Origin of the sequence: Phyllobacterium pellucidum (genome assembly GCF_013327855.1) — a bacterium.
GTDB lineage: Bacteria > Pseudomonadota > Alphaproteobacteria > Rhizobiales > Rhizobiaceae > Phyllobacterium > Phyllobacterium pellucidum.
Window position 1 is genome coordinate 1,523,844 of sequence record NZ_JABUMX010000001.1, and the last position, 85,321, is coordinate 1,609,164.

Below are 85,321 nucleotides of genomic sequence, written 5' to 3' on the forward strand. Positions count from 1 at the left end.
GCCGGCGACGCCGGCAATGCCGACGATCTCGCCGGCGCGCACGGAAAAGGATGCGTCGTCCACCATGACCACGCCGCGGCTGTCGCGCACGGTAAGGTGCTCGACCGAAAGCTTGATCTCGCCCGGCTTTGCCTCGCCCTTCTTGACGCGCAGGAGCACGCGGCGGCCAACCATCAGTTCAGCGAGTTCCTCCACCGTCGTCTCGTCGGTCTTTCGCGTTGCCACGACGGAGCCCTGGCGCATGACCGACACATTATCCGTCACCGCCATGATCTCGCGCAGCTTGTGCGTGATCAGCACGATGGTTTTGCCCTGGTCCTTCAATTGTTCGAGAATGCGAAAGAGGTGATCCGCCTCGGGCGGCGTCAGAACCCCAGTCGGCTCGTCGAGAACCAGAATTTCCGCGCCGCGATAGAGTGCCTTCAAAATTTCCACGCGCTGCTGCAAGCCAACGGGCAGTTCCTCGATCAGCGCGTCCGGATCGACGTCGAGCTGATATTCGCGCTCGAGCCGCTTCAGTTCCGCCCTTGCCTTGGCAATGCCGTTCTTCAGGAGCGGCGCGCCCTCGACGCCCAGCATGACATTTTCGAGGACTGTGAAGTTCTCGACCAGCATGAAGTGTTGATGCACCATGCCAATACCAAGGCCGATGGCGGCATTCGGATCGGGAATCTTCACCGGCACGCCGTTAATGCGGATCTCGCCACTGTCAGCCTGGTAAAAACCATAGAGAATCGACATCAGCGTCGATTTGCCGGCGCCGTTCTCGCCGATAATGCCGTGGATCGTGCCCTTTTCGACAAGCATATGGATGTCGCGATTGGCGTGTACGGCACCAAAGCGCTTATCAATTCCAACAAGTTCGATTGCCGGTTCGGCCATATCCCCATCCGCTGTTTTGCAGCTTTTATCGTCTTTTCGCGTTTCGACCCTAACACGGGATTTTTTTCTTTCCAGTCAAGAAACGCAAGATTCAACAGCCATGGGGCGACGAGCCTTGCACCAGGATCGCCCTCCGCCTAGAGAGTAAACCGCACGGCAATGGAGACGAGCAATGACGACGGAAGACCGGCCAGATCGTTTGACGCGCCTCGAAATTATCGTCACCGAGCAGGAGAAGACCATTGAGGAACTTTCCGGCCAGATCACCGAGCAGTGGAAGACAATCGAAGCCATGCGCCGCCAGCTCGGGGCGTTGACCGACCGCTTCCTTGTTCTCGAAGAACAGGCGACACCGGATATCCCAATTACCAAACCACCGCATTATTGAGATGGACAATCAGGCTTTGGCCTTGATCGCTTCCGCCATCAGCTTCACGCCGAGGGCGCCCATGACTGCGCCCGCGCCGCGGTCGATCCAGCGTTTCAAGCGCATATAGACGAGGCGGGCGCGCGTACCCGAAAAGGCGAGTGCCACGATCGTGTACCATCCGGCCTCGACGCAAAAGAGCATGGGCGGAAGTGCGAGAAGCAGCCAGAGAGGCGGCGATTGCGGCATGAGAGCGGCAAAGATGCTGGCATAGACGATCGACGTCTTCGGATTGCTGAGCTGGGTGAAAAGGCCGACGAGAAATGCCCGCCGCACGGAAAGACCTCTGCCCTCGCCGCTCGGACCCGTCACAGCGAGCGGTTCGGATGCGCCGCGCCAAATCTTGATGGCAAGGTAGACAAGATAGGCCCCACCGAGAAGCTTCAATACCACGTAAAGCCATTCGAACTTGAGCAGCAGCGCGGTTAGTCCAAGGACGGCGAGCGCCGCAAAGAACGCGCCCCCGACCCCCATGCCGAGCGCCGATGCGAGCCCATGGCTTCGCGATGATGCGACGGAAATGCGCGAGACGAGGACAAAACTGGGGCCCGGGCTCATTGCGCCGATGGCGATGGCGGCGAGAATGCTGAGGAGTACGGCAAAAGCAGTCACGGCGAGCTCCTTGGTTTGAATGCGCCCAGTACTAACGACGAAGCCGCCGGATGTCACTATCGGCGGCTTCTCAAGTGCTTATGGATTAACGCTTACTTGTAGGGGCAGGCATTGTCCGTGTTGTAGTTGTGAACCTTGATCTTGCCGGAGATGATATCGGCCTTGGCCGCCTCAACCGCCGTCTTGACGTCATCGGTCAAAAGCTTGGCGTTGTTTTCATCCGCCGCATAATCGACGCCGCCTTCCTTGACACCAAGGACATTGACACCCGCGGTGAATTTGCCGTCAGCGCCGTCCTTGAAGGCATTATAGGTAGCAACGTCGACGCGCTTCATCATCGATGTCAGAACTTTGCCGGGATGCAGGCCGTTTTGGTTGGAATCGACACCAATTGCGAGCTTGTCCGCATCAGCGGCGGCCTGCAGCACACCGATGCCGGTGCCGCCAGCGGCAGCAAAGACCACATCCGAGCCCTGGTCGATCTGTGACTTGGCGATTTCGCCGCCCTTGGCCGGATCGTTCCATGCAGCCGGGGTATCACCGGTCATGTTCTGGATGACCTTTGCATCCGGGTTCGTGGCCTTGACGCCGCCGACATAGCCGCAGGCGAAATTGCGGATGAGCGGAACGTCCATGCCGCCGATGAAGCTGACCGTCCCGGTCTTCGAAGCCTTGGCGGCGATCACACCGACGAGGTAGGAGCCCTCATTGTCGTTGAAGACCACGGAGCGAACATTGGGCTTCTCGACGACCGCGTCGATGATGACGAACTTGGTGTCAGGAAATTCCGTTGCGACCTTTTCGATCGCGGCAGCGGCCGAGAAACCGGCGATGACGATCGGCGAGTTGCCGTCAGAAGCAAACTTGCGCAGGGCCTGTTCGCGCTGTGCCTCGTTCTGGATTTCGAACTCGCGATATTTGACGCCCGAGTCCGTCTTGTACTTCTCGGCGCCGTTGAACGCGGCCTCGTTGAATGATTTGTCGAACTTGCCGCCCAGATCATAGATCACGGCCGGCTTGTCATCGGCGGCAAAAGCCGAGACTGACAATGCTGTAGCGGCCATGAGACCGAGAAGAATGCGCTTCATTTGAACCAACCCTCTGGATTTTTGTTGAAAGAACCAACCTGCCGTCGATCCTCGAAATCGTGGCGGCAACCTAGGATGGCCCCCGCCCCAAAATTCAATCTGGCATGCCCGCAGGCAAAATTCACGCGGAATTTTGCTGACCGGTCAAATATTGCGCAAATATCGAGTTATGTCAGTTGGTTAGATCGGATCAGCGGGCTGCAAAGCGCCCTGCCCGCTGCTCGCGACGGTGACCGAGCGCGTAAAGCACAAAAGCCAGCGCCGCGAAGATGATGAAGGTCGGCGTTTCGAAGATCCAGAGCATCAGGGGATCCCATAGCATGGGATAGAGATGCGAGCGGATATAGTCTTCGGCTGGGACAAGGGTTGAAGGCGAGAAGGACTGCCAGCTGTCGCGCAGCGACGTCATGACCAGACGCGACGCCCCGACGGAACGGGCAGCGTCCAGGACTGCGGCGATAATCGCCAAGCTCAGGGAAATATAGGCAAGCAGCCTTAGAAACGCACGGATCACTCAACCACTCCAGAATCTTGCGCCCTGATCGCGATCGGGCCGACAGGCATCGCCGGCGATCATAAGAGGACACGAATGAACGCGACCTTACCGGCATTTTGACGGCACGTGCTGAAATTTTCGCGAAAACTCCCAGTAAAATCAGCGTCAAATTTGAGAAATTGCGGCAAAGCGAGATAAAACTGAAATAGGTGTTGAACAAGTGCCTGTTCTGACTATATTGCGCGCCGCACGGGGTCGCTGTCGGCTAACCATCGACAGCGCCGTGCATGCTTCAAAAAAGAGTGACCGGTGGTTTGACGGTGCTCACGGCCGGCATTTGCGGCCGATATTATCGACCCGCCTGGCAGATGCCGGACGTTCTGCGGAGAGGTGGCCGAGTGGTTGAAGGCGCACGCCTGGAAAGTGTGTTTACGTCAAAAGCGTAACGCGGGTTCGAATCCCGCTCTCTCCGCCAGTTTCACTGAGACCTAGGAACGCCACTCTCCCATTACTTCCCGAACATCCCGTTTGCAGCCTCGGCGACTAGGGTCCGCGTCGCGGTGTCTTGCCATAGAACTCGATGCGGATGATTTGACCATTCGACAATTCGAACACGCCGTTTTGGCCGCCTTGCGCGGAAAATTCCGATCGGACATCCCGCCAACGGCCCATATACGCTCCGCATTCGCTGCAAAAGACCGGGCCGTCATCGTTGTCTATTCGGGGGATGCTCAGATAAATCGTCCGGCATTCCTCGCACTGGAGTTTCCCGTCAATTTTTTGGGCCATGATGCGCCTCTAACACCGTGATCACGCGGGCCTAGCCCACTTCTTTAGAAGTGGGCGGCTGCCGCCAGCGACCAGTAAAAACCGGAACAGTCAGTGGTAACCGTCAAGGCTCTGCCCGCAGCCGGACAACCGGTATTGCCGCGCCTGTTCATTCGTGGGAACGAGCGTCAGAATCTTGTTCAGGCTGTACGAATGCTGGGCCTGGGCCCGTTCCGTCTGTGCGGCGACTGCCGCGATGATGGCTATGTCGCGATGCCCCAATTCAAACAGGCGTAAAACCTGCCTGGCCAAGCGGTCCGAGTAGCGGTGACCGTTCGGCGATCGACCCAGGTTCTTCGATGCGCTTTCATGGGCAGCCTGCAGCACAAGCCAGTCGGCGGCGCGCAGGAGATGCGGGCTGGTTATGGAATGATCGATAGGCAACATGTCTGTCTCCTCGCGGTTAAAAGGCGGGAGCAGATACTCTCAAGCGTCAGCGGCCATTGCATGCCTGACGACCACTGACTAACGCGCTCAAATCACCGTTAAGTCAATCATGCTTCGATCACATTGCTGTCTTTGGGTTTCAAGTGACCGCGCGCATAGGCATACCAACTCAAAGTTTTGGCTGGACTTTGCGTGTCTGCTCGTTCTCGAAGCGCAGGACGACGGCCTTATAGTGCGATATGAGCTGCTTATAGTGTGCCGCCGTTTCGACGGAAATGTCTTCGCCTCCGTACTTTCCGGTACTGAACACCTGATCGGTTCCGGCAATAAGGCGCTCCATTGTTGCCTGATACTCGGCAATGACAAGCTTGAGGTTTTCGATGAAGGCGTGGCGGGCTGTCCGCACGGTATTCCTCGCCACAATACTAGTCCTTTCGCCATAATCTCCGGGCTGGATAAACCGCGCAGCAGTGTCCGCGCATCGGCTCTTTAAATTCCTGCTGTTGGGCCATTCATGAATGCACGTCTACAAGTGCCCGCAGACTGTCGCGGTCGCCGCTGCTCCAGATATCGATGGCTTCAAGACTATCTTCAGTGGCCATCCGTTCGTGTTTCTCTTCTGCGTCGCGGATACGATACTGGAACGAGCCACCCAGGGGCGGAAGCCTCGCCAGAATCTCGAAGGTTGCAGTGCTCTTCATCGCTGCGCCGCCGCCGCTGCGCAGGCGGACGTGCTGGCCGATTGCAAATCGATGCGGCGGAGTTACCGGCAACTTGTAGCGTCGGTGGATATTCATTTGTTTGTTTCCTGTTCTCTTTTGAGTGCCATTTCGAGTTCGTCATAGTCGATCGCAACAAGCTGCGTTCGATGGGCTTTTATGCCCCTTGCCGGAACGTGGATAAAGGTCGCCACGCGCTGATAAGCGAGCCGGGACAGGCCTTCGATCATTTCCTCGTCTACATCGACATCGTATTCGCCGGGGGGCTGAACCCCGTCCAATCCGCGCAAGGCGAAGGGTTCCAAGAAATGAGCAATCAAACGTTTGGTACGCGGATTCATGCCAATTCCTCCATCACAAGCAGCACTCGCGATTTGGATAGCCATGGCGGGTCGAGGATTTGCGCGAAGAGCCAGATTGTGGCCAAAAGACGAGAACAGGAGCTTGAGCGTCAAATGCGCTTTAATTGCGGTTCGTGGCCAAAAGATTGAATAATAAACCAAATATTGTGGACGCGATTTCGATTTTACTTGTAAGGCGGTGCGGAACAAAAGTCTGATTGCTCAGTTTGAAATATGACATGCGCCGAATTCAAGAGCATAATCATAAAACATTCTGAAATGGCGCGCTTTTTTCAAGATTGTAAAAACAATGATGACTTATTCAGCCAATGTTTTCTCAACGAATATTCTGAGCTACGCATTCGGCGCAATGTTCTTGATCGTGCTCGTCTGGGCCTTTTTCATCGTCCGGCGGCGAATGCGAGGACGACCTTCCAACGACGAATAGGCTACTGCGTGCACAGGCAAACGGGCGGCCTTTTGAGCCGCCCGCTTCATACAATCCAGACCGGCCTAGTTGCCGGGCTTGTTCTTGATTGCGGCATCGATCTGCCGCTTGACAGCATCGAGGTTGAATGACGCCGGGTCCTGCATAGGCGGGTAGTCGACCGCCGTCAGCGCGAGTTTCCCGACCTCCTGCTGGACACTGACGAACCTCCAGAACTCGCGAGCGAAGAAGTCGTTCATATAACCGCCGCCGAGATCGTTGAGGCTCTGCTCGCCAATCGATGGTGTCCGCTCGAACGGGTCCTGGCGGATATTGACCATGGTCGGCATGTCGGTCGTAACCTTTGCACCGGGCCAACCTTGTGGCTGCTGGAAGAACTGGAACTTGAAATCATCGATGCGTACTGCACCGAGCTGGGGTCCGCCGAAATAGAAGAATTCGTGGCGTGCGGACGGGCCTTTGCCCAGCAAGAGGTCCATCTGATTGTAGCCGTCGAGATGGTTCTTAAAGGTGGTTTCACCCAGTTTCACACCCTTGAGCAACTGGTCGGTGATATCGGGGTTTCCCGCTGCCGCCACCAGCGTCGGGAACCAATCAAGCGCGGAATAGATGCCGTTTTCGACCGTCCCGGGCTTGACCTTCCCCGGCCAACGAATAATGGCCGGCGCCCGGAAGCCGCCTTCCATCACGGTGCCTTTCGTGCCTTTGAAAGGCGTCATGCCCCCATCAGGCCAGGTAAATACTTCAGCACCATTGTCAGTCGTAAAGAGGACGATGGTATTGTCTGCCTCGCCCGAATCCTGGATGCATTTCAGGATGGCGCCGACGCTGTCATCCAGCTGCGCCATCCCGGCTTCTTCGAGCCCATAGTTGGACGTGCTGTTCATGAGCGCCTGGTATTTTGGCGAAAGAAACGTCCAGACATGCATGCGCGTCGTGTTGTGCCAAACAAAGAACGGTTTGTTTTCCGTCTTGGCCTTGTCCATGAAGTCGCAGGAAGCCTTGACCAGCACTTCGTCAAACGTTCCCATGTCGTACTTCGCCTTAGGCGTTATGTCGTGCATGTTCGGTACATTGGACATGTCCGGGTAAGGCGCCAGTGGACCCTCGTCGACGATGCGCTGCTTGCCGACCTTGCCCCAACGCGGCTGTTCGGTCGCGTCATCGGTGTCCGTCGCAAAGCTGTGTACGAGATTACGGGGCCCGACCTTATCGCGGTATGACTGATCGTCGGGAAAGGAATACCAGTAGGGATCAGACATGGCATCAAGGTGATAAAGATAGCCGAAGAACTCATCGAAGCCATGCAGCGTCGGCAGGAACTTGTTCAGATCGCCGAGATGGTTCTTCCCGAATTGACCCGTTGCATAACCTTCCGTCTTGAGGGCGGCAGCAATGGTCGCGGCCTTGTCGGGCATCCCGACATCTGCCCCGGCCTGGCCAACCGTCGTCAGCCCGGTACGCAACGGTATTTCACCGGTAATGAAACTTGCCCGGCCGGCCGTGCAACTCGCTTCGGCGTAGTAGTCGGTGAACATCATGCCCTCGGACGCCAACTTGTCGAGGTTGGGCGTTTTTCCGGACATGATGCCCCGGTGATAGGCGCCGATATTGAACCAGCCGACATCGTCGCCCATGATGACGACAATATTGGGCTTGCTGTTTTGAGCGTGCGCCGTATTTGCGACCGGCGATAGAAACGTACCAGTCAATGCCACTGCCGCGGCAAAGTATTTGAGCCTACTTGAACCCATGACCGTAACCTCCGTTGGCGGCGGGCCCACGCTGCCGGGCAGAGGCTTTGGCTATGATGGGTCACGCGCACGGAAAGGTTACTGCAATAAGGAAGGCCAGACAGGTAACTTACGGTAGGCTACACCCGAAGCGCGCCCCCGCGTACCTTGTCACGGGTACTTTTTGATGCAGGCAGCAGCCTTCCCATTGCCGTTGACTGCCGGCAAGCAACGTCCCGCCAGCGTTGCCTGCGGTGCCCCATAGATCGATGATTGCGGCGTGATATAGGGCGGTTCGATCTTGTTTCCCATGCAGCCGACGAGCGCGAGCGCTGCAAGCGTCAAGGCAAAGGCTTTCATTCGTGTGTCCCCCGATCAAAACTGATCAGGCTCAGAATATCACGCCGGTAAAGTGCCGTCAGGGCATCCCTTTGGGCAGGGTGGAATGACGCGCCTCGCGTCTCAGGACCCGTTTACGAGTTGCAGGATGAGACGGTGAACATTGCCGCCCTCGCTCATTTCGTCCTTGTCGAAATCCCGGCTCTTCTGCCGCTGCGCCAGAGACAATGCGGAGAGACGACTGGTCATCTCGGACCTGATCTTCTGGCATTTGGGATCACCGGGCATGGACAGTCCGACCGTAGAAGCCTCGATTGCCTTGACCATCTCCTTGATCGTATCGCCATGGACCCTTTCATGGGTCTCGATGCCGCTTATAAAGGTTTCCCAACCGGCTCGAACCGATGGCGGCAGAGGTTCGGCAGGCTTGGGAAGCGTATAGGTGATGATCAGCTTCGGCTGCGCCGACACCAGCGTGCAGGCGGTGCCCTGATTTTGGTAGTTTCGCCGCCATGTCAGCTTGAAGTTAGTATGGGCGATGGTGCGGACCTTGCCACCCCCAAGTTGCGGACCGCGCTCTCCAATAGAGGCGTAGAGTTCGGCGCCCGACTTGCCCCTGATTGCATAGGTTTCGACCTGTTCGACCGCTTGCCAGTCAGCGTTGGCCGTTGCTGGAAGCACAATAAAGCACACGGCAACGAGCGCGCGCTGGACGATCCTGTTCACGTGAGCCCCCGCTCAATTCGATATCGATGGAAATGCCCCTTCCAGCGAGCGGAAGGGGCAACTGAAGTCAGTTCGCCGAAGCGAGGGTCATCGACGTTCCGGTTGCGGCCAAGTTCAACCCAATCTGCCCGGTCACGCTGATTGCCTGCAGGTGAATTGAACCTGCCGTGCCGCCAAAGAGCACATTGGTCCCGATGCCCGCACCGATCGTGGCCTCCGCTGTCGCGCCGCTGTAGACGCCAGCCAGCGAACCGCGGTGATAGCCGGCCGTTGGTGCGAACACCGCCCACAGCAGGCGGCTTTGTGTCGTGAACCCGACATCGACGCCGAGTTTCCTGATCGCACCGGAGTAGCGCTCCGAACGATCACCCGTCAGGCTGGAACGGAAAATGCAGTCGATCTCTTTCGCCGACCCTAAAAGATAGCCGACACCGCCGCCGATCGTGCAGTCGAGATAGCCGATCCTGACGCCGCCGCGCGCATCCGGGCTCTGGTAGCGCGCCATATCAGCGGCATTGGCGGAGCCCGCTCCAACGCCTGCCAGCAAAGCTCCAGTAAGCACCATTGCAAAGGTCTTTTTCATGATTTTCTCCTTAAGATTCGGCCTGCGGACCTTGGGTATTTGATCGTCGGCTACGGTTGGGGCAACGGTTTCCACGCAGAACGGTTCCAATTGGGACAATTGGAACGGATGATGTAACAGCATGTTTGGATGCGCAAATTTCAGACACTTGAGGGTACCTCCTCTATTGGGTCAATTTGAAGGCATCGCGTTGATAAGCTGCGCTAATTTAATTCGAAAAGCGCAACAACGCGCATCAAAAGCCGAGCATGTTCTTGACGCCGTGCCAGGCCTGGTCCTTCGCCTCGATAAAAGGCGGAGGCGGCAGCACCTGCGGCGGCGCGCTGCGCTTCTGCCCGTCCTTGACCAGGTCCAGCATGTGAATTTCACCGTCTGTGAAATATCGGCTTCCTTCGCCATTGCGCCCATTCAGCGTCGGGCCGACCCCGGAAACCTCGTAGATGGCGTTGACCATCCCCGCCTCACTGAGACTGCCCGCGAAAAAGTCCCGCTCCCGGTCGACATCGGGTGAAATGTCATGCGTCACCTGGCCCGTATATTCGCTGACGCCAACATGCGCATCATACGTCGCAGAACCCAGCCACACCGGGCGTCCTTCCTCGCCTGATTGCAGCACTTCCCACAGGCGGACATGGTGGCGATGGCGAGCGCTGTCACCTACGGGTTTTTCGTAGGCAAGGTCCTCATGGCGCCCATCGTAGAACAGCGGGCTTACGGGCGCGCTCTTATATGCCCGGTCGAAGACGACGCTGCCGATGATATCGATGCTCGAGCGCAGGGTGACCGGATCGGCAGGATACCATCCAGCAGCGTGCATGACGCGCACGACATCCTCGCGGCTGCCGATCAGGCCAACATTCAAGGGATCGCCAGGCATGCCGCCCGCCGTCATCGTCACCATGGCGCGACGTGCAAGACCGGGCTGGCGCTCGTAGTGGGTCCAGGCGGCTGGCAGAATCACATAGGCCAGCAGGAGGTAAACCGCGACCACGACTGCAACCCCGATGAGCAAGCGCTTCATGTTTCCCCCGCGCGATTCCCCTAATACGCAACTCGATCTTCGCACGGCTTGGCAAAATACGAAATGCAATCTCTGGATGCAGGTCGGGCTAGGCCTGTTCCGGGAGGAGTGGTAGGAATAGCGTGCACTCGCTTGACCCGGATCGTTCATGGCCCCACGACCCATTTCAATCCATCGCTATCTTATCCCGATTGCCTGCCTTGCCCTTGCGGTCGGCATTCAAGTGGCGAAGGTGCCGGTAGGCGCCGGGCGTCACGGCATCGGCATTGTCGTTTCCGCGCTTGCAATCGCCTTGCTCCTCGCCACCGTGTTTGTCGTCCTGCAGCATGCGGAAGGCCTGGCGCTACGCCTCGGCCAACCTTACGGCACATTGCTCCTCACCTTTGCCGTTACCACTGTGGAAGTTTCGATCATCCTCGCCATGATGCTGCATGGGGAAAATAACCCGACGCTGGCGCGGGAATCGGTGTTCTCGACGGTCATGATCGTTTGTGCCGGCGTCGTGGGTCTTTGCCTTACGCTTGGCAGTATGCAGCACCGCCAGCAGGAGATGAAACGGCAAGGCACGAGCGCGATTCTTTCCGTGCTTACGGCGCTTGCCGTCCTGACGTTGATCCTGCCGAATTTCACCCTGCATGACGCACCAGGCACATTTTCGCGTTTGCAGCTCACCTTCGTGAGCATTTGCTCTGCCTTGCTCTACGGAAGCTTCGTCTTCGCGCAGACGGTTCGGCACCGCGATGATTTCGTCGATGACATCGGTGACGCCGAAGGCACACATGCCGGGCACGCACATCCCGGCGAAGGTTCGTGGATCAACGCCGTCCTTTTGATGATCGGGCTTTTCGGAATTGTCCTCCTCGCCGAACGGGTGGCAATCGGCGTCGAGAACGGTCTCGATGCGATCGGAGTCCAACAAGCTGACGCCATAGTCGGCGCGCTCATTGCAACGCTTGTCCTCTTGCCCGAGGCCCTGTCGGCAATCCGCGCCGCCATGAACAACGAATTGCAGCGCAGTCTCAACATTGCGCTCGGATCGGCGCTCGCGACGATCGGCCTGACAATCCCGTCCATCGGCATTGCCAGCGTCATTACCGGCCGCGAACTGACGCTGGGCTTGCCCGGGGGCGACGCGGTGTTGCTTGCCCTTATTCTCGGCATCAGCATCCACAGTTTCGGGACCGGACGAACCAACGTGTTGACGGGTCTCGTTCATCTCGTTGTATTCGTCGCCTTCATCCTTCTCGTCACCACCAAATAGGCAGACTGAAATGCAGGACAGGTTCCTCTTCGACGGCAGTGACGATGCGCCTGTCACCATTCTGCTTGCACATGGCGCCGGCGCGCCGATGGACTCAGCCTCGATGACCGCAACGGCCAATGCTCTCGCCGAAGCGGGCTTTCGGGTGGCGCGGTTCGAGTTTGCCTATATGGCGGCCCGACGCACCTCGGCAGGACGCAAGCCGCCACCGCGTGCCGAGACGCTCAAACCCGAGTATGTCGATGCCATCGCCGCGCTCGGCAAACCGCAGCGCCTGATTATCGGCGGTAAATCGATGGGCGGCAGGGTTGCCAGCATGATCGCCGATGAACTCCATGCTGCTGGCGCGATCAGCGGATTGCTCTGCCTCGGCTATCCATTCCACCCGCCGGCCAAACCGCACCAATTGCGTACGAAGCATCTTGCAGGATTGATGACGCCGACCTTGATCTGCCAGGGAACGCGCGACGAATTCGGCACCAGGGAGGAGGTCGCGGGCTACGACCTTTCCGACAAAATCGAAATCCTCTGGCTTGAAGATGGCGACCACGATCTCAAGCCGCGCAAGAGCATATCCGGCTTTTCGGCCGCCGATCACCTGAAGACCTTGGCCGCCGCAGTGGCGGGCTGGGCGGAGAGCCTGAAACGTTAGGTCGTTTCAGGCAATTGACCAGCCCCCGTCGATGAGCAGGTTCAACCCTGTGATCATCGATGCGGCCGGTGATGCCAGGAAAACGACCGCGCCCACCACATCGCGGGTTTCGCCGATCCGTCCGAGTGGGATGTGGGCGAGCGTCTGGTCATGGAAATCCTTGTCGGCAAGCGCGGGCCTGGTCCCGTCTGTCCAGATGAAGGTGGGTGCGACCGTGTTGACGGTTATCCCATAGGGCGCCCATTCAGCGGCAAGGCACCGGCTCAGATGGTTGATCGCGGCCTTGCTCATGCAATAGATCGCCTCGCCGCGCAGCGTAACGGTTCCCGCCTGCGAACTGATGCTGATGATGCGGCCTGCCTTGCGGTCGATCATGTGCCGGGCAACAGTCTGGGTCATCAAGAACGTGCCCTTGATATTGACCTGCAGAATCTCGTCGACCGCCGCTTCCGAGACGCGTTCGGCAAGATCGCCCGGCGCAACGCCGACATTGTTGACGAGCACATCGATGCGCCCGAATTGGTTCAGAGCGGCCTCGACAGCGCTTTCTATGTCCGCGCGCTGCGAAATATCGAGTCGTACCGGCAGGACCTTGCGTCCCATGGCTTCGATTTCAGCGATCAGATCGGATGAACCCGAAATGTCGCGCAAGCCGAGGACTATGTCGGAGCCAGCGGCAGCACAGGCAAGTGCGCAGGCTTTGCCTATGCCGCGCGATGCGCCGGTGACCAGCGTTACCTTGCCGTCCAGACTGAAGTTGGGTGCATGTTCGCTCGGCTGTGCCACGATTTATCCTCCTCGTTCTCCCAAGGCAGACCATAGCATGGAGGTGTGAAATCGGCCTAGAGACGGTCAGGCGAAGGCGCCGAGCCGCAATCCCTCGATCCAGTTCTTGCCGATCCTGATGCCTTCCTCGGGCTGGAATGCTTCAGGATTCAAGCACCAAGCGAGCCAGAGGCCGTCCATCAGCGCCGTGAAGCCAATCGCGGCAAGACGCGGACTGGCTATCGCGCAGCCCTCCGCCTCGGCATAGTCCGTTATCAGTTTCTCCACCGTGACGACATAGGCGGTATATTCGCCCTTCTGCGAGGCGCTCATGCGCGGCGAGTGCAGGATCAGGCCCCAGAAAACGACCCAAACGCCGAGCACGTCGCGATCGAACAGCGCCGGCGAGAATGAGTTCTCGACAAAGGCCTCCAGCCTCGCCTTGGGCTCGGGCAAAGCGCTGTCAACGGCCGTCATGACCGTATCGAGCATGCCATCGGACATCATGTCGAAGGCATGGGCCACCAATTCGTTTATCTCGCCGAAATGATGTGTGATCAGCCCTTGCGTGACGCCGGCCTCCATGGCGATCTGCCGCGCCGATACCCCGGCATTTCCATGCCGGACGATGCAGCGCAGAGCCGCCTCGGCCAATTGCCGGCGGCGATCCTCCGGAGCTTCACGGCGGAACCCGGCCCGCATTCTCACACCTGATTTGGACTTGGCCAAGATCATTTTCCCGTTGCTTAATCACATCGAGGAATCAGGGGCGAAGAGGCGAAAATCTTAGCCAACCGACTCACTTTGTTCACGCTTATTATCAAAATAACATAACTGATTCAAATACTAATAGAGAAATTATACGATCATATAATTTCTCTTGCGAAACACGCAATTCCTGCATATCCTTTTTCCAACGATCCGCCCCGGATGCGGACAATGGGAACGAGGTTTGGCATGAAGCGGGATCCCCGATACGACGTCCTATTTGAGCCGGTGAAGATCGGGCCGGTCACCGCGCCCAACCGTTTCTACCAGGTGCCGCATGCCAGTGGCATGACCAATGCGCTGCCCCGCGTTCGCGCTGCATTTCGTGAAACCAAGGCCGAGGGCGGCTGGGGTGTCATATGCACGGGCGCATGCTCCACCGATCCGAGTTCCGACGATTCTCCGCTTCCCTTCGCCACCATGTGGGACACGAATGATATCCGCGCCCACGCGATGATGACGGAGGCTGTCCACCGCCACGGCTCTCTCGCCGGTGTCGAACTCTGGCATGGCGGTGCCTCGGTGATGAACCGCACCAGCCGCATTCCGCCCCTATCGCCCTCCGGCATTCCGTGGATGGCGACGCATGTGGGTTTCATGGGCAATGCGCGGCCGAAGACGATGGATAAGTCGGACATTCGCGATGTCCTGCGTTGGCAGGCCGAAGGCGCGCGGAAGTCGCGCACCGCCGGCTTCGACATCGTCTATGTCTATGCCGGCATGGGCTATCTCGGTTATGAATTCCTGCTGCCCGAATATAATCATCGCACCGACGAATATGGCGGTACGCTTGAAAACCGTGTGCGCTTCGTCCGCGAGCTTCTGGACGTGACGCGCGATGCCGTTGGCAAGGATTGCGGCGTTGCTCTGCGCATCAGCCTTGAAGAGCTGCGGGGCCGTCCGGGCACACACCAGCCCTCCGAGGCGCACGAGGTGATCGAACTCCTCGCCGACTACGCCGATCTCTTCGACGTCAAGATGGATTCGAGCCCGACTGACTGCTCCGCATCCCGTTTCACCGGCGAAGGCAGCCACGAACCGGTGATCGATTTCGTCAAGTCGCTGACCAAGAAGCCTGTCGTCGGGGTAGGACGCTTTACGTCGCCCGATACGATGGTCTCGCAGATTCGGCGCGGCGTCCTCGACCTCATCGGCGGGGCACGGCCATCGATCGCCGATCCCTTCCTGCCGGTGAAGATCAAGGAAGGCCGCCACGACGAGATCCGCGAATGCATCGGCTGCAATATCTGCATTTCGAGCTGGCATGACGGCGTACCGGTGCGCTGTACCCAGAACCCGACAGCGGGCGAGGAGTGGCGGCGCGGCTGGCATCCCGAACGGGTGGACGCAGCCAAGAAGCCGGGAAAGGTATTGATCGTCGGCGGGGGGCCTGCCGGCCTTGAATGTGCGCTCACCCTCGGCCGTCGCGGCCACGAGGTGACGCTCGCCGACAAGGGCACCAGCTTCGGTGGCCGGCTCACATTCGAAACACGGCTTCCGGGCCTCTCCACCTGGAACCGCGTCGCAGAATACCGGCTCGGCCGTCTCAACGAAATGACCAACGTGTCGATGTATCTCGAGAGCGATATTGGCGTCGACGAAATCATCGATCTCGCGCCTGATCACGTCGTTCTGGCAACCGGCGCGCGCTGGACCCGCATGCTCTACTCATCCATGGAAATACCCGTCGGTGAGCTCGATCATCCGCGCGTCTATACACCCGATGACATCGCGGCGGGGCGCCTGCCGGAAGGGCCGACGCTGGTCTTTGATTTCGACAGTTACTACATGGGCGGTGTTCTCACCGAGTACCTTGCCCAGCAGGGCAATGAGGTCACCTATGTGACGCCCGCCGGCCAGGCATCGGCGTGGACGATAATGACCAACGAATTGCCATTGGTGCATCGGGCGCTGGCGCGGCGCAATGTCCGGGTCACGACGCTGCACATGCTCACCGCCTTCGACGGTGCGATGGCAACGCTTACCCACCTCTTCACCGGCGAAACGTTTCGCATCAAATGCCGGTCGGTCCTTGTCGTCGGTCTGCGCATGCCGCGCAAAGAACTCTTCGAGGCCCTGACCGCGCGCAGCGAAGACGTTTCGGCGGCAGGTATCAAAAGCATTCGCCGCATCGGCGACGGCCTTGCGCCCGGCGCTATCGCGCATGCGGTCCATAGCGGCCATACCTGCGCCCAAGAACTTGGTGGCAAGCAATACGCTCCATATCGGCGCGATACGCCGATCGTCGATGCCGAGCCCGAATTCAAATCACGCGCAGCGGCGGAATAGGCGGCCATGAGCGAGCGTCCCGCCCTTTCCCCCTGGTCGATCGCTTCGCCGCTTGCCGGCGGGGCGCTGCATGCCGCGGGGTCAGGGTTGTTCCACACGTTGCTGCCGTTGCGCCTGATCGAGAACGGCTACGGCGCCGACGCTGTCGGTCTCGTGGTCATGGCCGAGGGTGCCGGCTTTCTCATCGGCTGCATCGGCTCGGTGCGGCTCATTCGCTCGGTCGGCGAGGTCCGCGCCTATGCCGCGCTCTCCGCTTCATCCTCCGTACTTGTGCTTGCCCTGGGAGCCGGGCCGGAACTCGCCGTGATGATGGCAATACAGGCGGTCGTCGGCTTCGCCAATGCCGGCCAGTCGGTCGTGATCGAAAGCTGGCTCAATGCGATGGTGCCCAATGAGGGCCGCGGCCGTGCGCTCACCCTCTATGTGCTGGTGCTCGGTCTCTTCTACGGTCTCGGTCAGTTGCTTGCCCGCGATATCGCGCCTGCCGGCAATGCCATGTTGATGATTACCGCGGCATTCTATGCCCTGGCGCTGGTCCCGGTAACGGCGATATGGGTCGGGGAGCCGCAACTCCATGCCCCGTTGGGCATCGATCTCCTCGGCGCCTTTCGCACCTCGCCGCTCGGAGCCCTCGCCTGCCTGCTGACCGGTCTCGTATCATCGACCTTCTCGAGCATCGGCCCGCTCTACGGGCTGGAACTCGGCTTCAGCCAGGACAGGATCGTCATCCTGATGGCGGCCGTCGCCCTTGGCGCTCTCTTTCTCCAGTTCCCCCTCGGCTACCTTTCCGACCGGCTCGACCGGCGCGGCATGATGTTGTGGCTTGCGCTCATCCTCGCCGGCGTCTGCGGTATGTTCCTGCTCGTCGACAGCAACACGCCGCTTTGGGCCTTCCTCATCCTGTTCTCGGTTTTCGGCGGCATTTCGGAAATATTTTACCCTCTCGGCGTGGCGCACGCCAATGACCGCGCTTCGTCGTCGCAATTCGTTACGCTCTCATCGAACCTTCTGCTGATCTGGGCCTTTGGTGGCACCATCGGGCCGGCCATCGCCGCGACCGGCGTCGAACATCTCGGCGCGCATTCCTTCTTCTGGTACGGGATTGGACTCTCGCTCACTTTCGCATCCTTCGCCCTCTGGCGGCAGTTCCGCCAGCCAATCGTCGGCACGCGCGATGAGTTCGTCACCTATCCCCAGACATCGCCGGCGGTCTACGAGTGGGTGCCGCGCAAGGAGATCGGGTCCCCTGCCGAAACGGATACCCCAGAATCCAGCGAGACATCAAAACCATGACGCGCGTTATCGAGACATTCCCGCACAAGGTGCGCTGCATCGACCCTGTCTTCATACCGATGCCGGACGGAACGCGGCTCGCAGCGACGATCTGGCTGCCCGAGGACGCCGAGACGAACAAGGTTCCGGCAATCCTCGAACTCATTCCCTACCGTCGTCGCGACGGCACGGTGTTTCGCGACCTCAAGATGCATCCCTATCTTGCCGGCCACGGCTTTGCCTGCTGCAGGGTCGATATTCGCGGGTCCGGCGATTCGGAAGGGCTGCTTGCCGACGAATACACCGAACAGGAGTTTGACGACGCCTGTGCGATCATCGATTGGCTGGCACATCAATCCTGGTCAACCGGCGCGGTAGGCATGACCGGCATTTCGTGGGGCGGGTTCAACGCGCTGCAGGTGGCTGCACGCCGCCCCCCGGCGCTGAAAGCGATCATCGCGCTCTGTTGTTCCGACGACCGCTTTGCCGACGATGTGCACTATTTCGGCGGCTGTCTTTTGACCGAGGACGCCATGTGGTCCTCGTTTATCCTCGGACTGGGCGCATTGCCGCCGGACCCGCAGATCGTCGGTGATCGCTGGCGCGAGATGTGGCAGGGACGACTCGACGCAACCACATGCTGGTCGTCCGAGTGGATGCGGCATCAGCGCCGCGACGCCTATTGGAAGCGCGGCTCGGTCTGCGAGGATTTTTCCGCCATCGACATCCCGGTCTATGCAATCAGCGGTTGGGACGACACGTATTCGAATGCGGTGCCACGGCTGCTTGAAGGTGTTAGCGCGCCGTGCAAGGGACTGGTGGGTCCATGGACGCACGCCTATCCGTTCCTCGGCGAACCAGGCCCTGCCATCAACTATCTGCAGGAAGCAATACGCTGGTGGCGCCATTGGCTCGAAGGCATCGACACCGGCATCATGGACGAGCCGAAATACACGGCATGGATCAACGACCCGCACGCGCCGGCGCCATTTTACGAGGAACACCCCGGACATTTCGTTGCCGAGCCGTCGTGGCCCTCGCCAAACATCAGGGAAAACCGCCTCTATCTCAATCGCGGCGCCCTCGAGGAGGTTGCCGAGGTCGGGACGAGCATGATCCTGCGCTCGCCGGTGACCGCCGGTCGGGATTGCGGACGCTATGGCGGCTACGGCGGCATCGTCCCGGATCTTGCCGTCGACCAGCGGCGCGAGGACGGGATTGGACTACAGTTCGAGACCGCGCCGTTGATGCAGGATATCGATCTCCTCGGCGCGCCAAGCGTTTCACTCGTTCTGACTTCCGACGCGCCGCAAGGCTTTGTCGTGGCACGGCTTTGCGATGTCGCCCCCGACGGAGCATCGACCCTTGTCACCTGGGGCGTTCTGAACCTCGCGCACCGCAACGGACATGAGCATCCGCAAGCGGTTGTTCCGGGCGAGCCGCTAACGGTGAGGCTCGAACTCAATCATGTCGGCCGTCGCTTTGCCGCGGGCAGCCGCATTCGCCTCATTCTATCCAACCAGCACTGGCCGATCCTGTGGCCATCGCCGACGATGCCGACATTTACCATCGACGCCGGCATCTCGACGCTCAGCCTGCCTTTGCGTCATGCGCCGGCAAACGATGTGCATCCGACCTTTGCGCCGGCAGAGATTGCGACGCCGGTGCAGATGATCGAACTCAGCAGCGAAGCGCATCGCCGCGACATTGCCATCGATGTCGGCGCACGCAGGGAAACGATCACGCTGACAAGCGACTTCGGTAGCCAGCAATTGACCGACCGCGCCATTGTCACATCGGCCTGTGTTGTCGACAGGATGGAAATCGTGGACGGCGATCCACTCTCGGCACGGCTCGATACCGGCTGGGTCCTTGGTTTCAAAAGCAGCGATGCCGATACGGAAACACGCTCCTCGGTGACGCTTACGGCGGATGCCGAACGCTTCCGCCTGCAGTGGCGGCTCGAAGCCTATGAGCGCAACGAGCTGATTTTTGAACGGGAGGGGGACGAATGGATCGACCGCGATCACCTGTAGCTTCCTATCCCGTAGGGCGCGTTTCCAGATCCGCGCCTTGGCGGAGGGTCCGCCGGTGACGAGCTTCATCATGCGTCGCATTGGCCTTGCCGCCATCATCCTGCTGATCGTGGCAATACTTCTGTTTTCGATGATGCACCTTATTCCCGGCGATCCAACCGTGGTCGCGCTCGGGCCCCGCTCGACACCGGAAATGCGCGAGGCTTTTCGCGAGATGATGGGTCTCGACCAGCCCATCCTCAAACAGCTCGCACTCTTCCTCGGCCGGCTCGCGGAAGGCAATCTCGGTGAAGACGTCTGGAGCAAGCGGCCGGTGCTGACCATGATCTTCGAGGTCCTGCCCTATACGGCGACACTTGCCGTGGCGAGCTTCCTGTGGGCGGTAACGCTCGGCATATTGCTCGGCTGCTTCGCCGTCGTCCATCACGGCAAATGGCCGGACTGGCTGATCGGCATCCTTTCCGTCGGTTTCGTCGCCGTTCCCTCCTTCGTCGTCGCGCTCTATTCGCTGCTGATCTTCGCCGTCAGCCTCAACTGGCTCCCGGCAATCGGCGCCGGCACGCCTGGCGATTTCATAAGCCAATTGAAGGCGCTCGTCCTGCCCTCCTTCGCCATAGGCCTCGGCTGGGTTGGCTACGTTGCGCGGCTGGTGCGCGCTGCGATGATCGAAGCCATGGGCGAAAACTATACCCGCACGCTGCGTTCGTTCGGCGTTTCCGAACGCCGGATCATTTTCCGCTACGCCTTGCGGCAAGCGCTGATTGCCGTGCTTTCGGTTATCGCGATCGGATTTGGCGGCCTGCTGACAGGCTCCGTATTTGCCGAGATCGTCTTTTCGAGGCCCGGGCTCGGCAAGATGACCTATGACGCGGTGATGTCGCGCAATTATCCGCTGGTCATGGGCACCGTACTCGTGACCTCCGGCCTTTACGTCACCTGCATGATCATTGCCGACGTCGTTACTGCCTGGATCGACCCTCGCGTCAGGAGCGCGCTCTGACATGGCGGTCATCGGCATAGATACGAACCCTCTCCAATCGCAAACCAGAGAGCCCGGCTGGCTGCGCCGATCGGGCCGCGTTGTCTCGGACATTTTCCACACGCCGCTTGGCGGCATCGGTATCACCCTCGTCGTCCTGATCCTTGTCGTCGCGGTCTTTGCCCAGTGGATCGCGCCCTATAATCCGACTGCAATCAGCGTCAAGGAACGCCTCGCCGGTCCGTCCTTCACCCACCTTCTCGGCACCGATCAATTGGGACGCGACCTCTTCTCACGGGTTATCGTCGGCACGCAAACGGCGATGATGGTTGCGATATCGGCGCTTTCCATCGCCCTTGTCGCCGCGTTGCCGCTCGGGCTCATCGCCGGCTATGGACCACGCTGGCTCGACGCCGCGCTGATCCTCGTCTTCGACAGTCTGAGTTCGCTGCCGATGATCATGCTCGGGCTTGCCATCGTCGTTCTTCTCGGGCCCGGCATCCCGACCGTCATCCTCGTAATCGTACTATATTCCGTTCCGAGCTATGCGCGCCTCGTGCGCACGCAGACGCTGAGCCTCAAGTCGCGCGATTTCATCAAGGCGGAGCAGGCCATGAATGCCTCGACGCCGCGCATCCTGTTCAATCATCTCCTGCCGAATGTCATCGGGCCGCTGCTCATTCTCGCTTGCCTCGATATTTCCACTGTCATCACGCTGGAGGCAGGGCTCTCGTTCCTCGGTCTTGGCGTCAAGCCGCAGGTGCCAAGCTGGGGCAACATCCTGAGCGATGGGTTCTCGGTCATACGCTCGACCGCGCTCCCGGTCATTGCCGGCGGCGCACCGCTTATCCTCGCGACGATCGGCTTCACCTTCTTTGGCGAGGCGCTGCGCGATGCGCTTGATCCGAAGCTTGCCCGGGAGCGCAAGCCATGACCCCTGGCCCTGCAACCGCAACGCCCGTCAACCCGGCGCCCGTGCTCGAGCTTGCCGATGTCTCAATCAGCTACAGCGGCATCGTACCTGCCGTCGTCGGCGTCGATCTCATGGTCATGCCCGGTGAAATCGTCGGCATCATCGGCGAAAGCGGCTCTGGCAAGTCGACGCTGGCGCATTCGGTCCTTGGCCTCCTGCCAGACTCCGCCCAGATCTCCGGTAAGACACTTTCATTGAACGGCATCGACATGCTCGGCGCGTCGGAACAAGCCATGCGCCAGTTGCGCGGCCCGGCGGCGGCGATGATATTCCAGAATCCGATGACGACCTTCAGCCCCATGCATAAACTCGGTCGCCAGCTCATGGATCTGCTCTGGCGCGAGCGCGGCCTTTCAAATAAGGAAAAACGCCAGAAGATTTTGAAGGCCTTGCAGGATGTCGGCCTTCCTGACCCGGCCGCGCGGCTTGAAGCCTATCCGTTCCAGCTCTCCGGCGGCATGCTCCAGCGTGTTGCGATTGCCGCGGCGTTGCTCATGCGCCCTTCGCTGCTTGTTGCCGATGAGCCGACCACCGCCCTCGACGTGACCATGGAAGCCCAAATCCTGCATCTCATGCACGAGATTCGCCGCAACGCCGGCGTTTCCATCCTGATGATTTCGCATCATCTCGGCGTCATTGCCGAAATCTGCGACCGCGTCGCGGTAATGTATGCCGGACGCATCGTCGAAGAGGGTCCGGTCGATGTCATTTTCGCCGATCCGCGCCATCCGTACACGAAGGCGCTGTTTGCCTGCGAGCCGGCGCTCATTGAAACTGGGGCGACGCGGCTTCCGGTAATCGGTGGCGAAGTGCCCCGCCCCGTTCGGATCGGGTGTGGTTTTGCGGGGCGCTGCCCGCAGGTGCTCGAATGCTGTTGCAACGCGACGCCTCCATGGGTCGCTGTCGGCGCCGGCAACGTCTCCCACTTCTCACGCTGCCATCGGAGTGCGCCATGATGCGGGAGACGGCACTGATCGAGGCCAACAATCTTTCGGTCGCGGTGCCGCGATCATCGCGCTGGTTCCCCTCGAGAAAGCCGGACCTCGACATTCTGGTCGACGTTTCGGTTGCGGTAAAACCCGGTGAGATCGTTTGCATGGTTGGCGAGAGCGGCTCGGGCAAGACGACTTTCGGCCGGGCGTTGCTCGGTCTCGTGCGTCCCTCGGCGGGACAGATTGTCTTCGACGGCACACCTCTGCCGGATTTCTCGCCGCCAAGTTTCAAGCGCATCCGGCGCGAGGCTTCACTCTTGTTCCAAGACCCCGTGACCTCGTTCGATCCGCGCCAGCGCATCGCGTCGATCCTCGCGGAACCACGCCGCATCGCCCGCAGCGGAAGCGTGGCGCGATCGGAGATTGAGGAGCTGGCGCGCAAGGCCGGGCTTGTGAGCCCGCTTCTATCGAAATTTCCGCATGCACTGAGCGGCGGCCAGGCAAGGCGCGCGGCGGTGGCACGGGCCCTTTCGGTCGTGCCGCGACTGATCGTTGCCGATGAGCCCACGGCCGGGCTCGACGTTTCGGTTCAGGGCGGCGTCCTCAACCTCTTCCTCGACATTCGCGAAGAATTTCGCACGTCATTTCTTATCATCACGCACAACCTTTCCATCGCCCGCCACGTCTCGGACCGCATCGTCATTCTCTATCTCGGCCGCGTGCTCGAAAGCGGGCCGGCCCGCGAGATCTTTCGCGCGCCGCGCCATCCCTATACCCGCGCACTGCTCGACTCCGAGCCGATACCCAACCCGGCGAAGCGGCGCGAAGCGCCCCCGGTGATCGGCGAGGTGCCTGGTCTCGCGGCACGTCCAAGCGGCTGCGAATTTCACACCCGCTGTGCCTTCGCGCAGGATCGCTGCCGCCATGAACGGCCGCTCCAGACGGCAATATCGGCAGAGCACGAAGTGGCTTGCCACTATCCGCTGACGCCGCGGCTGACCGTCGTCGGTCCGCCGCCACAACGCCTGCCGAAGACCGCAAACAGATAAAATCAAGCATAACAAAAGAGGGATCAGAACAATGCATGCAATTTCGCTCAATCGCAGACACTTCCTTCTCGGCGCCGCGGCGGGCATGTCCGCCCTCGCCATGCGGCCGGGTCTTTCCTATGCCGTGGAGGGTGACACGCTCGTCGTACGCGGCGCCTCGGACATCGAAGTTCTTGACCCGGCGTTCCAGAACGGGCTGCTTGAGGAGGAGATCGGCCGTTGCCTCTTCGTCTCGCTCAACCGCCTTGATGATGTGCGCTCGGGCGCGGCGAACTGGACGCTTTATGGCGCAAGCGAACTCAACCAGAAGTCCCCGACCGAGATCGAGTTCAAGCTCAACGACTGGCTGGAATGGACCGGCGATTTCGGTCCGGTGACGGCGGAAGACGTCAAGTTCTCGTTCGAGCGTGTCGCCAACCCTGAAAACAAATCCGCCTGGGCCTACGCCTTCGATGCGCTGGACAAGGTGGAGGTGACAGGCGAGCGGTCCGGCATCATCCACCTGAAAGCGCCGTCAGCGCCGTTCTTCGTTACGACATTGCCCTATTACATGGGCCATATCGTCTGCAAGAAGGCTGTCGAGGCGGCAGGCGGCAAGTTCACCACCGAAGCTCCTGCCACCGCCGGTCCTTACATCATCGAGAAATGGGTACCGAAACAGAATATCACGCTCGCGCCCAACCCGAAGTGGAAAGGGCCTGCTCCGACATTCCCGAAGGTGCGCTTCGAGATCGTGACGGACGACGACTCTGCCGCCCTCGCCTATGAATCGAAGTCGCTGCAATACACGAAGATCAGCCTCAATACGCTCGCCAACTATCGCGAAAAGCTTCCGGCCGATACGGAACTCATCGAGATGAACGGCAACCGCTTCGTCTGGCTCGCGATCAATCTCGGCAACCCGAAGTTTGCCGACGAAAAGGTTCGGCGCGCCCTGCAATATGCCCTCGACGTCAACCAGATCATGGATGGTTCCTATTCCGGGCTGGCGGCCCCGGCGACGGGTGTCGTGCCGCCTTCGATGATAGGCCATCGGGAGGCGATACTCTTCCCGGCCGACGCCGCCAAGGCGCAGGCGCTGCTCGAAGAAGCCGGCGTTTCTGACCTGAAGATCGAGCTCGCGGCGCAAAACGACAAGACCAGCCAGCTGACGTGCCAGATTATCCAGGCGGTGTTCGGTGCCGTGGGCGTTACCGTCGACATCAAGACCTATGATGACGGCGTCTACTGGACACTCGGCGACAAGAGTTCGGGCGATACCTACAAGACGCTCGAGATGGTGCTGATGAGTTTTGCCGGCGGCGTCGATCCATCCGAGAACCTGACCTGGTTCCGCCCGTCGCAGATCGGCGTGTACAACTGGTCGCAGTTCGACAGCCCGGAGTTCGAACAGCTTTACCTCGACGGCATGAAAGAAACCGACAAGGACAAGCGCTCCGTCATCTACAAGAAGATGCAGGCCATCATGGAGCAATCCGGCGGCTTCATTTTTCTCACGCACGAGACGTTTGCTGCGGTCGTGCGCAAGGGGTTGAAGCCCTGCATCATGGCTGACGGCTATCTCGATGTAACGCGGTTCGGCAAGAGCTGATCCCCCAGGGTTCGGGGCAACCCGGCATGAAAAGGAGGCCATCATGGCCCGAAGCATGTTGAACAGGCGCGAGCGCCGCCTTGCGAGCGCGGGGTCGGTGCGGCAGATGCCGTTTGGCGGTGTTACCAACCGCTATCCGCCGATTGCGATCATGAGTACGGACGAGATCGAAGCGATCCACCGCGCGTCATTGCGGCTTCTGTCGGAGACCGGTATCGAGATCCTGCACGACGAAAGCCGCACGCTTCTCAAGGCGGCGGGAGCGGACATCGATATGTCCAATCTGCGGGTGCGGTTCGATCCGGCGATGGTCGAGGAAAAAATCCGGACCGTGCCTTCCAGCTTTACGCTGCAGGCGCGCAATCCGGCACGCAATCTGACCGTCGGCGATGGCAGCCTCATCTTTGCCGCGACCGGCGGTCCGGCCTTCGTCCACGATACCGACCGGGGGCGGCGCGCCGGCAATTATGCGGACATGTGCGATTATATCCGGGTCGTTCAGCAACTGAATGTGATCCATCAGGAGGGCGGATGTCCGTGCGAGCCGACCGATCTGCCGCCTGATTCGCGTCATCTCGATTTCTACCTTGCCGCGATCCGGCTCACCGACAAGAACTGGCAGTGCTGGGCGCTTGGCGGCTACCGCGTCGAGGATGCGATCGAAATGCTCTGCATCACGCTCGGCCAGACGCGCGAGGAACTGCGGGCAAATCCGGCGGCGCTCACCGTCGTCAACTCCAACTCGCCATTGCGCCTCGATATTCCAATGGGCGAGGGCCTCTGCGCCATGGCCCGCGCCGGCCAGCCGGTGGCGCTCACACCTTTCACCCTTTCGGGTGCCATGAGTCCAGTGACGATCGCCGGCGCCCTGACCCAGCAAAATGCCGAAGCCCTTGCCCTGATGACCTTGTCGCAGGTCGTCGCACCAGGCGCGCCCGTGCTTTACGGCGGTTTCACCTCCAATGTCGACATGCGCACCGGTTCACCGGCGTTCGGTACGCCGGAATATGCCAAGGCGCAGATTGCGTCTGGCCAGCTGGCGCGGCGCTACAACGTGCCCTTCCGCTCATCGAATGTGACGGCCTCAAATCTGGTGGACGTACAGGCCGCCTATGAGAGCGGGATGTCACTATGGAGTACGATCATGGGCGGAGTAAGCCTGATCGAACACGCCGCCGGATGGCTCGAAGGCGGGCTGACGGCTTCGTTCGAGAAGCTCATTCTCGATGCTGAAATGCTGCAGATGATGCGCAGCTTCCTCGATCCTATTCTCGTCGATGAGGACAGTCTTGCGGTCGATGCCATCAGCGAGGTTGGACCCGGTGGTCACTTCTTCGGCACGGGCCATACGCTCGCGCGCTTCGAGAACGCGTTCTACGAGCCGATGCTCTCGGACTGGCGCAATTTCGAGAACTGGTCGGAAAGCGGGGGGCGCAGCGGCACGGACCGCGCCAATGCGATCTGGAAAGACCTTTTGCGCACCTATGAGCAGCCGCCGCTCGATGCCGGTGTGGATGAAGCGCTGGAAGCCTATGTGGCAAGGCGCAAGGAGGAAATCCACGCCGGCAAGTTTTGACCGTCGCGGGCCGATAGTAGCGAACAGGTCGCATCGATGTGGCCTGTTCGGCTTTTGAATTCCTGTATATAGTCCGGACAAAAGTCTTGTGGGATCGATGCCGGCTGTCATCACGCCAGCCGCAATCCTTTCTGCGTGATCGAAGCGACCTCTCATAAACCGGATTGGCCCGCATGACCGTCAATCGCACGCCGAGAAAAAAGACCCATCATACTAGTAATCGTCCACCCTTCGAGCGGATCGCCCTTCTCCTCCAGGGCGGGGGCGCGCTCGGCTCCTATCAGGCCGGCGTCTATCAGGCGCTTGCCGAATCGGACCTCCACCCCGACTGGGTCGCCGGCATATCGATTGGCGCCATCAATTCGGCTCTCATTGCCGGCAATGCGCCCGAGCGGCGCGTCGATGCGCTGCGCAAATTCTGGGAAGCGGTCACCGAGCCGCCGCTTGGCGTCGCGTCACTGGCTTCGGCCTGGCTCGGCAAGCTTGCTGCAAGAGGCGACATGGCCCATGGCTTCGTCAACCAGGCACAGGCCTTTGTCACCATGGTGGGCGGCGCGCCGGGCTTTTTCATACCGCGGCCGCTGCCACCCTTCATCTCGCCAGCTGGCAGCATGGAGGCCGAGAGCTTCTATGATGTCGCGCCACTCAAGGCAACGCTGGAAGAGCTGGTCGATTTCGACCGGATCAATGAAGGGGGAACACGCTTCAGCGTCGGTGCGGTCAATGTTCGCTCGGGAAACTTCGAATATTTCGACAGCACGACCCACCACATCACGCCCGACCATATCATGGCGAGCGGCGCGCTGCCGCCGGGCTTCCCGGCGACGCGGATCGAAGGGGAATACTATTGGGATGGCGGGCTGATCTCCAACACGCCCCTGCAATGGGTGCTTGAGAGCTATCCGCGCAAGGATACATTGGCTTTCCAGGTCGACCTCTGGAGCGCACGTGGTGAAATCCCGCGCGACCTCGTAGGCATAGAGCTGCGCCAGAAGGAAATACGCTTTTCGAGCCGTACCCGCGCCGCCACGGACCAGTTCAAGCGGGGCCAGCGCCTACGTCGGGCGCTCAAGCATCTGCTCAAGATGGTGCCCAAGGAAACGCTGGCCGCGGCCGATGACGAGACCAAGCTTCTGATCGAGCAGGCCGATGAAACCGTCTACAACATCGTGCAACTGATCTATCGCGCACGATCCTATGAGGGAACTTCCAAGGACTATGAATTTTCCCGCCTGACGATGGAGGAGCACTGGGCTTCGGGGTACAATGACGCGGTTCGCACGCTGCGGCACCCCGAAGTGCTGGAACGCCCCGATACGCCGGACGGTGTCGCCACGTTTGACTTAGCCTAGACTATCAAACCCGCCCCCAACGAGCAGCGAGCACACCCATGAATATCGAAGATGTCCGCGCCAAAGCCTTCGCCATGCCGCTCAACGATCCGGCATATCCTAAGCCGCCTTACAAATTCTACAACCGCGAGTTCGTGGTCATCAATTACAGGACTGATCCCGACGCCTTGCGCGCCGTGGTGCCCCAACCGCTTGAAGTCATCGGCGATACTGTCGCCTATGAATTTATCCGCATGCCGGACTCGACCGGCTTCGGCGACTACACGGAAACCGGCCAGGTCATTCCTGTTCGTTTCAGGACGCCATCAGGCGAGGTGCAGGAAGGCGGCTATGTTCACGCCATGTATCTCGACGACAACTCGCCGATTGCCGGCGGGCGCGAGATATGGGGTTTTCCGAAAAAACTCGCATCGCCAAAGCTCAGCCATGAACAAGAGACAATCGTCGGCACGCTGCACTATGGCAGCGTCCTCTGCGTCACGGCAACGATGGGCTACAAACACAGGGAGCTCGATCACGAGCCCTTAAGGAAGGCGCTCACAAAACCGGCCTTCATGATCAAGATCATTCCGCATGTCGATTGCACGCCGCGCATTTGCGAACTGGTGCGCTACTATTTCGAGGATGTGACCTTGAAAGGCGCATGGTCTGGCCCTGCTGCCCTGCAGCTCTACGAACACGCGATGTGCGACGTCGCCCGGCTTCCGGTGCGCGAAGTGATCTCGGCGAGCCACTACGTTGCCGACCTGACGCTTGGCCTTGGCGAAGTCGTTTTCGATTATCTGAAACAGGATTGATTTCCGAACAGCAAAGAGGTGGAGCATGTCTCGCTTTACAGGAAGAGTTGCAATCATAACGGGTGCCGCAAGCGGCATTGGCAAGGAGATCGCGCTGCGCTTTGCCGCTGAGGGCGGCACTCCGGTGATTGCCGATCTCAACATTGACGCCGCCAACGCCGCCGCCGATGAGTTCAAGGCAGATGGCGGTGAGGCTTTTGCAGTGGCAATGAATGTGACCGACGAAGCGGAAGTGGAAAAGGGCGTTGCCGACGTCATCGCCAAATATGGCAAGATCGACATCCTCGTCAGCAATGCCGGCATCCAGATCGTCAAGCCGATTGTCGATTTTCCATTTGCCGACTGGAAGAAGCTGCTGTCGATCCATCTCGACGGTGCTTTCCTGACGACAAGAGCCTGTCTCAAGCACATGTACGCAGCCAATTATGGCCGGGTCATCTACATGGGTTCCGTCCATTCCAAGGAAGCCTCCAAACTCAAGGCGCCTTACGTCACGGCCAAACACGGCCTTATCGGTCTTGCCAAGGTGGTGGCCAAGGAGGGTGCCGAGCACAATGTCAGTGCCAATGTCGTATGCCCCGGTTTCGTGCGCACGCCGCTGGTCGAGAAGCAGATACCCGAACAGGCCAAGGAACTCGGCATAACCGAGGAGCAAGTCATCAAGAATGTCATGCTGAAGGATACGGTCGACGGCGAATTTACGACCACCGACGACGTGGCGGACGCCGTACTTTACTTTGCCGGCTCCAGGACAAATGCGTTGACCGGACAATCGCTGGTCGTGAGCCACGGCTGGTTCATGCAATAGATCGGATAAGTGGGGTCTTTCCAGTTCATGGGGAAGACTCCACGCGGTCTACTCCTCCTGGCAGGTCGTGCTGCTGCCATTGCGCGTCAGTTTCGCTTCCCTACCCTTGGTCCAGAACTCGGTATTTTCATCGGCATAGCGCCCGCCATCGGCCGAGAGGGCCTGCGGCAGGGTATAGGTATCGCCGCTGCCGGAGAAGACGAGATCGACCGTGCCGAAGCCATCGCCCGGTGGCGTAAAGCTGGCGGTCAGGCGGGAGCCGTCGGCACACTTGTATTTCACGTCCTTTGCAAGCGCCGCTACCGGCATGAACGCCAGAGCAAGCCCGCAAATCCCGAAGATCAACCTTGAATTCATTCCGCTATACCCCTCGGCTAGATGTAAAGGCGGGCTATCCGCCGTTGCCGTTGTCGATCAACGCCAGCGTGTTTTTATCAGGTACACCGTCGCACCAATAGTCAAGGGCCCGTTGGTAGGGACTGTCGGTGTCGGGCCCTGCCAGCGAAAACAATGTCATGCTCGAGCGAAACTTTATGTCGTCGGGCGAACCGAATATCCCGTACAAGGTCGTCCCGCGGATAGCCAGAACCTTGTTGGTACATTCTGCGAGCCGGCCGCCCAGGAGCGGGTGGTCGAGATAGGAGCGCGCCTCATCAGGCGAAGCGATGCCATAGAATTTCGCAGTCGATGAACGGCCAAGTTCGCGCAGTTGCGGGAAGATGAACCACATCCAGTGGCTCTGCTTTAGTCCCGCACGCAATTCGAGCAGCACCTGCTGATAGACGGGGGCCTGCGCTGTTACAAATCGCGCGAGGTTGAATGGATCCTCCGGCGACATAAGAACCTCGTCCGTGTTGCCCAAGCCATCTTGACTGGAATAATGTAAGGTGCGGCGGCAACGATGTATACATTGGGGGGAATGCTTATGGATGCCACGTCGTCGCCGGTCATCGTATCAATCGTCAATACGCTGGAGACGGCACTGACGCCGGTCTTCCTGCTGGCCGGTACCGCGGGCTTCCTCAATGCCTTCGTCTCCCGCCTCGCCCGGCTCTCCGATCGCGTCAATCAGATCTCGGACTTGATCGGCACCGACCACGAGCTCAATACAGCACGGCTGACACAACTCAGTTACCTGCGCTTCCGCACGCTCGCGCTGGAAATCGCCGTGGTGTTTGGCACTCTCGCGGGCGTGTTGACCTGCCTTGCGATTGTATCGCTGCTCGGCGGTGCCATCGGCCGCTCGGGCTTTCGCGAACACGTGCTGTACTGGCTTTTTGCCGGAGCCGTCTTCGCCCTGGTCGGCGCGCTTATCGCATTCCTGTTCGAAATTCTGACAGCAAGCCAAAGCATGTTGCGCCAGATAGCCCGCGACCAGCGCCAGCGCAGATAGGAGAACGCATCGCTGAGCCCATCCACTATCACGCGAAGGTGGAATAGGCCTCCTCGCGGCTGAGCAGATTGGCGTCGCGCGCCAAACGCCACCGGCCATCGCTTTCCTTGCGCAGGATGGTCAGCGTATAGCCAGAACGATGGACGGTGGCACCGTCGGCGGGCGTAACTTCCAGCCTGATATAGTTACGCAAGTATGCCCATTCGCCCAGCACATTGACTTCCTGAATGTGATAGGCGCCGTCCATGCGAACCTGCTTCATCGATTTCATCGTCGCAGCAAATGCCGCTTTGCCAAAGGGCTTTTGCCCGGAGACCATGAAGATAACATCGTCGGTCATGAGATCGAGAATCGTCGCGCTATCGCCAGATTTGCTTGCGGAAAACCAGGTTTCCACGAGGGTGCGAATCGCCTGCTCGTCGTCGCTCATCTGTCTCTCCCAGTCCACGTTAGCTCGGTCCTAAGAAATTATAGCGAGACGGCGATTAATTGAAGGGGCCCCGACATGCGTGCACACTCAAACGGCTGATTGACCCCAGCAGGGGCCCGGTTTCCCATACCCCCTGAATATTTGCCTGGCCGGGCCTCTTTCATTCTTTTCGAGGTAGTGGAGATGGAACCGGATGATCCCACTCCGCCAAGGGCGGAGTACGAACCCTACCTTACGCCGGTGCTTCCCTACGTCATCGTCTTCATCATAACAACGACGCTCGTCATCTCCGCAGGTTGGATGCTTCGCCCGTAGGGTGTGCCGGCTGCAAATCCATTGTGTCGATTTCCGTGTTTGATAGTTGCAGTAAAAAGCCCCGTCGCAAGAACGGGGCTTTTCTATTTTCATGCCTTATGGACCGACTGGATTAGCAATCAGTGACCGCCATTGCCGTGGCCGCCACCACCGCTGTTGCCGCCGCGGCCATTGTTGTCGCCTCGGCCGTTGTCACTCTTGCCGTTATCGCCTTTGCCGCGATCGTCTTTATCCTTATCGTTCTTATCGTTCTTATCGTTCTTGTCGTGGTTGTCCTTGTCCTTGTCGCCCTTGTGGTCACGATCATCGCCCTTGTGACCCTTGTCGTCACCCTTGTGGTCTTTGTCGCCCCAGCCGCCCTTGTCGCCTCGGTCGCCCTTATGACCACGATCGCCATGGTCGCCCTTATCGCCCTTGCCGTGACCATGCTTGCCGCCGTGTTCGCCCGGTCCGCAATTGCCTGGATCGCCGCCATTGTCGCCGCCGGTACCACCGGTTCCGCCAGTACCGCCAGTGCCACCGTCACCACCCGTGCCACCCGTGCCTCCCGTACCACCAGTGCCGCCGGTTCCGCCCGTACCACCAGTGCCGCCCGTTCCGCCCGTACCACCAGTGCCGCCCGTTCCGCCAGTGCTGCCCGTTCCGTCAGTACCGCCAGTACCGCCGGTGCCAGTGCCGCCTGTTCCGCCGGCGCCAGCGCCACCAGTTCCGCCAGTACCAGCACCGCCGGTGCCACCTGTTCCACCGGTACCGCTCGGGCTACCACCCGTACCGCCACCATTATTGCTTGCCGAATTGGTGCCGCCGGACGTGCCTGAACCGCCCTTGCCCGCGCCGCCCTTTGAACGACCGCTGCGGCTATTGTCCGATACGTTGCCATTGTCATGGGTCCAGCTCGATGGCTGGCTGATGGCCGCCGTGGTCATGGGCGGGCACATGTCAAGTTGCTGCTTGCTGAGGATTGACCGTTTATTCAAGGCATAGCAGCAAAGCCCAACATTACCGTCGTTGAGCTGCCTGCACTGTGCGGCGCTCGCAAACAATGCGCGCCGGCCCTCAGCATAGCTTGGCGCCGTCTGAAGGAGAGTTGAAACCAGACCCAAGGTTGAAATCGTCATAACGGCGAATAAAACGCTGCGTCTGCTCTGGTTTTTATTGTTGTTTGTTATACGCATGTGACATTTCCCCAAGTGTTATTGTTATTAAGCAACTCCACACATCAGGGTAATGTTGTTATCTATCACCTAGCCATTGATGGCTTTATTGCTTGCCAAATATGTAAACTTAAGGTTGTGGTATTGATACATAACAATGCTGCTTATAAACGATGTAAAAAGATTGATGCAAAACGGGGGGTTATACCGTATTATCTAACCCGGGAGTAAGCGCCGGGTAATGAGGCGTCCTGTGTTCCAGTACATACTTTCGTAACCATAAATAAGTACGTTTAAGAAAAAGACGGCGTCAAAGTCGCGACGATCAGTGCGTAACGCCGTGTTAACCGTTGATTCACAAATTCAGGATCTTAGACACGATTTTACCGCCCTGACGCGCCAATTCGTCCCTGCCGATCTTTGGGAGAACACAGCATGTTGCGCATATTTTCGCTCGTGATCCTGTCCGCAGGCTGGTGCCTGGGGGTCTTTGCTTCAATACCCGCCCGTGCCGACGGGACCGAAATGGAGCTCAAGGGCAAGGGATTTGGTCCGCCTGCCTTCCAATCGTTCTGCAATCATTATGCGAGCCTTTGCAACACGCGCTCAGGCGCCAAGGTGGTGCAACTTACAGGTGAAAAGCGTAAGCAGTTGCAAGCCGTAAACATGAGCGTCAACTCCTCGATCCGACAACAGAGCGACATGCAGACGAACGGCGTCGACGATGTCTGGACGATCCCGACCAAGGCGGGTGATTGCGAGGATTTCGCCATCCTGAAGAAGCGCGAGCTGATGCGGCGCGGTTGGCCCGCGGCCTCGTTGCTGCTGACCGTCGCGCGGCTGCCATTCAGCAATGAAGGCCATGTCGTCCTGACAGCACGCACCTCCGACGGCGATCTTATTCTCGACAGCCGCAGCAATTCGGTGCGTGACTGGTCAAGCACGTCCTATCGCTACTATGCGCGCCAGTCGCAGACATCGGCAGGCTGGGAACGTATTGGGAGAGCAATTCCTGTGACGACCACCGCCAAGGTCAAACTCGACTACACCACCACCGCCAGCATCAAATAGCAGGGCCTGGTGCGGATTGAAGGATCTGCACCCCGTTGATCTTGTAGCCGCCATCCGGTTGCTTCACCAGCTGATAGATGGCGGTCCAGTCCTTGCCGTCCGGGCCAGTGATCAAGACTTCCTGTATGACCTGTTCGCCCTCGATCCTGCTGCGTCCAAACGCGAAGTTTCCCGGCCGGAAAACCGGCTGGTAAGCGCGCTTCACCATATCGAAGAAGAGGTTCTGGTTGAGGAACTTCTCCTGGATCGTGGGTGACGCAAACGAATAGGCGGTAGCGGCATCGTTGCTGAGGAAGGCGGCGATCTGGTTCCTGATGATGAGCTGCGCCGAATCGACGGGTTCCTCCGCCCGCAGCGGTCCGGCAAGGACAAGAGCAGCGCATAAAGCCGCGCTAATCCCGAATGCCCTGATCATCATGGTCTCCTTCTTACATCCCAGTGCCACTTCAAGTAGATGCGCGGCGGTGCCGGATCATTGCCGATGCCGGTCGTGCGATTTGTTGCCGCCGAGGTCGCCAACTGCGATTGCAATTTGCGGCGCAGTGGTGAAAAACTACGCCCACAATCACGCTCTTGCAATGAGAGGCGCGCCAGGCTCCCGGCGCGAACTTGTTTCTCCATGCCCACGCGCACAAAGCCCCTTCACAGATCATGACTGACAATCGCCCGGCCTCGGGCCAAAGCGTAACGGAATCGCGTTATTGGCGGCAGAACCTCGTTGTCTGCCTGCTTGGCTCGTTCACCACTATCGTTGCGATGACGCTCATCCTGCCGTTTCTGCCGCTCTATGTCGAAGAGCTCGGTGTCAGCGACCACGCGGCGATCGTGCAATGGTCCGGCATCGCCTATGGCGCGACGTTCTTCACCGCCGCCCTCGTTGCGCCGCTGTGGGGCCGGCTCGCCGATCTCTATGGACGCAAGCTGATGCTCATCCGTGCCAGTCTTGGCATGGCGATCGCCATGTCGCTGATCGGGATGGCAACAAACATCTGGATGCTTGTGTTCCTGCGCCTGCTCACGGGTCTGCTCGGCGGCTATGCCTCGGGCTCGACGGTCCTGGTTGCGACGCAAACACCAAAGGCCCGCACCGCCTGGGCCCTTGGCACGCTTTCCGCCGGCATCATGGCAGGCAATCTCGTCGGTCCGCTCATCGGCGGCGCGCTGCCTCCGCTCATCGGCATTCGCCAGACTTTCTGGCTGGCTGGCGGGGTGATTTTCATTACCTTCCTCGCCACAAGCTTCTTCATCAAGGAAGAGTGGCGCCCGGCCAAGGTCCGGTCAGAGAAACGGCTTGGCGGATGGAGTGCCATTCCCGACAAGCGGCCAGTTGTCGTGATGCTGCTTGCCGGCATGCTGCTGATGCTCGCCAATATGTCGATCGAACCGATCATCACCGTCTACGTGGCGCAGCTGGTTGCCGATCCGGCCAAGATCACCCTCGTCTCCGGCGTCGTCATGTCGGCGGCGGCGCTCGGCAGCATCCTTTCGGCGTCGAGGCTCGGCAAACTGGCCGACCGGGTGGGCCATTGGAACATCATCGTCGGGGCGCTCGGCGTATCGGCGCTGCTTCTCGTTCCTCAGGCCTTCGTAACCGAGAGCTGGCAGTTGATCGTGCTGCGGTTCCTGATGGGACTTTCCCTGGGCGGATTGTTGCCGTGCATCACCGCGGTGATCCGCCATAATGTCCCCGATAATGCGGCCGGCAGCATCCTCGGCTATGCCACCTCCTCGCAATATGTCGGACAGGTTGTGGGACCACTGGCTGGTGGCTTCGTCGGCGGTCACATCGGCATGCGCGCGGTATTCCTCGGCACGAGTTTGCTCCTCGCCGGTGCGGCCGTCTATGGCTGGTTGGTACGCCCCAAAGAACGGTGATACGCTCGCCGAAGTACCGAGTGATTCGTAAGCGATGACGATCACGAAAAATTCGCCAGATTGTCATGGAACCAGACTGACTCCCGACGCATTACGGTGGTCAGTTTAGCCTGCAACTTGTTGCAACTAGACTGTCCTACATTCCATGGAGGAAGTAATGAACGACAAGCGGTTTCCCATCCCCGTCATGATCACAGTTGGAGCGGCCGGACAACGCGCCGTGTCCACGGTATGGGAAGCGATAGAATGCCTGCGAACGTATTGGCCCACGAAAAAGGGACCAAGTTACAGGCGGGCATTGCAAGCCTGCCTCGACGCACTCGACGGCTGGAAGCCTGCGCACAAGGCGCGGCATGCCTTCATCAGCGCCGCGCGTGAAGCCGGCGTTTTCCTCGACCCACATTTGCATTGATAAGGCGTTCGAGCCGATAAATGCGGGCGGCATCGGCCGCCCGACTCCCGTTCAGCGAATATCTGCCCGCGCCCGCGGACGCCTTTCATTCATTTCATGGCTGAAGATCGCCGGCGGCAATGGCGTGCGCTGGCGGATAATGTCTGAACCCTTCTCGCCCATCATGATCGTCGGCGCATTGGTATTGCACGAGGGAACGCGCGGCATCACCGAACTGTCGCACACGCGCAGGCCCTCGATGCCGCGGACTTTCAGTTCGAGATCGACCACAGCCATGTTGTCCGAACCCATCTTGCAGGTGCCGACAGGGTGATGGTCGGTCTTCGCATTGGCGCAACCATATTCGAAGAGTTCCTCGTCGGAATTATACTTCGGCCCCGGCAGGCGTTCCGCCATCACATAGGGTTTCAGGGCCGCCTGGCTCATGATCTCACGGGCGATCTTCAGGCCTTCGATCGACATTTTCCGGTCATGCGGATCGCTCCAGTAATTGGGGTCGATCAGGGGAGCGGCATTCGGATCGGAAGACTGCAACCGCACCGTCCCGCGCGATCGGGGATGAAGATAGGCGGAGTTCAGGGTGACGCCGGCGTTCTTGAGCCGCTCGACGCCAGCTTCGATACCCGAGCCCAGTCCGAGATGGAACTGGATGTCCGGAGAGCGCGCATCGGGATCCGCATACCAGAAGCCGCCCGTTTCAAACAGGCTCGACGCAACCGGACCGGTACGGAACAGCACGTACTGGATGCCCGCCCACAGTGTTCGGTGCAGCTTGGCCACGCCATCATAGGTATGGTCGCCCGTGCATTCGCAAATGACGAAAAGGTCAAGGTGGTCCTGCATGTTCTCGCCCACGCCGGGCAGATCATGCGTTACCGGCACGCCGACGCTCTTCAGATGATCGGCCGGGCCGATGCCGGACTGGAGGAGCAGTTTCGGCGATCCGATTGCACCCGAACTGACGAGAACCTCGCGTTCGGCGCGGATTGTCTCGCGCGCATTGCCCTTGATGATCTCTACGCCGACCGCCCTCCCCTTCTCGACAAGGACCCGGGTTACCTGCGCGCCCAAGCGGATCGTCAGGTTTTTGCGCTCGCTGATTGGAGCGAGATAGGCCATCGACGCCGATGAGCGGCGGCGATTGCGCTGCGTCAATTGGTAGAACCCGACGCCCGCTTGCTGCTGGCCGTTGAAATCGTGGTTATAGGGAATGCCGAGTTCCTGTCCTGCCCGGATATAGGCATCGCAGATCGGCAGGGTGGCCGCGGGCATTGAGACGCCGAGCGGCCCGCCATAGGCATGATAATCGTCGGCGTAGCGCTGATTGTCCTCGGCGCGCTTGAAATAAGGCAGAACGTCGCGATAACTCCACCCGGCACAACCATCATCCCGGGCCCACAGGTCGTAGTCGGTTGCATTTCCGCGCGTATAAAGCTGGGCATTGATGCTTGATCCGCCACCAATGACTTTTGCTTGCGTATAACGCAAGACGCGGTTGTTCATGTGCTTCTGTGGCACCGTCGACCAGCCCCAGCTGGCGACACCCTTGGTCATCTTGGCGAAGCCGGCTGGCATATGGAAAAGCGGGTTCCAGTCCCCGCCCCCGGCTTCGAGCAGCAGTACCGAAACGTCCGGATCTTCGCTCAGGCGATTGGCGAGAACGCAGCCTGCGGGTCCGGCGCCGGTTATGATGTAATCATAGGTCATTCTAGAGCCTGCTTATCGAAAGGGCGCCATCGGCATTGATGATCGAGCCCGTGGCAAAGTTGAAATCGCCGCTGGCAAGAGCGGCCACGATACGGCCGAGATCGTCCGGCTCGCCCCAGCGCTTCATCGGAACAAGGCCCTCGGCAATAAGCTTGTCGTATTTTGCAGCGGCAATGGCGGTCATGTCGGAACGGATGATCCCGGGACGCACATCGAAAACGCTGATTCCCTGATCGGCAAGACGCACCGCGAGCCCCTGCGTGAAGGACGCGAGCGCCGCCTTCGTCAGGCAATAGTCGAGACGTTCGGGCGAAGTCATCTCGGCGGAAACCGAGGTAACGTTGATGATGGTGCGCGATGTGGCGCTTTCCTGTTGCGCCAGCATGGCGCGCAAGGCGGCTTGCGTGAAGAAAACGGTGCCGCGCAGATTGACGGAGACGATAGCGTCGAAATTAGCCGGCTCAAGGTCTAGGAAGTCACCCCGAACCTTCGAACCGATCCCGGCATTGTTGACGAGACAGTCGATGCGGCCATGGGTGTCGAGCACGCCCTCAATCGTCGCGGCATGGCCGGCGAGATCGGCAATGTCGGCCGTGTGAAACGAGACTTTGGCGCCGAGTCCGGCCAGTGTTGCGACCGCCGCCTCGGCCGTTTCGTCATTGGCGATATCCGTGATGGCGAGGTCGAAACCCTTGCCCGCTAGCGCCCTGGCGATTCCAAGGCCGATTCCACGGCGCGCTCCGGTGACGAGGGCGACCGGCTTCATGACAATTCCTTTCCGACGATATGATCCGCGACGCGCAGGGCCTGGGCCGCGATTGTGAGCGCCGGGTTGACCGCTGCCGACGTCGGCAGGAACGCGGCATCGACAACGAACAGGTTAGGGTGGTCAAAGGCACGGCAATAAATATCGAGCGGCGCGGTCGCGGGGTCGCTACCCATTCGGACGGTGCCACACTGATGCGACGGCGTCTTGCGGTCGAAGGCCTTGGAAAGCACAAGCGGGAAGCCGGCCGCGCGCAGAGTGGACTTGATCCGGGCCACCAGCCTCAAATGGGCCGGCCAGTTGCTGCGGATCCACTCGAGAATGATCTTGTCGCCATCAATGCGCACCCGGCTTTCGGGCTTTGGCACATCCTCGCTCATGGCAAGGAAATCCACCGTATGCGCGCAGAATCGGTCAAGCCCCCATTCCGGCACCATCCGAAGATCGGATTTCAAAACCGCGCCGCTGATCCGCCCGAGCAACTGGACATTGCCGAGCGGCGCGCCGCCATCGCCATCGGACAGATAGAAATCGTTGAAGCCGAATGTCTTCTGGTAGACGCTGTCATTTTTGAAGCGCGGATCGAACCCGATGACGGCCGAAAGGTTGTGGTTCATAAAGTTGCGGCCAACCTGATCCGAGCGATTGGCGAGCCCGGCAGGATTGGCAGCGTCGGCCGAGCGCAAGAGGAGCACGGCGGACTGGACCGCTCCGGCCGAGAGCACGACGAGCTTCGGTCGCGCGATATGCCTTGCTCTATTCTGCTCGTAATGCACCGCTGCGATTGACTTGCCATCCGCCGCGGTCTCGAGGCGAGTGACCCGTGCATTGGTTTCCAGCCGGACATTCTCGTGTTTCAGGGCGGCGGCGAGCGCGATCGTTTCCGCGTCCATCTTGCCATTGAAGCTGTTCGGATGGGCATCCCAAGGCGTTTTGCCGTGCTTGAGCCAGGTATCGATATCGACGCCCAATGGCAGCGATGCCGGATGAACGCCCACCTTCTTCAACCGGGAGCGAAGCGCGGCGATGGGCGCTTCGTCTGGCACGGGTGGGAAGTTGTAGGGTATTGAATGAAACGGCTCGGTCGGGTCTTCGCCGAGTGTTCCTCGCACCTCGAACAATTGTTCGGCCTTGCTGTACCAGGGCTCGAGTTCCTCGTAAGGAAATGGCCATGCTGGCGAGACACCTTCGAGATGCTGCATCTCCGCGAAATCCTCGGCGCGGTAACGCGTCAGCACCGCTCCATAGAATTTCGAATTGCCGCCGACATTGTAGTAATTGCCGGGGTTGAAGGGTTTGCCGAACTCGTCGTACCAGCTTTCCTTCGGCCGAAAGAAACCACGCTGGAAGATGGCGCGCGGATCGCGGTTCTCCGGCCGGTCCGCCAGATGATCGCCCGCTTCCAGAATGATGATATTTGCTCCCGAACCGGCGAGCCCGGCGGCGATCGTGGCGCCGCCGATGCCTGAGCCGATGATAACGATATCTGCGGCCGCGTTCGGTGTGGGAGTGGTGGTCATGACGCCGGTCGATCAGGCCCCGATGCGCAATTGCGATTGCGGATCGAAGAAAACCGCCTTGTCGAGATTGAAAGCGAGCGCCGTTCTCGTGCCGGCGGATATTGGCGCATCCGCACGCAGGCGCGCGACGACCTCCTTGCCGCCGAGCTTGGTGACCGCGAAAGTGTCGGAGCCTGCAGGCTCAACCACTTCGATGAAGCATTCGCCTTCGACGAGTGAACCCGCGTTACGATCCGCGCCATCCGGATCGGTCAACGCTTCCGGGCGGATGCCGAAAATCACATCCTTGCCCGTGAATGCAACGAGGGCGCTATTGGTCTTGATCGGCAGGCGCAACGGTTCCATGTCGGGGCGCTCGAGCACGACCGCGAGATCGTTGGCGCCACCTTCGATCTTGGCCTTGAGCAGGTTCATGGCCGGTGAGCCCATGAAGTCGGCGACGAAGATGTTGGTAGGATTGTTGTAGATTTCCGCCGGTGTACCGAACTGCTGCAATACGCCGTCTTTCAGGACTGCGATCTTTGTTGCCAGCGTCATCGCCTCGATCTGGTCGTGGGTCACATAGACGATCGTAGTCTTCATGCGCTGATGCAGGCGCTTGATCTCGGTACGCATATCGACGCGCAGCTTGGCATCGAGGTTGGAGAGCGGCTCGTCGAAGAGGAACACCTGCGGATTGCGCACGAGCGCACGCCCCATCGCCACGCGCTGGCGTTGCCCGCCGGAAAGCTGGCTCGGCTTGCGGTTGAGCAGATGCCCGATCTGCAGCATGTCGGCGACCTGCTTGATGGCCTTTTCTCGCTCCTCCTTGGCGATGCCGCGAATTTCCATACCGAAGGCGATGTTTCCGGCCACGGTCATGTTCGGGTAGAGCGCATAGGACTGGAACACCATCGCGATGTCGCGCTTGGAGGGGTGCAATCCGCTGATCGACTTGCCCTTGATCGAGATGTCGCCTGACGTGATCGGTTCCAGCCCGGCAATGGTGTTGAGCAGGGTCGACTTGCCGCATCCGGAGGGTCCGACGAGGACGAGGAAGCCGCCTTCATCGATCTCGATATTGATGTCCTTCAGGATCGGCACGTTGCCGTAGGACTTATGCAGGTCTTGGATCTTGAGAAATGACATTGATTTATCCCTTCACGGCGCCGGACATGAGGCCGCGGACGAAATACCGCCCGGAAACGATGTAGACGATGAGAGTTGGCAGGGCGGCGAGAATGGCGCCGGCGAAATGCACGTTATATTCCTTCACGCCCGTCGACGAGTTGACGAGATTGTTGAGCGCAACCGTCATGGGCGTACTGCTGAAGCCGGAGAACGATGCGCCGAAAAGGAAGTCGTTCCAGATATTGGTGAACTGCCAGATCACAGATACGACGATGATCGGCCCAGACGACGGCAGGAGAATACGCCAGAAAATCTGGAAGAAGTTCGCGCCATCGATCTGCGCCGCGCGCACCAGTTCGGTCGGAAATGCCTCGTAGTAATTACGGAAATAAAGCGTCGTGAAGCCGAGGCCATAGACGATATGGACGAGGATCAGGCCCTGGATGGTTCCGGCCATGCCGAGAAAGCCGAGGACACGCGCCATCGGTATGAGCACGATCTGGAACGGGATGAAACAGCCGAGCAGCAGCATGCCGAACATGACGTTCGAGCCGCGGAAGCGCCATTTTGTCAGGACATAGCCGTTAAGCGCGCCGATCACCGTCGAGATGGCGACTGCGGGAATGACCATCAGGATCGAGTTGATGAAATAGGGGCGCAGGCCCGTGGGCTGCACGCCGATCTGCGCGGTCGACCAGGCCGAGAGCCAGGGCTGGATCGTCCATTCATGCGGTGGCGACAGCATGCCGCCCTGACGAATTTCATCGAGCGTCTTAAGCGAGTTCACCACCATTACGTAGAGTGGCAGCAGGTAGTAAAACGCGAAAACCAGAAGGGCGATATAGATGACGACGCGGGTGAGTTTGCCGCTGTTGATTACATTGTCGGGGCTTGGAGCGCTCATTTGTTGCCTCCCCTGATTTCGGAATAAAGGTAGGGGATGATGATCGCGAAGATCGTGATCAGCATGATGATGGCCGATGAGGCGCCGATGCCCATGGAATTGCGGGTGAACGTATAGGAATACATGAACGTCGCCGGCAATTCGGTTGCCTGGCCAGGCCCGCCGCCGGTCAGGGCGATGACCAGATCGTATGCCTTGATCGCAAGGTGCGCGAGAACGACGAAGGCGGAAAGAAACACGGGCCGCATCAGTGGAATGATGATGCGCCGGTAGATCATGCCGGTCGATGCGCCGTCGATCTGCGCCGCCTTGATGATCTCATTGTCGACGCCGCGCAAGCCGGCAAGAAACATGGCCATGACGAAGCCGGAGGATTGCCAGACCGCAGCGATAACGACCGTATAGATCGCCATCTTCGAGTCCTTGATCCAGTTGAACTGAAAGCTTTCCCAGCCCCACTGGTGCATGGTGTTTTCAAGACCGATGCCGGGATCGAGAAACCATTTCCAGGCGACGCCGGTGACGATGAACGACAGCGCCATGGGATAGAGATAGATGGGACGCAGGACACCTTCGATGCGGATCTTCTGGTCGAGAAGGATGGCGAGGCCCAGGCCGAGCACCGTGCAGATGACGATGTAGAGCGAGGCAAATATGCCAAGGTTGGTAATAGCCCGCCACCAGTGCGGCAGCGCCCACAGCTTGCGGTAGTTTTCAAAGCCGACAAATCCATAGGACGGCAACATCTTGCTGTCCGTGAACGACAGAATGCCGGTATAGATGATAAAGCCATAGACGAAGATCAGGACGATCAAAAAGCTCGGTCCGAGAACCAGCTTGGGTATAAGGTCCTGTATGCGGCTGCGGGTATCCATAGCCTCACCTCTTAAATCAATATCGTTTTATATCGTTGCCGCGACGGGGCGGAGAATTCTATCCGGGGCATGTGCTGCCCCGGATAGAGGACTAAGCTTATTTCGCAGCGTCAACGGCGGAAACGAGTTCCTTCACCGCGTCTTCGGAGCTCAGTTCACCGTTGAATTCACGTGTGACGACGTCATAGATCGCGTTCTTCACGGCAGCAGGAACCGCATAGCCATGGGCCATGGAGCCGTAGAGCGTGCCGCCCTTGCTGGCTTCGGCAAGATCCTTGATGGCCTTCTTGCCGCAAGCGTCAAAAGCGGTATCCGGAACGTCCGTGCGAGCCGGAGCCGAACCCTTGACCACGTTGAACGCCGACTGGAAGCTCGGGCTCTCGATGGCCGATGCCATTACCAGCTGGTTCTTGTGGTCAGCATCGCTCTTCTTGAAGAAGAGGAACTGGTCGGAGTTGAAGGTTACCGACCCCTGGGTGCCCGGGAAGCGCATGCAGACGAAGTCCACGCCGGGCTCCTTCTTTGCCTTCACAAATTCACCCTTGGCCCAGTCACCCATGAACTGCATGCCGGCCTTGCCTTCGATAACCATGGTCGAAGCAAGGTTCCAGTCGCGACCGGAGAAATTGTCGTCGACATAGCTGCGCAGCTTGGTCATGCGGTCGAAAGCTTCCTTCATCTTGTCGCCGCCCAAGGCCTTGGGGTCGAGATCGATGAATGCTGCCTTGTAGAAGTCATTGCCGAGGGAAAGAACGACGGCATCAAAGATGGTCGCGTCCTGCCAGGGCTGGCCGCCATGGGCGATCGGCGTGATGCCCTGTTCCTTGAACTTGTCGAGCAGAGCGATCAGTTCGTCCCAATTGGCAGGTTCCTTGCCGCCAGCCTTGTCGAGGGCCGCCTTGTTGATCCATACCCAGTTGGTCGAGTGAACATTGACCGGCGCGGCGATCCAGTGGCCGTCATACTTGGAGAACTTCTGCAGTGCCTCCGGAATGACGTCGCCCCACTTTTCCTTGTCAGCAACGTCATCGACATTGGTCAGTGCGCCCTGCTTTGCCCAGTCGGTGATGTCGAAACCGAGCGACTGCACCGACGTCGGAGGATTGCCGGCGGTAACACGAGCGCGCAGCACGGTCATGGCTTCTGAACCGCCACCACCGGCGACGGGCATGTCGGACCAGGTGATGCCCTTGGTCTCGAGATCCTTCTTCAGGACTTCGAGCGCCGTTGCTTCACCGCCGGAAGTCCACCAATGCAGAACCTCGACGTTCTCAGCAGCGCGGGCCGCCGTTGCAGTCCCGAGCAGCATCGCTGCGGCGGCGACCGTATTCATCCACTTTTTCATTTCAGGCCTCCCATTTGAAAAAAGAAAATATCCAAAATATCCGACTGAGATTCCTCAAGTCCGGAGCATTCTTACAATAGGCGGAAGGGGCTTTACAATCGATTTAATCAGCTCGTCCATACGACTTTCCTCCTACCCAGATGCATGTTGAGTGTCTTCGTTTCCGTGTAATCCTCAACCGCATGCCTGCCCAGTTCCCGGCCGAGACCGGACTGCTTGTAGCCGCCGAACGGCAATTCCGAAGCGCCGTCCATGAAGGTGTTCATCCAGATCGTCCCGGCACGAACTTGGCGCCCGATCGTCAGGCACGTATCGAAATCGCGGCTCCAAACGCCGGCCGACAGGCCATAATCGATGGAATTGGCGATGCGAACCGCTTCATCGAGTGTTTCGAAGGTCAGGACGGAGAGAACCGGGCCAAAAACCTCCTCACGTGCAACTGCCATGTCCGGCTGCACGGCCGACAGGATGGTCGGCGACATGAACTGTCCCATGCCAAGTTCCAGTGGCTCGCCGCCATGGCTGATATTGGCTCCGCCGGTTGCTGCATTACGTACACAGCCGTCGATCTTCGCCAGGTGCTCGGGCGTGATGATGGCGCCGACCTTGGTCTGCGGATCAAGCGGATCGCCGACCTTTACCTTGGCGGAATGAGCGGCGATGCGGGCGACGACGTCGTCAGCGATATCGCGGTGGACGATAAGGCGCGAACCGGCATTGCAGCATTCGCCGGCGTTGAAATAGGCGCCGAAGACCGCCGCGTCGATGAAATCATCGAGTTCCGCGTCGGGAAACACGATCTGCGGGTTCTTGCCGCCGAGTTCCAGCGAGACCTTTTTCAAGGTCTGCGCGGCATTGGCCATGGTGAGCTTGCCGACCAGCGTGGAGCCGGTGAAGGACACCATGTCGACGTCAGGATGGACGGTCATGGGCGCACCGACTTCCGCGCCGGTTCCCGTCACGATATTGACGACACCGGCAGGAACACCGGCTTCCATCAGGATCTCGCCAAGCACAAGCGTCGAGCCGGAAGTAAGCTCCGATGGCTTGACCACGGCCGTGCAACCAGCCGCCAGGGCGAAAGGCAGTTTCTGGCTGACGATAAGGAACGGGAAATTCCACGGCGTTATGATCGAAACGACGCCGATCGCTTCGCGCAGGACCACCCCGAGCGTGCCTTCACCGAGCGTATTATAGCTCTCGCCATGGAGATCCCGGCCGAGCGCAGCGGCATAGCGCCAGATATCCACGGCGCCGCCGAGTTCGGCCTTGGCCTGGCTGATCGGCTTGCCCGACTCGATGCAATCGAGATAGGCGAGTTCATCGGAACGCGCGGCAATCAGTTCGGCAGCCTTGAGCAAAATGTTCGAGCGCTCTGCGCCGGTCATGCGGGACCAGGTACCCGTATCGAAGGCGCGGCGCGCTGCGGCGATGGCTCGTTCCGCGTCGGCTTTCGTTGCGGCCTGATAGCGGGAGACGACGACACCATGTCCCGGGCTCTTGCGCTCGATGGCAGCGCCGCCGGAACCATCGACCCACCGGCCATCGATCAGCAGCTGAAATTCGCGCACCTTGAAATCTTCGAGCGCCCGTGGGCGCACCAGAATCGTCATTACCATTCTCCTTTGAATGCGGGCTCGCGCTTTTCGGCAAAGGCCGAAACACCTTCCTTAAGGTCCGCTGTCTTTGCGACGAGGATCGAGCCCAGCGCTTCGACCGCCGTTCCGTTGTCTTCGCCATTGGCCGAGGCAATCATGAGTTTGGCCACTTCGACGGCAGCCGGTCCGCGCTTGGCAATACGTTCCGCATAGGTCGTTGCCGTTGCAACCGCCGCGCCCGTTTCAACGACGTGGTCGACAAGGCCGAGGCCCAGGCCCTCCCCTGCACTGAAGATTTCGCCGCCGAGCGCCATGCGGCGCACGACCTGCGCGCCGAAGCGCCGGACAAGGCGCTGCGTTCCCGACCAGCCCGGCACCATGCCGAGGCCGGTTTCCGGCAGGCCAAGCTTTATCTGGGCTTCCGCGATGCGGATATCAGCAGTTGCGGCAAGCTCAAGCCCGCCGCCCAGCGCATGACCATTGAGCGCGGCGATAAGCGGCACGCGCAAGGTCGCAAGGCGCTCGAACACGCGGTGACCGAAGCGCACCCAGGCATGGCCGAACTCGTTCGGCGTCATCGCTGCCCAAGCCTTGATATCGCCGCCGGCCGAGAACGCCTTGCCGGCGCCGGTCAGGATCGCGACGCGCGTTTCGGCATTGGCTTCGACAGCGTCGCAGGCCGCGCCCAGTTCCTTCAGCATATCGAGATCGAAGGCATTGAGCTTTTCCGGGCGCGACACGGTGATCGTGGCGACGTGACCGGCGAAAGTGACGGTGATGCGCGGGTCAGCCATGGATCGTCCTCTGTGGCTTGTGCGGCAATTCGAGGCCGAGCGGCTGCGGCTGGAAGAGGCGGGCATCCATCTGTTTCAGGTCGCGCGCGACAACCAGCGGGAACTCGGACTGGTCGAGAATATGCGCCTGCAGATCGACGCCGGGGGCGATTTCAGTCAGCACGACGCCTTCGGGACGCAGCGCCATGACGCAGCGCTCGGTCACATAGGTGATGTCCTGTCCCTGCTCGATGGCGCGGCGACCGGAGAAAGTGACGTGTTCAACCTCGTTGACTAGCTTCTTGAGCTTGCCTTCCTTTTCGATAACCAGCTTTCCGCCTTCGACATGTACTTTCGCCCCGGCATTCAACATGCCCGAGAAGACGATCTTGCGAGCGCGCGCCGTGATATCGACGAAGCCGCCGGCGCCAGCAGTCACATGCGGGCGGAAACTCAGTTTCGATACGTTGACAGAACCGCTCTTGTCGATTTCCAGGAACGAGAGCAGCGACGCATCGAAACCAGCGCCCTGGAAATAGGTGAACTGGTGCGGCGACGGCACGAAAGCCTCGGCATTCGAGGCGCAACCGAAGGCAAAGTCGAGGAGCGGAATGCCGCCGACCGGACCCTGCTCGATGACCCAGGTGACGGCCCCGTGCAAACCCTCTTCGAGCAGGATGCGCGGCACGTTTGCCGAAATGCCGAAGCCGAGATTGACGGCGCTGCCCGCCTCGAGTTCCGTCGCGACCCGTCGCGCGATGACCTTCTGGATATTGAAATCCGGCAGTTCGAAATCTTCGAGCGGATGGAATATCTCGCCGGAAATGGCCGGATCATAAAGCGTCTGTGTTGTCTGCTTCTGTTCCGGATCGACCACGACATAATCGACAAGGATGCCGGGAACGCGCACGTCGTGCGGCTTCATCGAGCCGCTCTTGGTGATCCGCTTGACCTGTGCAATGACGATGCCGCCATTGTTGCGCACCGCGAGCGCCTGGTCGAAGCCGCCGAGATAGGCGCCTTCATGCTCGTAGGTGAGGTTGCCCCGCTCGTCGGCGGTCGTTGCACGGATGATGGCGACCTGCGGCACGATCGGCTTGAAGAACAACCATTCTTCGCCATCGAATTCGATCTTGCGCACCAACGGTTCCTTCGCGGCGGATGCATTCATGGCGCAACCCTGGCGGTCGGGATCGACGAATGTGTCGAGCCCGACCTTGGTCAAAACGCCCGGACGCTTGGCGGCAGCCTCACGGTGCATGTCGAAGAGAATGCCTGAGGGCACATTATATGCGGCAACCTCGTCATTGCCGATCATCTGCCAGATCAATGGAGGTTCGGCGCTGGACGGACCCGACGGGTAGGAGCCGCCGACGATCTTCTTCAAAAGGCCCTTCCTGGCAATGTAGTCGACGCCCTTGATCCCGCTCATGTCGCCGGCGGCTATCGGGTGCAGGGTCGTCAGATCACGCGGGTGACCCGTAGCCTCGAAGCGCGCTCCGATCGCCTTCAGCATCAGGTCGGGGCAACCGAGCCCGCTCGACGATGAGACGGAGACGATGGCTTCGTCAGGAATGAGGTTCGCGGCCTCTTCGGGGGTTATGTGCTTGTTCATGCTCTTGGATCGTGCTTTCAAAGGCCTGGATTGATCTTTTGGGCGGTTCCGGTCCGCGCAGCTTCCGTAACGGCGATGCCGGCGGCAAGCGACCAGACACCGTCCTCGCCCGACGCTGCAGGTCTGCCGTCGCCGGCAATGGCGGCGTGGAATTTGGCAAGGCCCGTCTCGTAGAGATTCTTGTGGTCGAGCTTGAGTTCGCTTTCGCCGTCGGCATTGCGGAGTATGACCGTGCCCACCGGCTTTTGCGTCATGACATTGTGCCCGACAAGCGAGCCTTCCGTGCCGTGCACTTCGAAGCCCGTTTCGGAGTATTTCGTGGTGAAGCCGTCATGAAACAGAGCAATCAGCCCCGACTTGAAGCGCATGACGCCCATCACACCGTCCTCGAGGCCCTCTTTGGCAAGTCCGCTCTTCTGGCCGAAGGCAACGGCCTCGACCGGGTCGTCGCCAAGCACGTAGCGGAGCGTATCGGTGTCGTGGACCGTAATATCGAGTATCACGCCGCCGCCAGCCTCCGGGCGATCCAGGCGCCAGCCCTGCAGATGCGGCGGAAGATAAACGGCGTGGAAGACCTTGGCGGCGAGCGGCTTGCCGATCTTGCCCGCAGCAATGGCATCGCGCATCGCCGTATGGCTTGCCGCGTTGCGCAGGTGGTGGTTGGTGGCAAAAACGATATTGGCGGCGCGGCAGGCCTCGACCATGGCCCGCGCATCCTCGAGGCTCGTTGCAAGCGGCTTTTCGCACAGTACATGCTTTCCTGCCTTCGCTGCGGCGAGCACCTGGTCCTTGTGCAGTTCATTGGTCGTCGAAATATAGACCGCATCGATCGGCTGTTCGCTGAACGACGCATCGAGCGTTGTGACCGAATGGGGAATTGCGTGTTCGTCGGCATATTTGCGCCCGCGCTCGGCATTGGTGCTCATGACCGATACAATCTCGCCGCCACTGACGCGGATCGCATCGATGACCCATTCATGCGCGATGGTGCTCGCACCAATCAGACCCCAGCGTATCATGCCAATTCCTCCGTTTGCCTGACAGGCGCGCCGCAGCTTTGGCGCACGACGAGACGCACCGACGTAACCAGTGTTTCCTGGTCGACCTGCCCGGCATTGATCTGCTTCATCAAAAGTTGTGCCGCCCGCTGGCCCATGCCCTGCGGATCGACCGAGACGGTCGTCAGGGCGGGAACCGCTGTCTTTGCCTCGATGACATCGTCGAACCCGATGACTGCAAAGCCCTTGCCCGGCTCGATATCGTTGGAGCGAAGGCCATCGCACACGCCGAAGGCGACTGCATCGTTGAAGCACAGCGCCGCAGTGGGACGCTCGTCAAAGAACATCATGCGTTCTGCCGCTGTAGCGCCGCCGGCGCGCGAGGGCGCGGAATGAATGACGAAGTTTTGGTTGAGGGCAATACCGGCTTCCATCAGGGCATCGCGATAACCCCGCACCCGGTCGGATGACACGGCCGTGTCAGCAAAGCCGCCCATGAAGGCGATGCGACGGTGCCCGAGATTGATGAGGTGACGGACTGCCGATTTAGCGCCGCCGTAATTGTCGGAAAGCAGCGTTGAAACCTTCGCACCCGGCAGATTGCGCACGACGACCACAACAGGGATGCCGCTGTCGGCGAGCGGCTTGACGTCACTTGCCTCGGTTCCGCGCGCCGGTGACAGGATAAGGCCGGCGATGCCGTTTTCACGCATCGAGGCGATGACCTGGCGCTGCCTGTCGACGCTTTCGCCGCTATGGGCGAGGAATTGTACGTAGCCTGCCGACTGAACCACCATGTCGACGCCGACAGCCAGTTCCGCAAAGAAACTATTGGTCAGATCGTTGACGACGATGCCGATGATTTTCGATTTCGACTGGCGCAGATTGGCAGCCCCGCGATTGTAGACATAGCCCAGGTCATTGATGAGCGCGCTGACCTTTTCGCGGGTCTTTTCATTAACGAGCGGACTGCCCTGAAGGACCAGCGACACGGTGGATTTCGACACGCCGGCGGCGCGCGCAATGTCCACAATACTTGTCCGTGCCTTGCTCAAGGTGATCTCTCCCAGTCGCCGCACAGTTAATTGGAACGTTCCAAATATGTCAAGAGATTTCTTCATGATGCCGCAAAGGCGCTGTTCTACGCGGGTTTTGCCCTCACCGCACCTCTTTCTGGGGGTTAGTCTGGCTATTCCGATAATTTTTCGGCTTGCCACTTGTGTTTTGGAACGTTCCAAATTAAAAAGCCCGACGTCAGTATGGGAGCGAACGCATGACAATAAGCCTCAACCTGCCGACTTCAGATGGAGCAAGCGCTGCCTATAGCCTGCGCGGCGAGCCGCTTGCCAAACCATCGTCCCCGCCCTCGTTCAACCGCATCGCCTATGCCGCGGCGCATGTCGTTTCCGATCCGCTCCGCGATGCCAATCCCTGGACCTCGCCCGCGATCGACTGGGATGCGACGATGGCATTTCGCCATCACCTGTGGTCGCTCGGCTTCAAGATTGCCGAGGCGATGGACACGGCGCAGCGCGGCATGGGCGTCGACTGGGCTACCGCGCAGGAGCTGATCCGCCGCTCGCTCGCCGACGCGCGGACCGTTTCGGGGGCCGATCTTGCCTGCGGTGGCGGAACGGACCAGCTGTTGCCCCAGGATGCGAAAACGCTTCAGGATGTCATCGACGCCTACGAGACCCAGATCGGCTTCATTGAAGGCGAAGGCGGACGTTCGGTGATGATGGCGAGCCGGGCGCTTGCTCGTGTCGCCCGCTCTGCCGATGACTACCGCACCGTCTATAACGCCATCCTCTCGCAGACGCGGGAAAAGGTGACCCTGCATTGGCTTGGCGACATGTTCGATCCCCATCTTGCCGGCTATTGGGGTTCGGCAAGTTTTGAAGACGCGCTCGAAACTGTCCTTGCCGTCATCAACGACAATAGAGCCAAGGTGGAAGGCATCAAGATTTCGCTGCTCGACAATGCGAAGGAGATTGAGCTGCGCAAGCGCCTGCCCGACGACGTCCTCTGCTTTACCGGCGACGACTTCAACTATGCCGAGTTGATCGAGGGCGACGGAGAGCGCTACAGCCACGCTCTTCTCGGCATTTTCGACGCCGTTGCCCCATCGGCATCAAAAGCGCTCGCGCACCTCGCAGCGGGCGATGCCGAGGCATTTCGAGAGACGATCGAGCCGACCGTGCCGCTCTCGCGCAAGATATTCGAGGCACCGACGCAGTACTACAAAGCCGGTGTCGTCTTCCTCGCCTGGCTCAATGGCCACCAAAGCCACTTCGTCATGCCGGCCGGTATGCAGTCTGCGCGTGGCATCGTGCACTACGCCGACATCTTCCGGCTTGCGGATGCGGCCCATGTGCTCGACAAGCCTGATCTTGCGGTAGCCCGGATGAAGAGCCTTTTGCAGGTTTATGGAGTGTAATGCACTTCCTTATGGGTTCCTCGGGCTAAGCCTGAGGGCCTCTCTCCCGATAGAAAAAGGGACGGTGCCGGAGCACCGTCCCCTCCCCGCTCCAATCTTTGAAGCTTATTTGTTCCAGCTCTTGACCAGTTCGTCGTAGTTGACGGTCTGCGGCTTTTCCTTTTCGTTTTCGATCTTCAGCTGCGGCGCGAGATTGCCAGCCTTGACCGCTTCCGCGTTCCAGTAGGCAAGGTCATGCTCCTCGGCCAGCTTCGGACCGATATCACCCTGGACGCCTGATTTCTCGAGGCGGCCGAGCACCTTTTCCTGCTCCTCGCAAAGCGAGTCCATGGCTTCCTGAGCGGTCTTGGCGCCGGAAGATGCGTCACCCACGGCCTGCCACCAGAGCTGTGCCAGCTTTGGATAGTCGGGAACGTTGGTGCCCGTCGGCGACCACTGCACGCGAGCCGGTGAACGATAGAACTCGATCAGACCGCCGAGTTCAGGCGCACGCTTGGTGAAGCTCTTGTCCTGGATGGTGGATTCGCGGATGAAGGTGAGGCCGACATGGCTCTTCTTCACGTCCACGGTCTTCGAGGTTACGAACTGCGCATAGAGCCATGCGGCCTTGGCGCGATCCTCTGGCGTCGACTTCATCAGCGTCCACGAGCCGACGTCCTGGTAGCCGAGCTTCATGCCGTCTTTCCAGTAGACACCATGCGGCGAGGGCGCCATGCGCCATCTCGGGGTGCCATCTGCATTGACGACGGGAAGGCCTGGCTTGACCATGTCGGCGGTGAAGGCGGTGTACCAGAAAATCTGCTGAGCGATATTGCCCTGGGCCGGAACCGGACCCGATTCGGAGAAGGTCATGCCCTGAGCTTCTGGCGGTGCATAAGCCTTCAGCCAGTCGAGATATTTCTGGATAGAATAGACCGCAGCCGGTCCGTTGGTATCGCCGCCCCGGGCGACGCACGAGCCGACCGGGCGTGACTGCGCATCGACCTTGATGCCCCATTCATCGACCGGGAGACCGTTCGGCAGGCCCTTGTCACCATTGCCAGCCATAGAAAGCCAGGCATCGGTAAAGCGCCAGCCGAGCGACGGGTCCTTCTTGCCGTAGTCCATGTGACCATAGACCTTCTTGCCGTCGATCTCGCGACCGTTGAAGAATTCGGCAATGTCCTCATAGGCCGACCAGTTGACCGGAACGCCGAGATCGTAGCCGTATTTCGCCTTGAAATCGGCCTTGTTCTTCTCGTCGTTGAACCAGTCGTAGCGGAACCAATAAAGGTTGGCGAACTGCTGATCGGGAAGCTGATAGAGCTTCTTGTCGGGCGCAGTCGTGAACTTGGTGCCGATGAAGTCGTCAACGTCGAGACCGGGATTGGTCACGTCCTTGCCTTCATTGGCCATCCAGTCGGTCAGGTTGCGCACCTGCTGGTAGCGCCAGTGCGTGCCGATCAGATCCGAGTCGTTGACCCAGGCGTCGTAGAGGTTCTGGCCCGTCTGCATCTGCGTCTGGATCTTTTCGACGACGTCACCTTCCTGGATGATGTCGTGAGTGACCTTGATGCCGGTGATCGCGGTGAAGGCCGGGGCCAGCGTCTGCGATTCATAGCTGTGGGTCGTCAGTGACTCCGACACCACCTTGATTTCCATGCCCGCGAAGGGCTTGGCGGCATCGATGAACCACTGCATCTCCTTTTCCTGAGCAGCGCGATCAAGGGTCGACATGTCGCCGATTTCCTTGTCGAGGAACGCCTTGGCCTCATCGATTCCGGCCCAGGCACTGCCTGCGCCGAACAACAGCACCATTGCTGTCGTTGTCGTCAATAATCGCGTTCGCATGGTTGTCCTCCCAGAGTTGCTGCGATTGCATTGTTGGGACAGGGCGGAATGCCCTGTCTCAATTTCATAAGTCAGACGAAGCGGAACACGCCTACGGCGTAGACCACCGAAATTGCCAGAGCCCACCAGAGGTTGGGACCAACGAGGCCAAGCCAGGCAAGATGGATATAGGCGGCGCCGAGCAGCGACACGAAAAGCCGGTCGCCCCGCGTCGTTTCAAAGCGCAATATGCCGATGCGGGGATTGCCGCCCGGCGAGAAGTATTCCCACACCGCCATGCCGATCAGCAGAAGGAAGATCGTCATGAAGAACAGCGCGGTCGGCACGGTCCATGCCATCCATGAAAGGTCCATGTCAGGCCTCCTTCCGTGCAAATCTAAAGTCAGAACAGGATGCTGGCCTTGGCGCATTCCCGAGCACGCGCGCCTCCGCTATCCTCAGCGCACGCTTCTCCCAGCCCGTCATTACACCCTCCCCAGGGCGAAGCCCTTGGCGATATAGTTGCGGACGAAGTAGATGACGATGGCGCCCGGGATCAGGGTCAACACGCCGGCGGCGGCCAACAGTCCCCAATCCATGCCTGACGCTGAAACCGTACGTGTCATCGTTGCCGCAATCGGCTTGGCATCGGTTGTCGTCAGCGTACGGGCGATCAGGAGCTCCACCCAAGAAAACATAAAGCAGAAGAAGGCGGCGACGCCGATACCGCTCGCGATAAGCGGCACAAAGATCTTCACGAAAAAGCGCGGGAACGAATAGCCATCGATATAGGCGGTCTCGTCGATCTCCTTCGGCACGCCCGACATGAAACCCTCGAGGATCCAGACGGCGAGCGGTACGTTGAACAGGCAGTGCGCCAGCGCCACCGCGATATGTGTATCAATGAGGCCGAATGCCGAATAGAGCTGGAAAAACGGCAGCGCAAACACTGCTGGCGGCGCCATGCGGTTGGTCAGCAGCCAGAAGAACAGGTGCTTGTCGCCAAGGAAGCGATAGCGCGAGAAGGCATAGGCCGCAGGCAGGGCAACCAGCACCGAAATCACCATGTTCATGACGACATAGATGATCGAATTGATGTAGCCGCGATACCATGACGGGTCGGTGAAAATCACCGCGTAATTGTGAAGTGTCGGATTTTGCGGCCACAGCGTGAAAGTGGTCAAAATCTCCTGGTTGGTCTTGAAGCTCATGTTGACGAGCCAATAGATCGGAAGCAGCAGGAAGATGATGTACAGCGTCGGGACCAGCCACCAGAATTTCGACTCGTCGCCACGCCGCCGCATCCTGCGGGCCAGCGCCTTGTCGATCTGCCGCTGCTCAGCGGCAGGCCGTCCGCTTGTGCGTGCAAGGGTTTCGTTCTGCACCGACATGTCAGCGCTCCGCATCGTAGTTGGTCATGACGGTATAGAATATCCATGACAGGAGAAGGATGATCAGGAAGTAGATGATCGACATTGCTGCTGCCGGCCCCAGGTCGAACTGGCCAATGGCGATCTTGACGAGGTCGATCGACAGGAATGTCGTGGAATTGCCGGGACCGCCGCCGGTGACGACGAAGGGCTCGGTGTAGATCATGAAACTGTCCATGAAGCGCAGGAGCACGGCGATGAGCAGCACGCGGTTCATCTTCGGCAGCTGGATGTAGCGGAAGACCGCCCAGCGCGACGCGCCATCGATCTTGGCAGCCTGGTAGAAAGCATCGGGGATCGAGACGAGACCGGCATAGCAAAGGAGTACGACGAGGCTCGTCCAGTGCCACACGTCCATGATAATGACCGTGAACCAGGCGTGCAGCGGGTTCTGCACATAATTGTACTTGATGCCGAGGCTTTCCAGCGTATGGCCGAGAAGGCCGATATCGTTGCGGCCGAAAACCTGCCAGATCGTTCCGACGACATTCCAGGGAATGAGCAGCGGCAGCGCCATCAGGACGAGGCAGACGGGAACGCCCCAGCCACGGCGAGGCATATTCAGGGCGATGACGATGCCGAGCGGCACCTCGATGGCGAGGATGATGAAAGAGAAGACGAGATTGCGACCGAGCGCTGCGTGAAAGCGGTCCGAATGCAGGATTTCCTCGTACCATTCTGTGCCGGCCCAGAAGAACTGATTGTTGCCGAACGTATCCTGCACCGAATAGTTGACGACGGTCATCAACGGAATGACGGCCGAAAACGCCACCAGCAACAGCACCGGCAGCACCATGAACCAGGCCTTGTTGTTCCAGGTCTTATCCATGGCTGTTGCCTCCTGCCAGTGTGCGGAGGGTCGCGGACCAAAAGGTCATACCATGCATTATCAGTTCCCTCCCACGCGCCAGGAATCGGCGTAGATATTGATGCCCTTCGGATCGAAGGCGATGTGCGGTTCGGCCGGAATTTCCTGGCCTTCGCCGACAATAACGGCGATCTCCTGCGTGCCGAGGCGGGTGCGCACGATCTTGTGGCGGCCAATATCCTCGACCTTGGCGATTTGAACGGGCATGCCGAGGCGGCCGAGCCGCACATATTCCGGGCGGATGCCGAGTTCGACCTTGCCGCCTATGGGAGCCGCTGGCGACGGCAGCTGAATCTGATGCTCGCCAATGCGGGCGGCGCCGGACTCGATCTCGACCGGCATCACATTCATGCCGGGAGAGCCGATAAAATAGCCGACGAAAGTGTGTTTTGGCCGCTCGAACAATTCTTCCGGCGTGCCGATCTGCACGATCTCGCCGTCATACATAACCACCACCTTCTGGGCGAAGGTGAGGGCTTCGGTCTGATCGTGGGTGACATAGACCATGGTATAGCCGAAGCGCTGGTGCAGCACCTTCAACTGGGAGCGCAGCACCCACTTCATGTGCGGATCGATGACCGTGAGCGGCTCGTCAAAGAGGATGGCATTGACGTCGGAGCGGACGAGGCCGCGGCCGAGCGAAATCTTCTGCTTCTGGTCCGCCGTCAGGCCACGCGCCTTCTTGTTGGCCCAGCTTGCCAGATCGATCATCTCCAGCGTTTCCTTGACCTTGCGGTCGACTTCGGCTGCTGGAACGCCGCGGTTGCGCAAGGGAAAGGCGAGGTTATCGTATACGGTCATCGTGTCGTAGATGACCGGAAACTGGAACACCTGCGCGATATTGCGTTCCTGGGTCGAAAGGTTGGTGACGTCCTCGCCATCGAACAGCAATTGCCCGTGCGACGGATGGAGGAGACCCGAGATAATGTTGAGGAGCGTGGTCTTGCCGCAGCCGGAGGGACCGAGCAGGGCATAGGCGCCGCCGTCCTCCCAGCTGTGGTGCACTTCCTTCAGTGCATAATCCTTGTCCGACTTCGGGTTGGGGACGTAGGCGTGGCGAATATGATTGAGGTCGATGCGTGCCATGGCCAGCCCCTATGCCGCGCGTTTCTGACCGCGGGTGACGGAATTGCCGGCCGCGTCAAAAATCATCAGGTTGCGTGGGTCGATGAAAATGTCGATCTGCTCATCGGGTGCGTAGATATGAATGCCATGGGTCAGCATGGTCCAGCGCGCATCGGCGAAGGATAGGTGCACGAAACTTTCAGAACCGGTGATCTCTGTCGCCGTGACCGTTGCCTTCAGGGCGATCTCATCGGGATGAGCCCGTGTTGTCTCGACATGGTGCGGCTGGAAACCGATTGTATAGGTCCCGTCGGCGAAATCAGCGAGATGCGGCGGCACCGGCAGTGTCACCCCGCCCTCTAGCTGGAAGGCCTTACCGAACTTTGCCAGCGCGATGGTGTTGAGCGGCGGGTCGGCAAAAGTCTGGGCGGTGATCAAATCATCCGGGCGGCGGAAGACGTCGATAGTCGGCCCGAACTGGGTGATGCGGCCTTCAGCCAGCGTTGCCGTATTTCCGCCAAGCAGGAGCGCCTCATGCGGTTCGGTTGTCGCGTAGACGAAGATCGTGCCCGACTCCGCGAAAATCTTCGGCAGTTCCTGCCGCAGTTCCTCGCGCAGCTTGTAGTCGAGATTGGCCAGCGGTTCATCAAGGAGCACGAGCTTGGCGTTCTTGACGATGGCACGCGCGAGCGCGGTGCGCTGCTGCTGGCCGCCCGAAAGATTGAGCGGCGTGCGGTCGAGATATGGCGTCAGCTTCAACAGCTCGGCCGCCTTGCGCACTTCGCGATCGATGGTCTTGGCGTCCAGACCTGCAACGCGCATCGGCGAGGCAATGTTCTCATAGACGGTGAAGGCCGGATAATTGATGAACTGTTGATAGACCATCGCAACCGAGCGCTTTTGCACCGGAATACCCGTCACATCCTTGCCATCGAACCACACCGAACCCGAGGTCGGCACGTCAAGGCCGGCCATGATGCGCATCAGGCTGGTCTTGCCCGACAACGTCGGCCCCAGCAGCACGTTCAGCGTGGCGTGCTGCAAAGTCAGCGAAATATCGCTGAGATGGTGCTTGCCGCCCACCACCTTCGATACATCGCGCAATTCAAGCATTCGTGGTCCTCCCTTTGAGCGACGCTCGCCGCCCAGGCGATGTGGACCCTCCGTCCCATCGCCCGATTTCATTCCAGTCTATTCGGCCGCCAGCCTGCGCCGCCGGTCCACCGCATCTTCCATGAAGCGGTCGAGCGCGGCAGCCTCGTCGGCAGTCAGGTGCAAACCCTTCTTGGTGCGGCGCCACAGCACGTCCTGCGCCGTGACCGCCCATTCATGTGCAATCTGGTAGCGTACTTCGGCCTCGTAGAGATCGGAACCGAAATTCTTGCCCAGATCCTCGATCGACGTGGCCTGGCCAAGCAGCGTGCGTGCCTTGGTGCCGTAGAGGCGGAACAGCCGCCGCGCATGCGCCGCATCAAGAAATGGGTATTCGGTTTTCAGTTTCTGCAATTCAGCGTCGAACGTCGTCGCGGCAAAATCACCGCCGGGCAGTTTGCCGGCAGCGGTCCAGGGCTGGCCGCGCTTTCCGAGAAACGCTTCGATCTTTTCCAGCATATGTTCCGACAGCCGGCGGTAGGTCGTGATCTTGCCGCCAAAGATGTTGAGAAGCGGCGCCTTGCCTTCCACCGCGTCGGCCTTGAGGACGTAGTCGCGGGTCGCTTCCTGCGCCTTGGACGCACCGTCGTCATAAAGCGGGCGCACGCCGGAATAGGTCCACACGACATGTTCGCGCTTGACCGGTTCGACGAAGTACTCGCTCGCCGCGGCGCAAAGATAATCGATCTCGGCGTCGCTGATTTTCACCTCGGCGGGATTGCCGTGATAATCCTGGTCGGTGGTGCCGATAAGGGTAAAATCCTGCTCGTAGGGAATGGCGAATATGATGCGGCCATCGGTGTTCTGGAAGAAATAAGCGCGCGGATCGTCGAACTTCTTGCGCACGACGATATGGCTACCCTGCACGAGCCGCACATTGTGGGCGTCATTGGCGCCGACGACGCCCGTCAACACCTCATCGACCCAGGGTCCCGCGGCATTGACGACGAGACGGGCGCGAACCTCCTCCGTCTCGCCGGTCAAACCGTCCTTCAGGGTCAAGGTCCAAGTCTCGGCGTCGCGCCGGGCGCTGACGACGCGGGTGCGGGTACGCACGACAGCGCCGCGATCCGCGGCATCGCGCGCATTGAGCGCAACGAAGCGCGCATCATTGACCCAGCAATCCGAATATTCGAAGGCCCGGGTATAAAGCGATTTAAGCGGCTTGGCTGCCGGGTCGCGGGTCATGTCGAGTGTGCGCGTTGCCGGCAGTTTCTTGCGCCCGCCAATATGGTCGTAGAGGAAGAGGCCCAGGCGCAACAGCCAGGCAGGGCGAAGGCCCGCATGGTGCGGCAAGACGAAACGCATCGGCCAGATGATATGCGGCGCGTTGGCCCAAAGCACCTCGCGTTCCATCAATGATTCACGTACGAGCCGGAATTCATAATATTCAAGGTAACGCAGGCCGCCGTGGATGAGCTTGGTCGAACCGGAGGACGTGCCGCTGGCAAGATCGTTCATCTCCGCGAGGAACACTGAAAAGCCACGCCCGACGGCATCACGGGCTATGCCGCATCCATTGATGCCACCGCCGATCACGAAGATATCGTAGATCTGTTCAGCCAAGCCCAGCAATCCCCACCCATGATTTCGCAGCGCACCATTTGTTCGCAATTGCGAAACATACATGAGGCGATTACGAAAGCAATACGAAACTGAAATGAACTATATAGCGCAACTTCGCCCCGCACAAGAGCCCCAATCAAGCCGATGTTTCAATCAGGCGTACGTCGGCATCGGCACAAATTCTGCGGATGGCCTCGCTCTCGCATCGATCGGTGATGAAGGTGTGGACCTGCGAAAGATGCCCGATCCGTACCGGCGCGGTGCGCTCGAACTTGGTGGAATCGGAAACGAGAATCACATGGCGCGCATTCGCCATGATTGCCTGCGCCACCTTCACCTCACGAAAATCGAAGTCGAGAAGCGCGCCGTCGGCATCGATGGCGGAGGTGCCGATGACGGCAAAATCCACCTTGAACTGGCGGATGAAATCGACCGCCGCCTCACCGACAATGCCGCCATCCGAGCCCCGGACGACGCCGCCAGCGATGACCACCTCGATATCGGGGTAGACACGTAACTTATTGGCAACATTGATATTATTGGTGATTATCATGAGACCCTTGCGATCAAGCAGGGCCTGTCCAACCGCTTCCGTGGTCGTTCCGATGTTGACGAAGAGCGATGCATTGTCAGGTATCAGGCCGGCGGCGGCGCGTCCGATTGCTTCCTTCTCCGCTGCGGCAATCAGGCGGCGCGATTCATATTCCAGGTTCTGAATGCCTGACGGAAAAAGAGCGCCGCCATGGATACGGTTGAGCAGGCGCTGGTCGCAGAGGTCGTTCAGATCTTTACGGATCGTCTGCGGGGTCACATTGAAATGAAGCGCGAGATCGTCAACGAGGACGCGCCCATGTTCCTTGGCCATTTCGATGATTTCGGCGTGCCGGGAGGACAGGAACATGGACGTGGACTTTCATTTTCGTTTTTTCACGCATCATACGAAAACGAAAATGATCACATGTCAATCGAGCGCAATGCGAAACTGCGCCTTTTTCAGGCGGTGGCGCCCTCGATAATATCGAAGCCGGTGTTGATAATCGTCTTTTCCTGCGGCCTTTCACGGCTTTCAATGAGCTTCTCGGCCGCCGTGAGCCCGATGAGAAAACGCCGGGACAGAATGGTCGAAAGTGGCATCGGCATGGCCTGCCCTATGTCGAGCCCGTTGAAGCCAAAGATACCGAGCTTTTCCCTGACTGCGATCCCGCTGTGCATGCAATGGAAAATGCCGCCCATCGCCATATCGTCGTTGGGGAAGACCACAACGTCGAGGGAAGGCTCGGCACCAAGGAGAATTTCCAGCGACTCCCGCCCCGCCTTCGTCGAACTCGGACCAGGCTGCCTGTGCTCGGCAATAAGCGAAAGCCCGGCCTCCCGCAAAGAGGTGCAAAGCCCTTCGTAGCGCGCGCTGGCGCGATCATCCGTAGCGACGCTATGACCGGCATAGCCAAACCGGCGATAGCCGCGCTGAACCAGGTGGCGGCCGGTTTCATAGCCCGCCTGCCGGTGTGACATGCCGACGGCGATATCGACAGGGTCGCCGTCTATGTCCATGAGTTCGGCGACGCGAAACCGACCATGTTCGAGGTGACGGCGCGCGGTCGGGGTATGGTGCAACCCCGCGAGGATCACTGCCGCAGGCTGCCAGGCTAGAAACGATAGCAGGATGCGCTCTTCGATCAGCGGATCGTAGTCTGTCACGCCGATGACGGGCTGGTAGGCCGTATGTGTCAGCGCCGAATGAATTCCGCGCAGAACGTCTGGAAAGACGATGTTGGAGAGGGACGGCAGCAGCACGCTCATCAGTGTCGAGCCGGCAGAGGCGAGGCTGCCGGCGGCGCGGTTTGGAATATAGCCAAGCTCGGCGATCGCGGTGAGGACGCGCGTGCGGGTGGAATCGGCGATTGGTCCACGATCGCGAACGACACGCGATGCCGTGATTTCGCTGACGCCGGCAAGACGCGCGACATCCGCCAGGGTCGGCAGGTCAGGGCTGCGATGAGCGTTGCGTTTGCGCGGCATGTCAATCCGGACGGCTGACGAAATTTATTTTATGACAGCGCTACCATAAAACGCTTGATGAATGCTAGTCAGTGTGCATAACTTTATGACAGCGCTGTCATCGTTAAGTGTTTCGGGTCTTGGGAGAGGCCCTTCGGAGGATTCTTGCCCATGCACGTACTGGTCATCGGTGCAGCCGGAATGGTTGGCCGCAAATTGCTCGACAAGATCGCATCGCAGCCGGGCGCGCTTGGCAGGGACATTGAAAAGCTCATTCTCGTCGATGTCATCAAGCCTGATGCTCCAGCTTCGCTCGCAAGCATTTCGACCTCGCGTGCTGCCGACCTTTCGGAACCCGGCGTCGCCGAATCACTGATTGCGAGCCGCCCCGACCTCATCTTTCATCTCGCTGCGATCGTTTCTGGCGAAGCCGAAGCCGATTTCGAAAAAGGCTACAAGGTAAACCTTGATGGCACCCGGCAGTTGTTCGAAGCGATCAGGCTCGAGAGCGCCAAGTCGCCCTACAAGCCACGCGTCGTCTTTGCTTCGTCCATCGCGGTTTTTGGACAGCCCTTCCCGGAAAAGATCGGCGACGAGTTCTTCACGACACCGCTGACGAGCTATGGCACGCAGAAGGCCATTTGCGAACTTCTGCTCTCCGACTATAGCCGCCGCGGCTTCTTCGATGGCATAGGCATACGCCTGCCGACAATCTGCATCCGCCCGGGCAAGCCCAACAAGGCGGCGTCCGGCTTCTTTTCCAATATTCTACGCGAACCGCTTGTCGGCCAGGTAGCGGTATTGCCCGTGGACGAAAACGTTCGCCACTGGTTCACAAGCCCGCGTTCGGCCGTCGGGTTCTTTCTTCACGCTGCAAACCTTGATCTCGAAAAGGTCGGCGACCGGCGCAATCTTTCCATGCCTGGCCTCTCCGCCCTGGTAGGCGAGGAAATTGCGGCTCTGCAACGCGTTGCCGGGGAAAAAGCTGTAAGGTTGATCCGGCGCGAGCCGGATGCAACAATCCAGAAGATCGTTGCAGGCTGGGCCACGGATTTCGATACGAAACGGGCCACAGCATTAGGCTTCAAGGCTGAAACCGCCTTCGATGACATCATCAAGGCGCATATCGAAGACGAACTCGGCGGGAACATTTAGGGCATGGCTTACAATCAGGAATCCGGCAAGGGCAAGATTGCCCTCGTCACCGGCGGTGGCACAGGTGTTGGCCGAGCAATTTCGGCAGCGCTTCTCGGTGCGGGCTATACGGTCGTCATCTCCGGGCGGCGCGAGGATGTGCTTGAGGATACGGCAAAGGCGCTCGCCGCCGAGACAGGCGGCAAAGTCAAGGCGATCACTGCGGATGTCAGCGACCCCCAATCGGTTTCAGGTCTCTTCGATGCGATCAAATCAGAGTTCGGACGTCTTGATCTCCTCGTCAACAATGCCGGCGTGAATGTGCCGAACATTCCGATGGAAGAACTCACTTTCGATCATTGGAACGCCATTGTCGGGGCAAACCTGACCGGTGTGTTCCTCTGCACGCAGCAAGCCATGAAACTGATGAAGGCGCAGACGCCGCGCGGCGGACGTATCATCAACAATGGCTCGATTTCCGCGCAGACGCCCAGGCCCCATTCCGCGCCCTATACCGCAACAAAGCACGCCGTGACCGGTCTTACCAAATCGACCGCGCTCGACGGCCGTCCGTTCGACATTGCCTGCGGGCAGATCGATATCGGCAATGCCGGCACGGAAATGACGTCGAAAATGTCCAGCGGTGTCCTGCAGGCGAACGGCGAGACGGCAAGCGAGCCGACGATCCCTGCCCACCATATTGGTGACGCCGTCGTGCACATGGCGAGCCTGCCTCTGGAAGCAAACGTGCTGACAATGACGATCATGGCAACGAAGATGCCGCTCGTCGGACGCGGCTAATTCGACATCGACGGCAGCGGTCGGGAGAATCGCCGCCACATGGACAGTATTTGGAGGAGAACGCATGGCATCGGTTGAATTCGCCAACGTACGAAAATCATTCGGGACGCACCCGGTCATCAAGGGCGTCGATATCGAGATTGCCGATGGCGAATTCGTTATTCTTGTCGGCCCGTCAGGCTGCGGCAAGTCCACGTTGCTGCGCATGCTGGCCGGACTTGAAAACATCTCGGCCGGCGAAATCCGCATTGGCGGCCAGGTCGTCAACGGTCTCGCGCCTAAAGAGCGCGATATCGCCATGGTATTCCAGAATTATGCGCTCTATCCGCATATGACGGTTGCCGACAACATGGCTTTCTCGCTCAAGCTCAAGGGCGCACCAAAGTCGGAGATCGACAAGCGTGTGAAGCCCGCTGCGGAAATCCTCGGCCTGTCGCATCTTCTCGAACGTTTTCCGCGGCAGCTTTCGGGCGGCCAGCGCCAGCGTGTCGCGATGGGGCGCGCCATCGTTCGCGACCCGCAGGTCTTTCTTTTCGACGAGCCCCTGTCGAACCTCGACGCGAAGCTGCGCGTTGCCATGCGGGCGGAAATCAAGGAACTGCACCAGCGCCTGAAGACCACGACAGTCTATGTGACGCACGACCAGATCGAAGCCATGACCATGGCCGACAAGATCGTGGTCATGCACGACGGTATCGTCGAGCAGATCGGTGCGCCGCTCGAACTCTACGATCAGCCGGCTAATCTGTTTGTGGCAAGCTTCATCGGCTCGCCTGCAATGAACATGATCAAGGGCAAGCTCGATCCGAACGACAATGCCAAGTTCGTGACCGACAAGGGCATCGTCCTCCCCGTCGCGAAGGCGCCGGAGAGCGCCAAGGGACGCGCGTTGATCTATGGGCTGCGCCCCGAACACATGACCATCAGCAGTGGTGGCATCCCGGCAGAGGTCGTGGTCATCGAGCCGACCGGCTCGGAAACCCAGATGATTATGCGTATTGGCGGCGATGATATTACCGGCGTCTTTCACCAGCGCGTCAGCGCCAAGCCCGGCGAAACAATCGGGCTCTCCATCCACGCGGAAGCCACGTATCTGTTCGACGCGGAAACGGGCCAGCGCCTGGTTTGACAAGCGGCTGCCTGCCGTTCGGGGCAGCAGGCGCCGTGCATGATTGTCCCCGAATGCAATTTGCCGGGAACGTGGGAGCGTTCCGGGAGAGGACTTAAACCATGGAGGAGAATCAATGACCATCAATAGAAGACATCTTCTTGGCGCGTCAGCAGGGCTCGTCGCGGCTGCCGGGCTCAATCGCTTCGGCCTCACCCCAGCCTTCGCCCAGTCGGCGCCGGCATACAAGCCGGAGGAAGGCGCCACGCTGCGTCTGTTGCGCTGGGTGCCGTTCGTTCCGGCCGAAGAGGCGGCCTGGCTCGCAAACACCAAGAAGTTCACCGACGCCACCGGCGTTCAGGTGCGCATCGACAAGGAAAGCTGGGAAGACGTTCGCCCGAAGGCGGCTGTCGCCGCCAATGTCGGCTCCGGTCCCGACATGGTCATGAGCTGGTTCGACGATCCGCAGCAATATCCTGACAAGCTCGTCGACGTGACGGAGCTTGGCGAATATCTCGGCTCGGCGCATGGCGGCTGGTATCCGGGTCTTGAAGGCTATGCCAAGCGCGATGGCAAGTTCATCGCGCTGCCGCTCTGCGCCATCGGCAATGCCGTCGTTTATCGCGACAGCCACATGAAGGCTGCGGGTTTCAGCGAGTTTCCGAAAGACACGGCGGGCTTCCTCGAGCTCTGCAAGGCCCTGCATGCCAAGGGAACGCCCGCCGGCTTCCCGCACGGCAAGGCTGTCGGCGACGGCAACAACTACGCTCACTGGCTGCTGTGGAGCCATGGCGGCAAGATGGTCGACGAGAGCGGCAAGGTTGTCATCAACAGCCCCGAGACGCTTGCATCGGTCAAGTACGCGCAGGAGCTATACAAGACCTTCATTCCGGGCACCGAAAGCTGGCAGGACGTCAACAACAACCGTGCATTCCTTGCCGGCCAGGTATCGCTGACCGCCAACGGCGTTTCGGTGTATTATGCCGCGATCAAGGATCCGGCCATGAAGGCGATTGCCGACGACATGCGCTCGGTCAACCTGCCGATCGGTCCGGTCGGACAGTCGGTCGAGTTGCACCAGACTTCGACGATCTCGATCTTCAAGCACACCAAATATCCGGAAGCAGCAAAAGCCTATCTGCAGTTCATGTATCAGGCCGACAACATGAACGCCTGGATCACGGGGGCCAGTGCCTATTGCTGCCAGCCGCTGAAGGAATTTGCAGCAAATCCGGTTTGGACATCGAACCCGATCCATGCCGCCTATGCCAAGGCATCCGAGACGCTGCGGCCGAACGGCTATGCCGGTCCGCTCGGAACCGCTTCGGCCGGCGTGATGGCCGACTACGTGCTCGTCGACATGTATGCGACGGCCGTTACCGGCCAGATGTCACCGGAAGACGCCATCGCCCAGGCGGAAAAGCGCGCCAACCGCTACTACACGCTTTAGGCATGCGAACGATCTTCCGCCGCCAGCGCGCCGGAAGATCCTCCAGCGCTGACGAGGAAACCGGAGACTTCCGATGACAATGACGCAAACCGCAAAGCAGGAATCCGCCTTCCGCTCCTTCGCGCGCAGCAATACCGCCATCGGCGCACTGTTCATGCTGCCTGCAGCGGTCTTTCTCCTGTGCTTTCTGACCTATCCGCTCGGCCTCGGGGTCTGGCTCGGCTTCACCGATGCGAAGATCGGGCGCGACGGCGTCTTCATCGGCCTCGAAAACTACGAGGCGCTGGCGGGCGACTCGGTGTTCTGGATGGCCGTCAGCAACACCGTCTTCTACACGCTCTTCGCCTCGATCCTGAAATTCATCCTTGGCCTGTGGCTCGCGCTCATTCTCAACGAGAACCTGCCGTTCAAGTCGTTCTTCCGGGCGATCATCCTTCTGCCCTGGGTCGTGCCGACCGTCCTTTCCGCCCTCGCCTTCTGGTGGATCTATGATGCGCAGTTCTCGATCATCTCCTGGTCGCTCATACAGCTCGGCTGGATCGACACCCCGATCAACTTCCTCGGCGAACCCAACAATGCGCGCGCTTCCGTGATCGCCGCCAATGTCTGGCGCGGCATTCCCTTCGTCGCCATCTCGCTGCTTGCCGGCTTGCAGACGATCCCGCAGTCGCTGCATGAGGCGGCTTCGCTCGATGGGGCAACACCGTGGCAGCGTTTCCGCTTCATCACACTGCCCATGCTGACGCCGATCATCGCGGTGGTGATGACCTTCTCGGTACTCTTTACCTTCACCGATTTTCAGCTGATCTACGTTCTGACCAAGGGCGGCCCGGTCAATGCCACGCACCTCATGGCAACGCTGTCGTTCCAGCGCGGCATCCCCGGCGGCCAGCTCGGCGAGGGAGCCGCGATTGCGGTTGCCATGATCCCGTTCCTGCTTGCTTCGATCCTGTTCAGCTTCTTCGGCCTGCAGCGCCGCAAGTGGCAACAGGGCGGACAGGATTGAGCGGAACAAGGAGGACAGCATCATGAGCATTACCGAACAGAGCAACGCCCAACCGCTTACCGACGATGCGCAGGGCATGAGCTATCTCAATCGCCTGCCGCGACGCATTGTGGTGCTGTACCTGCCGCTTGCGGTCTTCGTCTTCGTGCTGCTTTTTCCGTTCTACTGGATGGCGATCACCGCGGTGAAGCCGAATTCGCAGCTGACCGACTACAGCAATTTCAGCCCGTTCTGGGTGGTCGGCCCGACGCTCGACCACATCAAGTACCTTTTGTTCGAGACCTCCTATCCAGGCTGGCTGTGGAACACGGTGGTGATTTCTGTATGCGCAACCTTCCTTTCACTCGCCGCTTCGGTCTTTGCAGCCTATGCCATCGAACGCATCCGGTTTTCGGGGTCGCGCTCGGTCGGCCTGATGATCTTCCTCGCCTACCTGGTTCCGCCTTCGATCCTCTTCATTCCCCTTGCCGTTATCGTCTTCAAGTTCGGCATCTACGACACGCGCTGGGCCTTGATCTTCACCTATCCGACGTTCCTCATTCCTTTCTGCACCTGGCTGCTCATGGGCTATTTCCGCTCCATACCCTTCGAGCTCGAAGAGAGTGCGCTCGTCGATGGCGCGTCCCGCTGGCAGATCCTCGTCAGGGTCATATTGCCGCTGGCGGTGCCGGGAATGATCTCGGCGGGCATTTTTGCCTTCACATTGTCGTGGAATGAGTTCATCTATGCACTCACCTTCATCCAATCCTCGGAAAACAAGACTGTCCCAGTCGGTGTCCTGACGGAGCTGGTTCGAGGCGATGTCTTCGAGTGGGGATCACTGATGGCGGGCGCCCTTTTCGGGTCGCTGCCCGTCGTCATTCTCTACTCGTTCTTCGTTGACTATTACGTTTCCTCCATGACCGGCGCGGTCAAGGAGTAACTCACCAGGAGTTCTTTCAAAATGACGACGTCCAGCACCCCGAAAAAGCTCCGTTCGCAGGAATGGTGGGATAATCCCGACAATCCGGGGATGACCGCGCTCTATCTCGAACGCTATTTGAACTATGGCCTGACCCGCGAGGAACTGCAGTCGGGCAAGCCGATCATCGGCATTGCCCAGACTGGCTCCGATCTTTCGCCCTGTAACCGCCACCATATCGAACTCGCCAAGCGCGTGCGCGACGGCATCATTGCGGCCGGCGGCATTCCCTTCGAATTTCCGGTGCATCCGATTCAGGAGACCGGCAAGCGTCCGGGCGCTGCGCTCGACCGCAACCTCGCCTATCTCGGCCTCGTCGAAGTGCTTTTCGGCTACCCGCTCGATGGCGTCGTCCTTACCATCGGCTGCGACAAGACCACGCCCGCCATGCTGATGGGCGCCGCAACGGTCAACATTCCTGCGATTGCGCTGTCCGTTGGCCCCATGCTCAACGGCTGGCATCGCGGCGAGCGCACAGGCTCTGGAACCATCGTCTGGAAATCGCGCGAGAAGCTCGCCGAAGGCGAAATCGACTACAACGAGTTCATGGATATCGTCGCCTCGTCGGCGCCATCCGTTGGTTATTGCAATACGATGGGCACGGCGACCACGATGAACTCGCTCGCCGAGGCGCTCGGTATGGAATTGCCCGGCTGTGCGGCAATTCCCGCGCCATATCGCGAGCGCGGCCAGATCTCCTACGATACCGGCAAACGCATCGTTGAAATGGTGCGCGAGGACCTGAAGCCCTCCGATATCATGACGCGTCAGGCTTTCGAGAATGCCATCGTCATCAACTCGGCCATCGGCGGTTCCACCAATGCCCCGATCCACTTGAACGCAATTGCCCGCCACCTCGACGTTCCGCTCGACAATGACGACTGGCAGACACTCGGCCACGACGTTCCGCTGCTCGTCAACCTGCAGCCAGCCGGTGAATATCTCGGCGAGGACTACCACAGGGCGGGGGGCGTCCCGGCAGTCGTCGCCGAGCTGATGAAGGCGGGCAAGCTGCCGCATCCCGGCGCGCTGACCGTCAACGGCAAGAGCATCGGCAGCAATTGCGAGAATGCCGAGAACCTGAATACCGAGGTGATCAAGCCGTTCGAAGCGCCGCTCAAGAAGAAGGCCGGGTTCATTAATCTCAAGGGCAATCTCTTCGACAGCGCCATCATGAAGACCAGTGTGATCTCGGAAGAATTTCGTGAGCGCTATCTATCCAATCCGGATGATCCGGAAGCTTTCGAAGGCATCGCCGAGGTATTCGAAGGTCCCGAGGACTATCACCATCGCATCGACGATCCGAAGCTCGCGCTCAACGAGCACAGCATCCTGATCATGCGCGGTACCGGGCCTATCGGCTATCCGGGAGCGGCTGAAGTCGTGAACATGCAGCCACCGGCCTATCTGTTGAAAAAGGGAATTCACGCGCTCCCGTGTCTTGGCGATGGCCGCCAGTCCGGAACGTCCGGCTCGCCATCCATCCTCAATGCTTCCCCGGAAGCCGCGGTCAATGGCGGGCTCGCACTGGTACGCTCCGGCGATCATCTACGTATCGATCTCCTCAAGGGCACGGCCGATATCCTTATCGACGACGAGGAACTGCAGAAGCGCAAGGACGACCTGAAGGCGGCCGGCGGATACAAATATCCGGCGAGCCAGACGCCCTGGCAGGAAATCCAGCGCGGCATGGTCGGTCAGCTCGATGAAGGCATGGTGCTGAAGCCCGCGGTCAATTACCAGCGCATTGCCCAGACGAAGGGGTTGCCGCGCGACAACCACTGAGCGTCCAGGGAGGACACCATGGCGAATGCAATAAGGCGCTATGAAGGGCGGCATGCGGTCATTACCGGCGGAGCTTCGGGCATAGGCTTGACCACGGCCGCGCGCATTGTCTCGGAGGGCGGCACGGTCAGCCTGTGGGATGTCGACGCCGGCAAGATAGAAGAAGCCCGGGCGGCGCTCGGCGATGGCGCCCACGGTATCAGGGTGGACGTCTCGGCTCCAGACGAAGTGGCAGCGGCTGCAAAGTCGACGGCAGAGAAGTTCGGCAAGATTGACGTGTTGATCTGCTCTGCCGGCATTACCGGTCCCAATGCCAAGGTCGCCGATTACCCGATCGACGCATGGAAGCGTGTCTTCGACATCAACGTCAACGGGCTCTTCTATTGCAACCGCTTCGTCGTTCCGATCATGCAGAAGAACGGCTATGGTCGCATCGTCAATGTCGCCTCGATCGCCGGCAAGGAGGGCAATCCCAATGCCTCCGCCTACAGCGCTTCCAAGGCGGCTGTGATTGGTCTCACCAAATCGCTTGGCAAGGAATTGGTCCAGGATGGCATTACGGTCAATGCGATCACGCCAGCGACGGTCGACACGCCAATCCTCCAGCAGCTGCAACCGAGTTTCATCGACTATATGCTTTCGAAGATCCCGATGCAGCGTTTTGGCAAGGTCGATGAACTTGCCTCGCTGATCACATGGATCGCCAGCGAGGAATGCTCATTCACCACGGGCGCCGTATTCGATATTTCGGGTGGCCGCGCCACCTATTGACGCCCCCCAGTCAGGAAAAGGTAAAACCATGAAACTCTTGCGCTATGGTCCTGCGGGCCAGGAAAAGCCGGGCCTTGTCGACAAGGACGGCAACGTCCGCGATCTTTCTGCCCACGTGAAGGATATCGCCGGCGATGCCATATCGCCTGAAGGCTTGAAGAAGCTTGCCGCAATTGATCCGGCGTCGCTGCCGTTGGTCGAGGCCGACCGCTACGGCCCTTGTGTGGCGGGGACGGGCAAATTCATCTGCATCGGTCTCAACTATTCCGATCACGCTGCCGAGACCGGCGCCAAGGTGCCGCCCGAACCGATCATCTTCATGAAGGCGACGTCGGCGATCGTCGGTCCGAACGACGATGTCGAGATTCCGCGCGGCTCGGAAAAGACCGACTGGGAGGTCGAGCTTGGCGTCGTCATCGGCAAGCACGCAAAATATGTGAGTGAGGTTGAGGCTCTCGATTACGTTGCAGGCTACTGCCTGATCAACGACGTGTCCGAGCGGGCATTCCAGGCCGAGCGTCAGGGCCAGTGGACGAAGGGCAAGAGCTGCGACACGTTCGGTCCGACGGGTCCCTGGCTCGTCACCAAGGACGAAGTCGCCGATCCGCAGAACCTCAAGATGTGGCTCGATGTCAACGGCCACCGCTACCAGGACGGTTCCTCGGCGACGATGGTATACGGCGTCAAATACCTCGTCTCGTACCTGTCGCAGTTCATGAGCCTGCATCCGGGCGACATCATTTCGACCGGCACGCCGCCCGGCGTCGGTCTCGGCCAGAAGCCGAACGTGTTTCTCAAGGCCGGAGACGTGATTGCGCTCGGGATCGAAGGCCTCGGCGAACAGCGCCAGAAGGTCGTCCAGGGTTAGTCCGGCGGATCGTCGCTTATCGCGTGGATCCTCGTGCTCTTGTCCCGAGGATCCCCTCTTTGCATCGTCGTTCAGCCTAGTGGCATGGATCCTCGGGACAAGGGCCCGAGGATGAGGCAGTGGGCTGGCGAGGATGACGGCAGCATGGTGGCGAGCATGGCGGGGAGGATGGCGGAAGTTTGTGGACTAGCATGATGCTGACCGTTGTGAACAAGGATGGCAACGGCAGTGGTGCTGGCGGTGAGTAGGTGAGGCCAGGCGCCGAGTTTGGCGTAGCTTCGCAGCCCGGAGAGGCCTGTCAGCCGCCATTCCCGACTGCATTCAAGTGGCAACGGATGCCGGGACGCGTTTCTTGATTTCCTGGCCGCCACACTCACCCGCCAGACGGTAGCCTCGCCGCCGTCCTCTCCGGGCGGCGGGCCCTCAATAATCCTTTTCGTAGAACAGGCCTGCGCCCGAATCGCCGTCGGCACCGACGGAGCCTCGTGCCTTCAGGTTCGGCGTGATGTCGAGATTGACAGTACCCTTGCTCGATCCACCCGAACCCGCCTCAACACCGAGGTAGACATTGTCGCGGATATAGCGCCCGGCGCGCACGCCTGTATTGCCCTTGGCGTCAGTAACGACGTCGAGATCATCAAGGCCCGTACTCTTGCGCAGATTATCGAGCAGCGACGAACGCTGGCCGCCGGCGAGTTCCGCTGCAGCAGCAGCGAGGCGCGCCACCTGCAGCGGCGACAATTCGCCGATGGAGCGCTTGAATATCAAACGGGCAAGAACCTCGTCCTGCGGCAGTTCCGGCTGCGACGAGAAGGTGATCTTGAGGTCGGATACCCGGCCCCTCACCATGACATTGACGGTAATGTCGGACCCTTGAGTCGTTGCAACAAAGTTTATTTCGGGGTCGAGGTCGCCGACGAGCGTGACCTGGCCCTCGGTAAAGGTGATGCGCTGGCCAAGAATGCCAAGCCGGCCGCGGATGAGATCGAAGGCGCCGACCGGCTGGATATCGGTGGCAGGACCAGTCAGGCGCACCGAACCGCCGATCTCGGCATCGAGCCCGCGACCGCGAATGAAGATCTTGTTCGGCGCGTTCACGTTGATATCGAGACGAACGATGCTCGGCCGCGCAGTCGATGCGCCAGCCTTCCTCGTTCCATCGACACCGGCGCGGCGCAACGTTTTCACCACCGCCTTCGACGGGTCCTTGTGGCGCACATCGATCATTGCGGCAGAACCGCCGAAGTTTTCCGGCACGGTGATCTCGGCACGATTGACATCGATGTTGCCGGCAATGACCGGATCGCGGGTGAGCGGACCGCGGACTGTAAGCGCGCCCGTAACGGTCGCAACGAGCAGGTCGTCGTCGACATAGCGCGCCTTATTCAGCCGGATATCGATATTGGCGGGGAAGTTTGCCGCAGCGTCCGTCGAAATCGTGCCGCTGGCGCTGATAGAGCCGCCGGTCGAAAGCGCGGCGTTGAAGGTGCGGATCGTCACCGTCGTTCCCGCCATATCGCCAAGCAACGTAATGCGTTGCAGCCGAAGATTCGTCTGCGGGTCGAGCACCTCAGCGCCATTGGCGGAGAAGTTGCCGCGAATCTGCGGCTGGCTGAAGCTTCCCGAAACAGCGGCGGACACTTCAATGGTGCCCTTGGCCTGCGTCCCGCGCTCGGCGAGTGAGCGATTGACCAGCGAAAGCGGAATCCGGCCGGTGACGTTGACGCCGAGACCAGATCCGGACAGCGGAACATTGCCGTCGGCCGATACGGTCAGTCCTTGCGGCCCGTCCACCTTGGCGGAAGAAAGGTTCAGCACGTTGTTGGCAAAACGGCCCGCGGCGGCAAGCTGCAATGGCGCCAGTCCGTTGTCCTGCAGGGGACGTGCGGTAAGGCCGGCACCCTTCAGGTTGAACTCCACATCGGGCCGGCTCAATGTGCCGGTGACACGGCCGCTGCCCGAGATATCGCCGCCAAGATTCTGGTCCCGGACGACGCCGTTGAGCGCCCGCAGCGGCAGGCTGCGCAGGTTGAAATCAACGCCGAGCTGGCCACCGGCAAGCGGAACGGAGCCTTTTGCCGACGCATCGATACCGCCGGCGCCGGTCACATGTGCGTCGACGTTCAGCTGGTCGGTGGTCGAGGTCCCCTTGGCATCGACATTGACGGCGTCGACACCCGCCTGCTTCAGCGCGGCAGCGGTAATGCCGCGTGCCTGCACATCGAAATTCACGTCCGGTTTCTGGCGTGTTCCGCCGATCCGGGCCTGGCCGTTGATCTCGCCACCGAGCCCAAGGTCGGGCTTGATCAGATTGGCGATGCTGAGCGGCAATCGCTGTGCGGCGACGGTCAAGCTCAGCGTTTCGGCAACATCACCGCTGACGGTGACCTTGCCCCCGTCAATATCGAGCAGGATATCGCCAAAGGAAATATTGCTGCCAGCCACATTGATCGCGGCCGGTGCGGTCAGCCTCGCGGCGACGTCGCCGCGTGTCAGCTCAGCCTTGGCAAGCGACAACTGGAAACCGTTGTCCGTGGGTTGCAGTGCGCCGGTCGTGGCGATGTGCGCGCTGTTGGCGAGACTTGCGCCAACAACGAAATTGGTCGTTCGGCCCGACTGCATGGCGCGCGCTTCGGCCACGGTGATGTCGATACCGGCCGCCGATACATCAGTCGCGGTCACCGAACCATTGGCGGAAGGAACTTTGAAGATGTCCTGCGCCGTCAGGGCGATCGCTGCCTTGCCGACACGGATATCATTGGCCTTCAGGCCGTTGACCTGCCCCTTGACCTCGACATTCTGTTTCTCGTCATCGTGGGTAAGCGCAATCGTTGCATCCGCCTTACCCGTGGCATTGACGAGGAACAGGGCCGCCGCCGTCGAAAGATCCGTCGAAGCAAGGGTAAAATTGCCCTGCAGCAGCCCTTTCAGGTTCTGCGTGACATCGCCGCGCAGCCTGGTCCCGCCGGCGATGAACTGGATATCGCTCAAGCGCTTCTCGTCAGCACGGATTGCGATATTCGTGCTGAGGTCTGCCCGCTTGTCGTCGAGGAAGGCGAGACCGGAAACCCTGCCGTCGACATTGCCATTGAACAGCGTGCCATTGAAGGTCAGGGCCCCATCGGTCAGCTTGCGCCCCGAGAGCGCGCCTTGCGGCACGCCGGCATTGAAGGCGAGCGCTATGATATTGTCCTGGCCGCGGGCGCTGCCCTTCACCTTGAGAGCGCCCTTTGCCTTTTCGGAAAGCAGGGCGAGATCGCTTAGATCGAGGCCGAAATCGAAGTTCGCTGCGCCAGTCGCGAAGGTTCCGTTGGCCGTTAGAAGCGTTTGTGGATTCTCCACGCGGAAGTTCCTGGCGCTAAGACCGGCTTCGCCGCGGGCAAGACCACCGGTGAGGCGCGTCTCGCCGGCAAGCACCTTGTCGGCAGCGTCGATGCCGAGCTTCATGCCAGTTGCCTGCCCGTCGAGCATGAGATCGAACCCGCCCTTCAGCATCTCGATCAAGCCATTGGCCTTGAGGTCGAGCGAGCCGGCAAGGTCGCGCCCAGCAAGGGCGGAGAACGGTGCAAGGCTCGATGCCTTGACCAGAATATCGCCCTGGTAGGCGAAATTCTGGATCGTGCCTTCAAGGCCAGCGCTGAATCCATTCGCCGCGATGAGAGCCTGGCTTAGGTTAACGGGGGTACCTGCCTTCCAGTCGCCATAGATCTTGAGCTGGATCTTATCGCCGAGCGCTTCGGCAATATCGGCGCGCGTCGCGGTAATGCCGGAAACGTCGCCCGTTACGTCAAAGGTGAGCGAGCGAGCGGTCGGGCTGTCGAGATTTTCGGCAATGCCCTTGCCAAGAAGATTGACGTTACGGGCGGCAAAGCTCTCCGTCGTCAGATTGGTGATCTCGATGCTGCTCGTCCAGTCGTTGGTGGCGCTGGCGCCGAACGAGACGGCAAGCACGGCCTTGTCGACGGTGGTCTGCCCGCCTTTGACCGGAAGGATCACCTTCTTGCCGGACGGATCGGCAATAGTGCCATCGATCTTCAGGCGGCGCGGGAAGAGATCGTCGGTCGTATCGCCAGTGGCGTTGAGCGTGAGCGAATTGCTCCTGATGCTGAGCTGATCGAGCGCGACACCGCCACCGTCACGGGCGACGCCATTGACGACGAGTGCGGTCTCGTTGCCGAAGAAATCACGGAAGATGGGGGGCACCAGCGTAGCGATTTCGCCGTTCATCGTTGCCTTGAAGGCGAGGCCATCCGGCTGGCGGTCGAATTTGGTATCGCCGGTGAGAACGCGCTTGCCGGCCGCGTCGAGCGTCAACTGCAGGGCAAGGTCGCTTACCGGCCCCGATCCCTTCAGCGCCAGCGCGACGGGGGGCCTGCCTTCAATATTAAGAAGGTTGGCAACGATGCCGTTCTGCGGCTCGTTCAGGGTCAGATCGAGGTCGAGTTGCTGGCTCTGATTGGCATACGCCGCCTTGATGTTAAACTCGCCGCCGGGCCCATCCAGGCGTTTGACGGCAAGCGTCGTATCAAGCGATCCACTTTCAAGCTTCAGGTTGCCCGCGATGGAGATTTCCGACCGAAGCCCGAATACACCGTCGCCGAAGGCAATGCGCGCCACCTGCAGATCCTGGAGGATGACAGCTAGCGGTAGTTCCGGCAGGCTGAAACCCTTGGCTTCCGGCGAAGGCAAGCTGTCGTCGGGAAGCGGCTTGCGGAAGACGTCGATTCGGTCGGCGGCAAGCGTGTTGATATCGAGCCGGCCTCTCAGAAGCGCAAGGCGGCTCCAGACAATGCGGGCATTGGTGATCTTGAGCCAGACCCCTTCGCGGTCAGCCACCGTTATGCTGCCGATGCTCGCTTCGGAGGAAAGCACGCCCTGGATGTCCGAAATGACGATCTGCCGGTTGGGAGTTGAAAGCTGGTTCTGAACGAAGCTCAGGAAGTAGGATTTCTCCGCCTCGGCGCTATCCTGCGCCAGGGCCGGTGCTGCAAAAAGCAGCAGGAAGAGACTTACGAGGAACCGGGTCAAAACGCTTGTCCTATGCCAACATAGAGAGCAAAATCGGGGTCGTCGTGGGTACGGTCGAGCGGTACCGCAAAGTCGAGGCGGATCGGTCCAAGGCCGGTATTGTAGCGCAAGCCTGCGCCAACGCCGACACGGAGCTGTTCGGAAAAGTCCGGATAGGACTGTTCGCCGACATAGCCCGCATCGACGAAGCCGACGACACCGATCGTATCGGTCATGCGTACCCGCGCTTCGACCGAGCTTTCGACGAGCGAACGCCCGCCAATGACGAAATCCTCGCCGTCGCGCGTCACGTTCACGCCTACATTGCGGTAGGCATAGCCGCGAATCGAGCCGCCGCCGCCGGCAAAGAACAACTGATCTGGCGGCAATTCGGCGATGTCGGCTCCTACAATGCTGCCGAGCTTCAAGCGTCCCGCCAGGATGAAGCGCTTGTCGGCATCGAAACTGTGATAGGTGCGGCCTTCAGCGGTGAATTTGCTGGCGAAATTGCCGTACTCGAACTCGTAGAAGGGCGTGATCAGGCCTTCGAGGTAATATCCCTTCGAAGGATCGACCTTGTTGTCACGGCTGTCATAGGTAAGTCCACCGATGAAGCCCGCCGTCAGAAAATCGCGCTTGCCGAAAAAATCGTCGTCGAAACGGGATTTCGCGACGTTGGCCATGATCTTGCCGGTCAGTTCATCGGAGAAAATCCGCGTGAACCCGCCCTGCGCCGTAATCGACGTCTGCGTATAGGCATCGAGAACCTGGCGCTCGCCGATGAGCGACGTGACGAAATCAGTATCCGGATTGAAAACGCCCGGCTTGGTGAAGGTCACGCCAAGAAGATAATTATAGTCCTGCGGATTGAACGACTGGCCACCAATGCCGCCAATCTTCGCATCGAAGCGCAATCGTTCGGCGTGACCGAAGAGATTGCGGTGCAGCCAATAGGCCTCGAAACCGGCGCCGTCGAGCGTCGAATAGCTGCCGCCGAGGCCGAACCGGCGCAGCTTCTGTTCCTGCACGGCGACGGTGATCGGCAGCAGCCCGTTCGGTGTGATCGCGTCGGCTTCTTCAATGCGGGCGGAGCGGAACACTTCAAGACGGGAGAGCCGCTTCTTGGCGCGCTCGATTTCGTCCGGATCATACTCCACGCCCGGCTGCAATCCGGTGATGAAGGCTACGAACTCCGGATCCATCCGTTCGGTGCCCCTTACGGTCACAGGACCGAAGGCGGCCCGGCGATCGGGCTCGACATCAATGGTGGCATCGATCCTGTTGTCATCGTGATTGGCGACGACGTCGCGCGATACGATCCGGGCCTTGGGGTGGCCCTGTTCGCGCCATGCGTCAACGGCAAGGCGTTCGGCCTTGAGGATCGCCGTCGATGTAGCGACATCGCCGGGTGCGAAGCCTTGATCTTCGGGCCTGTCAACGACGTCCTTGGGGTCTATAGGCAGCGGCGCCATATTCTTTATGCGCGTCGATGCAAACAGAAATTGCGGTCCGGGATCGACGGCGATCACGACCGTGGAAGGATTGGGCAAATCGGCATCCGGCGGAATATCCGCGGCCTCCCTACCGTCGATCTTGATGCTGATCGTGCCGCCATAGCGGCCATCGGCATAAAGCGCGCCCAGAATGCGGCGGTAGTCTCCCCGTGCCTTGGCGATCAGGCCCGCCGCGCCGGAGGCAGGCTTGTCCTCATCCTCGACAAGGCTCGATGCCCCCGCGACGAGCTTGGTTGTCGCCTTGTCCTCGCCTTGCGCATTTTCGACGCTGTAGCGGTGCGGGTCGGCAATGACGGCATCCGCATCATCGGTCTTGCGCTCGCCCCAAAGATGAATGCCGAAGAGGTCAAACGCCTGCGCCGGCGAAACAAGCGCGGTGAAGGCCAGCAAAGCTGCGCCGAAAAGCTTGGCCTGTGGGCGCCTCAATTCCATCAACCAGCAAAATCCTTACTCAAAAAATGACACACATTACGCCGCAGGCACGGAGACACATCCCCACGGATTGTTAAAAATCCTCTCCCGAGCTTAAGAAATTGATAACATGCCGGTCAGGGTGGGCCAACCCGCTAAGACCAAGCTCTGGTCGCCTAGGGGTTTTCTTGTGGCCATATCGCCACAGAACTCTGCCGGGTGCGGATCACTTTTTGTTAGAGCAATGCAACAGACCGGCTTGAAACGACGAAGCGCCGGTCAGGCCGGCGCTTCTCAAGTTTAATTATTCCGCGGCGGCCAGCCACTCCGATTGCCCGGCTTTTTCCGCCGGCATCGCCGCGCTGATATGACCGGCAACGATCTCCGCGGTTGCGGCCGACAGTGTCCAGCCGAGATGGCCATGCCCCGTATTGTAGAAGACACCCGACCGCTTGCCGCTGCCGACGCGCGGCAGCATGTTCGGCATCATCGGGCGAAGGCCAGCCCACGGCACCACATTCGACGTATCCATGCCCGGGAAGAGATCGCGGCTCCAATCGACCAGCGGCTTGACGCGGTCATGACGGATGTCACGGTTTTCGCCATTGTATTCGGCGGTGCCGGCGACCCGCAGCCGTCCCGCGCCGAGGCGGCTGGTGACGATTTTGGCATCGTCATCAAGCAAACTTACCCACGGTGCTGCCGTACGGCTTGCCTCGTCGCCGAGGTTGATGGTGATCGAGTATCCCTTGACCGGATAGATGTTGACCCTGTCGCCAAGCTGCGCAGCAAATTTGCGGCTGGCAATGCCGGCACAGATGACGATCGCATCGAAGCGCTCGCTCTCGACCGGCGAAAGCGTCTGTGAGGCGCTGTTCCAGGCAACAACTATGCCATCCTTCCCATGCCTGAGGGTCTGCACATTGGCGTCGCCTACGAAGCGAACGCCGCGGCGCGCAGATGCTTCGGCAAGGCCCCGGGTGAACTTGTGGATGTCGCCCGTCGAATCTGAGGGCGTGAAAAAGCCGCCATGGAACGTGCCGTCGAGCGCTGGTTCGATGTGGTGAATTTCTTCGTTCGTGACCGAGCGGCGGTCTAGGCCCCCTGCTTCAAGCAGCTTGTTGACCTTGACGGCATGGTCGTAACCATATTTCGAACGATAGATATGCAGGATGCCGCGCTTCTCGAGATCGAAATCGATCTTCTCTTCGGCAGCGATTTCGAACATGCGCTTGCGCGCCTCGATGGCGAGCCTGGTTGTCGCTATCGTGTTCTTCTCATAGTGCGGAATGTTCATGACGAACTCCGCCATCCACGAATATTTGTGCCACGATGGCTTTGGATTCATGAGCAGCGGCGCATCCTTGCGCAGCATCCACTTCATGCCCTTGAGCACCGTGCCCCAACTGTTCCAGACTTCGGCGTTCGACGCCGAAAGCTGGCCGCCATTGGCAAACGACGTCTCCATCGCGGCGTATCGGTTGCGGTCGAAAACGGTAACGGTGTGCCCCTGGCGGGCAAGCGCATAGGCGGTGGTGACGCCGGTAATACCAGCGCCGATAATGGCGATCGAGGTCATGGCAGTTAGTCCTTCAGCACAAATGGTTCCAGCTTCGCCGCGAGCGGCACGAAACCCCATCTGTCACGGGACCTGAGAGTTTGGCCCTTACGCACCTGCCGGATGTTTGCCATCCCTTGTCTCGGCTGCGTTACCGGTTTGCGCCGGTCAGGGCTTTCTCCTTCGGTGGGCGAAGCCTTCGAAGCCACGCCACTCTCCAGATGTCCGACGCTAGTCTGGTCCTTTTGCCTGAGAGTTTCCGGGGCGGTTGCTCCATCGGCGCCGGTTTTACCGGTCTCTCCCAGATAGCCTGTGCGAACGGGCTGCTTATATCGCAACCGTGAGAAGAGAACAACTGGCTAACGAAGGCCGGACCCATTATGTTGATTGCACCAGTTCAGACCACCGGAGCAGATAAATGAAACCCGTCTTCCTGCAGCTGCAGTGCTTCCCCGGCAAGACCTATGAGGTCGCAGCTGCCCTCTACGAGCGTGAAATCGTATCGGAGCTTTATTCGACAAGCGGCGATTATGACCTCCTGGCAAAGATCTACATCGCCGAGGACAAGGACGTCGGCAAGTTCATCAACGACAACGTGCTCGGAATTCCGGGAATTGCCCGTTCCTTGACGACGATGACTTTCACGGCGTTTTGAACGCAAGCCCCGAGACATTACGTCCCGTTTCGGGCAGAGATGAAGTCCACTATGAAATAAATGCAACAATTTGCACGCCCCGCAGGAAACAAACGCCATTTTGCCATTGGCTCTGTTTGTCTGTAGAGATGCTTTTTCGACCACGACCATCAGGATGATCCCAAATGCCTCCGTATCGTTCACGCACAACCACACATGGCCGCAACATGGCTGGTGCCCGCGGGCTCTGGCGCGCGACCGGAATGAAGGACGAGGATTTCGGCAAGCCGATTATTGCAGTGGTCAATTCCTTTACACAGTTCGTTCCCGGCCACGTCCATCTCAAGGATCTCGGCCAGCTCGTTGCGCGCGAGATCGAAAGTGCGGGCGGCGTCGCCAAGGAATTCAATACGATCGCTGTCGATGACGGCATCGCCATGGGCCATGACGGCATGCTCTACTCGCTGCCTTCGCGCGAGATCATCGCCGACAGCGTCGAATATATGGTCAACGCCCATTGCGCCGATGCGATGGTATGCATCTCCAATTGCGACAAGATCACCCCCGGCATGCTGATGGCCGCACTGCGCCTCAACATACCGGTCGTCTTTGTTTCCGGCGGCCCGATGGAAGCCGGCAAGGTCGTCTGGGGAGACAAGGAAAAGAAGCTCGATCTCGTCGATGCGATGGTAGCGGCGGCCGACGAGCGCATTTCCGACGAGGAAGTCCAGGTCATCGAGCGCTCGGCCTGCCCGACCTGCGGTTCGTGCTCCGGCATGTTCACCGCCAATTCGATGAACTGCCTCACCGAGGCGCTGGGCCTGTCGCTGCCCGGCAATGGTTCGACGCTTGCCACCCATGCGGACCGCCGCCGCCTCTTCGTCGAGGCCGGCCATCTCGTCGTCGATCTCGCTCGTCGCTACTACGAACAGGACGACGAAACCGTCTTGCCGCGCGCGGTTGCCTCGTTTGCCGCTTTCGAAAATGCGATGACGCTCGATATCGCCATGGGCGGTTCCACCAACACGGTTCTGCACCTGCTTGCTGCGGCGCATGAGGCCGAGGTGGATTTCACCATGAGCGACATCGACCGGCTCTCGCGCCGCGTGCCGGTGCTTTGCAAGGTCGCCCCTGCCGTTGCCAACGTCCACATGGAGGACGTGCACCATGCCGGCGGTATCATGGGCATTCTCGGAGAACTCGATCGCGCGGGCCTCCTCGACACGTCGGTCTATTCCGTGCATTCGGCCAATCTCGCCGCAGCGCTCGACCGCTGGGACATTGCCCGCACCTCGAACAAGTCGGTGCACGACTTCTTCCGGGCAGCGCCGGGCGGCGTGCCGACGCAAGTCGCGTTCAGCCAGGATCGCCGCTTCGAAACGGTCGATCTCGACCGCGAGAAGGGTGTGATCCGCAGCGCCGAGCATGCCTATTCCAAGGACGGCGGCCTTGCGGTTCTCTACGGCAACCTCGCCGAGGACGGATGCATCGTGAAGACCGCGGGCGTCGACGATTCGATCCTGAAATTCTCCGGCCCGGCCCGCATATTCGAAAGCCAGGACAGCGCAGTGCTCGGCATCCTGAATGGCGGCGTCAAGCCCGGCGACATTGTGCTGATCCGCTATGAAGGCCCGCGCGGCGGACCTGGCATGCAGGAAATGCTCTATCCGACGAGCTACCTGAAATCGAAGGGTCTCGGCAAAGCCTGCGCCCTGATCACCGACGGGCGTTTCTCCGGCGGTTCTTCCGGCCTTTCGATCGGACACGTGTCGCCGGAGGCCGCCGAGGGCGGATTGATCGGCCTCGTCGAGGAGGGCGATATGATCGATATCGATATTCCGAACCGCAAGATCCACCTCGCGGTGGACGATGCTGTACTTGCCGATCGCCGCGCCCATATGGAAGCCAAGGGCGCCGCCGCCTGGAAGCCTGCAGAAAAGCGCAAGCGCAAGGTAACGACCGCGCTACGCGCCTATGGCACCATGGCGACAAGTGCTGCCCGCGGTGCGGTTCGGCAAATTCCCGACGATTGGAACTAAGCGGTAAACGTTACTTCGCAGCGTCGGTAATCTTCGAGGTCCAGGCGCCTTCGGGCTTCTTGGTGATGACCGGATCTGAACCGCCGCCGAGCAGCGTTTCGACCGTCCGCTCTGCCGCAGCCACGTCGAGAACACCCGTCGAGCCTTCCGTCAGCTTGTTGATCTCCGCGACCATTCGCTTCTGATGCTTTTCGGTCTGCGCACCGCTTGCATCATTGTCGAGGACGATGGTCGCAGCCTCATCCGGATTGGCGCGGGCATACTCCCAGCCCTTCATCGAAGCCTTGACGAAACGCGCAAGCTTGTCGACCATCTTCGGATCGTCGAGGCTCTTCTGCAGCACGTAGAGACCATCTTCCAGCGTGGCGACCTTTTCATCCTCATACTTGAACGTGACGAGCTGGTCCGCCGGGATGCCGGCATCGATTACCTGCCAATATTCGTTGTAAGTCATCGTCGAGATGCAGTCTGCCTGCTTCTGGATCAGCGGATCGACATTGAAACCTTGCTTGAGAACAGTCACCCCATCGGGTCCACCATCGGTCTTGAGCCCGAGATGGTTCATCCAGGAGAGGAACGGATATTCGTTGCCGCCAAACCAGACGCCGAGCGTCTTGCCCTTGAAATCCTCCGGCTTGGTGATCCCTGTTTCCTTGCGGCAGGTCAGCATCATGCCCGAGCGCTTGAACGGCTGGGCGATATTGACGAGAGGCAGACCCTTCTCGCGGGTTGCGAGCGCCGAAGGCATCCAATCGACGACCACGTCGGCGCCGCCGCCGGCGATGACCTGGGGCGGCGCCACATCGGGTCCGCCCGGCTTGATCTCGACGTCGAGGCCGGCCTCCTCGTAGAAGCCCTTATCCTTGGCGACGTAGTAGCCGGCAAACTGGCCCTGCGTGACCCATTTCAGCTGCAGGACGAGCTTGTCCGCGGCAAGCGCCGAGCTGGCCATCAGGGTCATGGCGAGGCCGAGTGAGAGTGCCAACGTTTTCTTCATGCTTCAGTTCTCCTCTGTTCTTGTTTGTTATGCGCGATAGGACGGGTGCCAGAAGGTGACGGCCCGTTCGATAAGTGTAATCAGTCCGTAGGATAGCGATCCGGCGAGCGCCGCAACGAAGATTTCGGCCCACACCATATCGACATTCATGCGGCCAACCTCGGCCGATATGCGAAAGCCCATGCCGACGATGGGCGAGCCGAAGAATTCGGCAACGATAGCGCCGATCAACGCAAGGGTCGAATTGATCTTCAACGCATTGAAAATGAAAGGCATCGCCGCGGGCAGGCGCAGCTTGACGAGGGTCTGCCAATAATTGGAGCCATAGGTGCGCATCAGATCGCGTTCCATCGCGCCAGAGGCGGCGAGACCCGCGACAGTATTCACGAGCATCGGAAAGAACGTCATGATGACGACGACCGCAGCCTTCGACTGCCAATATGAACCGAACCACATGACCATGATGGGCGCGATGCCGACGACGGGAAGGGCGGCGACCAGATTGCCGATCGGCAAGAGCCCTTTGCGCAGGAACGGCACGCGATCGACGATGATGGCGGCAATGAACCCGGAACCGCAGCCAATGGCATAGCCAGCGATCGCGGCCTTGAGGAATGTCTGCTGGAAGTCTGCCCAAAGGGTCGGTATGGAGCCGGCAATGCGCCCGGCGATCATGGAGGGCGGCGGCAGCAGTATGGTCGGGACGCCGAAGCCGCGCACCACGATCTCCCAGAGGATCAGCAGCCAGGCGCCGAAGAGGACGGGCAGCGCGAGGTTGACGAAACGTTGCGCACCGGCAGATTTGAGGCGTAGCGCCGCAAGTCGCTGGACGGCGAGCCAGGCAAGCAGCCAGGCGGATACCACCATGCAGCCATAGCCAATCGCCGGACCGCTTATCGTGAAAGAGCCGAGCAGCGCGATGAGGCATGCCGCCGCGATGTGAACGAGGACCAGCAAGGCAACCAGTGAGGTTAGAGACGGGACCACGAAGAGCCCAACCGCTGCTGTTGCGAAGAGGATGGCGGGTGCTACGAAGAAAAGGGCGCCCGGACCATCCGCGCCGGTCGGCAGTACCAGCGATGCAGCCGCAAGCAGGAAGGCGAGAATGGCGAGAGGCGACCGCTTCATGTCCGCACCCCGGTTGTGGAACATGGTTGCGGGTTCGCCCCCCACCCCGCCGCTGCGCGGCGACCCTCCCCACGTCGGGGGAGGGTAAGAACGGCGGCGAGCGTTGGTCGGTCTTTTTTTTCGTCCGCGTGTAAGTCCACGCCCTCCATTGGGAAGTAAGGCCGCAGCCCCACCCTCCCCCGGCGTGGGGAGGGTCGGATCGAAGATCCGGGGTGGGGGGAAAGGCCCAACCA

78 protein-coding genes, 1 tRNA gene and 1 riboswitch (1 of these 80 running past the window's edge) are annotated in these 85,321 nt (G+C 60.0%); of the genes, 33 read left to right on the plus strand and 46 right to left on the minus strand.

What is annotated here, in order from left to right; translation table 11 throughout:
* A protein-coding gene (locus tag HQ945_RS07425) for an ABC transporter ATP-binding protein (RefSeq protein WP_113281144.1) crosses the window boundary here: on the minus strand, positions 1-882 show its 5' portion. The gene continues 651 nt to the left of window position 1, outside the view; the window shows 882 of its 1,533 coding nt (coding positions 1-882); the start codon lies at positions 880-882; its stop codon lies beyond the left edge, outside the window.
* 172 nt (positions 883-1,054) lie between these two features.
* On the opposite strand from HQ945_RS07425, the gene HQ945_RS07430 reads away from it, so the two are divergent.
* On the plus strand, positions 1,055-1,270 hold the full coding sequence (locus tag HQ945_RS07430; RefSeq protein ID WP_027230695.1) for a SlyX family protein: 216 nt from the start codon (positions 1,055-1,057) through the stop codon (positions 1,268-1,270).
* A gap of 9 nt (positions 1,271-1,279) precedes the next feature.
* On the opposite strand, the gene HQ945_RS07435 is transcribed toward HQ945_RS07430, so the two are convergent.
* The 3 genes from HQ945_RS07435 to HQ945_RS07445 form a co-directional block, all read right to left on the minus strand.
* Positions 1,280-1,921, minus strand: coding sequence for a LysE family translocator (locus tag HQ945_RS07435; RefSeq protein WP_343051182.1), 642 nt, complete (start codon positions 1,919-1,921; stop codon positions 1,280-1,282).
* Positions 1,922-2,013: 92 nt separating this feature from the next.
* Positions 2,014-3,009: a BMP family lipoprotein gene (locus HQ945_RS07440; protein WP_027230697.1), complete on the minus strand. Its 996-nt coding sequence runs from the start codon at positions 3,007-3,009 to the stop codon at positions 2,014-2,016.
* A gap of 190 nt (positions 3,010-3,199) precedes the next feature.
* Positions 3,200-3,523 (minus strand): hypothetical protein, encoded by a 324-nt coding sequence (locus tag HQ945_RS07445; RefSeq protein WP_113281142.1) that lies wholly within the window; start codon positions 3,521-3,523, stop codon positions 3,200-3,202.
* A 366-nt stretch (positions 3,524-3,889) separates the two neighbouring features.
* Here HQ945_RS07445 and HQ945_RS07450 point away from each other — a divergent pair.
* Positions 3,890-3,980, plus strand: a tRNA-Ser gene (locus tag HQ945_RS07450).
* A gap of 404 nt (positions 3,981-4,384) precedes the next feature.
* Here HQ945_RS07450 and HQ945_RS07455 read toward each other — a convergent pair.
* The 9 genes from HQ945_RS07455 to HQ945_RS07495 all read right to left on the minus strand — a co-directional run bounded on the left by HQ945_RS07455 (position 4,385) and on the right by HQ945_RS07495 (position 10,630).
* On the minus strand, positions 4,385-4,720 hold the full coding sequence (locus HQ945_RS07455; protein ID WP_113281141.1) for a hypothetical protein: 336 nt from the start codon (positions 4,718-4,720) through the stop codon (positions 4,385-4,387).
* Positions 4,721-4,889: 169 nt separating this feature from the next.
* On the minus strand, positions 4,890-5,141 hold the full coding sequence (locus tag HQ945_RS07460; protein WP_113281140.1) for a hypothetical protein: 252 nt from the start codon (positions 5,139-5,141) through the stop codon (positions 4,890-4,892).
* A 91-nt stretch (positions 5,142-5,232) separates the two neighbouring features.
* Positions 5,233-5,517 (minus strand): hypothetical protein, encoded by a 285-nt coding sequence (locus HQ945_RS07465; protein ID WP_174207847.1) that lies wholly within the window; start codon positions 5,515-5,517, stop codon positions 5,233-5,235.
* Positions 5,514-5,780 carry a hypothetical protein gene (locus HQ945_RS07470; protein ID WP_113281139.1) on the minus strand — a complete coding sequence of 89 codons (267 nt, stop codon included), beginning with the start codon at positions 5,778-5,780 and terminating at the stop codon, positions 5,514-5,516. The genes HQ945_RS07465 and HQ945_RS07470 overlap by 4 nt, the downstream gene beginning before the upstream one ends.
* 513 nt (positions 5,781-6,293) lie before the next feature.
* Positions 6,294-7,982, minus strand: coding sequence for an arylsulfatase (locus HQ945_RS07475; protein ID WP_113281138.1), 1,689 nt, complete (start codon positions 7,980-7,982; stop codon positions 6,294-6,296).
* A gap of 150 nt (positions 7,983-8,132) precedes the next feature.
* Positions 8,133-8,321, minus strand: coding sequence for a hypothetical protein (locus HQ945_RS07480; protein WP_113281137.1), 189 nt, complete (start codon positions 8,319-8,321; stop codon positions 8,133-8,135).
* Between the two features lie 102 nt (positions 8,322-8,423).
* The gene (locus tag HQ945_RS07485; RefSeq protein WP_113281136.1) at positions 8,424-9,026 is read right to left on the minus strand and encodes a DUF922 domain-containing protein; all 603 of its coding nucleotides are present in this window, start codon (positions 9,024-9,026) and stop codon (positions 8,424-8,426) included.
* A gap of 67 nt (positions 9,027-9,093) precedes the next feature.
* Positions 9,094-9,609, minus strand: a complete 516-nt coding sequence (locus HQ945_RS07490; RefSeq protein WP_113281135.1) for a DUF992 domain-containing protein — start codon at positions 9,607-9,609, stop codon at positions 9,094-9,096.
* 235 nt (positions 9,610-9,844) lie between these two features.
* A complete protein-coding gene (locus HQ945_RS07495; protein WP_091920425.1) occupies positions 9,845-10,630 on the minus strand; it encodes an LssY C-terminal domain-containing protein in 786 nt (261 codons plus the stop codon).
* Between the two features lie 148 nt (positions 10,631-10,778).
* Between HQ945_RS07495 and HQ945_RS07500 the strand changes: the two genes are divergently transcribed.
* Entirely contained in the window at positions 10,779-11,891 is a 1,113-nt protein-coding gene (locus HQ945_RS07500; RefSeq protein WP_027230719.1) for a calcium:cation antiporter, read from the plus strand.
* A gap of 10 nt (positions 11,892-11,901) precedes the next feature.
* Positions 11,902-12,543, plus strand: a complete 642-nt coding sequence (locus HQ945_RS07505) for an alpha/beta hydrolase family protein (protein ID WP_113281134.1) — start codon at positions 11,902-11,904, stop codon at positions 12,541-12,543.
* Positions 12,544-12,549: 6 nt separating this feature from the next.
* Here the strand turns inward: HQ945_RS07505 and HQ945_RS07510 are convergent, their stop codons facing one another.
* Together HQ945_RS07510 and HQ945_RS07515 are read right to left on the minus strand one after the other, a co-directional pair.
* Positions 12,550-13,329: an SDR family NAD(P)-dependent oxidoreductase gene (locus HQ945_RS07510; protein ID WP_425500621.1), complete on the minus strand. Its 780-nt coding sequence runs from the start codon at positions 13,327-13,329 to the stop codon at positions 12,550-12,552.
* Between the two features lie 66 nt (positions 13,330-13,395).
* Complete coding sequence (locus HQ945_RS07515; protein ID WP_207719703.1) at positions 13,396-14,037, minus strand: TetR/AcrR family transcriptional regulator; 642 nt, start codon at positions 14,035-14,037, stop codon at positions 13,396-13,398.
* 228 nt (positions 14,038-14,265) lie between these two features.
* Between HQ945_RS07515 and HQ945_RS07520 the strand changes: the two genes are divergently transcribed.
* From HQ945_RS07520 to HQ945_RS07575, 12 genes are all read left to right on the plus strand, one after another.
* Positions 14,266-16,365: an oxidoreductase gene (locus tag HQ945_RS07520; RefSeq protein WP_113281131.1), complete on the plus strand. Its 2,100-nt coding sequence runs from the start codon at positions 14,266-14,268 to the stop codon at positions 16,363-16,365.
* A gap of 6 nt (positions 16,366-16,371) precedes the next feature.
* Positions 16,372-17,658, plus strand: coding sequence for an MFS transporter (locus HQ945_RS07525; protein WP_113281130.1), 1,287 nt, complete (start codon positions 16,372-16,374; stop codon positions 17,656-17,658).
* Positions 17,655-19,673, plus strand: a complete 2,019-nt coding sequence (locus HQ945_RS07530; protein WP_113281129.1) for a CocE/NonD family hydrolase — start codon at positions 17,655-17,657, stop codon at positions 19,671-19,673. The genes HQ945_RS07525 and HQ945_RS07530 overlap by 4 nt, the downstream gene beginning before the upstream one ends.
* A gap of 55 nt (positions 19,674-19,728) precedes the next feature.
* A complete protein-coding gene (locus HQ945_RS07535) occupies positions 19,729-20,673 on the plus strand; it encodes an ABC transporter permease (RefSeq protein ID WP_113281128.1) in 945 nt (314 codons plus the stop codon).
* Position 20,674: 1 nt separating this feature from the next.
* Positions 20,675-21,586: an ABC transporter permease gene (locus tag HQ945_RS07540; RefSeq protein ID WP_091947074.1), complete on the plus strand. Its 912-nt coding sequence runs from the start codon at positions 20,675-20,677 to the stop codon at positions 21,584-21,586.
* On the plus strand, positions 21,583-22,581 hold the full coding sequence (locus tag HQ945_RS07545; protein ID WP_113281126.1) for an ABC transporter ATP-binding protein: 999 nt from the start codon (positions 21,583-21,585) through the stop codon (positions 22,579-22,581). The genes HQ945_RS07540 and HQ945_RS07545 overlap by 4 nt, the downstream gene beginning before the upstream one ends.
* Entirely contained in the window at positions 22,578-23,606 is a 1,029-nt protein-coding gene (locus tag HQ945_RS07550; protein ID WP_162737218.1) for an ABC transporter ATP-binding protein, read from the plus strand. The genes HQ945_RS07545 and HQ945_RS07550 overlap by 4 nt, the downstream gene beginning before the upstream one ends.
* 31 nt (positions 23,607-23,637) lie before the next feature.
* On the plus strand, positions 23,638-25,197 hold the full coding sequence (locus HQ945_RS07555; RefSeq protein WP_113281124.1) for an ABC transporter substrate-binding protein: 1,560 nt from the start codon (positions 23,638-23,640) through the stop codon (positions 25,195-25,197).
* A 43-nt stretch (positions 25,198-25,240) separates the two neighbouring features.
* On the plus strand, positions 25,241-26,773 hold the full coding sequence (locus HQ945_RS07560) for a trimethylamine methyltransferase family protein (RefSeq protein WP_113281123.1): 1,533 nt from the start codon (positions 25,241-25,243) through the stop codon (positions 26,771-26,773).
* Between the two features lie 173 nt (positions 26,774-26,946).
* A complete protein-coding gene (locus HQ945_RS07565) occupies positions 26,947-28,125 on the plus strand; it encodes a patatin-like phospholipase family protein (RefSeq protein ID WP_113281122.1) in 1,179 nt (392 codons plus the stop codon).
* Between the two features lie 38 nt (positions 28,126-28,163).
* Entirely contained in the window at positions 28,164-28,922 is a 759-nt protein-coding gene (locus HQ945_RS07570; protein ID WP_113281121.1) for an acetoacetate decarboxylase, read from the plus strand.
* 25 nt (positions 28,923-28,947) lie between these two features.
* Entirely contained in the window at positions 28,948-29,730 is a 783-nt protein-coding gene (locus tag HQ945_RS07575; RefSeq protein ID WP_113281120.1) for a 3-hydroxybutyrate dehydrogenase, read from the plus strand.
* Positions 29,731-29,778: 48 nt separating this feature from the next.
* Here HQ945_RS07575 and HQ945_RS07580 read toward each other — a convergent pair whose 3' ends face one another.
* Both HQ945_RS07580 and HQ945_RS07585 read right to left on the minus strand, forming a co-directional pair.
* On the minus strand, positions 29,779-30,087 hold the full coding sequence (locus HQ945_RS07580) for an MliC family protein (protein ID WP_027230734.1): 309 nt from the start codon (positions 30,085-30,087) through the stop codon (positions 29,779-29,781).
* Positions 30,088-30,121: 34 nt separating this feature from the next.
* Positions 30,122-30,568, minus strand: a complete 447-nt coding sequence (locus tag HQ945_RS07585) for a DUF1810 domain-containing protein (RefSeq protein ID WP_113281192.1) — start codon at positions 30,566-30,568, stop codon at positions 30,122-30,124.
* Between the two features lie 87 nt (positions 30,569-30,655).
* Between HQ945_RS07585 and HQ945_RS07590 the strand changes: the two genes are divergently transcribed.
* On the plus strand, positions 30,656-31,123 hold the full coding sequence (locus HQ945_RS07590) for a DUF2721 domain-containing protein (RefSeq protein WP_113281119.1): 468 nt from the start codon (positions 30,656-30,658) through the stop codon (positions 31,121-31,123).
* Positions 31,124-31,151: 28 nt separating this feature from the next.
* On the opposite strand, the gene HQ945_RS07595 is transcribed toward HQ945_RS07590, so the two are convergent.
* Complete coding sequence (locus HQ945_RS07595; RefSeq protein WP_027230737.1) at positions 31,152-31,553, minus strand: YybH family protein; 402 nt, start codon at positions 31,551-31,553, stop codon at positions 31,152-31,154.
* A gap of 183 nt (positions 31,554-31,736) precedes the next feature.
* On the opposite strand from HQ945_RS07595, the gene HQ945_RS23020 reads away from it, so the two are divergent.
* Positions 31,737-31,868: a hypothetical protein gene (locus HQ945_RS23020; RefSeq protein ID WP_255453086.1), complete on the plus strand. Its 132-nt coding sequence runs from the start codon at positions 31,737-31,739 to the stop codon at positions 31,866-31,868.
* A gap of 119 nt (positions 31,869-31,987) precedes the next feature.
* On the opposite strand, the gene HQ945_RS07600 is transcribed toward HQ945_RS23020, so the two are convergent.
* Positions 31,988-32,794 carry a hypothetical protein gene (locus tag HQ945_RS07600; protein WP_162737217.1) on the minus strand — a complete coding sequence of 269 codons (807 nt, stop codon included), beginning with the start codon at positions 32,792-32,794 and terminating at the stop codon, positions 31,988-31,990.
* Positions 32,795-33,457: 663 nt separating this feature from the next.
* Here HQ945_RS07600 and HQ945_RS07605 point away from each other — a divergent pair.
* Positions 33,458-34,093, plus strand: coding sequence for a transglutaminase-like cysteine peptidase (locus HQ945_RS07605; RefSeq protein ID WP_051614678.1), 636 nt, complete (start codon positions 33,458-33,460; stop codon positions 34,091-34,093).
* Here the strand turns inward: HQ945_RS07605 and HQ945_RS07610 are convergent.
* A complete protein-coding gene (locus tag HQ945_RS07610; protein WP_027230738.1) occupies positions 34,086-34,508 on the minus strand; it encodes a DUF4864 domain-containing protein in 423 nt (140 codons plus the stop codon). The genes HQ945_RS07605 and HQ945_RS07610 overlap by 8 nt on opposite strands.
* A 236-nt stretch (positions 34,509-34,744) precedes the next feature.
* On the opposite strand from HQ945_RS07610, the gene HQ945_RS07615 reads away from it, so the two are divergent.
* The gene (locus HQ945_RS07615; RefSeq protein WP_113281191.1) at positions 34,745-35,968 is read left to right on the plus strand and encodes an MFS transporter; all 1,224 of its coding nucleotides are present in this window, start codon (positions 34,745-34,747) and stop codon (positions 35,966-35,968) included.
* A 157-nt stretch (positions 35,969-36,125) separates the two neighbouring features.
* Positions 36,126-36,380, plus strand: coding sequence for a DUF982 domain-containing protein (locus HQ945_RS07620; RefSeq protein ID WP_036813520.1), 255 nt, complete (start codon positions 36,126-36,128; stop codon positions 36,378-36,380).
* Positions 36,381-36,431: 51 nt separating this feature from the next.
* Here the strand turns inward: HQ945_RS07620 and HQ945_RS07625 are convergent, their stop codons facing one another.
* The 12 genes from HQ945_RS07625 to HQ945_RS07680 all read right to left on the minus strand — a co-directional run bounded on the left by HQ945_RS07625 (position 36,432) and on the right by HQ945_RS07680 (position 50,646).
* Positions 36,432-38,087 (minus strand): GMC family oxidoreductase, encoded by a 1,656-nt coding sequence (locus HQ945_RS07625; RefSeq protein ID WP_113281117.1) that lies wholly within the window; start codon positions 38,085-38,087, stop codon positions 36,432-36,434.
* Between the two features lies 1 nt (position 38,088).
* Complete coding sequence (locus tag HQ945_RS07630; protein WP_113281116.1) at positions 38,089-38,853, minus strand: 3-ketoacyl-ACP reductase; 765 nt, start codon at positions 38,851-38,853, stop codon at positions 38,089-38,091.
* Positions 38,850-40,373: a GMC oxidoreductase gene (locus HQ945_RS07635; protein WP_174207848.1), complete on the minus strand. Its 1,524-nt coding sequence runs from the start codon at positions 40,371-40,373 to the stop codon at positions 38,850-38,852. Before HQ945_RS07635 ends, HQ945_RS07630 begins: the two co-directional genes overlap by 4 nt.
* A gap of 12 nt (positions 40,374-40,385) precedes the next feature.
* Positions 40,386-41,501 (minus strand): ABC transporter ATP-binding protein, encoded by a 1,116-nt coding sequence (locus HQ945_RS07640; RefSeq protein WP_027230744.1) that lies wholly within the window; start codon positions 41,499-41,501, stop codon positions 40,386-40,388.
* 4 nt (positions 41,502-41,505) lie between these two features.
* A complete protein-coding gene (locus HQ945_RS07645) occupies positions 41,506-42,387 on the minus strand; it encodes a carbohydrate ABC transporter permease (protein ID WP_027230745.1) in 882 nt (293 codons plus the stop codon).
* Positions 42,384-43,262 carry a carbohydrate ABC transporter permease gene (locus HQ945_RS07650; RefSeq protein ID WP_091920480.1) on the minus strand — a complete coding sequence of 293 codons (879 nt, stop codon included), beginning with the start codon at positions 43,260-43,262 and terminating at the stop codon, positions 42,384-42,386. The genes HQ945_RS07645 and HQ945_RS07650 overlap by 4 nt, the downstream gene beginning before the upstream one ends.
* Before the next feature lie 97 nt (positions 43,263-43,359).
* Complete coding sequence (locus HQ945_RS07655) at positions 43,360-44,607, minus strand: ABC transporter substrate-binding protein (RefSeq protein ID WP_113281113.1); 1,248 nt, start codon at positions 44,605-44,607, stop codon at positions 43,360-43,362.
* Positions 44,608-44,714: 107 nt separating this feature from the next.
* Entirely contained in the window at positions 44,715-46,220 is a 1,506-nt protein-coding gene (locus tag HQ945_RS07660) for an aldehyde dehydrogenase family protein (RefSeq protein WP_174207849.1), read from the minus strand.
* On the minus strand, positions 46,220-46,999 hold the full coding sequence (locus tag HQ945_RS07665; protein ID WP_113281111.1) for an enoyl-CoA hydratase/isomerase family protein: 780 nt from the start codon (positions 46,997-46,999) through the stop codon (positions 46,220-46,222). The genes HQ945_RS07660 and HQ945_RS07665 overlap by 1 nt, the downstream gene beginning before the upstream one ends.
* A complete protein-coding gene (locus HQ945_RS07670) occupies positions 46,992-48,593 on the minus strand; it encodes an acyl CoA:acetate/3-ketoacid CoA transferase (protein WP_174207850.1) in 1,602 nt (533 codons plus the stop codon). The genes HQ945_RS07665 and HQ945_RS07670 overlap by 8 nt, the downstream gene beginning before the upstream one ends.
* A gap of 17 nt (positions 48,594-48,610) precedes the next feature.
* A complete protein-coding gene (locus tag HQ945_RS07675) occupies positions 48,611-49,612 on the minus strand; it encodes a Gfo/Idh/MocA family protein (RefSeq protein ID WP_113281109.1) in 1,002 nt (333 codons plus the stop codon).
* Entirely contained in the window at positions 49,609-50,646 is a 1,038-nt protein-coding gene (locus HQ945_RS07680; protein ID WP_113281108.1) for a LacI family DNA-binding transcriptional regulator, read from the minus strand. The genes HQ945_RS07675 and HQ945_RS07680 overlap by 4 nt, the downstream gene beginning before the upstream one ends.
* A 218-nt stretch (positions 50,647-50,864) precedes the next feature.
* On the opposite strand from HQ945_RS07680, the gene HQ945_RS07685 reads away from it, so the two are divergent.
* On the plus strand, positions 50,865-52,028 hold the full coding sequence (locus HQ945_RS07685; RefSeq protein WP_174207851.1) for a dihydrodipicolinate synthase family protein: 1,164 nt from the start codon (positions 50,865-50,867) through the stop codon (positions 52,026-52,028).
* Between the two features lie 105 nt (positions 52,029-52,133).
* On the opposite strand, the gene HQ945_RS07690 is transcribed toward HQ945_RS07685, so the two are convergent.
* From HQ945_RS07690 to HQ945_RS07730, 9 genes are all read right to left on the minus strand, one after another.
* Entirely contained in the window at positions 52,134-53,858 is a 1,725-nt protein-coding gene (locus HQ945_RS07690) for an ABC transporter substrate-binding protein (RefSeq protein ID WP_091947143.1), read from the minus strand.
* Positions 53,859-53,929: 71 nt separating this feature from the next.
* Positions 53,930-54,211: a DUF2160 domain-containing protein gene (locus HQ945_RS07695; RefSeq protein ID WP_113281106.1), complete on the minus strand. Its 282-nt coding sequence runs from the start codon at positions 54,209-54,211 to the stop codon at positions 53,930-53,932.
* 111 nt (positions 54,212-54,322) lie between these two features.
* Positions 54,323-55,228, minus strand: coding sequence for a carbohydrate ABC transporter permease (locus HQ945_RS07700; protein WP_027230756.1), 906 nt, complete (start codon positions 55,226-55,228; stop codon positions 54,323-54,325).
* A 1-nt stretch (position 55,229) separates the two neighbouring features.
* Positions 55,230-56,096, minus strand: coding sequence for a carbohydrate ABC transporter permease (locus HQ945_RS07705; RefSeq protein ID WP_091920497.1), 867 nt, complete (start codon positions 56,094-56,096; stop codon positions 55,230-55,232).
* Between the two features lie 60 nt (positions 56,097-56,156).
* On the minus strand, positions 56,157-57,221 hold the full coding sequence (locus tag HQ945_RS07710) for an ABC transporter ATP-binding protein (protein ID WP_091947148.1): 1,065 nt from the start codon (positions 57,219-57,221) through the stop codon (positions 56,157-56,159).
* Positions 57,222-57,230: 9 nt separating this feature from the next.
* Positions 57,231-58,313, minus strand: coding sequence for an ABC transporter ATP-binding protein (locus HQ945_RS07715; protein WP_113281105.1), 1,083 nt, complete (start codon positions 58,311-58,313; stop codon positions 57,231-57,233).
* A 78-nt stretch (positions 58,314-58,391) separates the two neighbouring features.
* Entirely contained in the window at positions 58,392-59,981 is a 1,590-nt protein-coding gene (glpD, locus tag HQ945_RS07720; protein WP_113281104.1) for a glycerol-3-phosphate dehydrogenase, read from the minus strand.
* A 73-nt stretch (positions 59,982-60,054) separates the two neighbouring features.
* A complete protein-coding gene (locus HQ945_RS07725) occupies positions 60,055-60,819 on the minus strand; it encodes a DeoR/GlpR family DNA-binding transcription regulator (RefSeq protein WP_027230761.1) in 765 nt (254 codons plus the stop codon).
* 92 nt (positions 60,820-60,911) lie between these two features.
* Positions 60,912-61,937 (minus strand): LacI family DNA-binding transcriptional regulator, encoded by a 1,026-nt coding sequence (locus HQ945_RS07730; protein ID WP_091920505.1) that lies wholly within the window; start codon positions 61,935-61,937, stop codon positions 60,912-60,914.
* A 150-nt stretch (positions 61,938-62,087) separates the two neighbouring features.
* On the opposite strand from HQ945_RS07730, the gene denD reads away from it, so the two are divergent.
* The 9 genes from denD (at position 62,088) to HQ945_RS07775 (ending at position 71,800) form a co-directional block, all read left to right on the plus strand.
* Positions 62,088-63,071, plus strand: coding sequence for a D-erythronate dehydrogenase (denD, locus tag HQ945_RS07735; RefSeq protein ID WP_113281103.1), 984 nt, complete (start codon positions 62,088-62,090; stop codon positions 63,069-63,071).
* 3 nt (positions 63,072-63,074) lie between these two features.
* A complete protein-coding gene (locus tag HQ945_RS07740; protein WP_091920509.1) occupies positions 63,075-63,851 on the plus strand; it encodes an SDR family oxidoreductase in 777 nt (258 codons plus the stop codon).
* Between the two features lie 64 nt (positions 63,852-63,915).
* Entirely contained in the window at positions 63,916-64,980 is a 1,065-nt protein-coding gene (locus tag HQ945_RS07745) for an ABC transporter ATP-binding protein (RefSeq protein WP_091920511.1), read from the plus strand.
* A 115-nt stretch (positions 64,981-65,095) separates the two neighbouring features.
* Positions 65,096-66,409, plus strand: coding sequence for an ABC transporter substrate-binding protein (locus HQ945_RS07750; RefSeq protein WP_091920513.1), 1,314 nt, complete (start codon positions 65,096-65,098; stop codon positions 66,407-66,409).
* A gap of 79 nt (positions 66,410-66,488) precedes the next feature.
* Positions 66,489-67,415 (plus strand): carbohydrate ABC transporter permease, encoded by a 927-nt coding sequence (locus tag HQ945_RS07755; protein WP_425500631.1) that lies wholly within the window; start codon positions 66,489-66,491, stop codon positions 67,413-67,415.
* A gap of 22 nt (positions 67,416-67,437) precedes the next feature.
* Positions 67,438-68,337 carry a carbohydrate ABC transporter permease gene (locus tag HQ945_RS07760; protein ID WP_027230768.1) on the plus strand — a complete coding sequence of 300 codons (900 nt, stop codon included), beginning with the start codon at positions 67,438-67,440 and terminating at the stop codon, positions 68,335-68,337.
* Between the two features lie 21 nt (positions 68,338-68,358).
* Positions 68,359-70,161, plus strand: a complete 1,803-nt coding sequence (locus HQ945_RS07765; RefSeq protein WP_027230769.1) for an IlvD/Edd family dehydratase — start codon at positions 68,359-68,361, stop codon at positions 70,159-70,161.
* An 18-nt stretch (positions 70,162-70,179) separates the two neighbouring features.
* Complete coding sequence (locus HQ945_RS07770) at positions 70,180-70,932, plus strand: SDR family NAD(P)-dependent oxidoreductase (protein ID WP_027230770.1); 753 nt, start codon at positions 70,180-70,182, stop codon at positions 70,930-70,932.
* A 28-nt stretch (positions 70,933-70,960) separates the two neighbouring features.
* Positions 70,961-71,800, plus strand: coding sequence for a fumarylacetoacetate hydrolase family protein (locus tag HQ945_RS07775; RefSeq protein ID WP_174207852.1), 840 nt, complete (start codon positions 70,961-70,963; stop codon positions 71,798-71,800).
* Between the two features lie 423 nt (positions 71,801-72,223).
* Here HQ945_RS07775 and HQ945_RS07780 read toward each other — a convergent pair whose 3' ends face one another.
* From HQ945_RS07780 to HQ945_RS07790, 3 genes are all read right to left on the minus strand, one after another.
* Complete coding sequence (locus tag HQ945_RS07780) at positions 72,224-76,828, minus strand: translocation/assembly module TamB domain-containing protein (protein WP_174207853.1); 4,605 nt, start codon at positions 76,826-76,828, stop codon at positions 72,224-72,226.
* Entirely contained in the window at positions 76,825-78,753 is a 1,929-nt protein-coding gene (locus tag HQ945_RS07785) for an autotransporter assembly complex protein TamA (protein ID WP_113281101.1), read from the minus strand. Before HQ945_RS07785 ends, HQ945_RS07780 begins: the two co-directional genes overlap by 4 nt.
* A gap of 283 nt (positions 78,754-79,036) precedes the next feature.
* Complete coding sequence (locus HQ945_RS07790; RefSeq protein ID WP_174207854.1) at positions 79,037-80,311, minus strand: D-amino acid dehydrogenase; 1,275 nt, start codon at positions 80,309-80,311, stop codon at positions 79,037-79,039.
* A 206-nt stretch (positions 80,312-80,517) separates the two neighbouring features.
* A riboswitch (glycine riboswitch) is annotated at positions 80,518-80,604 on the minus strand.
* A 104-nt stretch (positions 80,605-80,708) separates the two neighbouring features.
* Here HQ945_RS07790 and HQ945_RS07795 point away from each other — a divergent pair.
* Positions 80,709-80,945: an Lrp/AsnC ligand binding domain-containing protein gene (locus HQ945_RS07795; RefSeq protein WP_027230775.1), complete on the plus strand. Its 237-nt coding sequence runs from the start codon at positions 80,709-80,711 to the stop codon at positions 80,943-80,945.
* 164 nt (positions 80,946-81,109) lie between these two features.
* Positions 81,110-82,963 carry a dihydroxy-acid dehydratase gene (gene ilvD, locus HQ945_RS07800; RefSeq protein ID WP_174207855.1) on the plus strand — a complete coding sequence of 618 codons (1,854 nt, stop codon included), beginning with the start codon at positions 81,110-81,112 and terminating at the stop codon, positions 82,961-82,963.
* A gap of 10 nt (positions 82,964-82,973) precedes the next feature.
* On the opposite strand, the gene HQ945_RS07805 is transcribed toward ilvD, so the two are convergent.
* Positions 82,974-83,960 (minus strand): ABC transporter substrate-binding protein, encoded by a 987-nt coding sequence (locus tag HQ945_RS07805; protein WP_027230777.1) that lies wholly within the window; start codon positions 83,958-83,960, stop codon positions 82,974-82,976.
* 27 nt (positions 83,961-83,987) lie between these two features.
* Positions 83,988-85,088 (minus strand): ABC transporter permease, encoded by a 1,101-nt coding sequence (locus HQ945_RS07810; RefSeq protein WP_174207856.1) that lies wholly within the window; start codon positions 85,086-85,088, stop codon positions 83,988-83,990.
* Positions 85,089-85,321 lie beyond the last annotated feature (233 nt).

Coding starts and splice junctions, on each gene's coding strand:
- HQ945_RS07430 (WP_027230695.1), top strand. CDS start 1,055: ATGACGACGGAAGACCGGCCAGATCGTTTGACGCGCCTCGAAATTATC.
- HQ945_RS07440 (WP_027230697.1), bottom strand. CDS start 3,009: ATGAAGCGCATTCTTCTCGGTCTCATGGCCGCTACAGCATTGTCAGTC.
- HQ945_RS07455 (WP_113281141.1), bottom strand. CDS start 4,720: ATGTTGCCTATCGATCATTCCATAACCAGCCCGCATCTCCTGCGCGCC.
- HQ945_RS07465 (WP_174207847.1), bottom strand. CDS start 5,517: ATGAATATCCACCGACGCTACAAGTTGCCGGTAACTCCGCCGCATCGA.
- HQ945_RS07470 (WP_113281139.1), bottom strand. CDS start 5,780: ATGAATCCGCGTACCAAACGTTTGATTGCTCATTTCTTGGAACCCTTC.
- HQ945_RS07475 (WP_113281138.1), bottom strand. CDS start 7,982: ATGGGTTCAAGTAGGCTCAAATACTTTGCCGCGGCAGTGGCATTGACT.
- HQ945_RS07480 (WP_113281137.1), bottom strand. CDS start 8,321: ATGAAAGCCTTTGCCTTGACGCTTGCAGCGCTCGCGCTCGTCGGCTGC.
- HQ945_RS07490 (WP_113281135.1), bottom strand. CDS start 9,609: ATGAAAAAGACCTTTGCAATGGTGCTTACTGGAGCTTTGCTGGCAGGC.
- HQ945_RS07495 (WP_091920425.1), bottom strand. CDS start 10,630: ATGAAGCGCTTGCTCATCGGGGTTGCAGTCGTGGTCGCGGTTTACCTC.
- HQ945_RS07500 (WP_027230719.1), top strand. CDS start 10,779: ATGGCCCCACGACCCATTTCAATCCATCGCTATCTTATCCCGATTGCC.
- HQ945_RS07505 (WP_113281134.1), top strand. CDS start 11,902: ATGCAGGACAGGTTCCTCTTCGACGGCAGTGACGATGCGCCTGTCACC.
- HQ945_RS07520 (WP_113281131.1), top strand. CDS start 14,266: ATGAAGCGGGATCCCCGATACGACGTCCTATTTGAGCCGGTGAAGATC.
- HQ945_RS07525 (WP_113281130.1), top strand. CDS start 16,372: ATGAGCGAGCGTCCCGCCCTTTCCCCCTGGTCGATCGCTTCGCCGCTT.
- HQ945_RS07530 (WP_113281129.1), top strand. CDS start 17,655: ATGACGCGCGTTATCGAGACATTCCCGCACAAGGTGCGCTGCATCGAC.
- HQ945_RS07540 (WP_091947074.1), top strand. CDS start 20,675: ATGGCGGTCATCGGCATAGATACGAACCCTCTCCAATCGCAAACCAGA.
- HQ945_RS07545 (WP_113281126.1), top strand. CDS start 21,583: ATGACCCCTGGCCCTGCAACCGCAACGCCCGTCAACCCGGCGCCCGTG.
- HQ945_RS07550 (WP_162737218.1), top strand. CDS start 22,578: ATGATGCGGGAGACGGCACTGATCGAGGCCAACAATCTTTCGGTCGCG.
- HQ945_RS07555 (WP_113281124.1), top strand. CDS start 23,638: ATGCATGCAATTTCGCTCAATCGCAGACACTTCCTTCTCGGCGCCGCG.
- HQ945_RS07560 (WP_113281123.1), top strand. CDS start 25,241: ATGGCCCGAAGCATGTTGAACAGGCGCGAGCGCCGCCTTGCGAGCGCG.
- HQ945_RS07565 (WP_113281122.1), top strand. CDS start 26,947: ATGACCGTCAATCGCACGCCGAGAAAAAAGACCCATCATACTAGTAAT.
- HQ945_RS07570 (WP_113281121.1), top strand. CDS start 28,164: ATGAATATCGAAGATGTCCGCGCCAAAGCCTTCGCCATGCCGCTCAAC.
- HQ945_RS07575 (WP_113281120.1), top strand. CDS start 28,948: ATGTCTCGCTTTACAGGAAGAGTTGCAATCATAACGGGTGCCGCAAGC.
- HQ945_RS07580 (WP_027230734.1), bottom strand. CDS start 30,087: ATGAATTCAAGGTTGATCTTCGGGATTTGCGGGCTTGCTCTGGCGTTC.
- HQ945_RS07585 (WP_113281192.1), bottom strand. CDS start 30,568: ATGTCGCCGGAGGATCCATTCAACCTCGCGCGATTTGTAACAGCGCAG.
- HQ945_RS07590 (WP_113281119.1), top strand. CDS start 30,656: ATGGATGCCACGTCGTCGCCGGTCATCGTATCAATCGTCAATACGCTG.
- HQ945_RS07595 (WP_027230737.1), bottom strand. CDS start 31,553: ATGAGCGACGACGAGCAGGCGATTCGCACCCTCGTGGAAACCTGGTTT.
- HQ945_RS23020 (WP_255453086.1), top strand. CDS start 31,737: ATGGAACCGGATGATCCCACTCCGCCAAGGGCGGAGTACGAACCCTAC.
- HQ945_RS07600 (WP_162737217.1), bottom strand. CDS start 32,794: ATGACCACGGCGGCCATCAGCCAGCCATCGAGCTGGACCCATGACAAT.
- HQ945_RS07605 (WP_051614678.1), top strand. CDS start 33,458: ATGTTGCGCATATTTTCGCTCGTGATCCTGTCCGCAGGCTGGTGCCTG.
- HQ945_RS07610 (WP_027230738.1), bottom strand. CDS start 34,508: ATGATCAGGGCATTCGGGATTAGCGCGGCTTTATGCGCTGCTCTTGTC.
- HQ945_RS07615 (WP_113281191.1), top strand. CDS start 34,745: ATGACTGACAATCGCCCGGCCTCGGGCCAAAGCGTAACGGAATCGCGT.
- HQ945_RS07620 (WP_036813520.1), top strand. CDS start 36,126: ATGAACGACAAGCGGTTTCCCATCCCCGTCATGATCACAGTTGGAGCG.
- HQ945_RS07625 (WP_113281117.1), bottom strand. CDS start 38,087: ATGACCTATGATTACATCATAACCGGCGCCGGACCCGCAGGCTGCGTT.
- HQ945_RS07630 (WP_113281116.1), bottom strand. CDS start 38,853: ATGAAGCCGGTCGCCCTCGTCACCGGAGCGCGCCGTGGAATCGGCCTT.
- HQ945_RS07635 (WP_174207848.1), bottom strand. CDS start 40,373: ATGACCACCACTCCCACACCGAACGCGGCCGCAGATATCGTTATCATC.
- HQ945_RS07640 (WP_027230744.1), bottom strand. CDS start 41,501: ATGTCATTTCTCAAGATCCAAGACCTGCATAAGTCCTACGGCAACGTG.
- HQ945_RS07645 (WP_027230745.1), bottom strand. CDS start 42,387: ATGAGCGCTCCAAGCCCCGACAATGTAATCAACAGCGGCAAACTCACC.
- HQ945_RS07650 (WP_091920480.1), bottom strand. CDS start 43,262: ATGGATACCCGCAGCCGCATACAGGACCTTATACCCAAGCTGGTTCTC.
- HQ945_RS07655 (WP_113281113.1), bottom strand. CDS start 44,607: ATGAAAAAGTGGATGAATACGGTCGCCGCCGCAGCGATGCTGCTCGGG.
- HQ945_RS07660 (WP_174207849.1), bottom strand. CDS start 46,220: ATGACGATTCTGGTGCGCCCACGGGCGCTCGAAGATTTCAAGGTGCGC.
- HQ945_RS07665 (WP_113281111.1), bottom strand. CDS start 46,999: ATGGCTGACCCGCGCATCACCGTCACTTTCGCCGGTCACGTCGCCACG.
- HQ945_RS07670 (WP_174207850.1), bottom strand. CDS start 48,593: ATGAACAAGCACATAACCCCCGAAGAGGCCGCGAACCTCATTCCTGAC.
- HQ945_RS07675 (WP_113281109.1), bottom strand. CDS start 49,612: ATGATACGCTGGGGTCTGATTGGTGCGAGCACCATCGCGCATGAATGG.
- HQ945_RS07685 (WP_174207851.1), top strand. CDS start 50,865: ATGACAATAAGCCTCAACCTGCCGACTTCAGATGGAGCAAGCGCTGCC.
- HQ945_RS07690 (WP_091947143.1), bottom strand. CDS start 53,858: ATGCGAACGCGATTATTGACGACAACGACAGCAATGGTGCTGTTGTTC.
- HQ945_RS07695 (WP_113281106.1), bottom strand. CDS start 54,211: ATGGACCTTTCATGGATGGCATGGACCGTGCCGACCGCGCTGTTCTTC.
- HQ945_RS07700 (WP_027230756.1), bottom strand. CDS start 55,228: ATGTCGGTGCAGAACGAAACCCTTGCACGCACAAGCGGACGGCCTGCC.
- HQ945_RS07705 (WP_091920497.1), bottom strand. CDS start 56,096: ATGGATAAGACCTGGAACAACAAGGCCTGGTTCATGGTGCTGCCGGTG.
- HQ945_RS07710 (WP_091947148.1), bottom strand. CDS start 57,221: ATGGCACGCATCGACCTCAATCATATTCGCCACGCCTACGTCCCCAAC.
- HQ945_RS07715 (WP_113281105.1), bottom strand. CDS start 58,313: ATGCTTGAATTGCGCGATGTATCGAAGGTGGTGGGCGGCAAGCACCAT.
- glpD (WP_113281104.1), bottom strand. CDS start 59,981: ATGTATGTTTCGCAATTGCGAACAAATGGTGCGCTGCGAAATCATGGG.
- HQ945_RS07725 (WP_027230761.1), bottom strand. CDS start 60,819: ATGTTCCTGTCCTCCCGGCACGCCGAAATCATCGAAATGGCCAAGGAA.
- HQ945_RS07730 (WP_091920505.1), bottom strand. CDS start 61,937: ATGCCGCGCAAACGCAACGCTCATCGCAGCCCTGACCTGCCGACCCTG.
- denD (WP_113281103.1), top strand. CDS start 62,088: ATGCACGTACTGGTCATCGGTGCAGCCGGAATGGTTGGCCGCAAATTG.
- HQ945_RS07740 (WP_091920509.1), top strand. CDS start 63,075: ATGGCTTACAATCAGGAATCCGGCAAGGGCAAGATTGCCCTCGTCACC.
- HQ945_RS07745 (WP_091920511.1), top strand. CDS start 63,916: ATGGCATCGGTTGAATTCGCCAACGTACGAAAATCATTCGGGACGCAC.
- HQ945_RS07750 (WP_091920513.1), top strand. CDS start 65,096: ATGACCATCAATAGAAGACATCTTCTTGGCGCGTCAGCAGGGCTCGTC.
- HQ945_RS07755 (WP_425500631.1), top strand. CDS start 66,489: ATGACGCAAACCGCAAAGCAGGAATCCGCCTTCCGCTCCTTCGCGCGC.
- HQ945_RS07760 (WP_027230768.1), top strand. CDS start 67,438: ATGAGCATTACCGAACAGAGCAACGCCCAACCGCTTACCGACGATGCG.
- HQ945_RS07765 (WP_027230769.1), top strand. CDS start 68,359: ATGACGACGTCCAGCACCCCGAAAAAGCTCCGTTCGCAGGAATGGTGG.
- HQ945_RS07770 (WP_027230770.1), top strand. CDS start 70,180: ATGGCGAATGCAATAAGGCGCTATGAAGGGCGGCATGCGGTCATTACC.
- HQ945_RS07775 (WP_174207852.1), top strand. CDS start 70,961: ATGAAACTCTTGCGCTATGGTCCTGCGGGCCAGGAAAAGCCGGGCCTT.
- HQ945_RS07785 (WP_113281101.1), bottom strand. CDS start 78,753: ATGGAATTGAGGCGCCCACAGGCCAAGCTTTTCGGCGCAGCTTTGCTG.
- HQ945_RS07790 (WP_174207854.1), bottom strand. CDS start 80,311: ATGACCTCGATCGCCATTATCGGCGCTGGTATTACCGGCGTCACCACC.
- HQ945_RS07795 (WP_027230775.1), top strand. CDS start 80,709: ATGAAACCCGTCTTCCTGCAGCTGCAGTGCTTCCCCGGCAAGACCTAT.
- ilvD (WP_174207855.1), top strand. CDS start 81,110: ATGCCTCCGTATCGTTCACGCACAACCACACATGGCCGCAACATGGCT.
- HQ945_RS07805 (WP_027230777.1), bottom strand. CDS start 83,960: ATGAAGAAAACGTTGGCACTCTCACTCGGCCTCGCCATGACCCTGATG.
- HQ945_RS07810 (WP_174207856.1), bottom strand. CDS start 85,088: ATGAAGCGGTCGCCTCTCGCCATTCTCGCCTTCCTGCTTGCGGCTGCA.